Annotated in this window: 105 protein-coding genes and 20 pseudogenes (1 of these 125 running past the window's edge); 48 read left to right on the top strand and 77 right to left on the bottom strand. The window is 44.6% G+C overall.

Annotated features, from left to right (window positions below; all coding sequences use genetic code 11):
- The 21 genes and pseudogenes from JCM19037_RS03785 to hpf form a co-directional block, all read right to left on the bottom strand.
- Positions 1 to 463, bottom strand: partial view of a nucleoside recognition domain-containing protein gene (locus JCM19037_RS03785; protein ID WP_042398028.1) — the 5' portion only. It extends 506 nt beyond the left edge of the window; only the first 463 of its 969 coding nucleotides appear in the window; the start codon lies at positions 461 to 463; its stop codon lies off the left edge, out of view.
- A 17-nt stretch (positions 464 to 480) separates the two neighbouring features.
- Positions 481 to 1,335: a prolipoprotein diacylglyceryl transferase gene (lgt, locus tag JCM19037_RS03780; RefSeq protein WP_042398024.1), complete on the bottom strand. Its 855-nt coding sequence runs from the start codon at positions 1,333 to 1,335 to the stop codon at positions 481 to 483.
- A 21-nt stretch (positions 1,336 to 1,356) separates the two neighbouring features.
- Positions 1,357 to 2,288, bottom strand: a pseudogene (hprK, locus tag JCM19037_RS03775) (HPr(Ser) kinase/phosphatase).
- A gap of 118 nt (positions 2,289 to 2,406) precedes the next feature.
- On the bottom strand, positions 2,407 to 2,760 hold the full coding sequence (locus JCM19037_RS03770) for a phage holin family protein (protein ID WP_238544523.1): 354 nt from the start codon (positions 2,758 to 2,760) through the stop codon (positions 2,407 to 2,409).
- Positions 2,693 to 2,953, bottom strand: coding sequence for a PspC domain-containing protein (locus JCM19037_RS29860; protein WP_081829034.1), 261 nt, complete (start codon positions 2,951 to 2,953; stop codon positions 2,693 to 2,695). Before JCM19037_RS29860 ends, JCM19037_RS03770 begins: the two co-directional genes overlap by 68 nt.
- A 12-nt stretch (positions 2,954 to 2,965) precedes the next feature.
- A complete protein-coding gene (locus JCM19037_RS03765) occupies positions 2,966 to 4,114 on the bottom strand; it encodes a DUF4097 domain-containing protein (RefSeq protein WP_042398021.1) in 1,149 nt (382 codons plus the stop codon).
- A 78-nt stretch (positions 4,115 to 4,192) separates the two neighbouring features.
- Positions 4,193 to 7,049, bottom strand: a pseudogene (gene uvrA / locus JCM19037_RS03760) (excinuclease ABC subunit UvrA).
- A gap of 31 nt (positions 7,050 to 7,080) precedes the next feature.
- Positions 7,081 to 9,054 (bottom strand): excinuclease ABC subunit UvrB, encoded by a 1,974-nt coding sequence (uvrB, locus tag JCM19037_RS03755; protein ID WP_042398018.1) that lies wholly within the window; start codon positions 9,052 to 9,054, stop codon positions 7,081 to 7,083.
- A gap of 182 nt (positions 9,055 to 9,236) precedes the next feature.
- Positions 9,237 to 10,223 carry a PDZ domain-containing protein gene (locus tag JCM19037_RS03750; RefSeq protein WP_042398015.1) on the bottom strand — a complete coding sequence of 329 codons (987 nt, stop codon included), beginning with the start codon at positions 10,221 to 10,223 and terminating at the stop codon, positions 9,237 to 9,239.
- A 314-nt stretch (positions 10,224 to 10,537) separates the two neighbouring features.
- Positions 10,538 to 11,053, bottom strand: coding sequence for a S41 family peptidase (locus JCM19037_RS29120; protein WP_307189719.1), 516 nt, complete (start codon positions 11,051 to 11,053; stop codon positions 10,538 to 10,540).
- Positions 11,054 to 11,115: 62 nt separating this feature from the next.
- Positions 11,116 to 11,463: a S41 family peptidase gene (locus JCM19037_RS29115; protein ID WP_307189716.1), complete on the bottom strand. Its 348-nt coding sequence runs from the start codon at positions 11,461 to 11,463 to the stop codon at positions 11,116 to 11,118.
- Positions 11,418 to 11,990, bottom strand: coding sequence for a S41 family peptidase (locus tag JCM19037_RS29110; RefSeq protein WP_307189715.1), 573 nt, complete (start codon positions 11,988 to 11,990; stop codon positions 11,418 to 11,420). The genes JCM19037_RS29115 and JCM19037_RS29110 overlap by 46 nt, the downstream gene beginning before the upstream one ends.
- Positions 11,991 to 12,734: 744 nt before the next feature.
- Complete coding sequence (locus JCM19037_RS28965) at positions 12,735 to 14,096, bottom strand: murein hydrolase activator EnvC (RefSeq protein WP_042398013.1); 1,362 nt, start codon at positions 14,094 to 14,096, stop codon at positions 12,735 to 12,737.
- Positions 14,097 to 14,126: 30 nt separating this feature from the next.
- Complete coding sequence (gene ftsX / locus JCM19037_RS03735) at positions 14,127 to 15,014, bottom strand: permease-like cell division protein FtsX (protein ID WP_042398011.1); 888 nt, start codon at positions 15,012 to 15,014, stop codon at positions 14,127 to 14,129.
- Positions 15,004 to 15,690 carry a cell division ATP-binding protein FtsE gene (gene ftsE, locus JCM19037_RS03730; RefSeq protein WP_042398008.1) on the bottom strand — a complete coding sequence of 229 codons (687 nt, stop codon included), beginning with the start codon at positions 15,688 to 15,690 and terminating at the stop codon, positions 15,004 to 15,006. Before ftsE ends, ftsX begins: the two co-directional genes overlap by 11 nt.
- 1,418 nt (positions 15,691 to 17,108) lie before the next feature.
- Entirely contained in the window at positions 17,109 to 17,489 is a 381-nt protein-coding gene (locus tag JCM19037_RS03725; RefSeq protein ID WP_052363512.1) for a cytochrome c, read from the bottom strand.
- 59 nt (positions 17,490 to 17,548) lie between these two features.
- On the bottom strand, positions 17,549 to 17,872 hold the full coding sequence (locus tag JCM19037_RS03720; protein WP_052363511.1) for a c-type cytochrome: 324 nt from the start codon (positions 17,870 to 17,872) through the stop codon (positions 17,549 to 17,551).
- An 89-nt stretch (positions 17,873 to 17,961) separates the two neighbouring features.
- Positions 17,962 to 18,840 carry a YitT family protein gene (locus JCM19037_RS03715; protein ID WP_081829032.1) on the bottom strand — a complete coding sequence of 293 codons (879 nt, stop codon included), beginning with the start codon at positions 18,838 to 18,840 and terminating at the stop codon, positions 17,962 to 17,964.
- A 75-nt stretch (positions 18,841 to 18,915) separates the two neighbouring features.
- Positions 18,916 to 20,022, bottom strand: a pseudogene (gene prfB, locus JCM19037_RS03710) (peptide chain release factor 2).
- A gap of 18 nt (positions 20,023 to 20,040) precedes the next feature.
- Positions 20,041 to 22,552, bottom strand: a pseudogene (gene secA, locus JCM19037_RS03705) (preprotein translocase subunit SecA).
- Positions 22,553 to 22,817: 265 nt separating this feature from the next.
- Positions 22,818 to 23,384, bottom strand: a complete 567-nt coding sequence (gene hpf, locus JCM19037_RS03700) for a ribosome hibernation-promoting factor, HPF/YfiA family (protein WP_042398118.1) — start codon at positions 23,382 to 23,384, stop codon at positions 22,818 to 22,820.
- A 333-nt stretch (positions 23,385 to 23,717) separates the two neighbouring features.
- Between hpf and JCM19037_RS03695 the strand changes: the two genes are divergently transcribed.
- On the top strand, positions 23,718 to 24,614 hold the full coding sequence (locus tag JCM19037_RS03695) for a DUF6612 family protein (protein WP_152548930.1): 897 nt from the start codon (positions 23,718 to 23,720) through the stop codon (positions 24,612 to 24,614).
- Positions 24,615 to 24,623: 9 nt separating this feature from the next.
- Here the strand turns inward: JCM19037_RS03695 and JCM19037_RS03690 are convergent, their stop codons facing one another.
- From JCM19037_RS03690 to JCM19037_RS03600, 20 genes are all read right to left on the bottom strand, one after another.
- Positions 24,624 to 25,007, bottom strand: coding sequence for a hypothetical protein (locus JCM19037_RS03690; protein WP_042398002.1), 384 nt, complete (start codon positions 25,005 to 25,007; stop codon positions 24,624 to 24,626).
- Between the two features lie 216 nt (positions 25,008 to 25,223).
- The gene (locus JCM19037_RS03685; protein ID WP_042397999.1) at positions 25,224 to 25,583 is read right to left on the bottom strand and encodes a hypothetical protein; all 360 of its coding nucleotides are present in this window, start codon (positions 25,581 to 25,583) and stop codon (positions 25,224 to 25,226) included.
- Positions 25,580 to 25,990 (bottom strand): flagellar export chaperone FliS, encoded by a 411-nt coding sequence (gene fliS / locus JCM19037_RS03680; RefSeq protein ID WP_042397996.1) that lies wholly within the window; start codon positions 25,988 to 25,990, stop codon positions 25,580 to 25,582. Before fliS ends, JCM19037_RS03685 begins: the two co-directional genes overlap by 4 nt.
- 12 nt (positions 25,991 to 26,002) lie before the next feature.
- Entirely contained in the window at positions 26,003 to 26,146 is a 144-nt protein-coding gene (fliD, locus tag JCM19037_RS29855; protein ID WP_373900331.1) for a flagellar filament capping protein FliD, read from the bottom strand.
- A 29-nt stretch (positions 26,147 to 26,175) separates the two neighbouring features.
- Entirely contained in the window at positions 26,176 to 27,780 is a 1,605-nt protein-coding gene (gene fliD / locus JCM19037_RS03675; RefSeq protein ID WP_042397993.1) for a flagellar filament capping protein FliD, read from the bottom strand.
- Between the two features lie 128 nt (positions 27,781 to 27,908).
- On the bottom strand, positions 27,909 to 28,241 hold the full coding sequence (locus JCM19037_RS03670) for a flagellar protein FlaG (protein ID WP_042397990.1): 333 nt from the start codon (positions 28,239 to 28,241) through the stop codon (positions 27,909 to 27,911).
- A gap of 353 nt (positions 28,242 to 28,594) precedes the next feature.
- The gene (locus JCM19037_RS03665; RefSeq protein ID WP_042397987.1) at positions 28,595 to 28,966 is read right to left on the bottom strand and encodes a hypothetical protein; all 372 of its coding nucleotides are present in this window, start codon (positions 28,964 to 28,966) and stop codon (positions 28,595 to 28,597) included.
- Positions 28,967 to 29,076: 110 nt separating this feature from the next.
- Positions 29,077 to 29,814, bottom strand: a complete 738-nt coding sequence (locus tag JCM19037_RS21995; protein WP_052363510.1) for a LuxR C-terminal-related transcriptional regulator — start codon at positions 29,812 to 29,814, stop codon at positions 29,077 to 29,079.
- 333 nt (positions 29,815 to 30,147) lie between these two features.
- Entirely contained in the window at positions 30,148 to 30,372 is a 225-nt protein-coding gene (csrA, locus tag JCM19037_RS03655) for a carbon storage regulator CsrA (RefSeq protein WP_042397984.1), read from the bottom strand.
- A 4-nt stretch (positions 30,373 to 30,376) separates the two neighbouring features.
- A complete protein-coding gene (gene fliW, locus JCM19037_RS03650; RefSeq protein WP_042397981.1) occupies positions 30,377 to 30,820 on the bottom strand; it encodes a flagellar assembly protein FliW in 444 nt (147 codons plus the stop codon).
- A 183-nt stretch (positions 30,821 to 31,003) separates the two neighbouring features.
- A complete protein-coding gene (flgL, locus tag JCM19037_RS03645) occupies positions 31,004 to 32,074 on the bottom strand; it encodes a flagellar hook-associated protein FlgL (RefSeq protein ID WP_042397978.1) in 1,071 nt (356 codons plus the stop codon).
- A gap of 19 nt (positions 32,075 to 32,093) precedes the next feature.
- Positions 32,094 to 33,482, bottom strand: coding sequence for a flagellar hook-associated protein FlgK (gene flgK, locus JCM19037_RS03640; protein ID WP_042397975.1), 1,389 nt, complete (start codon positions 33,480 to 33,482; stop codon positions 32,094 to 32,096).
- A gap of 15 nt (positions 33,483 to 33,497) precedes the next feature.
- Positions 33,498 to 34,028: a flagellar protein FlgN gene (locus tag JCM19037_RS03635; RefSeq protein ID WP_042397972.1), complete on the bottom strand. Its 531-nt coding sequence runs from the start codon at positions 34,026 to 34,028 to the stop codon at positions 33,498 to 33,500.
- On the bottom strand, positions 34,025 to 34,285 hold the full coding sequence (gene flgM / locus JCM19037_RS03630) for a flagellar biosynthesis anti-sigma factor FlgM (protein WP_052363509.1): 261 nt from the start codon (positions 34,283 to 34,285) through the stop codon (positions 34,025 to 34,027). Before flgM ends, JCM19037_RS03635 begins: the two co-directional genes overlap by 4 nt.
- Positions 34,282 to 34,692, bottom strand: coding sequence for a TIGR03826 family flagellar region protein (locus JCM19037_RS03625; protein ID WP_042398111.1), 411 nt, complete (start codon positions 34,690 to 34,692; stop codon positions 34,282 to 34,284). Before JCM19037_RS03625 ends, flgM begins: the two co-directional genes overlap by 4 nt.
- A gap of 98 nt (positions 34,693 to 34,790) precedes the next feature.
- On the bottom strand, positions 34,791 to 35,480 hold the full coding sequence (locus JCM19037_RS03620; protein ID WP_052363507.1) for a ComF family protein: 690 nt from the start codon (positions 35,478 to 35,480) through the stop codon (positions 34,791 to 34,793).
- Entirely contained in the window at positions 35,477 to 36,928 is a 1,452-nt protein-coding gene (locus JCM19037_RS03615; protein ID WP_052363506.1) for a DEAD/DEAH box helicase, read from the bottom strand. Before JCM19037_RS03615 ends, JCM19037_RS03620 begins: the two co-directional genes overlap by 4 nt.
- A gap of 58 nt (positions 36,929 to 36,986) precedes the next feature.
- Entirely contained in the window at positions 36,987 to 37,832 is an 846-nt protein-coding gene (locus tag JCM19037_RS03610; protein WP_042397967.1) for a DegV family protein, read from the bottom strand.
- Positions 37,833 to 37,948: 116 nt separating this feature from the next.
- The gene (locus JCM19037_RS03605; RefSeq protein ID WP_042397964.1) at positions 37,949 to 38,668 is read right to left on the bottom strand and encodes a response regulator transcription factor; all 720 of its coding nucleotides are present in this window, start codon (positions 38,666 to 38,668) and stop codon (positions 37,949 to 37,951) included.
- Between the two features lie 79 nt (positions 38,669 to 38,747).
- On the bottom strand, positions 38,748 to 39,884 hold the full coding sequence (locus JCM19037_RS03600; RefSeq protein ID WP_042397962.1) for a sensor histidine kinase: 1,137 nt from the start codon (positions 39,882 to 39,884) through the stop codon (positions 38,748 to 38,750).
- Between the two features lie 242 nt (positions 39,885 to 40,126).
- Between JCM19037_RS03600 and JCM19037_RS03595 the strand changes: the two are divergent.
- The 6 genes and pseudogenes from JCM19037_RS03595 (at position 40,127) to JCM19037_RS03570 (ending at position 46,102) form a co-directional block, all read left to right on the top strand.
- Positions 40,127 to 40,758, top strand: a pseudogene (locus tag JCM19037_RS03595) (YigZ family protein).
- A 70-nt stretch (positions 40,759 to 40,828) separates the two neighbouring features.
- On the top strand, positions 40,829 to 41,854 hold the full coding sequence (locus JCM19037_RS03590) for an LCP family protein (protein ID WP_042397958.1): 1,026 nt from the start codon (positions 40,829 to 40,831) through the stop codon (positions 41,852 to 41,854).
- 105 nt (positions 41,855 to 41,959) lie between these two features.
- A complete protein-coding gene (locus tag JCM19037_RS03585; protein WP_042397956.1) occupies positions 41,960 to 42,988 on the top strand; it encodes an LCP family protein in 1,029 nt (342 codons plus the stop codon).
- Between the two features lie 143 nt (positions 42,989 to 43,131).
- Positions 43,132 to 44,079: a leucine-rich repeat domain-containing protein gene (locus JCM19037_RS03580; RefSeq protein WP_042397953.1), complete on the top strand. Its 948-nt coding sequence runs from the start codon at positions 43,132 to 43,134 to the stop codon at positions 44,077 to 44,079.
- A 143-nt stretch (positions 44,080 to 44,222) separates the two neighbouring features.
- A complete protein-coding gene (locus tag JCM19037_RS03575; RefSeq protein ID WP_042397952.1) occupies positions 44,223 to 45,413 on the top strand; it encodes a CotH kinase family protein in 1,191 nt (396 codons plus the stop codon).
- Entirely contained in the window at positions 45,392 to 46,102 is a 711-nt protein-coding gene (locus JCM19037_RS03570; RefSeq protein WP_152548929.1) for a hypothetical protein, read from the top strand. The genes JCM19037_RS03575 and JCM19037_RS03570 overlap by 22 nt, the downstream gene beginning before the upstream one ends.
- A gap of 42 nt (positions 46,103 to 46,144) precedes the next feature.
- Here JCM19037_RS03570 and JCM19037_RS03565 read toward each other — a convergent pair whose 3' ends face one another.
- The 3 genes from JCM19037_RS03565 to JCM19037_RS21985 form a co-directional block, all read right to left on the bottom strand.
- Positions 46,145 to 46,501 (bottom strand): CAP domain-containing protein, encoded by a 357-nt coding sequence (locus JCM19037_RS03565; RefSeq protein ID WP_042397947.1) that lies wholly within the window; start codon positions 46,499 to 46,501, stop codon positions 46,145 to 46,147.
- Complete coding sequence (locus tag JCM19037_RS21990) at positions 46,498 to 47,625, bottom strand: S-layer homology domain-containing protein (RefSeq protein WP_052363504.1); 1,128 nt, start codon at positions 47,623 to 47,625, stop codon at positions 46,498 to 46,500. Before JCM19037_RS21990 ends, JCM19037_RS03565 begins: the two co-directional genes overlap by 4 nt.
- 144 nt (positions 47,626 to 47,769) lie before the next feature.
- Positions 47,770 to 49,824, bottom strand: coding sequence for an SH3 domain-containing protein (locus JCM19037_RS21985; protein WP_052363503.1), 2,055 nt, complete (start codon positions 49,822 to 49,824; stop codon positions 47,770 to 47,772).
- 300 nt (positions 49,825 to 50,124) lie between these two features.
- Here JCM19037_RS21985 and JCM19037_RS03550 point away from each other — a divergent pair, with 300 nt between their 5' ends.
- The 7 genes and pseudogenes from JCM19037_RS03550 to JCM19037_RS03515 all read left to right on the top strand — a co-directional run bounded on the left by JCM19037_RS03550 (position 50,125) and on the right by JCM19037_RS03515 (position 57,291).
- Entirely contained in the window at positions 50,125 to 50,937 is an 813-nt protein-coding gene (locus tag JCM19037_RS03550; RefSeq protein WP_042397944.1) for a hypothetical protein, read from the top strand.
- A gap of 13 nt (positions 50,938 to 50,950) precedes the next feature.
- Positions 50,951 to 53,325: pseudogene (gene secA2 / locus JCM19037_RS28165) on the top strand (accessory Sec system translocase SecA2).
- Positions 53,318 to 54,235, top strand: coding sequence for an accessory Sec system S-layer assembly protein (locus JCM19037_RS03540; protein ID WP_042397943.1), 918 nt, complete (start codon positions 53,318 to 53,320; stop codon positions 54,233 to 54,235). Before secA2 ends, JCM19037_RS03540 begins: the two are co-directional and overlap by 8 nt.
- Positions 54,236 to 54,307: 72 nt before the next feature.
- Positions 54,308 to 54,505: a hypothetical protein gene (locus JCM19037_RS03535; RefSeq protein ID WP_042397941.1), complete on the top strand. Its 198-nt coding sequence runs from the start codon at positions 54,308 to 54,310 to the stop codon at positions 54,503 to 54,505.
- Between the two features lie 11 nt (positions 54,506 to 54,516).
- Positions 54,517 to 55,473 (top strand): leucine-rich repeat domain-containing protein, encoded by a 957-nt coding sequence (locus tag JCM19037_RS03530; RefSeq protein WP_042397940.1) that lies wholly within the window; start codon positions 54,517 to 54,519, stop codon positions 55,471 to 55,473.
- Positions 55,356 to 56,824 (top strand): annotated as a pseudogene (locus tag JCM19037_RS29850) (CotH kinase family protein). Before JCM19037_RS03530 ends, JCM19037_RS29850 begins: the two are co-directional and overlap by 118 nt.
- 119 nt (positions 56,825 to 56,943) lie before the next feature.
- Positions 56,944 to 57,291 carry a hypothetical protein gene (locus JCM19037_RS03515; RefSeq protein ID WP_042397935.1) on the top strand — a complete coding sequence of 116 codons (348 nt, stop codon included), beginning with the start codon at positions 56,944 to 56,946 and terminating at the stop codon, positions 57,289 to 57,291.
- A 57-nt stretch (positions 57,292 to 57,348) separates the two neighbouring features.
- On the opposite strand, the gene JCM19037_RS29845 is transcribed toward JCM19037_RS03515, so the two are convergent.
- From JCM19037_RS29845 to JCM19037_RS03505, 3 genes are all read right to left on the bottom strand, one after another.
- Entirely contained in the window at positions 57,349 to 57,468 is a 120-nt protein-coding gene (locus JCM19037_RS29845; RefSeq protein ID WP_081829023.1) for an S-layer homology domain-containing protein, read from the bottom strand.
- Entirely contained in the window at positions 57,437 to 57,697 is a 261-nt protein-coding gene (locus tag JCM19037_RS03510; protein WP_042397932.1) for an S-layer homology domain-containing protein, read from the bottom strand. The genes JCM19037_RS29845 and JCM19037_RS03510 overlap by 32 nt, the downstream gene beginning before the upstream one ends.
- A gap of 74 nt (positions 57,698 to 57,771) precedes the next feature.
- The gene (locus JCM19037_RS03505; protein WP_193744649.1) at positions 57,772 to 58,845 is read right to left on the bottom strand and encodes a phosphodiester glycosidase family protein; all 1,074 of its coding nucleotides are present in this window, start codon (positions 58,843 to 58,845) and stop codon (positions 57,772 to 57,774) included.
- Between the two features lie 2,269 nt (positions 58,846 to 61,114).
- Here JCM19037_RS03505 and JCM19037_RS03495 point away from each other — a divergent pair.
- The 12 genes and pseudogenes from JCM19037_RS03495 to JCM19037_RS23945 all read left to right on the top strand — a co-directional run bounded on the left by JCM19037_RS03495 (position 61,115) and on the right by JCM19037_RS23945 (position 69,322).
- Positions 61,115 to 62,296 carry a polysaccharide pyruvyl transferase family protein gene (locus tag JCM19037_RS03495; RefSeq protein WP_042397924.1) on the top strand — a complete coding sequence of 394 codons (1,182 nt, stop codon included), beginning with the start codon at positions 61,115 to 61,117 and terminating at the stop codon, positions 62,294 to 62,296.
- The gene (locus JCM19037_RS03490) at positions 62,293 to 63,237 is read left to right on the top strand and encodes a hypothetical protein (RefSeq protein ID WP_042397921.1); all 945 of its coding nucleotides are present in this window, start codon (positions 62,293 to 62,295) and stop codon (positions 63,235 to 63,237) included. Before JCM19037_RS03495 ends, JCM19037_RS03490 begins: the two co-directional genes overlap by 4 nt.
- Before the next feature lie 17 nt (positions 63,238 to 63,254).
- Complete coding sequence (locus JCM19037_RS03485) at positions 63,255 to 63,632, top strand: hypothetical protein (protein WP_042397918.1); 378 nt, start codon at positions 63,255 to 63,257, stop codon at positions 63,630 to 63,632.
- A gap of 5 nt (positions 63,633 to 63,637) precedes the next feature.
- Complete coding sequence (locus tag JCM19037_RS21980) at positions 63,638 to 64,195, top strand: glycosyltransferase (RefSeq protein WP_052363502.1); 558 nt, start codon at positions 63,638 to 63,640, stop codon at positions 64,193 to 64,195.
- Positions 64,195 to 64,724 (top strand): annotated as a pseudogene (locus JCM19037_RS29840) (glycosyltransferase family 4 protein). The gene JCM19037_RS21980 and the pseudogene JCM19037_RS29840 overlap by 1 nt, the downstream one beginning before the upstream one ends.
- On the top strand, positions 64,721 to 65,188 hold the full coding sequence (gene pssD, locus JCM19037_RS03475; protein WP_042397915.1) for a PssD/Cps14F family polysaccharide biosynthesis glycosyltransferase: 468 nt from the start codon (positions 64,721 to 64,723) through the stop codon (positions 65,186 to 65,188). Before JCM19037_RS29840 ends, pssD begins: the two are co-directional and overlap by 4 nt.
- A complete protein-coding gene (locus tag JCM19037_RS03470) occupies positions 65,185 to 65,664 on the top strand; it encodes a glycosyltransferase (RefSeq protein ID WP_042397913.1) in 480 nt (159 codons plus the stop codon). The genes pssD and JCM19037_RS03470 overlap by 4 nt, the downstream gene beginning before the upstream one ends.
- A 24-nt stretch (positions 65,665 to 65,688) precedes the next feature.
- Positions 65,689 to 67,229: pseudogene (gene murJ, locus JCM19037_RS03465) on the top strand (murein biosynthesis integral membrane protein MurJ).
- A pseudogene (locus JCM19037_RS26635) lies at positions 67,226 to 68,040 on the top strand (UDP-glucose/GDP-mannose dehydrogenase family protein); the annotation flags it as partial. The pseudogenes murJ and JCM19037_RS26635, both read left to right, overlap by 4 nt.
- Positions 68,038 to 68,532 (top strand): UDP binding domain-containing protein, encoded by a 495-nt coding sequence (locus JCM19037_RS26630; protein WP_373900329.1) that lies wholly within the window; start codon positions 68,038 to 68,040, stop codon positions 68,530 to 68,532. The pseudogene JCM19037_RS26635 and the gene JCM19037_RS26630, both read left to right, overlap by 3 nt.
- A 38-nt stretch (positions 68,533 to 68,570) precedes the next feature.
- Positions 68,571 to 69,167 carry an S-layer homology domain-containing protein gene (locus JCM19037_RS03455; protein ID WP_042397910.1) on the top strand — a complete coding sequence of 199 codons (597 nt, stop codon included), beginning with the start codon at positions 68,571 to 68,573 and terminating at the stop codon, positions 69,165 to 69,167.
- Complete coding sequence (locus JCM19037_RS23945; protein ID WP_193744158.1) at positions 69,164 to 69,322, top strand: S-layer homology domain-containing protein; 159 nt, start codon at positions 69,164 to 69,166, stop codon at positions 69,320 to 69,322. The genes JCM19037_RS03455 and JCM19037_RS23945 overlap by 4 nt, the downstream gene beginning before the upstream one ends.
- A gap of 64 nt (positions 69,323 to 69,386) precedes the next feature.
- On the opposite strand, the pseudogene JCM19037_RS03450 reads toward JCM19037_RS23945, so the two are convergent.
- The 3 genes and pseudogenes from JCM19037_RS03450 to JCM19037_RS03445 form a co-directional block, all read right to left on the bottom strand.
- Positions 69,387 to 70,360: pseudogene (locus JCM19037_RS03450) on the bottom strand (SpoIID/LytB domain-containing protein).
- Between the two features lie 256 nt (positions 70,361 to 70,616).
- The gene (locus tag JCM19037_RS25495; protein WP_193744646.1) at positions 70,617 to 70,757 is read right to left on the bottom strand and encodes a hypothetical protein; all 141 of its coding nucleotides are present in this window, start codon (positions 70,755 to 70,757) and stop codon (positions 70,617 to 70,619) included.
- Between the two features lie 25 nt (positions 70,758 to 70,782).
- Positions 70,783 to 71,001 (bottom strand): hypothetical protein, encoded by a 219-nt coding sequence (locus JCM19037_RS03445; RefSeq protein ID WP_042397905.1) that lies wholly within the window; start codon positions 70,999 to 71,001, stop codon positions 70,783 to 70,785.
- A gap of 253 nt (positions 71,002 to 71,254) precedes the next feature.
- On the opposite strand from JCM19037_RS03445, the pseudogene JCM19037_RS03440 reads away from it, so the two are divergent.
- From JCM19037_RS03440 to JCM19037_RS03430, 3 genes and pseudogenes are all read left to right on the top strand, one after another.
- Positions 71,255 to 72,315, top strand: a pseudogene (locus tag JCM19037_RS03440) (glycosyltransferase family 4 protein).
- A 173-nt stretch (positions 72,316 to 72,488) separates the two neighbouring features.
- Complete coding sequence (locus JCM19037_RS03435) at positions 72,489 to 73,262, top strand: polyphosphate polymerase domain-containing protein (protein WP_042397901.1); 774 nt, start codon at positions 72,489 to 72,491, stop codon at positions 73,260 to 73,262.
- Between the two features lie 52 nt (positions 73,263 to 73,314).
- Entirely contained in the window at positions 73,315 to 73,890 is a 576-nt protein-coding gene (locus JCM19037_RS03430; RefSeq protein ID WP_238544519.1) for a DUF4956 domain-containing protein, read from the top strand.
- 458 nt (positions 73,891 to 74,348) lie between these two features.
- Here JCM19037_RS03430 and galU read toward each other — a convergent pair whose 3' ends face one another.
- Positions 74,349 to 75,218 (bottom strand): UTP--glucose-1-phosphate uridylyltransferase GalU, encoded by an 870-nt coding sequence (gene galU, locus JCM19037_RS03425; RefSeq protein WP_042397897.1) that lies wholly within the window; start codon positions 75,216 to 75,218, stop codon positions 74,349 to 74,351.
- 292 nt (positions 75,219 to 75,510) lie between these two features.
- On the opposite strand from galU, the gene ssb reads away from it, so the two are divergent.
- Positions 75,511 to 75,897 carry a single-stranded DNA-binding protein gene (gene ssb / locus JCM19037_RS03420; RefSeq protein ID WP_042397893.1) on the top strand — a complete coding sequence of 129 codons (387 nt, stop codon included), beginning with the start codon at positions 75,511 to 75,513 and terminating at the stop codon, positions 75,895 to 75,897.
- A gap of 207 nt (positions 75,898 to 76,104) precedes the next feature.
- On the opposite strand, the gene JCM19037_RS03415 is transcribed toward ssb, so the two are convergent.
- A complete protein-coding gene (locus tag JCM19037_RS03415; protein ID WP_042397890.1) occupies positions 76,105 to 77,598 on the bottom strand; it encodes a helix-turn-helix domain-containing protein in 1,494 nt (497 codons plus the stop codon).
- Between the two features lie 387 nt (positions 77,599 to 77,985).
- Here JCM19037_RS03415 and JCM19037_RS03410 point away from each other — a divergent pair, with 387 nt between their 5' ends.
- The 3 genes from JCM19037_RS03410 to JCM19037_RS03400 are packed head-to-tail and all read left to right on the top strand — an operon-like array spanning position 77,986 to position 80,193.
- Positions 77,986 to 78,444 (top strand): LytTR family DNA-binding domain-containing protein, encoded by a 459-nt coding sequence (locus JCM19037_RS03410; RefSeq protein ID WP_042397888.1) that lies wholly within the window; start codon positions 77,986 to 77,988, stop codon positions 78,442 to 78,444.
- Positions 78,445 to 78,449: 5 nt separating this feature from the next.
- A complete protein-coding gene (locus tag JCM19037_RS03405; RefSeq protein WP_042397885.1) occupies positions 78,450 to 78,863 on the top strand; it encodes a DUF3021 domain-containing protein in 414 nt (137 codons plus the stop codon).
- A 58-nt stretch (positions 78,864 to 78,921) separates the two neighbouring features.
- A complete protein-coding gene (locus tag JCM19037_RS03400) occupies positions 78,922 to 80,193 on the top strand; it encodes a globin-coupled sensor protein (protein ID WP_042397882.1) in 1,272 nt (423 codons plus the stop codon).
- 31 nt (positions 80,194 to 80,224) lie between these two features.
- On the opposite strand, the gene JCM19037_RS03395 is transcribed toward JCM19037_RS03400, so the two are convergent.
- The 4 genes and pseudogenes from JCM19037_RS03395 to JCM19037_RS03375 all read right to left on the bottom strand — a co-directional run bounded on the left by JCM19037_RS03395 (position 80,225) and on the right by JCM19037_RS03375 (position 82,696).
- A complete protein-coding gene (locus tag JCM19037_RS03395) occupies positions 80,225 to 80,536 on the bottom strand; it encodes a hypothetical protein (RefSeq protein ID WP_042397879.1) in 312 nt (103 codons plus the stop codon).
- Positions 80,537 to 80,808: 272 nt separating this feature from the next.
- Positions 80,809 to 81,048, bottom strand: coding sequence for a DUF4190 domain-containing protein (locus JCM19037_RS03385; protein ID WP_052363498.1), 240 nt, complete (start codon positions 81,046 to 81,048; stop codon positions 80,809 to 80,811).
- 11 nt (positions 81,049 to 81,059) lie between these two features.
- A pseudogene (locus JCM19037_RS03380) lies at positions 81,060 to 81,609 on the bottom strand (DJ-1/PfpI family protein).
- 22 nt (positions 81,610 to 81,631) lie between these two features.
- Positions 81,632 to 82,696 (bottom strand): M20/M25/M40 family metallo-hydrolase, encoded by a 1,065-nt coding sequence (locus tag JCM19037_RS03375; RefSeq protein WP_238544518.1) that lies wholly within the window; start codon positions 82,694 to 82,696, stop codon positions 81,632 to 81,634.
- Positions 82,697 to 82,815: 119 nt separating this feature from the next.
- Between JCM19037_RS03375 and JCM19037_RS03370 the strand changes: the two genes are divergently transcribed.
- On the top strand, positions 82,816 to 84,141 hold the full coding sequence (locus JCM19037_RS03370; RefSeq protein ID WP_042397873.1) for a short-chain fatty acid transporter: 1,326 nt from the start codon (positions 82,816 to 82,818) through the stop codon (positions 84,139 to 84,141).
- 33 nt (positions 84,142 to 84,174) lie between these two features.
- On the opposite strand, the gene JCM19037_RS03365 is transcribed toward JCM19037_RS03370, so the two are convergent.
- The gene (locus tag JCM19037_RS03365) at positions 84,175 to 84,954 is read right to left on the bottom strand and encodes a class I SAM-dependent methyltransferase (RefSeq protein WP_304412685.1); all 780 of its coding nucleotides are present in this window, start codon (positions 84,952 to 84,954) and stop codon (positions 84,175 to 84,177) included.
- Positions 84,955 to 85,050: 96 nt separating this feature from the next.
- Between JCM19037_RS03365 and JCM19037_RS03360 the strand changes: the two genes are divergently transcribed.
- The 3 genes from JCM19037_RS03360 to JCM19037_RS26620 are packed head-to-tail and all read left to right on the top strand — an operon-like array spanning position 85,051 to position 86,337.
- A complete protein-coding gene (locus JCM19037_RS03360; RefSeq protein ID WP_042397867.1) occupies positions 85,051 to 85,551 on the top strand; it encodes a GNAT family N-acetyltransferase in 501 nt (166 codons plus the stop codon).
- Between the two features lie 22 nt (positions 85,552 to 85,573).
- A complete protein-coding gene (locus JCM19037_RS26625) occupies positions 85,574 to 85,996 on the top strand; it encodes a hypothetical protein (RefSeq protein WP_238544517.1) in 423 nt (140 codons plus the stop codon).
- Positions 85,996 to 86,337, top strand: coding sequence for a hypothetical protein (locus JCM19037_RS26620; protein ID WP_238544516.1), 342 nt, complete (start codon positions 85,996 to 85,998; stop codon positions 86,335 to 86,337). The genes JCM19037_RS26625 and JCM19037_RS26620 overlap by 1 nt, the downstream gene beginning before the upstream one ends.
- Here JCM19037_RS26620 and JCM19037_RS03350 read toward each other — a convergent pair.
- Positions 86,323 to 87,111: an alpha/beta hydrolase gene (locus JCM19037_RS03350; RefSeq protein WP_052363497.1), complete on the bottom strand. Its 789-nt coding sequence runs from the start codon at positions 87,109 to 87,111 to the stop codon at positions 86,323 to 86,325. The genes JCM19037_RS26620 and JCM19037_RS03350 overlap by 15 nt on opposite strands.
- A gap of 77 nt (positions 87,112 to 87,188) precedes the next feature.
- Between JCM19037_RS03350 and JCM19037_RS29835 the strand changes: the two are divergent.
- Positions 87,189 to 87,529: pseudogene (locus JCM19037_RS29835) on the top strand (DUF4870 domain-containing protein).
- 60 nt (positions 87,530 to 87,589) lie between these two features.
- Here JCM19037_RS29835 and JCM19037_RS03340 read toward each other — a convergent pair.
- From JCM19037_RS03340 to JCM19037_RS03310, 8 genes are all read right to left on the bottom strand, one after another.
- Positions 87,590 to 88,306: a lactate utilization protein C gene (locus JCM19037_RS03340; protein WP_042397864.1), complete on the bottom strand. Its 717-nt coding sequence runs from the start codon at positions 88,304 to 88,306 to the stop codon at positions 87,590 to 87,592.
- Positions 88,299 to 89,732, bottom strand: a complete 1,434-nt coding sequence (locus JCM19037_RS03335) for a LutB/LldF family L-lactate oxidation iron-sulfur protein (RefSeq protein ID WP_042397861.1) — start codon at positions 89,730 to 89,732, stop codon at positions 88,299 to 88,301. Before JCM19037_RS03335 ends, JCM19037_RS03340 begins: the two co-directional genes overlap by 8 nt.
- 21 nt (positions 89,733 to 89,753) lie before the next feature.
- Complete coding sequence (locus tag JCM19037_RS03330; protein ID WP_042397858.1) at positions 89,754 to 90,470, bottom strand: (Fe-S)-binding protein; 717 nt, start codon at positions 90,468 to 90,470, stop codon at positions 89,754 to 89,756.
- Positions 90,471 to 90,490: 20 nt separating this feature from the next.
- Entirely contained in the window at positions 90,491 to 90,754 is a 264-nt protein-coding gene (locus JCM19037_RS28160; RefSeq protein WP_255357837.1) for an L-lactate permease, read from the bottom strand.
- A gap of 50 nt (positions 90,755 to 90,804) precedes the next feature.
- Positions 90,805 to 91,332: an L-lactate permease gene (locus JCM19037_RS28155; RefSeq protein WP_255357836.1), complete on the bottom strand. Its 528-nt coding sequence runs from the start codon at positions 91,330 to 91,332 to the stop codon at positions 90,805 to 90,807.
- A 151-nt stretch (positions 91,333 to 91,483) separates the two neighbouring features.
- Positions 91,484 to 92,284 (bottom strand): L-lactate permease, encoded by an 801-nt coding sequence (locus JCM19037_RS26600; protein WP_238544515.1) that lies wholly within the window; start codon positions 92,282 to 92,284, stop codon positions 91,484 to 91,486.
- Positions 92,285 to 93,751: 1,467 nt separating this feature from the next.
- On the bottom strand, positions 93,752 to 94,462 hold the full coding sequence (locus JCM19037_RS03320) for a FadR/GntR family transcriptional regulator (RefSeq protein ID WP_042397855.1): 711 nt from the start codon (positions 94,460 to 94,462) through the stop codon (positions 93,752 to 93,754).
- A 633-nt stretch (positions 94,463 to 95,095) separates the two neighbouring features.
- Positions 95,096 to 95,416, bottom strand: a complete 321-nt coding sequence (locus JCM19037_RS03310; RefSeq protein ID WP_042397850.1) for a hypothetical protein — start codon at positions 95,414 to 95,416, stop codon at positions 95,096 to 95,098.
- A gap of 159 nt (positions 95,417 to 95,575) precedes the next feature.
- Here JCM19037_RS03310 and JCM19037_RS03305 point away from each other — a divergent pair, with 159 nt between their 5' ends.
- From JCM19037_RS03305 to JCM19037_RS03295, 3 genes and pseudogenes are all read left to right on the top strand, one after another.
- On the top strand, positions 95,576 to 96,478 hold the full coding sequence (locus JCM19037_RS03305; RefSeq protein ID WP_042397847.1) for a hydroxymethylglutaryl-CoA lyase: 903 nt from the start codon (positions 95,576 to 95,578) through the stop codon (positions 96,476 to 96,478).
- 260 nt (positions 96,479 to 96,738) lie between these two features.
- Positions 96,739 to 98,365, top strand: a pseudogene (argS, locus tag JCM19037_RS03300) (arginine--tRNA ligase).
- A gap of 12 nt (positions 98,366 to 98,377) precedes the next feature.
- Complete coding sequence (locus JCM19037_RS03295) at positions 98,378 to 98,872, top strand: N-acetyltransferase (protein WP_042397845.1); 495 nt, start codon at positions 98,378 to 98,380, stop codon at positions 98,870 to 98,872.
- On the opposite strand, the pseudogene JCM19037_RS03290 reads toward JCM19037_RS03295, so the two are convergent.
- From JCM19037_RS03290 to JCM19037_RS03265, 5 genes and pseudogenes are all read right to left on the bottom strand, one after another.
- Positions 98,834 to 99,590: pseudogene (locus JCM19037_RS03290) on the bottom strand (LamB/YcsF family protein). The gene JCM19037_RS03295 and the pseudogene JCM19037_RS03290 sit on opposite strands and share 39 nt — an antisense overlap.
- Positions 99,577 to 100,505: pseudogene (locus JCM19037_RS03285) on the bottom strand (biotin-dependent carboxyltransferase family protein). Before JCM19037_RS03285 ends, JCM19037_RS03290 begins: the two co-directional pseudogenes overlap by 14 nt.
- A gap of 92 nt (positions 100,506 to 100,597) precedes the next feature.
- A complete protein-coding gene (gene pxpB / locus JCM19037_RS03280) occupies positions 100,598 to 101,347 on the bottom strand; it encodes a 5-oxoprolinase subunit PxpB (RefSeq protein ID WP_152548926.1) in 750 nt (249 codons plus the stop codon).
- 1,050 nt (positions 101,348 to 102,397) lie between these two features.
- Positions 102,398 to 102,871, bottom strand: a complete 474-nt coding sequence (locus JCM19037_RS03270) for a DinB family protein (RefSeq protein ID WP_042397839.1) — start codon at positions 102,869 to 102,871, stop codon at positions 102,398 to 102,400.
- A gap of 44 nt (positions 102,872 to 102,915) precedes the next feature.
- A complete protein-coding gene (locus JCM19037_RS03265; RefSeq protein ID WP_042397837.1) occupies positions 102,916 to 103,314 on the bottom strand; it encodes a hypothetical protein in 399 nt (132 codons plus the stop codon).
- A 150-nt stretch (positions 103,315 to 103,464) separates the two neighbouring features.
- Here JCM19037_RS03265 and JCM19037_RS03260 point away from each other — a divergent pair, with 150 nt between their 5' ends.
- The 5 genes from JCM19037_RS03260 (at position 103,465) to JCM19037_RS03240 (ending at position 106,508) form a co-directional block, all read left to right on the top strand.
- Positions 103,465 to 103,839 carry an SRPBCC family protein gene (locus tag JCM19037_RS03260; RefSeq protein WP_202963215.1) on the top strand — a complete coding sequence of 125 codons (375 nt, stop codon included), beginning with the start codon at positions 103,465 to 103,467 and terminating at the stop codon, positions 103,837 to 103,839.
- Positions 103,840 to 103,941: 102 nt separating this feature from the next.
- Positions 103,942 to 104,463, top strand: a complete 522-nt coding sequence (locus tag JCM19037_RS03255) for a CDP-alcohol phosphatidyltransferase family protein (RefSeq protein ID WP_052363494.1) — start codon at positions 103,942 to 103,944, stop codon at positions 104,461 to 104,463.
- A gap of 84 nt (positions 104,464 to 104,547) precedes the next feature.
- Positions 104,548 to 105,495: a phosphatidate cytidylyltransferase gene (locus JCM19037_RS03250; protein WP_081829014.1), complete on the top strand. Its 948-nt coding sequence runs from the start codon at positions 104,548 to 104,550 to the stop codon at positions 105,493 to 105,495.
- Positions 105,496 to 105,515: 20 nt separating this feature from the next.
- Positions 105,516 to 106,103, top strand: a complete 588-nt coding sequence (locus tag JCM19037_RS03245) for a 1-acyl-sn-glycerol-3-phosphate acyltransferase (RefSeq protein ID WP_052363493.1) — start codon at positions 105,516 to 105,518, stop codon at positions 106,101 to 106,103.
- A gap of 30 nt (positions 106,104 to 106,133) precedes the next feature.
- Positions 106,134 to 106,508 carry a hypothetical protein gene (locus tag JCM19037_RS03240; RefSeq protein ID WP_042397835.1) on the top strand — a complete coding sequence of 125 codons (375 nt, stop codon included), beginning with the start codon at positions 106,134 to 106,136 and terminating at the stop codon, positions 106,506 to 106,508.
- Positions 106,509 to 106,621: 113 nt separating this feature from the next.
- Here JCM19037_RS03240 and JCM19037_RS03235 read toward each other — a convergent pair whose 3' ends face one another.
- Complete coding sequence (locus JCM19037_RS03235; RefSeq protein WP_042397832.1) at positions 106,622 to 107,320, bottom strand: glycosyltransferase family protein; 699 nt, start codon at positions 107,318 to 107,320, stop codon at positions 106,622 to 106,624.
- Between the two features lie 102 nt (positions 107,321 to 107,422).
- Here JCM19037_RS03235 and JCM19037_RS03230 point away from each other — a divergent pair, with 102 nt between their 5' ends.
- Entirely contained in the window at positions 107,423 to 108,172 is a 750-nt protein-coding gene (locus JCM19037_RS03230; protein ID WP_042397830.1) for a TylF/MycF family methyltransferase, read from the top strand.
- A 99-nt stretch (positions 108,173 to 108,271) separates the two neighbouring features.
- Here JCM19037_RS03230 and JCM19037_RS03225 read toward each other — a convergent pair whose 3' ends face one another.
- The 5 genes and pseudogenes from JCM19037_RS03225 to JCM19037_RS26165 all read right to left on the bottom strand — a co-directional run.
- On the bottom strand, positions 108,272 to 109,012 hold the full coding sequence (locus tag JCM19037_RS03225; RefSeq protein WP_152548925.1) for a hypothetical protein: 741 nt from the start codon (positions 109,010 to 109,012) through the stop codon (positions 108,272 to 108,274).
- Positions 109,013 to 109,260: 248 nt separating this feature from the next.
- Positions 109,261 to 110,045: pseudogene (locus tag JCM19037_RS03220) on the bottom strand (SDR family NAD(P)-dependent oxidoreductase).
- 152 nt (positions 110,046 to 110,197) lie between these two features.
- Positions 110,198 to 111,815, bottom strand: a pseudogene (locus JCM19037_RS03215) (hydantoinase B/oxoprolinase family protein).
- Positions 111,787 to 112,332, bottom strand: coding sequence for a hypothetical protein (locus JCM19037_RS29830; RefSeq protein ID WP_373900327.1), 546 nt, complete (start codon positions 112,330 to 112,332; stop codon positions 111,787 to 111,789). The pseudogene JCM19037_RS03215 and the gene JCM19037_RS29830 overlap by 29 nt, the downstream one beginning before the upstream one ends.
- Before the next feature lie 138 nt (positions 112,333 to 112,470).
- A pseudogene (locus JCM19037_RS26165) lies at positions 112,471 to 113,898 on the bottom strand (hydantoinase/oxoprolinase family protein); the annotation flags it as partial.
- Positions 113,899 to 114,208: 310 nt separating this feature from the next.
- Between JCM19037_RS26165 and JCM19037_RS03205 the strand changes: the two are divergent.
- Positions 114,209 to 114,997 carry a TerC family protein gene (locus JCM19037_RS03205; RefSeq protein WP_042397823.1) on the top strand — a complete coding sequence of 263 codons (789 nt, stop codon included), beginning with the start codon at positions 114,209 to 114,211 and terminating at the stop codon, positions 114,995 to 114,997.
- Positions 114,998 to 115,343: the final 346 nt, after the last annotated feature.

The raw sequence follows: 115,343 nt of genomic DNA, 5'->3' as shown, positions 1-115,343 counted from the left end.
CAACTGTTTCAGTTGCTTGCAACATGCCGTATTGTGCGATTTCTTGCCCACCTTGCCAAAGCCAGTTAATCATCACTGCAGCAAACAGCGCCAATCCAATACGAACGAGCAAAATGACAGAAATTCTCACTCCGAGTTTCGTTGCTACTGCCGATTCAACGATGAGGTTATGACTAAATGACAACATAACCGCTAGAATAAAGACTTCTTTTACGGTGAGTTCCAGTGAAAGGATCGCACCGATCCCTGCGTACAAATTAAGAAAGTTCCCAAGTACGAGAGGGATGGCGGCTTCTCCAGGCAATCCAAGCCACCCCATCACTGGAGCGATTTGCCGGGCAATCCAGTCCAAAACCGGTGTATGAGATAGAACCGTGATGAGAAACGTGATCGGAAAGATGATTTTTGCGAGCATCCAAGTTGTCTTCAGTCCAGACATCAGACCGTGTTTTAACGTTTTCATCCGCTTCCTCAATTCATTTATTTCTTTTTATGGTTATTCTTCTTGTTCGTTTTCTCGTCATCATCTTTGTAGCGAACATCCGAAAGGCCTGCTTTTCTTCGATAGATTAAGACGGCAACAGCACCAATAATGAGCACAATCGATAACACTTGGGCTGTGCGCAACAAATCAAAGATCATCAGACTGTCGGTCCGCAAACCTTCTATAAATAGTCGCCCAAAGGAATACCAGATCACATAAGTGAGGAACAGCTCACCACGACGTAAGTTCACACGGCGTAAGTACAAGAGTATGGCAACACCGATCAAACTCCAAAGTGATTCGTATAAGAACGTCGGGTGGTAATACGTGCCATCGATGTACATCTGGTTAATGATGAACTCAGGCAACATGAGGTTCTCAAGAAACTGGCGTGACACTTCCCCACCATGTGCTTCTTGATTCATAAAGTTACCCCAACGTCCAATTGCTTGGCCTAAAAGGATACTTGGTGCGGTAATATCAGCAAGTTTCCAAAACGATACTCCTCGTTTCTTCGCAAAGACAATAGCTGTAATAACGGCACCGATGAGAGCACCGTGAATGGCGAGGCCGCCTTCCCAAATGGCAATAATTTGCCCAGGGTTTTCCAAGTAATAATCCAGTCGAAAAAGTACGTAGTACAAGCGGGCACTCACAATGGAAATAGGGACTGCCCAAATTAACAAGTCTAAAAGTAGCTCTGAATGTAGTCCTCTTCGTTTCGCTTCATGATTCGCGAGTAAAAATGCGAGAAGTCCACCGAGCATAATGATCAACCCATACCAATAAATGGGCCATCCAAATATTTCAATGGCTACCGGATTTAGTGGCTGAACCGAATAAAACAGCATACGCTCACCTCTTAATTATTTTTATTCATCTTTATCGTAGTCTTCAATAACATCCATCAACTTGTTCGAGAATTCCTGTGCTGCATTAATGCCCATCCGTTTCAGCCGGAAGTTCATGGCAGCTACTTCAACGATAACCGCTAAGTTTCGCCCAGGGCGAACAGGAATTGTATATTTAGGTATTTCACTTTCTAGAATTTGTAACTTATCTTCATCGATGCCAAGACGATCATAAGCTTTTGTCTCATCCCAAATTTCTAAGTGTACATTTAACGTAATTCGTTTAAACGGTCGGACGCGCCGGCGCCAAATAGTGTCATGACGTCAATGATGCCAAGTCCACGGATTTCCAACAGATGGCGAATAAGGTCAGGCGCTCTCCCCATGAGTGTATCCGCATGCTGTTGACTAATTTCTACCGAATCATCGGCAACGAGTCGATGCCCTCTACGCACGAGATCAAGAGCCGTCTCACTTTTACCAACACCACTTGCACCAGTAATAAGAACGCCGATTCCGTATATGTCGACTAACACACCATGAACAGCCGTTGTGTCCGCTAGTTGTGCTTCGAGGAAGTTCGTCACCATACTGATGAGTCGAGTCGTTGTCATATCTGCTCGCATAATCGGTACACCTGAGCGTTCAGATGCTTTTTTTAATTCTTCCGGTGCTTCGAGACCTCTGGAAATAATGACCCCAGGTGTGTTGGCTGTGCACAGCTTGTCCATTCTTTCAGCTTTCTGGTCGGCAGTGAGTCGTTCTAAAAACGTTAGCTCCGTTCTACCTAACAATTGCAATCGCCGACGAGGATAATATGTAAAGAAACCAGCCATTTCCATACCCGGCCTAGAAATATCACTCGTTGTAATCGGACGGTAAATTCCATCCTCTCCACCGAGAAGTTCTAACGAGAAGCGATCGATCAAGTCTTTCGCCGTTACTTTTGACATCGTTACACCTCCATGCATTCCACGATCAAGCCGTTCGCAGATCTTTACTATTGTAGCATGTTTGAAAGCGCAAATGAACGACAAAGAGCGCCCGTGATGGATTCCGGGCGCTCTTAAATTATGATGTGAACGGTTTTGACAGCAAGTTAAGCAATGCGTTAATCACTGCCATAACAACAGCAGCTAGAATCGCGGTACCGAAATTCTCAATCATGAATAGATCGCCCATTACCCAAGAAATCACGTACAAGAGCAGAGCATTTATGACGAAAATAAAGATACCAAGCGTTACGATGGTGACAGGTAAGGTCAAGACGACAATGATTGGCTTTACGAGTGTGTTCGCCAAGCCGAGCAAAACGGCAGCAAGGATCGCTGCTCCCCAACCGCTTAGTTCAAACCCATCAAATAGTAAACCTGTAATTAAAAGCACTGCTGCATTCACCGCAATATAGAAAAAACAACCGATCACGTTTGTCTGTCTCCTTCTGAAGCACGAGTATCGTCATTGCCAAATATACGAGAGAAGTGAAAGGAAAAGCGAATATGAGACTAATGACAGCAATGATCCGAATCAGTTTCACGTCAATCGATAAAACGTTCGCCAAACCACCACAAACACCTGTGAACCAACGGTCCGTATCTGAACGGCGCAAAGATCCCATATTCGCTACCTCCTATTCTCTTCCTTCTGATTTCAATGATACTGAGCCTGTTTTCGTACTCGCTTCAATGCGAAGCTGCTGTTCGTAGCTTGGGTTAGAGACTAACGAAAGCGTCTTTTGAATAAAGTCTCGTTTCTCCTCAAGTACATCGACATTCGGCAACTTCCAATGATAATTGCCAACGTTTGTTTTGAGTTTCGCCTTCGTGCCAATCTCCTCAGGTACAACGACATAAATTGAACCTGTTGTTGCATTCAATGACGCTCTGCCTTCCTTTACATCACGCAGACGACAATTAATCGTGCCATTCAGTGATTCAGCGTCAATGTCGTCGAAACTTCCTTCTATATCGATCGTACCGTTCGCTGTGCGCAAGTCAATTCTTTCGCTTTGACCGCCTTTAATATGAATCGTTCCATTCATCGCTTCGGCTTCCAAAACATCGGCTTTAAGATCTTCAAGTTCCAAGCTCCCATTCACCGATTTGACCGTCACGTACGTGCTGTCCACATCTCGCAACGAAATCTTGCCGTTAAACGTGTACAACTTCAACTTATCTAGCTTCTTCTTCGGGACGTAGATTGTCGTATTAACTTTCAAACGTTTGGATTTCGTGTACAAGTGTAGTTCTCCACCGACGGATTCTAACACGGTGTTTTCTAGAAATGCATCGCGCGCTTCCTCTTCACCATCCGCCTTATACACCTTCGCTTTGCAGTCGACTTTCACGTCTTCTTCATCCCAAACAACGACATCAATCGTGCCGTTCTCTAAAGACACTTCAAACAGCTCTTCGGTCATATTCGTATGTTGAAAGATATGGTTTACTTCAACTGCATTGCCGAAGTTGAAATCAAGATCAAGTTCTTTGATTTTCGTCACTGCTGACTCAACAAAATCTGAGAACCAACGGGCACCTTCGCTCCAGCGACTGCTTTCATCCGATCCGTTTTGACGCTCGTTCTCTCGTTCATCAAATCGCTTATTTCCTTCGTCCCAATTCACTTGTGTACTTAACTCTGACGTTTCACGTGTCGTCGAACTGCTCACCGTCGATTGCTTTTTCTCTTGGTTGCCAATCGCCTTCATGAGCTTCTCGCCATCTTCTGCACTAATCTTGCCTTCATCAATCATCTTTAGAATCATTTTGCGTTCTTCCACAATATATCCCCCACTTTCAGATTAATGATTTGCGATTGATACATATACGTTTAATAGGAAAAACCGGTTTCAGATGAACTACGAATTTACTGATGCTTCTTCGTCCATGCGTTTGTTCTCTCGTTCAAGAATCGGCTTTAAGAACGCACCTGTGTGTGACTGATTGTTAGCAGCGATTTGCTCTGGTGTACCAGTAGCGACAATTTCACCACCGCCATCTCCACCTTCTGGTCCGAGATCAATCATATAGTCGACGGTTTTGATAACATCTAGATTGTGTTCAATAACAAGTACGGTGTCACCATGGTCAACGAGGCGCTGCAACACTTGCAACAGCCGCTTGATGTCATCGACGTGTAATCCCGTTGTTGGCTCATCCAAGATATATAAAGAACGACCACTGCTCCGCCTGTGAAGTTGCGATGCAAGCTTCACACGCTGAGCCTCCCCACCTGACAGCGTGGTGCAGATTGCCCTAATTTTATATACCCTAATCCGACATCTTGTAACGTTTTAATTTTGCGGTAGATTCTTGGGATGTTCTCATAAAAGACAATCGCTTCATCAACCGTCATCTCAAGCACATCTGCAATGTTCTTATTTTTGTATTTAATGTCGAGCGTCTCGCGATTATATCGTTTCCCGTCACATTCTTCACAAGGCACGTAGACATCAGGAAGAAAATGCATCTCAATCTTAATGATACCGTCTCCTCGGCATGTCTCGCAACGACCGCCTTTCACATTAAAACTGAACCGGCCCTTCTGATACCCTCGTACTTTCGCTTCGTTCGTCATCGCAAACACTTCGCGAATATAATCAAATACACCTGTGTACGTTGCTGGATTCGATCTTGCGTTCGCCCGATCGGAGACTGGTCAATGTTCACGACGTAATCCAGCTCTTCAATCCCTTTAATCTCTCGGTGTTTTGCTGGCTTTTCACGAGCACGGTGCAGCTTTTGGGAAAGTGCTTTTCGGAGAATGTCATTGATGAGTGTACTCTTCCCAGATCCTGATACTCCAGTAACCGCATTGAACACCCCGAGGGGAATATCAACGGACACGTTTTTTAAGTTATTAGCGCTTGCCCCTTTTATTGAGATCTTTCGATCTGTACGATTTCTTCTTTCTTTTGGCAATGGGATATACCGCTTCCCTGACAAGTATTGACCAGTTAATGACTCTGGATCTTCCATTACTTGATCTGGTGTTCCTTCGGACGTAATATACCCACCGTTTAACCCGGCACCGGGACCAATATCAACGATATAGTCGGCAGCAAGCATCGTGTCTTCATCATGTTCAACGACAATTAGCGTATTGCCAAGGTCACGCATCCTTTCCAACGTTCGGATGAGGCGCATGTTATCTCGTTGGTGCAAGCCGATGCTCGGCTCATCCAAAATGTATAGAACACCCATCAATGCCGAGCCAATTTGGGTGGCAAGACGAATACGTTGGGCTTCCCCACCAGACAACGTGCCAGCTGTACGGCTAAGTGTTAAGTATCCGAGACCGACATTCCCTAAAAACCCTAGACGCTCAGAGATTTCATTCAAAATGAGCCGGGCAATTTGGCGATCTTTCTCAGACAAGTCGAGCTGCTCAATCCACGACTTCGTTTGTAAAATAGGCAAGTCCGTCACTTGACCGATATGCTTTCCATCAATCCAGACAGCGAGACTTTCGTCTTTTAAGCGATGCCCATTACACGTTTTACATGCCTTGCTAATCATGTATTGCTCCATCTGCTCACGCACATAGTCTGACGACGTCTCGTGGTAACGACGGGAGATATTGTTTAGCACCCCTTCAAATTGAATGAGTCGTTCCCGGACGCCACCAAACTCATTCTCATGGCGAAACAGCACTTTCTCTTTGCCACCGCCATAAAACAAGATATTCACGTGTTCTTTCGGAAGATGCTTGAATGGGACATCCATATCAATACCAAAGTGAGAACACACAGCTTGCAAGAGATGCGGATAATAGTTAGAACTCGTTGGTTTCCACGGCAAAATCGCATGTTCATTCAACGAAAGATCAGCGTCAGGAACAACCAATTCTTCATCGGTTTCCAGTTTCGCACCGATACCATCACACGTAGGCATGCCCCAAAAGGATTGTTAAAAGAGAAAAGACGCGGTTCTAACTCACCGATGGAGAATCCACAATGAGGGCAAGAATGATGTTGATTAAACAATACTTCTTCCTCGCCGACAACATCAATAAGAATGCGTCCACCTGATAGTTCAAGACCGGTTTCTAAAGAACCTGAAAGTCGGGCCTCAATACCCTCTTTAATCACGATGCGGTCTACCACCACTTCAATATTATGCTTTTTATTCTTCTCCAGCGTAATCTCTTCAGACAAGTCAACAATCGTATCGTCAACACGAACACGGACAAACCCTTGTTTCTTTAAGTCCTCAAATACTTTAACGTGCGTACCTTTTCTCCCAGAAACGACAGGCGCAAGAATTTGCATTTTCGTTCGTTCTGGATATGTGAGCAGCTGGTCAATCATTTGCTGAACACTTTGGGACGTAATGGGAATGTGGTGTCGCGGGCAATAAGGCATACCAATACGGGCAAATAACAATCGTAAATAATCATATATTTCAGTAACGGTGCCAACGGTTGATCGCGGGTTTTGGCTCGTCGTCTTCTGGTCGATGGAAATCGCAGGCGATAAGCTTCAATACTGTCTACATCTGGCTTATCCATCTGTCCCAAAAACTGCCTTGCATACGAAGATAATGATTCCACATACCGGCGCTGCCCTCAGCATAAATCGTGTCAAACGCAAGGGATGACTTACCTGAGCCCGACAACCCTGTAAATACAATAAGTTGATCGCGAGGAATGGTCAGATCTACATTCTTTAGATTGTGTGATCTTGCACCTTTAACTTGAATATTCTCTAATGCCATAAGTCGGGTCTTCCCTTCCATCCATAGTCGATTAGCTACCCTTTAGTTCGATGAGCACATCTCGTAACTCAGCTGCCCGTTCGAAATCCAATAAGCGCGCAGCTTCTTTCATATCTGTTTCGATCTTCTCGATCGTTTTCTCTCGTTCTTCTTTGGACATCTGTTTTGGTTTCTTTACGACCGCGCTGTCTGTTTCGTCAGAAGAGACCGTCGCTTGCACCGTCTGTGGTACAGCTTTTTGAATCGTCTTCGGTTCGATGCCGTGCTCTTCATTATGCTTCTTCTGGATGGCGCGCCGGCGCTCAGTTTCATCAATAGCGACCCGCATCGAGCCTGTAATCTTGTCCGCATACATGATGACTTGACCTGCTGCGTTTCGTGCCGCACGACCCATTGTCTGAATGAGCGATCGCTCCGCTCGTAGAAACCCTTCCTTGTCAGCGTCTAAAATTGCAACAAGGGAAACCTCAGGGATATCCAACCCTTCACGCAACAAGTTAATGCCGACGAGACAATCAAACTCACCGAGGCGTAACTGCCGGATAATCTCCAGCCTTTCTAGCGTCTTAATATCAGAATGAAGGTATTTTACTTTAATACCAATTTCCGTCAAATATGTGCTTAAGTCTTCCGACATCTTCTTCGTAAGCGTCGTAATGAGTACTCGTTCACCTTTTTCTGCACGTTCATTAATCTCACCGATGAGGTCATCAATTTGACCTTCAATCGGACGCACATCAACAAGTGGATCAAGCAGCCCCGTCGGCCGGATAATTTGTTCAACCATTTCCGGAGACTGTTCCTCTTCATAAGATCCAGGTGTTGCGGAGACATATACCGCTTGCGATACCCTACCCTCAAATTCATCGAACTTTAATGGGCGGTTATCCATTGCTGATGGCAGACGGAAGCCGTGATCAACAAGCACTTGCTTTCTCGCTTGGTCTCCGTTATACATTCCCCGTACTTGCGGTAACGTAACGTGCGATTCATCTACAATTAAAAGAAAATCTTCTGGAAAGAAATCAATTAACGTGTACGGGGATTCGCCAGGGTTCCGGAACGTAAGGTGTCTTGAATAGTTCTCGATACCTGAACAAAAGCCCATTTCATGCATCATTTCAATATCATAACGCGTCCGCTGTTCTAGTCGCTGCGCTTCAAGCAATTTGTTGCGACCGTGCAACACGTCAAGCTGTTCCTCTAATTCTTTCTCGATATTCACAATCGCTTTCTTCATCTTTTCTTCACGAGTCACAAAGTGCGAGGCTGGGAAAATAGCGACGTGATTACGATCCCCGATGACTTCACCGGTTAACGCATCTACCTCAGTGATCCGGTCAATCTCGTCACCAAAAAACTCTACACGAAAACATTGCTCATCACGAGATGCTGGAAAGATTTCTACAACATCTCCACGTACGCGAAACGTACCACGAATAAAGTTAATATCATTGCGTGTATATTGAATGTCTACCAAGTCATTGAGTAGCTCATCGCGTCCTTTTTCCATATCCGTGCGTAAGGAAACGACAAGATCACGGTATTCTTCCGGTGATCCTAAGCCATAGATGCAACTTACACTTGCGATGATGATGACATCATCACGTTCAAAAAGCGCGCTCGTTGCCGAGTGCCGTAACTTATCAATCTCATCATTAATGCTTGCATCTTTCTCTATAAAGGTGTCCGACTGAGGCACATACGCCTCCGGTTGATAATAATCGTAGTAACTAACAAAGTATTCCACAGCATTGTTAGGGAAAAATGCTTTGAACTCATTATATAGCTGACCAGCAAGTGTCTTATTGTGTGCAATAATTAACGTCGGTTTCTTTACTTCTTGAATGACGTTCGACATCGTAAATGTCTTGCCTGTTCCCGTCGCTCCAAGCAACACTTGGTGACGTTTCCCATCACGAACCCCTTTCACAATCTCTTTGATTGCATTCGGTTGATCCCCTTGCGGTTCGTATTCCGATACTAACTCAAAATCTCGGCTCAAAACAGGTTCCTCCTTCTGTCAACAACGATCATCTTCTTTGTGTAAGTATACCATAGCGAAAGAAAAAGCGAACATATTTTCGCTTTTTCTTTTCCAATGTCCATAAAAAGACATTCCCGTTTTTGGCATGATTATTCATAGAATGCCTCAATCGGGAATGTCTTATAACAACTTTGTTTTAATTATCCATGTGAGTCGTAACTATGCCACTCTTCACGGCTTTCGGGCTTCAAAAAGATAATGCCTAATTCGTGATGCTGATTATCGTAAAGAGCGGCTTGTTCGATCCGCTTTTCACCTTGAGCATCAACAACTTCGACCCGTCCATACGCAGGGTTAATTTGCAGCTTTTGGTAGAAACTCCACTCGCTATTGACCGGTTCTTGGTGTACTTTTGTAATGATTTCCCCTGGTTTTAAGCCCATCTTGTCTGCAGGAGAATCAGTAATTACTGCAAGAATCATCACTCCATCAGACCGTGGCGTGAAGTATGGAATTTGACGACCTTCCCTTGATGCCCGCAATATATGAACGAACACTACGAAGGCGAACAACACTGAGACCGTTACGAGTGATGAGAAAACATCAAAGTACACAATAGTTGCACCGACACTTGCCAGTACAGCCAACCAAAGCGTACGGATCGCCGTACGTTGTATTTGCTTGTACAGTAGTTCAGTTTGTGAACGCGCTCGGTGTCCAATGAGTATGGGTAGTAGTACGAGCGAAACTTCATTTCCGAACGAAAATACTGGCCACCAACCGATGTCAGAAAATCCACTTCCAGGAATGAATATGAAAATGGGAATGAGCCAAGCTCGTTCCACCATTTGTCCACCAATCCACTTTCCTCGCTTACTCTTTGTCCGAAGCGGCGAAAAGTGTGTCGGTTTCTTTAACCGAATTAGAAGGATGGCTTCCACTATGAGGAGCAGCCCAACGAGAACGAGTACAGGAAACGCCTCAGCTTGTCCTACTTGCACAAATGGCAGTTCCACATTGAAAAAGGCGAAACCAACATCCAATAAGTACGCAATTAACAGTGCATATGCAGCTGATAAGAAACGCGCACCGAATACGATGAGAAGCAATGCATACAGCATTGCAGCCATTAAAATGTATGCAGGTGCGAACACCAAACCGAGTAGCAAAACGACAGATGAAAGCACGATCTGCTAACACACCGGGAATAAGCGGGTAAAACAATTCATTCGTCCAAGCCCCGATTCCTGTATGAAACATCTTACGTTCTCTTTTAACGCGGCGGTACCCTAACCAAGCCATAAAAAGTAGTGCGATATATGTAAGTGGGTGCACAAAAAACAAACCAATTCCTGTAAGCAACTCGTTCAGCCACGTTGGCATCGCGCATCCCTCATTTCTAGATCTTTCCTTTATTATAACTGAGTCATCAGAAAATAGCTTCCTAAAAAAGAACCATGCATTCGCGTATCCAAAGAGACGAATGCATGGCCTGCTTCATTTAAGATGCTTGTTCTAAAATCACTTCAATGGCTCGGTTCAATTGCCGATCATTACTTGGCTCTCGGATTTGTTCAACAATGCTTGTATGAAGCGCTTGAGCGGTCTCTTCGTTGATCGTACCGTTCACATCGAGGTCGTCCGCCATCTCTTGAAATGCAATAACTGCGTTCTCTGTTTGTTCGTCGAAATACCCGTCTGTTCTTCCTGGCTCATAACCAAGACCGAGTAAGATCTCTTGAGCACTGCGTACTTGATCGTTGTTATCGTTTGGCTCTAACGGTTCATCAATCGCCAATGCCGTCGCATAGAAATAGTCAGGTTGTGTCTGTTCAATGGTCGGCTCCACACCTTCCTCATGAATGTCATTTCCAGCCGAAGTAAGCCAGCGGAACATCGACAAATTCATCTCACTTCCATCACCAAAATCATACGACTGTTGCACCGTGCCTTTTCCAAACGTCGTCTCACCAACAAGCTCGTATCCTCCAGCCTCATTCAATGCAGCGGCGAGAATTTCCGATGCAGAAGCGCTACCCCCGTTAATAAGTCCAACAATCGGATAAGACTTATTCTCTTCTAACGTGGAAGCGTCTCAGTCACCGTACCGTCTGGTTCCTCTACTTGAACAATCGTTTCACCTTTAGGTAACAGCAAGCTACCAATTTCTTGAACACTGTTCAAATACCCACCAGGGTTCGCTCGCACATCTACAATTAACCCATCAATGCCTTCATTCTCAAGCTCATCGAGGCCTTCTCTAAACTCATCGGCTGTATCAATAGAAAACGATGTGATTTCAAGAACACCAATATCTTGACCATCTCTTTCATAATGGTGCGCATGCACCGTTTCTACCGGAATTGAATCTCGCTCAATCTCTACTTCAAATGGTTCAGAAGCTGATGCTCTACCGATTGTAAGCACACATTCGTGCCTTTTTCACCACGAATTTGCATGAGCGCTTCATTTAAGGTCTGACCTTCCGTCGGATTGCCGTCAACCTCAAGAATTCGATCATCAGGCATTAGACCTGCCTCTTCTGCAGGTGATCCTTGAATAGGAGAAACAATTGTCACGTTGCCATTTACCATATTTACTTCGGCGCCAATACCTTCAAATTCATTGCCGAGTGACTGTGTAAACTGCTCTGCGGTGTCACGATCCATATAGACCGAGTATGGATCTTCCAACTCTTCTAGCATGCCGCGAATGGCCCCTTCATAGAGCTCATCTTCATTTACTTCTTCTACGTATCCTTCTGAAATAACGTCAAAAGCTCTGTGCACCTTATCCCAGCCGCTACCTTCACCATCAGAATTTGAGTCACCTTGACTCAGCGGTGCATCATAACCACCTTGGTCCAAACTTGCACCTGCATACATTCCTCCGGCACCTGCGACAAGAACAGCAGCTACGAGAGCCGCAATCCATTTGCCACTTCCACTCATCATTGCTCCACCTCTATTTATTAAAACGACATGACTTGCCTTTTAAGAGCATATGAAACGCTTGTATTGCTTATGATGTGAACCTCTCTTCCCACCATTTAAACACATTTTCTGTATCAAGACAAAGGAATATAGGCGGAAGTTTTTTGACGATAGAATGAAAATCCACCCCCATAACAGCCTTTTAAATAAGTTGAAACAAAGAAGTTCCGATTGAGAATAGCGTCGGGGTTCAGTGCGTTTCCATTGTTACACTCGGCGTAGAAACTCCGTTGCAATTTCCTGGCAAACAGGTCGTTTTTGCCAGAGATAAAAAGGTGAAACAAATGCCCGTTGGCGAAATTTGTATGGCCATTCAGGTGAGCAACGCTGTCTTTTCTCTGACGATTCGATCCTTTCTATAAACCTAGCCGGCAGACAACAGCGTGTGATGATAAATATCGGCTCCCTTACCTCATTATGCTTTAGCGAGATCTAATGGGTCCGACTGATGTGGAGATTTCAAAAAGGATGACGCATTGCAATTGTTAACAATCCAATCATAGAAACGTCTATGTGGGAATTCCTGCAGAAAATGGTTCCTCATTCAATAAAATCCCATCATAAACGTGATCTACGTGGGGTTTTCTATTTACCTAAAGTGAAACAAGGTTATACGCTTTGCAATTCCCCGCTTTCAATGAGCCGCAGACAAACTCGCAAAAAAGCCACAAGAGGCCAGGCCGCTTGTGGCTTTTCATCTATGATTTAGAAGTAATTCACTGGATTCACTGAATTACTCTTTGCTCCGTTCCATGTGCCTTCATGCACTTCAAAGTGAAGGTGAGGACCTGAAGAACGCCCGGTGTTACCCATAATGCCGATCTGTTGTGTACGGCTTACGGATTGGCCGACCGAAACGTGAATGGAATCAAGATGCGCATATAGCGTCTCGATTGTTCTGCCGCCGATGTTGTGGCGAATAATGACCGTGTTTCCATATCCGTTCATGTATCTGGCTGACTGAACGGTTCCAGATTCAGAAGCAACGATCGGAACGTTAGAACGACCTGCTTGTGGAATGTCAACACCGTGGTGCATTCTACCATTTCTCATCCCGTAATGAGAGTTAATGTTCCCTGTTGCTGGGCGTGCTAGCGTACCACCGGTGTCACTCACAGAGGAAGATCCTCCGCCTACACTGGAGCCTGAGTCGCTAGAGCTGCCGCCGCCTCCTGAGCTGTTTGAAGTCGATGAAGGAGATGACGTTGTCGCCGCCGCTGTCTCTGCTGCAGTCTCTGCTTCAGCCGCCGCTGCTACGCGTGCTTCTTCTTGTGCTTGACGCTCAGCTTCAGCCGCGGCTTCCGCTTTTGCGATTTGATCTCTTTTCGCATCTTCTTGATCTTCAAGTAGCTGCTGCTCATTGGCAAGTGCGTCTATCTCATCTAAAAGTTGCATTTCATCATCTTCAAGCCCTGACATGACGTCGTTTTTCACCGCCATCATATCTTCAAGCTCTGCACGTAACTCTTCTAATTGTTCTAAGTGGTTTTCCAAGGTTGATAGATTATCTTCAACTTGGGCTTTCTTCTCTTCCAACAATTCATGGTCAGCTTGATGCTCTTCTAAAATGTCGCGATCTTGCTCAGCGATTGTGGAAAGAGTATGTACACGCTCAATAAAATCACCGAAGCTTTGCGCGCCAAGCAGAACTTCTAGATATTCAACCGTACCGCCACCGTTTTTATACATCGACGCTGCCCGGTCTTTAATGAGTTCATCACGCTCTGCAATTCTTGCTTCAATTTCTTCAATTTCTGCTTCTAACGCTTCAATTTCCTCTTCAATTTCCGTAATTTCCGTTTCTAAACGGTTCATTTCAGAAGATGTTTCGCTAATTTCTTCGTCGAGTTCACGAATTTCTTCGCTAATGGCGTTCAAATCGTTTTCGACGCCATCAAGCTCGCTCATTTTATCTTCTGTACGATTCTCTACCTCTTGACGATCACTCTGAAGTTCACTTAACTCTTGCTCAAGCTCTGATGCTGAAGCTGAGCTGGTGTAACCCGTCCAGCCCGCTACAGCTACTAAGAGCGATGCCCCGAACATGAATAGCTTTTTCCCCTGCATGCTTAGCGTTCCTCCCAAAGTTCTGTTTTTCTATACTCGTAAAAACTTCCGCACAGACATCTGACTACCAAAGGCCCCAACAATAACACTAATGAAAAGCAGTATGGCTGACACTTGCCAAATCATCGGATTCGGATCAACAAGTGTGAAGAATGGAATTTGATCATACATAAAACTATGCAAGTAGTAATATCCTGCGGTGAGACCCGCAATTGGTATGATTGCTCCAAAGATTCCAATGAGCATACCTTCTATGAAGAACGGATAACGAACGAAACTGTTCGTTGCTCCGACAAGTTTCATAATTTGAATCTCATCTTTACGTGAGATAATTGTAAGTTTAATTGTGTTCGAAATGAGGAATATAGATGTAAAGATTAACCCTATGACGAGCGCCCCGCCAATGACCCGAATGTAGTTCGTAACGGTGAACAGTTCAGAGAGAATTGTTTCTCCGTATTCAACCGTCTCAACTTCAGGTTGCGAGCGAATCTCTTCGGCCAACGGTTCTGTCATTTGCGGATCGGTTGCCTGTATAATTAGCGCATCGTTTAACGGGTTCTCATCCCGCAAGTTTTCAAACACCGCTCCTTCAGAGCCTAAGCTATCAAGAAAATAATCCAAGCCCTCATCCCGGTCTCGATAGATGACGGATTCAACCGAGGCATTTTGCTCAATATCTTCCATCAAATTTTCTTGCTGACTAGATTCAACATCTTGTTCAAAAAATGCACGAATCTCCACATCATTTTCGATCGTATCGACAAGACTGTTCGTATTGATAATGAGGAAACCGAACACACCAACAACAAATAGCATGATTGCAACTGCACTGATAGAAGCGAAGCTCATCCAGCCGTTGCGTCGAATGTTCTTTAAACCTTCTCGTCCGTGGCGTGTGAGTGTTCTACGCTTCATAGCCGTATGCTCCTCCCGCTTCATCCCGAACGACTTTGCCGCTTTCAATGGCGATGACTCGTTTTTTCAACGTGTTAACGATGTGACTGTTGTGTGTGGCCATAACAATGGTTGTCCCTCGGTTATTAATCTCTTCAAGCGTGCCCATAATGCTCCACGCCGTCTCGGGATCAAGGTTTCCTGTCGGCTCATCCGCAATAAGAATTGCAGGCTGGTTAACCATTGCTCGTGCAATCGCAATCCGTTGCTTCTCTCCACCTGATAATTCCGTTGGATTAAACCGGGCCTTCGACTTCAAACCAACAATTTCTAGTACGTCCATCACTTGTGACTTGATCTTCTCTGGTGATTCTTCAATCACTTCAAGAGCGAAAGCAATGTTCTCATATACCGATAGCTTATTAAAAAGCTTGAAGTCTTGAAAAACAACGCCAATCTTTCTTCGTAAGAAAGGAATTTGCTTGTTTGACAAATCTCCAAGGTTCTTCCCGTTAATATGGATGGTTCCTTCAGTCGGTTTTAATTCCCGAATCATTAGCTTAATAAAGGTTGTTTTACCGGCACCACTCGGTCCTACGACATAAACAAATTCACCTTTATCGATGTGTATATCCATCCCATTTAGCGCCTGAACCCCATTAGGATACTGTTTGCGCACTCGTTTCATTGTTATCATCTTACTGATCACACCCAAAATTAAAAACTCTTGACGAAATATGTAGACGTTTGAAACCTCTTGTCATAATCTACGAAAATCATTATATCAATTCCCCCCAACTTTTTGTGTTACAGTTTGATTTCATCTCAATAACAAACATTCCAACAAACAGCAGAAGCGTTCTTCTGTGCCCATTCGACATGTAACAATTTGACTGTGACAATTTTGCATCCAAAAAAAGCCTTCTGTATATAACAGAAGCACAAACGTATATCGCTCAGTATTTTCCTATCTAATAGGAACCCTTGTGATGACCTCGTTGTAGAGCTGCGACTCTCATTACCAATAGAGCGTGTCGTTAACTGCAGACAATCTGCTTTCATAATTATTGATTTGGAATTAGAAGAACACCGCTTAGAAACAAAACTACGCCAAACGATCATTTCCCTTTCGAATCTATTTCCACTAAGATCGGATTGGAATGAGGATGAGCAATCAGGTTAGCAAACCTCGAACAACTCGGCTTCGAGAAACGTCTTGAACGCTCATTTCCATACTTGAGCATCAATATAGTGTGGACTTTAGATTTTCCTGATTTGTGCTGTGGATTATTGCTTTCAACTACAGGCTAATGCTTGCACTCCAAAGCACAAGTGCAACATCGGTGGTCAAAAATCGACCCCCGTGTTTTCTATGCACTACAAAGCACAAGTGCAACATCACCTCTCACTTCGCTCCGCTTGTGCTCGATGTGTCTATTATGCAGTCCAGACTATAAGTACAACATCGGTTGCCAAAAGATGGCAACCGAGTTTTCTTCTATGCAGCGGAGGACCAGCCTAGACTCAGTCTTGCGACGAGGTCACTGAAAAAATAGCGTCTCACTCTCTAATTTACTCGTTAACGCGAACCACCGGGTCCTAACTATGTGGGGATTTCAACTACATAGAGCTTTGCGATCATACATTATCCCATCATAGAACCGTCTATGTGGGGTTATCGCCTTTCTATGTGGGGATTCCTGCTAAAAAGGGTTCCTCATTGAATTAAATTCCATCATAGACAGGGTCTACGTGGGATTTTCTATTTATTGCAAACGAAACATTGTTATACATTTTTGAATTTCTCTTTTTCAATGAAATGAACCTCTTACAACCTGCGGGATCTCGCCTCAGCCATTCTCCCGCAGGCGTCACCGCCTTTCGTTCCAATAAACAGTACTGAATAGGCGATGTTGGTATGCTAGAGGTACTTAATTGTGACACTGAACGGTGGTAACAGAAACGATTCATTGCTACGTCTACTGTGAACGATTAACATCGATCTTCGGTGACGTCAAGCTTTTGGCGTTAACGGTGTGTTTACCGTGGTTTTGGAAGAAATTCTTTAGTTCAACTCATATAGGTAGTCTATACAACAGCCTGCACCGCAGGGGGCTAAAACACCACGATGATTCGAAGTGTTTCATTACCCATGCTCAGCGATATAATTCGCGACCGATTCGGCTTCTTGCCCTCAAGTAAGTTGGCAGGCATACTTCCTGGTCCTTCAAAAATGGCATCTAACACTTGTTCTGCATCATACCCTTGCAAGGCAGGACCGGCGGACCCGCCCCCTCCACCTTCAATGTCACCGTGGCAACTCATGCAATTCTGCTCATACAAATGAAATGCTTCTGCACCGTCGTAACCGTCACCAACTTCCGCTTCTTGGTCGGTCGTTCCTCCGTCATCATCACTGACCGGTTCGCGGTCATCTCCACAGCCAGCACTGACTAGTAAGAGCGAAACGGCAAGTACATGCTTGAATGGTTTCACTATGATTTACCTCATTTCAATTTGAAAAAGCTTCGAGCAGACGCTCGAAGCTTCCTCCACTACCCTTCTTGTGCAACATACTTTGATACGGCTTCTGCATCTTCACCAGAGACAAGTCCTGCTGGCATTGAACCAGGTCCTTGTTCAATCGCATCATATACTTCTTCTTCACTATATCCTTCCAATGCAGGCGCAGATGCACCTTCTAGGTCGCCACCGTGGCAAGACATACAGTTTTCTTCGTAAAGCGCCATACCCTCTTCAGCACTAACACCATCGGCTTGCTCGCCATTCCCATTGTCATCAGCTGGGGCATCGTCACCACCACCACAGCCGCCTAAAATAAGCATTGCAACACTACACGTCATTAGGAACTTTTTCAACCTCATACCCTCCTTCCTCATCAGCGATGTTCATTCTCGTAGTAGAGTCTGAGCATGAGGTCATGCTCGTGAGCATTAGTGTTCCTAATTTAGTCCATTTTAAAACCTTGACCTAAAACTTCTGTTGCATTAGTGACGACAACAAAGGCATGATGGTCAATCTTTTGGACAGTATATTTTAATTTCGAAACTTCATTTCGGTTAACGACAACCATTAAAACGGGACGCTCATCGTCTGTAAAGCCGCCAGATGCTTGTAATTTCGTAACGCCTCGATCTACATCTGTCAAAATCGCTTCTTTTACCCGCTCTTCATTCGCTGTAATGATAAAGGCCATTTTGTCGTACCCTAGACCGGTCTGAACAATATCAATCGTTTTCCCGGTGACAAATAAACCGATGAGGGCGAATAATGCCAGTTCAATACTAAAAGCAAATGCAGAGATGGTCACGATTAATCCATCCATAAAAAATACACATGCACCGAGGGAGAGCCCCGTGTACTTATTAATGATTTGCGCAGCAAGGTCCGTTCCGCCTGTTGACGCTCCGGAACGGAACACCAGACCAAGTCCGGCGCCAACACCAATCCCACCAAACAACGAAGCTAACAGCGGGTCATTCGTAAGCGGCGCCCAATCTTGTGTTAAAAATACGACAAATGGCAAAAATAACGTCCCGACGATCGTTTTTGCGCCGTAATTCCAACCACCTAGAAGTAGCATCCCCAAAATAAATAAGGGTATGTTCAGCGCCCATAAAGTGAGGTGGGGAGCAATGCCAACCGTTTCATAAATAATCGTCGCAAAACCACTTACTCCACCAGATGCAATCTGGTTCGGCAATAAAAATAAGTTGTATGATATCGCAACTAAAGCAGAACCGCCGAGCACGAGAAACAAATTGGTAATAATTCTAAGTTTCCCTTCCACCGGTTGTCTGCCCCGTCTTCTCTGAATAGAAAGCATGAAAAAACCGTCTCCTCATCTGTTGCACGCAAAAAATGAAGCTGCCAAAATCGAGGCAGCTTACATTCCTTTTGCTTATTTATTCTCTAAAGTGGATCGTAAATATTCATCAATAAATGGATCAATGCCACCATCCATCACTCCACCTGTATTACCAACCTCAAAATTCGTCCGGTGGTCTTTCACCATGTTATATGGGTGGAATACGTAAGAACGAATTTGGTTTCCCCAACCGATGTCTCCTTGGTCGCCACGAAGCTCATCAATTTCTTTTTGTTGTTTTTCAATTTCCAACTGATAAAGCCGCGCTTTTAGCATCTTCATGCTTGATCGCGGTTTTTAATCTGAGACCGTTCGTTTTGACATTGCACGACCGTGTTTGTTGGCAAATGAGTAATGCGAACCGCCGAGTCGGTCGTATTGACGTGTTGCCCACCGGCACCACTCGCACGATACGTATCAATCTTCAAGTCTTCCGTATTAATGTCAACGGCGACGTCATCATCCATCTCTGGCATCACATCGCACGAAACAAATGATGTATGTCTTCTCCCCGATGAATCAAATGGCGAAATTCTCACGAGTCGATGAACGCCTTTTTCCGCCTTCAGATAGCCATAAGCGTTAAGTCCTTTAATGAGCAACGTAACGCTCTTAACACCCGCTTCATCACCAGGCAAGTAGTCCATCGTCTCTACAGAAAACTTCCGTTTTTCCGCCCAACGGGTGTACATCCGCAATAGCATCTCCGCCCAGTCTTGTGACTCTGTCCCGCCTGCGCCAGGATGCAGCTCCAATATCGCATTTTTGCGTCATGGGGCTCACTGAGCAACATTTGCAGCTCGAATTGATTGATGCGTTCACCGAGTTGTTTTAAGCTTTTCTCCAAGTCTTGCTGCAGATCGGCGTCCTCTTCTTCTTGCAACAATTCATAGCTCACTTCTTGATTCTCGAGCTCTTCGGCAAGCTCGCTAAACGTCACTGTAATATCTTTTAATCCGTTGGATTCATCAATAACTTTTTTTTGACTCGTTTTGATCATCCCAAAATCCAGGCTCCGTCATCTTCAATTCCAGCTCAGCAATCCGTGCCTCTTTGGTCTCTAAGTCAAAGAGACCCCCTAAAGTCCGCGAGGCGCTTTTGCATCGCTGAGATTTCATTCCGAATTTCTACACTGTCCATCATTCATCATCCTTTATCTTAAGCACCGTGGCAATGCTTATATTTCTTCCCGCTTCCGCATGGGCATGGTTCGTTACGGCCACTTCCGTGCCTTTTTTAATTGGTTGTTTCTTTTTTTCTTCTTGCTTCTTCTCGCCATGAGTCGCTTCTTTTTGTTCCGCTACTTGCTCTCGTTCCATGTTGTTGCGAATTCGCGCTTTCATGACGTAGCGAGTGACTTCCTCTTCAATATCGGAAACCATAATTTCAAACATCGTGTAGCCTTCTTGACGGTATTCACGAAGCGGATCATTTTGAGCATACGCACGTAAGTGAATGCCTTGACGCAGTTGCTCCATCTGGTCAATGTGATTCATCCATTTACGGTCAACCGCGCGAAGCATGATTACTTTCTCAAATTCACGCATTTTCTCTTCGCCAATTTCCGCTTCTTTCGCCTTGTAATTCGCCTTTACTTTACCGTCTAAGAACTCAATAATTTCTTCTGGTTCTTTTCCGTACAAGTCGTTCACTGTCACATCACCGCGATACAATACGGTGTTGTTCAATTCGGCGATCAGCCTTCAATATCCCAGTCTTCAGGCACTTCTGCTTCTGGGGTGTATTGAGCGACGGTACGGTCCAACACACTCTTCATCATGCCCTCAACGACTTCTGAAAGGTTGTCCGACTCGAGCACGTCCATCCGCTGCTTGTAAATGATGTCACGTTGCTCACGCATTACATCATCGTACTGCAATATCTGCTTACGGGCGTCAAAGTTATGACCTTCAACACGCTTTTGCGAGTACTCAACAATACGTGTTACGACTTTACTTTCCAGTGGCTCATCATCTTCCATGCCCATTTTTTGCAATGTATTTTGCATCTGTTCCTTTGCAAATCGGCGCATGAGCGTGTCTTCCATCGATAAGAAGAACTGTGACATGCCCGGATCCCCTTGACGACCTGAACGTCCGCGCAGCTGGTTATCGATCCGACGGCTTTCATTTCTCTCCGTACCTAAAACAAACAATCCACCAAGCTCAGGTACGCCTTCGCCTAACTTAATGTCTGTTCCACGACCCGCCATGTTCGTCGCAATCGTGACCGCATTTTTTTGACCGGCTTTTTCGATGATTTTCGCTTCGTTCGCATGGTTCTTCGCGTTTAGAACGTTGTGTTCAATCCGTTTCTTTTTTAACATCTTGGAAACGAGCTCAGACGTGTCCACATTAGCCGTACCCACAAGAATCGGCTGTCCAGTGCCATGAATCTCTTCAATTCGGTCAGCGACAGCTTGGAATTTGAAGTCCATTTTTCGGTAGATCAAATCCGACTTGTCCGTACGTTGAATCGGCACATTTGTCGGCACAGAAATGACGTTCATATTGTAGATGTTTTGGAATTCTTCTTCTTCGGTTTTCGCCGTACCCGTCATCCCAGATAATTTCTTGTACATTCGGAAATAGTTTTGGAACGTAATGGAAGCAAGCGTCATGCTCTCCTTCTGGATGGCGAGGCTTTCTTTCGCTTCAATTGCCTGATGAAGTCCATCTCCGTAGCGACGCCCTTTCATAAGACGTCCTGTAAAGGAGTCAACGATGACAACTTCTCCGTCTTCAACCACATAGTCATCGTCTCTAAACATCGCTCGGTGCGCTTTCATCGACTGGTTAATATGGTGAGTCAATTGCACGTTGCCCGCATCAAACAAATTGTCCAAACCAAAATAATTCTCAGCTTTGTTGACACCTTCCTCTGTCAGACGCACATTCTTCGACTTTTCCTCGTAATTGTAGTCCTCTTCTTCACGCAGCATCCGAACAAACCCATCTGCTTTTACGTACAGATCAGTGGACTGTTCAACAGAACCAGAAATAATGAGTGGTGTTCTCGCCTCGTCAATCAAAATCGAGTCAACCTCATCGACAACCGCAAAGTTTAGCGAGCGCTGTACCATCTGCTCTTTGTAAAGCACCATATTGTCGCGCAAATAATCAAAGCCAAACTCATTATTCGTCCCGTAAATCACGTCATTTGCATACGCTTCACGCTTCTCGTCTTTCGTCATTCCCTTTTCATTAAGACCAACAGTCAGACCGAGAAAACGGTACAATTCACCCATTTGCTCACTATCTCGTCGAGCGAGGTAATCGTTCACCGTAACAACGTGCACGCCGTCACCGCTGATCGCATTCAAATACACGGGCATCGTCGCCACCAACGTCTTACCTTCACCCGTTTTCATTTCCGCAGTATCGCCGCGGTGCAACACAATACCACCCACGACCTGAACATCATACGGGCGAAGACCTAGCACGCGCTCCGCGCCTTCACGAACAACAGCAAATGCTTCTGGCAAGAGATCATCTAGGGATTCGCCTGCTTGGTAACGTGATTTAAAATTCTCCGTTTTCCCAGCCAAGTCGTGGTCTGACAACCCTGACATTTCATCACTTAAGATGTTCACTTCGTTTACAAGTTTCTCTAGCTTTTTTAACTTCTTCTCATCCGTATCGCCAATTACTTTCTTCAGTAATCCGATCATGTAATCAACTTCCTCTCAAACGTCATGTTGTTGATGTATTCTATACTCATGAGGAACTTCCTTCGTTCCCTATCTTCAAATAGTCTCCATTCACTATTTTAACAATTTGTTTGATCTGTTACAATGCGGGGTTCTCAACCTGTTTTGAAGAACTTATCAGAAACGTTAATAATGACATGCAAAAGAAGAAATATCCCTCGTATGTAACGTGTTCTGACCCAAAATGAAAAGCCGCCCCCTTATCGGAGCGGCCTTATTACGACGATCAAGCCTCAGGCTCAATAAGCCCGTACCTGCCGTCTTTACGTCTGTATACGACATTCGTATCGCCATTCTCTGCATTTGAGAATACAAAGAATGAGTGACCCAGCATATCCATTTGTAACACGGCTTCTTCAGCATCCATCGGTTTCAAATTAAACCTTTTCGTCCGAACGAGGTCAAAACCTTCCTCATCGTCTTCTGGAGTATAGCCGTTCGATAACTCGGTGACACCAATCTCATTTTTAAAAATGTCTTTCGTTCCACTTTGCCTGAATTTGCGATTGACTTTCGTTTTGTATTTGCGTATTTGTCGCTCAAGTTTCTCAACCACAAGGTCGATAGCGGCATACATATCTGGATGTGTTTCTTCAGCTCGCAGAAGAAGTTGAGACATAGGGATGGTCACTTCTATATCGTTTTCATTGGTATTTTGCACCTGCATTTTGACGTGCACATCGGCAACTGGAGGTGAATCAAAATACCTCTCTACTTTCCCTACTTTCTTTTCTACATAGTCTCTTAATGATGGTGTTACTTCCATGTTTTCTCCACGGATATTGTAATTCATCATCAGACTCCTCCTTTCAGGATGTATACAGTTTCTCTATACCCTTATTAAATTCCTGCCGAAACGACAAAATATTTACAGGTGTGTGACAGCTGTAATATTTTATCCTATGTGGGAGCAAGCCAAATAGAAGAACTGCCCTGTGTCGAAAAACGTCTTCTTTTATCAATCTTCTTCCAAATCGTTATTCGTATACATCTTTAGTCAACAATCCAAGATCTGCGGGACTTCAATTCCATACATGCAACGACTAGAGATATGGTAAAATAAGGTGTATGAAGCTTATTTAGGGGGGGGATCCCGATCAAACCGCACTGGTTATCGTTTGCATGTTTGCTGATACTGCTCAGCGCATGCTCAGACAGCACAGAACCCGAACCGCCCGATGAGCGTCCTGCTCCTGAAGATGAAGAAGTGGAAGTGGAAGAAGAAAGTGCCGAGGAGGAAGCTCTGGCCTTACTTGAACAATCCATGATGACGATGGCAGCTCTGGACAGTTACGAAGTCAATATGAGAGCGGAACAATCAAACCGCAGAAACTTAACGACAGCACGTGTCATTACCGAGACGACTCAACAACTCACCCAAGATCCGTTCGCTTACCACGAAACCGCAACACTCGAAGAAGATAATGATTCGTCCCATGAGCAATCGGTCATTGAAACCTATTTTCATGAGGATATTGGATTTTTTGTTCATGAGAGTTCATTAAATACGTGGATTCAGTTACCAGAAGAAACTGCCGATTCATTGTATGCACTCCAACAATTTAATCAAGAAAATCAATTCCACTTATTTGAGCAACAGCTTGACCCAACTTCGATCACGCTCGTAGAAGAAGACGGTCGCTATACAATTACAGCCGATGGCGACTTAGAAGGGTTAGAAGAGGCAGAAGAAGAGTTGTTTCCTGCCTTGCAAGGAGGGTTCCGTTTAATGATGGAAGACCTCGACCGTTTGCTCAACGTCGAATCGTATACGTTTGAGATTATTATTGATAAGGATACAATGCATATGCGCGGTTTTACGACGACCATTGATATGATGATCAGCAGTGGACAGAGCGCACAAATTAGTGCACAACAGTCGTTGCAACTCACTTATAGTGACTACAACGACATAGAATCGATTGACATCCCTGACGATGTCGTTGAAAATGCGGAACAAGTCCAAATTGACATTGAAGCTTTTCAAGAACTGGAAGGGAGCGCTACCGACGAAGTCGAATAAGCGCTCCCTTTACTTGCCTTGCTTTTCTTGAATTAGTTGGTCAACCGTTAACTTCCAACGTTGAAAAACGGGGATCGTCTGTTGAGTAATCACTTCTGACCACTTTTTCTTATTATCCGTAGCTAACATCTGTCGAACATTTTCGCATTCTTCCTGAAATGTGCGCCATTCTCCCGCGAGTCGCTCATCCGCTCCAAACAGCGCATACATTGTCATATTGTCCTCACCAAACCGTTCAAAACCGACCATAAAGTCTTGTAACAGTCGTTCTCCTGACGGATACTGTTCCTCACGAAAAAATTGCACAGCCAACTGCAACCCATCCACGACCGTGTCAACGTACTCTCTATAATTGTTCAAGAATTGAATTTGTTGATTTAAACCTGCATTCATGAAATCACCTCACTCACACTATATCAAAAAACCTTTGCAAACGAGAGGAGTGTAATAGCCCGAGAAAATAGTAAACCCTCATCTATGTATTACAAATGTTAGAGCACTACCTTCTATTAATGCATTTCTAAAGAGTGCCACGTTCATATAAATAGCAAAAACCTTTCCTAAGCGAGCGGAAAGGGCGTTGATCGAAAGGTCTTACACTCACAAGTGTTAATTTTTACGATCAAAGTAATACCCTTCTCCTACCGCTCCTTGGTCAGCACGTTCATAACGGGTTTGAATTGATTTCTTTGTTCGGGTTTGATGGAGGTCTTGACCAATAAGGTTTTTGATTTCGGTCATCCGTTCTTGAATCACTTCGTTCATACGGACAATCTCTAACGCTTTTGGATCGCGCGTCACCGCCTCGCCAGGATGATCAGCAGCGTTCATTCTTTTCTCCCGTTTTTCCAAATATATATCGATCATTGCTAAGTACCGTTCGCGCTCATCATCATCCGGCGGCAAAGGCTTTTGAATATGGTTGTACAGCTTCTCCGTTAACTCATGGAGAATCGTAATAATTGTCATTGTAGTCTCGCTCCACTGGCATGCCGCTCTTTGCGATCGAGCTGCACGACTTGTTTCCACGTATCACGAAATTCGGCTACGAACGTATTGGCTGTTTTTAACGCTTCACGATCACTTTGAACATTTGCTTGTACAAGCTGATCATAAATGAAGTCATACATTTTCATCATCTGTTCGGTCGTTTCGTCACTCACTCTAAGCGTAACCATCAGTTCACGAATAATGTTTTGGGCTTTAGAAATGTTGACATTTTTATTTTCGTGATCCTTTTCATCCATTGCCTTCTCCGCTAGTTTAATAAATTTCAAACAACCATTAAAGAGCATGAGTGTCAGCTCCCCAGGAGATGCTGTTTGAAATTGATTCTGTTGATACGCATGTTGAGCATTTGCACCGGTAAATGTCATTGCCTTGACCTCCTACATCATATTTCCATTCCCGAACATAAAGTTGTACAACATATCCCCTTGAGAGTTTGCACGAGCAATGGCTTGTTCCATCGCTGTAAACTGCCGCCAATACCGTTGTTCTTTCTGTTCAAGGCGACGTTCAAAATTGCTAATTCTCGTATCAAGATTATTTAATTCTCTTCCTAATGAGATTGATGGTTTTGGTGACGCCCGCTCGACCCTCCTGCTTTTCTTGAAACCATATCGCTCGCACCGTTTATATCGCTACGCAATTGCCTAGCCAATCCCGGGTTTTCACCCGTTTGCGCAAAGAAATTGTAAGCCCCTTCAGGATCATCCTGAACCGCTGCTCTCAGTTTTGCTTGATCAATTTCAAGCTTTCCGTTTTCAAGATAGTCATTCGATGTCGTAATACCAAGATCACTCAAATGACGGATGTCCGACTGTCCGTTTTCAATGGTTTGATACATCGTCATTCTCATGTCGCTTAAAAATGCACTCAATTGCCGGTCCCGACTCATTAAGCCACTGCGTGCTTTCTCTTCCCACATTTCCACTTCATATTCGCTCATCTCACGACGTTGTTCATCCGTAAGCGGTGGAAAATCGCGGTTTTGTCGTTCGTTTACGTTTCCATGGATTTCATCGATTAAGGCGTTGTATTCATCAACAAATGCCGTAATGTTATCTACAATTTTATCGGTATCTACAGAAGAAGAGACCGTTACTGGCGAATCAAATATTCCTCCAAGCGTCATCGTCAGATTTCCAACCGAAAACGTGTTCGATCTGCGCTCTGTTGATAAACCGTTAATTTCAAACTTGGCATTTTTTGCTCCTTGATCGTTCGTTTCTTCGAAATTAAGAAATCCTCCAAAGAAAGTGTTAGCCCCCGAATTCTCTGAACCAAGATGTGAATCAAATCGAATTTCAGGACCGTCTTTATTGAACACGCCCGTATCAGTTCGTGAGACGACGACTTGCCCCATATGGTCATCATAGAACATGTTCACACCTACACCGCTATTGTTAAACTTGTTCATCACCGTCTGGAGCGAGTCTTCCGGCTTTATGAAGATGCTATGCATCACTTCTTCTCCGCGCTCATTAAACGTCGAGATGCTCGCCTTCTTGTACTTCTCGTCAGCTTCAGTAATAAACTCGACTTCCACCCGGTCATTCTCGCCTACAGCCCCGTCCTTGAACTGAAGCGTATTTCCTTCAATTCGGACTTGCCCTGCCTTTGGCTCATCATTCACTACTTCATAAGTGCGCCCATTTACACGAACGATCGTTTCGGAGTCGGCTTTGATGTTGTCATGCTCACTGCCGAATGAAAACTGTCCATCTCCTTCGTGCACTGCCGTATCCGTGACGACTTTACCCGTGCTCCAACTAACTCCTTGCTCATTCAGCGGCGAACGCACATCAAAATCCTCTCCCCCGACCCGCTCTGTACTAAACGCAGATGCAGCCGTTGCAAGTTGGGATACAGAATTAATCGTATACTGGGCATTCCCCGTACCTGACGATGAAGTGACGCTCACGAGACTGTCATTCGTTGACGTGCCCGTGCGTCCGAGAAATTTACTCGGTGTTAGCAAACGATCAAACACAGATTGTTCGAAGGAGCGAATCTTCGTGTTCAATTCTCGATATGCTTCAACTTGCCAGTTCTTAAAAGTTTGTTGTTGCATGAACTTGTCCATCGGTGCCCGCTCCGCCCGCATAAGATCCCGCACCATCTGATCGATATCCATTCCTGACGCAAACCCTGAAATTCTCATTCCTTCACCCCGCTCAGTTTCCTTGTTATTCCTTTTATCGACCAATATCATCGATCATTTACCGGTCATCATAAAGATAGGTCGAAGGTCGGTCTGCTTCAACGAAAAAAGCGGCTACAATAGCCGCTCTAACTTCTTTCATCAACAATCAAACCGACTTGCCTAAGTAAAGCTGCACTCATATCTAGCAACTTCTCTGGAGGAACTTCTCTTACGACTTCATCAGAGAAGCGATCAACGACTTGAACATACACCCTTGATAAATCTTCATGAATCTTAAATCGTAAATTTGTATGCACCGACTGCAGCCTTTCATTCGCTTCATCCACATGAATTTTTACTTGCGCCAATTCCATCGTTTTTGCCTTGTTTTGAGGGTCAATCCCTTCGTTCTTCGGCGCTCGCGGCAGCGAAGCTTGTGCGATCGTTGAAGGGCGCACAGTAATGTCATTCGTTTCCATATTCATCCCTGCCCTTATTCAGTTTTTTCTATTATCGGCTGAATCACCGAAAAGTACAGCTCCTCTACTGAAGATAAGGCTAAGGATACGTTCAAATGACAAATTTTAGAAATTAAAAAAGAGTAGCCAACGAGCTACTCCCACATTACGCACGAATATTAATTGTCGTTCCTTTATATGGTTCAGCAATTCTTTCGGCTTGATGAACTCCTTCTAGCATTTGATTCATTCTCTGCCATGCTCATCAGCCGTTTCTTTTACTTTCTTTAGTAGTGCAGTGTTCAACTCTACACCAGCGATATGTTGAGATTGTAGCATTGATAGTCCGGCAATATCCAAACCATTGTCCTCCTTTATGCATTCGGTTCTAAAGAAAATGCCATCGGCAAATGTTCAAGAAACCTTTTGCTGGCAGGGAGCAGATGATTGGCCAGCACGTCTTGCGCACGACTGTAATAACCAAGTTCAACAATACTAATCGCTTCTTCAATTCCACGTCGCGCGCGGGTTAATCTCGCTTTAACGTTCCCAATTTCACTGTTGTCTCCAGTCCTTGGAATGTAAGAATCAAGCTCTTTATAAAAATCTAGAACGTGCTTGAGTTCACTAATAATTGTTGCTTTCCTAGACTGGTTCTCAATTAAGTATAAACTATGTTCCATTGTAAAAACAATTCGACCGCTTACAATTTCTAGCTGTTTCACTAATTCCCGTTCATACACCATTGACCATCTCCGCGTGTTCGAAAGTCTGCAACGAGCGAGCTAGCTCCTGACTCCGCTCGTCGTGTTACTTATAGTATCGGAGCTTTTCTAGATTTGTTTAGCGGACGGAGTCAGCCTGACCGAAGCCAACCGAGCTGGATCACGCGCTTAATGGCATGGGTACGATCGTTTGCATTGATCTTTTTCGTTAATTGACTTACATGATTATTTACTGTTGAAACGCTCAAAAAGTCATCTTCAGCAATCTTTCGGTTACTTTTGCCTTTTAAAATCGAGTCTAATACTCTGCACTCTGAAGCCGTCAGTCTCATTGACGCCTTTGCATGGTCAAGCTTCAGCGCGTCATTGTCTTCGTCGTTTTTCGTAATTTTAAACGGTTTCTCATCTCGCAGTGATCCACGATTTAGACGTAGAACTTCGACGAGTTCCATCTGCAGGAGCGGATCAACGTATGACGAATAATCATTGGCAACGGCAAAATGTTGAGCAATTTGTCTAGAGGTTTGATTAATACAAATGAGTGTTGAAATATCCGAATGAACGGCTTTTCTCAATAGGTCCGGGGTATCGGCGGGAATTGCCGCAAGGATCCGGTAGTCTCTCATTAATTTTCGCAACTCACTACTTTCTAATATGCGAAAACTCTCTTCCTTTGCGAGCAAAGTAACTCGTGTTCGGAGTTCATCGGCTCGAACTGGTGTATGTTCGAAATATTCAGCATCAAATCCAATTGCTTTTAATGCTGTGAGTAAGTATTCATCATTCCTTTTTCCACCTAGTTGTAGCCAAAGAAAAGGACGAGAGGGTTCCGCCTTCTTCCCATGGCGGGGTCGGGCAGAGATTTGCATGAATGATCCCTCCTTCATCATCGATCCTTAATCAAACGTTTGCTTATTTTATAATTAAGACTTAAGAACCATAATTCGTGATAAAACCAAGAGAACAAACAGATAGTTAACACCTTCTCGTTGAAAGATTAACAATGTTCATCAACCTGGGCAAGGTGCAATAATCATGACAAAATTAGGGAACGGGCTGGGACGGAGAATAGAACTAGTGTTTTAGAATTATTTTTAAGACAAAATATCATATTCCACACACAGGTTTCACACAGAAAATTTCACAAATATATGTGTTTGGACTTATATTTCATTATTTAATCTATATATCTATTATTTATGCTAGTTTTTCAGATTACGAATCTGGGAAAAAAGTTCCTCAGAAATCATTGCAGCTTCTTTATTTTCTTCTTGAATTTCTATATAAATTTCTTTTCTGTGAATATCAATATGCTTAGGAGCTTCAATGCCAATTTTTACTTGATCATTCTCGATGCCAATAATCTTAATTTCGATTTGATCTCCGATTTTGATGGCTTCATCGGCTTTACGCGTTAAAACGAGCATATGGTTACCCCTCCTTCACCTGTCGGAAAAGACGTTCCTTGCGTGTATACGTAGTATGATCTTTAAATGACTGCTTTGCTAGCTTTTTTTCCACATTTATGACAACAGGAGCAACCAAATTCATTGTTGAATCAGCAAAAGGCTCTTTAATGGTGATCAATCCCCAAAGCGCTGTCCGGTATTCATTTTCCAATTCTAGTGCGAGCACGTCGCTTTCTGAAATTTCCACTTCGTATTCCGGGAAAAATTGAAACACATCCGCAACGATAAACGCGACTTCCGCTCGGGTGATTGACTGCAACACGTGAAAAGGAGAGTCGGTGTCTGCCCCAAATGGCAGGAGGATAAACTGCTTCTCTCGTTCAAATCCAGGCAATCCATATGGAAATTGTATAACTTCTGTAAGATCGCTTTCCACTTCTCCAAAATATTTTGTACTTACTTTCAACGCAACATCACCTTCACTTTATTGGATAAACTTTCCTCTATTCTAACTGATTTATGATTCGTTCGAAAGGCGAAATAGCACTTCTCGTGCTTAAATAGACTTGATATCGTTTACACAGGTATAATGTTTCGCCACAAATAAAAGAACCGTAACAAGGATCGTTAAAATCCTGTTACGGTTCTTTTAGCGGAGAAAATCCATAAGGCTCGGTTGCATAATTCTGGCACCTGCACCTAAAGAAGCGTTCAAGACACTTTCGTGGATAACGAGATTTATGATTGCAGCTGATATATCTGCATCCTCATTATCAGACATAATTCTTGTCGCCGTAACAAATTGCTGGTCCATACGCGCCTCAGTGAGGTCGATACGGTTTTGTTTCGCCCCAATTTGCGCTTCTACCGTAAGAATATCGTCCATATGCTCGTCCACCGTTTGCAGGTGATGACCGATATCTGCTTCTTCATCGGTCATCGCTCGCTGCAATAGAATGAGATCACCAAACATTTGATGACTGAATACGTCATTCCCGTTAACATTCACTGGAATTTCTACATCTTTCATGAGTTCAAGATTAACGTTTTCACCGTTCATCTGAATTGCATTCGGTCCAAATAGAACCGCCTTGTCAGGATCGACACTTTCACCGAAATCTTCAATGCTTATATCGGGAAGATCTTCATTGTCTGAGGAGAAGGCGCCATCACTCCAAACATAAACGTTGCCTTCGTAATAAAGCACCGCACCATCTATGGATCCTTCTTCCTGGCCTTCCATTTCCGTTAACTGCTCAATGCTCATGTCGAATTCAGCTTGGGCGATAGGCTTCTCCCCTGCATCCGTCCCGTTAAAAATATATTTCTTATTTACTTGTGTATTACCGACATCGGCAATATGATCGATAATTTGTGCAATCTCTTCAGCAACAGCCGCCCGTTGCGTCTCATCGTATGTATCATTAGACGCTTGTACAGTCAGCTCTCGTACCCGCTGCATCGCAAGGTTTACGTCATAAACCGCCTGATCACTCGTCTCTACCCACGTTTGTGCCGAAGAAATGTTTCTCTGAAACTGTTCGATCTCCCGGACTTGCGTGCGATAAAACATCCCACTTGTCGCAGCAACCGGGTCTTGAGACGCGCGGCTAATCTTCTTTCCTGTCGCAAGTTGGTCTTGATATTTTGAGATCTGTGAATAGTTGCTCTGAATGTGGCGAAGCGTCTGATTGGCAATCATCGTTTGCGTTACCCGCATCGTTCTCCCTCACTTTCCATTATCGTCCGACCACACCCATACGGTTAATAATCGTATCGAGCATTTCATCAATGACTGTAATTTGGCGCGCAGCGGCATTGTACGCATGCTGAAAAGTAATCATGTTGACCATCTCTTCGTCCAAACTAACCGCACTCATCGCCATCCGGTTGCCATCAATCGTTGATAACCGTGATTGGCTGTTATAGTCATTTCGAGCAGCATTGCTCGTCTTCACTGCCATCTGTCCGATGATCGTGCGGTATCCTTCAGCTAGTTCATCGATCTCAGCTGCAAGCAACAAAGCGTTCGAGCCGTCACTACTGCCAGACGAACCTGCATTGATATTTTCAATATTATTACGAATCGCTTCGCTGAGCTCAAGGGTGTCACCTGAGAAATTAAAGAAGTCGACTGACTCATCACTTCCATCATTGTGCACACCGTTAAACGCATCAACAAACGAACTCATCATGTCCTGAAGATCACCCATCATATTCGGGTACGTGTCGTGAACGCTTTGATGCAATGCGCTAATCTTGCCTAAGTTGCCTAAGTCTGTGATCTCGTTGATGGAAATTCCACCATCTTCATACACTAACGCAGGGAGATCATCAAAAGGAACAATCAGCCCATCCTCGATACGGTCACCATTCGCATCAGTAAGGTGAATTTGAATCGGTCCCATCGCAATCGGGTGGCTGTTCCCACCAGCTTCCCCTACCCGCTCAACTTCGATCGGCAAATACTCCGAAAGTTCATCAATGAGGCGGTCTCTTTGATCGTACAAGTCATTCGGAACATATCCGTGAGGTTCCATCCGATTAATATCGTTGCTCAAGTCTTGAATTTGTTGCATCAAGTTGTTCACTTTATTAACCGATGCTTCAAGTTCTTTGTCCAGTTCGATTTGAACAGTCTGTAGTGAACTTTGCATATAGTTGTACGTATCTGCGAGCGCTTCCCCTTGTTGGCGAACGACTTCTCTCGCACTGTTATCGTTCGGATTATCAGCGAGCACTTGCAACGCCTGCCAAAACTCGTCCATCACGCTGCTAAGTCCATGATCGGTTGGTTCGTTCATAATGTCTTCCATTCGTATGTACGATTCGTGAACCTTCTCCCAATACCCAGCTTTGCCGTGTTCTCCGCGAAATTGCTGATCAAGAAATTCATTACGAATCCGTTGTACAGAATCCACGTCTACACCCGTGCCAATTTGACCTGGAATCGAGGGTGCATTCATACCCGGTGCCGGGAATGCTTGTGAGGCTGAAAAATTCACACGTTGACGTGAATAGCCTGGGGTATTGGCATTTGCAATATTATGTCCAGTCGTCTTTAACGCTTGTTGTTGTGCCATTAACCCTTTGTATGCGGTGTGCAAACCATGGAATGTAGAACCCATCACAACCTCCCCTTTCTACGCCTTTGAATCAAAGGCTGAATATCGTTGATAATCGTTTTTCCCTTTCGCCGAAGACCCTGCAGGTGCATAAGCAATCGCCTCTTCATCAGGCTGAATCATTTGTAGTGTCGATTGAACGACAGCTAAGCTATCGGACAGCAATTCTTGATTCAACTCATTTCGCTCTTTCAATCGTTCAATGGCTGCAAGAAGCGTGGATGAACGTTGCGTAAGCAGAGATTGTTCCTCGTCAGGCAACTTGTTAACCCACTCACTCATCGGTACATCCGAAGGCTCGTGTGGTACAAATTCTTTCATGACACGCGCTGTCATTTGTTGACGATCACGTTCAAGTCGCCGAACCTCTTTTACTTGCTCTCGTTCAAATTTCACTACCTCTTGTATCGCCTTTACATTGGCTTGCTTTATTTCTTCTGTTTTCCGCTCAGCTAACTCCAAAAGATAAAGATGCCGTTGTTCAAGCTGTTCGAATGCGTTAGCTAATTCGTTTACGACACTCATGCCAGCTTCCTCTCTACCACTCATCGTTCTTCATTCCAATAATCATAAAATTTCTTTGCTACCGCTCGCTCATCTACTCGGTACTCACCCGCATCAATCTTCGCTTGCAACTCTTGTACCCTCTGCTCTCTTGCCGGGTCTACTTTTCCTAATTGCATCTCTTTTGCCGCTTGAGAAATTTCTACACGATCTTGTTTTGCTTCCCCTTTACTTGCGGGTGTTGACTTCACTTGCGATTGTTTATAGTACTGATTAATTGATCCAAAAGAAGGGATTTTCATGATTTTCTCCTTTCGTGATGCTCGTTTTTTACCCAGTATGCTCGCTGCCCTGAACCTTCGACTGGGGACATGCTTTCATGAAGATCTTCAGACAACCGTTTTTCACACGCAGGACACAGTTGGCCGCTTCGAGTTGGTTTTCCACAAAAGTGACATGGCCAATTGAATCCAGGTAAGTCTGTTAGTTGAATTCGTCCGGTGCGCACATAATCCAAGATCTCGCTTTCTGTTACATCCGTATGGTCTGAGGTCTCTTGTATGGTCGCTTTACGGTTTTCTTTCTTCTTTACAAATTGGTAGACACGTTCAAATCGCTTTTCTGCCTCACCCCAGCATGAATCACAAACATCTCGAATCGTCTTTACGTACAGATTGCCACACGATTTGCAATTCATCAACTCTGCCATGCTCGGCACCTCCAAAAGCACTCTTCTACTATTACTATCGGTCAACTTCGGGTTGCGGTTTAGTAACTCATGCAATAATAGGACAAAAGAAACAGAAATCAACTACGCACTAATGTTAATGAAGAAACACTTATCGCTCCTTTTTCAAGCAATGGCTTTGCGGCTTTTCTAACGGTGCTTCCCGTCGTATATACGTCATCGATGAGTAGAACATGTTGATTCAGAATTGGGTTAGCATTTACGACAACGAAAGGTCGGGCACTCCCTGAAAGCCTACCCTTACGGCCTTGTTTACTCATCTTATCTTCATGGACGGTTCGTACTAATACATCCGCTATTTTCTCAGGGGAAAAATTTGCTAGAGCCTCACTCTGATTGAACCCTCTTTCGCTCATTCGTTGTTCACTTAACGGGATCGGGACGAGTAAACATCGGTCGAATTGTTGACAGTAAATACGTTGCAGGTTACGGGCAAACACATTAGCAAGTGCAGCATCTCCCCGATATTTGAGCTGCGCCAAATATCCTTGCATCCACTCATTATACTGAAAAACCGACCGATTCCTTTGGATTAACCCAGCCCACTTCGCACTCGATTCCCAACGGTTGCAATCACTACAAATGCCGTTTTCTTTCATCGGTCTACTACACACTTCACACCACGGTGATCCGAGCTTTTCTAGATGCTCGGCACATCGACCGCAAAGGTTGTGGTCGTTTACGACAAAAAATGTCGCCCAACTTGGATGACGAGTTTCTTCTATACCACAATAGACGCAAGTATTCATGAGCGATTCATCTCCTTAATCATTCTCACAGCACTCGCCATTGCCTTCGTTTTTCCGTAATGAAAAAACACGACATCCCCAGTTGGGTCAGCGGCGCTTCTGCCTGCTCTTCCTGCAATTTGCACAAGTGCTGCTGTTGTAAAGATATCATCTTCTGCACCGAACACAGCGACGTCAATCGACGGAAACGTAACACCTCGCTCTAAAATCGTCGTCGTAAATAAATGTTGATACTCACCTCGGCGAAACTGTTCAACAATCTCTTTACGGCTGGGATCTTCACTATGCACGGATGTAATGTCCGAACGACCGATGAACTCAGCTAGTTTCTCTGCCATCGACCGATTAGGGACAAAAATTAATGTTCTCCTCCGTGCCTCGTCTTTTTTTGAAATCCAATTTAATAAATACCGACTTGTCTTCGTCTTTTCATATTCTCGTTTCCAATTTCCGATCCAGGAAAATCTCGGAGTCGGTAATGGATAGCCGTGAAACCTACGTTTCACTTTCACAATTTGCCCTGTCGATCCGAGGCGCTTCGTTAACTTTTTGTCTGGTGTTGCACTTAAATAAAATGTATGTGCTGTGCGCGTGGAGGATTTTTGGACAGCGAAGGCAAGTGTAGAGTCATAACTATAAGGAAAGGCATCGACTTCATCGACAATAACAACGTCAAAATAATTATGAAATCGTCGTGCTTGATGGGTAGTGGAAATAAAGAGCTGTGCACTATGGAAACGTTGATCACTGCCGCCATAAAGACCAGCAATCTGGAGAGTGGGGAAAGCTTTCTTCAAACGAGGGATTAGCTCTAAAACGACGTCCGTTCTCGGTGTTGCAATTAGAATGATCTTTTGTTGGCGAACCGCTTCGATTAAGGCAGGGAATAACATTTCTGTTTTCCCAGCACCACAAACTGCCCAGATGAGCTGTTCTTGATGTGCTTCGCCTTTTAAAGACTGGACCATCCGTTCTGACGCTTTTATTTGCATGGCGGTTAATGCGCCAGACCAATGAAGTTGTTGTTCAGGGAACGCCGGTCGGGCGGTTTCTGCCACGAGCGGGGTGCAACGAGTCACTTTGCCCATTCCAATACACTCACGACAATACAGACAATCATTTGATTTACACCAACTACATCGATTCGTAGCAAAACGTCTTCGGTTATGGTTGCCACACCGACGACATTCCGGGCGTTTTCCTTTTTGGACGGAGATTCCTTGGACAAGCATATATTCTCTAGATCGGACACGTCCTCTAATTTCAGTTTGCGTCTGTTCTAATTCATTCATGAGCAGAACGCGTCCCGTATATGTATACTTGTCTGGTTCTTCAAGTTCAGCAATCCACCCTTCTGCTGATTGTCGTTCATCATCCGCTTCTATCCAATCTACAGGCACAATAAGCGGTTGATCATGTAAGCTAGAGCGAACCCAAGCACAAATCATTCGACACCTCCGATTAAAGAATATTCTGATTTATACACAGAGACAGCTTACACTGTCTTTATTCATAATCATACCACGTAAGACCAATGGACTTCTCGCCAAGATGCGTGCCTATGACCGGGCCGAAGTAAGAAATAGACACTTCAATTTCATCGTACTTCGACGCTAACGTCGCTTTTATTCTTTCTGCTTCTTCAGGAGCATTTGCATGAATGACACATGCTTTCATTTTCCGCCCTTTTTTCGCAGTTTCATCTAACATCTCAAGCACACGATTTAACGCTTTCTTGTATGTCCTTACCTTCTCGTATGGAACGATAACTTTATTCTCAAAAGCTAAGATTGGTTTGATCTTCAGTGCACTACCAATCAAGCGCTGGGCACTGCTTAGCCGGCCTCCGCGATGAAGATGATTAAGGTCGTCAACGATAAAGTACGCACGTATTGCTTGTTTTAACTCTGTCAGACTCGCAAAAATCCGGTCAATATCGTCACCACGCTCAGCCATTTCCGCGGCTCGTTTCACGTAAAAAGCTTGCGGCTCACAACTGATTTCACTATCAAATGGATACACTTTCGCAGACTCAATGGAACGCGCAGCGCTTACTGCCGTCTGGTACGTGCCACTAATCCCACTTGATAGATGAAAAGAAAGAATCGCATCATGATCTTTTGACAATTGCTCAAACTTCTCAATGAAATGACCCAATGCAGGTTGGGACGTTGTTGGTAGATCCGGAGCGTTGCGCATTTTGTCATAAAATGCTTCCGGTGTTAACTCCGTCTCTTCAATTGTTTCCTCACCAAAATTCACACTTAGAGGCAAAACCGTAATATTGTAACGTTCAATGGTATCTTCGTCTAGGTACGCTGTGCTGTCGGTAACAATCGCTATTTTAGACATGCTGGACCTCACTTCTCAGTTTTGTTCCTATATTAACTATAAGGCCTTTTGAAATGAATTGAAAGTTATTACATAAAAAAATGTCGAAGCAGATCGTTATGCTTCGACATTTTTATTTACCTAACCTTTACCCAACCTTTTTTAATCGATTCAACAACTGCTTGAGTACGGTCGTTCACGTTCATCTTCTGTAAAATATTACTTACGTGGTTCTTTACGGTCTTCTCACTAATATACAGATCCTCACCGATCATCCGGTTGCTAAAGCCATCTGTCATTAATTGCAACACTTCACATTCACGCCTCGTTAAGATATGAAGAGGTTTCCTGTATTCGACCTCTCGAAACCCTACTTCATGGCTGTCATGGTCCGCATTTGCACCGTTTCCAGACGCTAACCTTCTGTACTCTTTAATTAAGTTATGCGTCACTTTAGGGTGAATGTACGCCCCACCAGAGCCGACAACTTTGACGGCTTCAATTAAAGCATCTGCATCCATTTCTTTTAACAAGTAGCCAGCAGCTCCTGTCTTAAGAACATGCGTCACGTACGTTTCATCATCGTGAATGGACAAAATAAGCACTTTGATTTCTGGAAAACGTTCAATTAGTTGCTTTGTCGCTTCAACCCCATTAACTCCTGGCATATTAATGTCCATGAGCACAACGTCAGGACGGTGTCTCGCAACAAGGTCAGCAGCTTCACCACCGTCGTCCCCTTCGGCTACAACATCAAAGTCGTGCTCCATGGTTAATATCCGCTTAACCCCTTCACGGAATAACTTATGATCATCAATTAATAGTAGTTTAATTTGATCTTGTTGTTGTTCTATCATTACTCAACTCACCTCTCCGCATTTCAGGTAAATTCACTTCACCCGTTTATCGCGTTAAACTATAACCCAAACTTCTCTCCTAATCATCGCTCGTTGGCACTGTGATGACGAGTTTGGTTCCTCGACCCATCGCTGATTCGATCGCAAATTCACCTTTAAGCATGTTTACACGTTCTTTCATGCCCATAATTCCAAAACTGTCATCTTTCTTTTCTGTATGATCAAATCCTTTGCCGTCATCCGAAATGATTAGCATGATTCGGTCTGTTGTTACTTGAACCTTTACTAAGATTTGATCGGCTTCTGCATGTTTCAAACCATTCTGGACCGCTTCTTGTACGAGGCGAAAAAGAGCAACTTCTAAATTCGGTTCCATACGTGTTTCATTACCGATCACAATAAAGCGCACTTCTGTCTTATCCTCGACACGCTCAGATACAGAACTTAAATATTTCTTTAATGTGGGAATGAGCCCAAGGTCATCAAGCGCCATCGGTCTTAAATCATATATGATTCTTCGGACATCAGCGAGACTTGCCTTAATCGCATGTCGAACATCTTTCACTTCTTTCAGTGCGCTTTCAATTCCTTTATCATTATATGCCCGTTCGATGAGCTCGGCGCGAAGTAAAACATTCGCAAGTAATTGGGCAGGGCCGTCATGAATATCTCTAGCGACCCGTTTTCGTTCCGCTTCTTGAGCTTCAATAATCTTCAATCCAAACTCTTGCTTTTCTTTCGCATCCTCAACGATTTCTCCTACTTCTCGCAAATCACCGATGAGAAAGTTATGAACGACTGAAACTTGTCCAACAAGCAGCTCAGCTCGTGAAATTGTATCTTCTAATTCAAGCAACCTTCGCTCAATATGGTCCCTTCGTTCTCGATGTTGCTTTTCTTCTTGGTTCAGTACTGCGAGTTGTATTTGATGTTCGTTAGCATGCTCGTAAGCTTTGCGAACTTCCTCATTACTATACTTACCGAATTCCTTACTTACTTCTGCAAGACGATTGCGGGCTAATCGTGCATGCATTTCCTTATAGTCTGTTTGTCGAATAATCTCGGCTACTTTGAGTCGGAGATCCTTTAATTCGACTTCCAGCCCCGCATATTCCCTACGTGTTTTCTCGCAAATCTCAAAGATTTGCTCTTTACTATCTCTAACAGTTTCCATCATTTGCTCGATGATTTGGTCGAGCGATTTCTTTGAACTCAATCCAAACCCACCAGTCTTTCGAATCGATAAAATTGACAGCTTGCTGCGATTCGATATGATTATTTTAGCACATTCTTCAGGGTCTAAACGGCTAATAAGAAGAAAAGTTCAAGAAATACCATATTCTGCGACAGTTCTAATACAAACTGCTGACATGTCTGACAGTATCATTTTTATCGCTTTTCGTGTGTTACAAAAAGATTATAATGCAGTTACAGTCTCGAAAGGGGAATTTCCACTTTATGCTCAATTCGTACTATACGATCAAAAAAACAGGCTCAGCCGAACAGACTATCCAAAAATCACGTTTCATTACACATATGAAGCGTGTGTCAACAGAAGATGCAGCGAAAGAATTTATCGATACGATCAAAAAAGACCATTGGAACGCAGCTCATAATTGCTCTGCGTATGTAATTGGTGAGAACGACGACATTCAAAAAGCAAATGATGATGGTGAGCCATCTGGCACCGCCGGTGTCCCTATGCTTAACGTCCTCCTAAAGCAGAATTTAAAAGATACTGTCGTCGTTGTTACCCGCTACTTTGGCGGCATCAAACTTGGTGCCGGAGGCTCATTCGCGCTTATGGAAGTTCAGTGTCACTCGGAACAGAAGAAATTGGTGTCGTTAATCGTCGATTGATGCAAAAATATGATGTACACTGTACGTATGAATTGCTCGGTAAATTAGAAAATGAAATTCGACAATCGAGCTATTTACTGACAGACATTGAATATAATGAACAAGTCACGTTTCACATCGCTGTTCCTTTCGAGGAAAGGTCCACCTTTGAAAGCTGGATGGTAGAAGTTTCAAATGATCGCGTAACGTTTCAGGCAGAAGGAACGTCTTATTTAGAAGAAGATCGATAACTGCTCGACGCAATCTGACAAATTTCCCGGGAAATAAATGATGTAATATCGGTCTTGAAGGAGGAGAAGCATGGAAGAGCGTTCCCATAAATCTAGAATAAGGATGCGTAAGAAGCGGAGGAGGAAGCGACTCGCCATCTTCCTCCTCCTGAGCGCATTTATGATCTTTGCGACCGCAGGTCTCGGGTTGTTATGGATGTGGCAGCAAGCAACCGGCCTCATGGGTGATACATTTGAAGAAATTGACCGATTCAATAACCCGAATGGTCAAGAAGTAGGAAACATCGCCGACGACAACGTTTCGGTTTTATTTCTCGGTGTAGATAATCGAGACGGAGAAGTTTCTGGAATTAGTGATGCGATGATTTTGACGACATTTAATCAAGAAGAACAGTCAGTGAAAATGTTAAGCATCCCACGCGACTCCTATGTTGACATCCCAGGACGACCTGGCCATGAAAAGATCAACCATGCCCATGCGTACGGCGGTCACAATCTTGCCATTGAAACGGTTGAGAACTTTCTGGATGTTCCCATTGATTATTATGTAACGGTAAACTTTCAAGCATTTATAGATATTGTTGATACTTTCGGAGGCATCAATATTGATTCTGATATTTCCTTTAGTGAACAAGACGCCGACGGTAACCACGATCAAATATACATCGAGCAAGGAGAACAAACCCTTTCCGGAGAAGAGGCGCTCGCATATGCGAGACATCGTCAAACCGACGGAGTCCTTGCACGAGGAGAGCGCCATACGGAAGTGATGGTCGCTTTAATTCAAGAAGCCGCATCCATCTCAAACATCGGAAGTTACAATCAAGTGTTTGATAACCTCCAAAACAATATGCGCCATAATTTCGAGTCGTTTCAACAACTCACAGCGTTCCATTCGTACGCGTCATCACTTGATGAGTTGGAACGTTTTCAATTAGAAGGAGAACCAACAAGAATCGAAGGTTCCGAATACATCGTTGTTGATGATCAGTCACTCACACACGCTTCAAACTTGCTAAGGCGTCATTTAGACCTGGATTATGATCCATCCGCCATTCAAAATAATGCAGAACCATCGGAAGACGAACAAACATAATCTGACATTTCCTGCAAATGGATATTTACTTTTATTCTTTGAATCATGTAAAATAGACATTATGTGTATTTACGGAATGAAGTAAGCTCGGAAGGGGCCCACTGTATGGCAAGAGCAACGACGCGATCATTACGTTTACAAAAAAAGAGACGCCGAAGAAAAAGAGTGATCGCTACACTAATCACCCTTGCTTCTGTGGCACTTATAGCAATCGGCGCCGGGCTGGGCTATGCGACTTGGAAAACAGATCAGTTTGTGAGTGATACCGATATACAGCTGGAGCGCGGAAGCGTGTCGAAACAGCGTGAAGCTGCGGTTGATCCTGCCGAAGATAACATCTCTGTCCTGTTTTTAGGTGTGGATGACCGTAGTGGTGAAGTCGCAGGCATCTCTGACGCAATGATACTCGCTACATTTAATCACAGCGAGGAGTCTGTGAAGATGCTTAGCATTCCACGTGACTCTTACGTTAGTATCCCTGGCAGAGCCTCCAACGATAAGATTAACCACGCCCATTCATTTGGCGGAACCGATTTGGCTGTTGAAACTGTGGAGAACTTTTTGGACATACCTGTTGACTACTATGTGACATTAAATTTCCAAGCGTTCATCGACATTGTGAATACGTTTGATGGTGTTGATGTGGAAGCTAGCCACGCCTTCACTGAGCAAGATGCCGATGGCAACCACGATGTTCACCAGATTCAAGCCGGTGAGCAAACGTTGTCTGGTGAAGAAGCTCTTGCATACGTACGCCACCGCAAAAGCGACGGTGACTTAGCAAGAGGCGAACGCCAAACGGAAGTGATTGAGGCGTTAATCGAGGAAGCGACGTCCATTTCAAACATCTCAAACTACAACCAAGTATTTCTAGACTTACAAAACAACATGAACCACAACTTCGAATCCTTTGAGAATATCATGTCATTTCATAATTATGCGTCTGCGGTCAGTGATATTGAGCGGCACCAACTTGAAGGCGAAGGTACGTATGTAAACGGCGTATTTTATTTTGATGTGGACGACACATCCCTTGCTAATTCAAGGAACATGTTAAGAGATCACCTCGAACTCGACGATGAAAATCCGATGAACCGAACAGAAACCGCAGGTGAAAATCAAGGAAACGACTAGTGCTCTATAGGAGCACATGAACAAAACGACGATGGCAAAATCCTTCGTCGTTTTGTTGCGAAAAAAGGAATGTTCATAACAGCTGGTCAACACATGTATATATGTAATAAACTTAAAAGAACATTGTAAGCATGGAGGACAAGATGAAAATCAAACAATCGTTGATTCTTGTTATTCTTCTTCTTATAGCTGGCACCGCTTGGGGCGGGGCATACATCATTGCCCAAACTCAAAACATAACATTTGATGACCCTAATTTAGAGCATGCTGTACGAGAAGAACTACAACTGCCAGATGGCGAACCGATTACACACGATCATGTACAAGCAACAACAACATTGGACCTTTCCAATCAACAAATTAGTAATGTTACGGGTTTAGGAGTATTTAACCGCCTAACTGCACTCGATTTGTCAGAGAACAACATTGAAAACCTTTCTCCGCTAGGTGATTTAGAGCGATTGGACACCCTCACCCTCACAGGGAATCGCATAACAGACCTTGAGCCTATTGCTGGACTTTCAACATTGACTTCTCTAAACGTGCGAGAAAATCATATTGAAACTTTGGAACCTATTTCAGAGCTAATTCATCTGACCGAATTGAACATCAGAGAGAATCGTATCGAGTCACTTCACCCACTTTTGGCGATGGAACAACTGGAAGATTTGAATGCAAGGTACAATAACATCATTGATATTGAGCCAGTCTTGAATTTACCTATGTTAAGGGAACGACTCTACATTGAGGGGAATCCAATAGAAAACATTACGGTGTTGACAGATTTATACGATGAGGTTCAAGACATTGATATCAGCAGACCGGAATATCACATCGATTTTTCTGCCGATGGGGCAGTTTATCAACAAGCACAAACTATAGAACTTGACACATTGGGTGACGCTGAAGGAGTCATCCATTACACTGTGGACGGCACTACTGTTGATGAGGATTCCCCTGTCTATGAAGGCCCATTGAAGTTACAGAAAGCCAAACCATTCGCGCGCAGTTTTTCTCAGAAAACGGGGACACTAGCCCCGAAGTTGGAAATGCGTATATTATTGACGAGGACACCGATTTACCTGTTCTAGCACTTGCTACAGAGGAAGGTAACTTATTTAACGATGAATATGGTATTTATACACCAGGCGTTTATTACAACCCTGATGCTGATGACCCAGATCGCACAGGCAACTATTTTCAGAGCGGGCAACACTGGGAGCGTCCAGTCTTCATGCAAATGTTTGAAACGGATAACGAAATTGCCTTATCACAGCATGCAGGTATACGCATTCACGGCGGTGCTTCTCGTGCATTAGATCGTAAATCTTTACGCTTTTATGCCCGTTCAGACTATGATGAGAATCGATTTAGGCATGAGCTTTTCGGAGAAGAAGAACGAGATATTTTTAATAGATTTATTCTGAGGAATTCTGGTCAAGATTGGAATCGTACACTTTTTCGAGATGCCATGATGCAATCTCTTGTTGAAGATCTCAATATGGAAACACAGTTATCTAGACCTGCAAAGCTTTATATGAATGGTGAAAACTGGGGCGTATTTAACATTCGGGAGCGATATGACCATCATTACTTCCGGTTTGCTCACGATGTAAATCAAGAAGACCTTGATTTACTAGAGAACAACGCAGAAGTTGTAGAGGGTACAGACCGTGAATATAGACAGCTCGTTCATACGATGGCATCTCTTGACCTTAATGATTCTGAGGCCATTAATCACCTGGATGGCGAAATAGATCTCGATAATTTCCTAGACTACCACATCTCTCAAATATACTTTGATAACATTGATTGGCCAAACAACAATGTTAACATCTGGAGAGAAAGACCAAACGGTCAATGGCGCTGGGCGATGTTTGACACCGATTTCGGCTTCGCTCTCCCAACTACAGAATCTTCTTCAATGCATAACGCAATGGATCACGCTACCAATCAATCCGTCGGTTGGTCAACATTTATGCTAAGAAAAGTGTTAGAAAGCGAAGACATGCAAAACGAATTTATTAACCGCTTTGCCCACTACCTAAATACACGTTTTGAAGAGGAACATGTTGTTCAGCGAATTGATGATATGCAAGCGGAAATTGCTTCTGAGATACCAGGGCATATCGAAAAATGGAATGAGCCTGAATCCATGGAAGAATGGGAATACCAGGTTGAGATTTTAAGAGAGTTTGCGATGGAGCGCCCCGCATATAACCGAGCGCATATCGCAAATCACTTTGAACTTGACGGTACGAGTGAATTAACGATTGATAATATAGAAACAAGCAACTGGTCAATTGCCAATCAGGATGCTTCCTCACTCCAAGAAGGTGGTCCGGAGAATATTTCACGAATACACCCATCGCTTTTGACTTCGATGACGATCAGATTGAAGCTGTGTCTACAAACGACGATGTAGCATCTATTAATGAAGATCTGTCAGTGGAATTGCATAATCCTGGCGAAGCAAGCGTAACATTTCGAAGCGGTGATCAAGAGGTATTGACTGTTACGTTCAACACAAGACACTTCAATCAAGAGGAACACTTCATTGAGGCGGATAGCAATGGGCAACTTCCTCAATCTGAAGGTGTCGAGCAATGGGTTAGCAGTAATGAACGTCACATTACCGTCCATGAAGACGAGACGTACACATCGAACCAACTCGGAACAGCTACCCTGTTTGGTTTAAATGAAATGAGTGATATTGTAGAAATTCATCACACTCATGTCGTTGATATTGCTGAACCTGGATCAACAATACTTGCTGATCAGGAGGAAGTTATTAATTATATTGGTGGCTGGTCAACGGGGGAATCAAGTGGTGGACATTTAAGCAGGCATGCTAGAGAAGTCAATGCATCTGCTGAGTTCACATTCACTGGAACTGGCTTTCGATGGTTCGGAATTCCTGATGAGGCACATGGGTCAGCAAACCTATATCTAAACGGTGAACTGTTTGACACGATCGAACAAGGAGATGCTACCGACGACCTTATCTATGAAATTTCTAACCTTGAAGAAGGACAGCACACAGTTACAATTGAAGTTGGCCAATTAGATGAGAATGAGCGCATTCACATTGATCAGGTTGACATCTTAGATTAAAAGAAAAGAGTGCCCCTCAAAAAATGCGAGGGACACTCTTTTTTAATTCGGTTTAGTAAAATATAGCTGTGTAAAGTACGGACGGTTTGCATTCTCTTCATCAAATGCGACGCCGATACCTGTGTGAGTGTAATGCCCTAACATTGCTTCTCGATGTCCATGTTCTGAATTCATCCAGCCTTCCACAACATCAATTGGCACTACTTGACCTCTAGCCAAGTTCTCCGCTGCAGATCTAAATTCAATACTATTGTTTTCCATACGATCAAAAGGCCCGACACCGTTAGGGTCATAATGACTAAAGTATTGATTACTTGCCATATCTCTACTATGTGCTAAAGCCGTTTCAGTTGCTCCTGCATGATGTTCAAGTGCACCTAATTCATGCCCTGCTCTCATCGCGTCACAAGTGTGAACAATTCCTCTTCAAAGAGGTCCCGCACATGCCCTGATGACTCTGGATAATACTGGTCATACGCATCTTCTACCTCTTGGTCAATGGCAAATACGCTAGAAATGGTGTTTTCTGTATGACTGTCATAATAAAATGTCACATAGTTTCCATTGATGTTATACAGACCTTTATTTTCGTTTGTGATTCGATAACGCGTATTCCCTTTTACGATAGATGCTTCGGGTTGACCGTATTCGCTTTCTACAACGGAACGATCTGTCCCTTTCGTAATATCGTTGTCTGCTCGCCAATTTCCTTGTGGTGTCAGCGCAGCAACCACTTCTCCATTACTCACGCCGTATTGCATGTAATTGGAATAATCATCATGGTAAATATGCCACTCAAAATCATAAACACTTTGTAATGTTTTCTCGGGATTACCGTGTAAATTTACGAGCCTTTGTTCTGAATCCCCTAACTGGACTCCCCCAAACGATCCTTGTTCTCCATAAAACGTTTCATTCGTATGTTCCGGGCGATATTCCTCATTTATTGCCCTCGCCATAAACACACTGAATTGAGCACGGCTGACGTGTTCCTGAGGTGCATAACTTCCATCACCTTTACCCGTTGAGATGAAATTCGTGACGACAGGGGCAATTTCATCGTATGCATAGTGCAAGGGGCTCAAATCTCTAAACTGTACGGAACGGTCTGCTTCAAGTTCAAAAGCTCTCGTTAGCACAGCACTCATTTGCGCACGATTTAGTGGCTCCCCAGGATTAAAATCACCGTTACTTCTTCCTGTCATAATTCCCGCTTCATTTACTTGCTGGATGGCTTCATAGTTGCCATGAGATTCATCCACATCATTAAAATTAGCTGATCCAGAACCTTCAAGATCAAGCGCTCTAGACAACATGACAGCAGTCTGTGATCGTGTAATTTCTTGGCCTGGACGGAAATTCCCATCACTGAATCCGCGGATAATCCCTTCATCACTTATGTAATGAATTTCTTCTTCTGCCCAATAACCTTCTGAAACGTCATGGAACGTTTGTGCATCAGCTACTGAAATTGACACAAACAAAAGCGAAGTAGATAATAGAGCAACAAATGTCTTCTTCACAAATAGTCCTCCTATGCAATTGTTAGTTTAATAATAACAAAGATTTCTAGAAATTAGGTAAGAATCCCTTATATAAATGTACGTATTCATTTATTAAACGTTTCATATCACGTAAAAACCACACCGAGATGGTGTGGTTTTTTATTAGCGATAAAAGTCTAACGTGCCTTGATAGAGTGCTTCACCTGCTCTAGCCGGGTAGCCTGGTTGACGCATGATCGCTGCATCTCCACTATTCGTAAGGAACCCAAGCTCTACCAATGTTGCCGTCATATTCGTATTACGTAAAACCGAGAAGTTTGCACTATCAACACGACGATGGTGCATACCAGTGTCACGAACGAGACGGTTTTGCATGACTGTTGCTAATCTACGGCTATCAGCACCATCATTAGGGTGATAGAACGTTTCCGCTCCTCTAGCACTTGAGTTAAATGCGTTTGCATGCACACTAACGAAAAGGTCCGCATTCGCACGGTTTGCAATTCTCGCACGATCGATCAGTTCAATAAATGTATCATTGGTTCTCGTCATAATGACGTTTGCGCCGCCGTTTTCTAAACGTTGTGCGTATTCACGGGATACTTGAAGGTTAATCGTCTTCTCAACAAGTCCGTTGCCTACAGCACCTGAGTCTCTTCCACCGTGACCTGCGTCAACGACGATCGTCCGGCCTGCTAAAGGACCTGTACCACTAGATGCTAGGTTCAAATGATCCATGTGAGTATAACCAGTGCCACCATTGTAGCGAATTTCAACCCACGGACCACCATTTACAAAGTTGTAAATATCAACTTGTGTTCCTCTAGCAAGGCGGCCAATATTTGTTGACGACCCGCTTGGACGATCTCTTACGACAAGTCCATCGAAGGTTACAGTGCCTGTATCAATAACTTCACCCGCGTTGATGACATTTAAATAATCAGAATGCGTGTAGGCGACTTCACCATCATACGTAATTTTTACCCATGGACCACCATTTACATACTCGTAAATGTCGACCATCGTGCCGTTGCTAAGCTTTACGATAATATTACTTGAACCATTTGGCTGTTCCCGGACAGCAAGCCTTGTAGAAGCATCTACAACACCTGTTGCTATCTTCTCACCAAGCTCTTCCTCTTCTTCAGGAGGCGTTGGGTTTGGATCATTTGTAACGGTGCGCAAATAATCTGCACTCGTGTAGGCTACAACTCCGTTAAAATTAAACTTCACCCAAGGGCCGCCATTCACATATTCATAAATGTCGACACGGTCACCTTCAGTTAAGGATCCAACACGATTAGCTGAACCACTTGCTGCATCACGAACCGCTAACGTGTGGTGGTTAACGACCGCTTGTTCAATAACTTCATAGTCTCCGTCACTTAAAGGAGGCAGAATATTGAGGTAATCTGCACTTGTGTACGCAACCGTTCCATTGAAATCGAACTTAACCCAAGGACCACCGTTCACATATTCATAAATCTCAATCTGGTCGCCTTCTTGAAGACTACCTACACGCTCAGACGAGCCACTCGCTGATGCTCGAACTGCTAACGTATGGTGATTCACCACCGCACGTTCAATCACTTCAAGAGTGTCTTCTGCTGGTTGTTCTGGTTCTGTGTCCTCATCTTCATCAATGATTCGAAGGTGATCTAAATGGGTATAAGCAAACTGCCCATCAAATTGGATAAGCACCCATGAGCTACCTTCCTCATAATCATAGATGTTTATCTCGTTGCCTTCGTACAACGTTCCAACACGTTCAGACGTTCCACTCGCCGACGCTCTTACTGCAAGGGCATGATGGTCCACGATGGCACGGTCAATAACTTCTCGTTCCTCAATTTCCTCATCTTGTTCTTCATCTATATCTTCATCTTCTGGTTCATTGTTTGCTTGAACAATATAAGAACTATGTACATAACCCGTACTAGATTGATATTCAATTTCATACCATGTACCCTCTTCATGAATATCAATGACAGTTACAACTTGACCGTTTCTTAACTGGCCAATAGCCGCATTCGATGTACCAGGACCTGATCTAACATTTAGAGTTGAAGAAACGACAACCGTTCCCTCAAAAGGCACTTCTTCAACAGCTGCTTCTGCGATTGATGCCTCCCCAAAAACTCCTCCATGGATGTCAGTGAACCATGATGCACATACAAATACTGCTAACAGAGCCAGTATGGAAGCTTTATGACGCATTTGTGCCAAAACTCCTTTATTCAATTTAGTTGTTTTCCAATTACACTCCTTCCTTATTACTATATTTTTTGACCCTGAAATATAGCATATCATGGTAAAACATGTCATAACATAACAATTAGATTACAATTATGTCGAAAGATTGTAGAATTTCTAGTGATAAAATCACTATGTTTGCGAAATACGTCGACCATTCATGAACAACTCTTGGTACACTCTTTTCTTTTTCCTTCTATTCTTTTAAAATGGATGAGATGCACCTGATGCAAAACTTCTACTTGAACATAAAAGGAGTCCGCCATGAAGAAACTTACCCCGCTATTTTTTACGGCGATATTATTGACTGGTTGTTCAACCATGGGCATGGAACGTCACGTAGCCAATGAACAAGAAATTGATATCGAAAAATACGGTTATGAAGAGGATGAGGACTTTTTACTCAATGAATCTGTCATGTATCACATTGCCGACATGAGTCGTACGGAGCATTTATCTACAAGTAATTTGCAAAGCATCTTTACCGACGAAATTGAGGCAGGTAATTATAATGAATTTATTGTGTTTTTTCGCGATTGGCGAGAAGAAGAACCTGAAGAAGCTGCACCTTTTACCAACCACTATTATGACTCACTTTTAGCACACATTGAAAGCCCGTTCCCTTCTTCTGAACAATTAATTCCTGATGCCATTGCAACGTTTGAATCTCAATACAACGCTGACCAAGAAGACGCTACTCGCCTTCTTCGTTACGCACGTTCATTAATGGAATCAGGATATAATGTTGAACAAGGAGCCGAGTTGATCTTTAAGTGGCAGGAGACTGTCCCTCAAGAGGAACTGGGTAGCGAAGGGATGTTCTCAATTGCACGTGCCCATCACCTTATTGGTGAATATGAAGAAAGTGTAGCCATTTATGATCAGATCGCTGCGCTTTCCCCAGATGATGCATTAGTCTACTACTTACAAAGCCAAGCATACCGAGAAATGGGAGACGAAGAAAGTGCACAAGATGCGATGGACATGGCCTTCTCCCCAACACGCAACTTGATTGCTAACTATGGTGACGATACGTACGATTTTTATCTACAATTCTTAGCTGAAAGCACGGAATGAAGGGAGACCTCATATGTTTAAGACCGTCAAGAAATTCATGCCAGACCATCAACAAAAACAATTAAAGAAATACGAACGGATTACTGAAGATGTTAATGCACGGGAAGAGGGTCTTCAAACGTTAACCGACGATGAACTCAAGGAAAAGAGTCATGACCTTAGATATCGAGTTCAAGAAGGGGCATCGATTGAAGATGTGACAGCTGAAGCATTTGCACTCGTAAGGGAAGCTGCCCACCGCGTTCTCGCATGCGCCCTTTTGACGTACAACTTTTCGGAGCATTGCCATTAGTCAAGGCGATATCGCGGAGATGGGCACAGGTGAAGGGAAGACGCTCGTCGCGGCACTTCCTAGCTACTTACGTGCACTTGAAGGCAAAGGCGTACACGTCATTACCGTAAATGACTATTTAGCCAAACGTGACTTTGAAACGATCGGGCAAGTTCATGAATTTCTCGGACTGACCGTCGGTCTAAATTATGCTCAACTTGCACCAGAAGGGAAACAAGAGGCGTACAATGCCGACATTACGTATGGTGTAGGAAGCGAATTCGGCTTTGATTACTTAAGAGATAATATGGCGACTTCAGCGAGTGAGCGCGTGCAGCGTCCCTTCCACTACGCAATTATTGACGAGATTGACTCGGTGTTGATTGATGAAGCGAAAACACCCCTTGTCATAGCCGGAAAAACGATCGTCCATCCGAACCTTTACTATGTGTGCGCCAGGATGGCACGCTCTTTCAAAGAAGATAAAGACTATTCCTATGATCGGATCGCTCGCTCAGTAAACCTTACGGATCAAGGCATTACGAAAGTCGAACGCGCTTTTGGTATTGATAATCTGTATGACCTTGATCACCATGTGCTCTACCATTTCGTCCTTCAAGCACTACGTGCAAAAGTCATGTTCCATAAAGATGTTGACTACATTATTGACGAGGGCGCAATCAAGCTCGTTGATATGTTTACAGGAAGAATCATGGAAGGTAGAAGCCTCGGTGAAGGACTTCACCAAGCCATTGAAGCTAAAGAAGATTTGGAAATTACGCAAGAGAATAAAACTCAAGCGACGATTACCGTTCAAAACTACTTCCGGATGTACTACCTTGTCAGGAATGACCGGGACCGCGAAAACGGAAGAGGAAGAAATGCAACAATTGTACGGTATGGATGTGATCCAAATACCACCAAATCGTCTGCGTATTCGGGAAGATCACGAAGACGTTGTGTTTTCAACCGTTGATCAAAAATACCGAGCAGTCGCTGAAAAAGTGAAAACCCTTCATAAGAAGGGTCAACCTGTTATTGTAGGCACAGCTTCCATCATTCAATCAGAGACGGTGGCTACTTATCTAGATGGAGCAGAAATACCATATGAACTTCTCAACGCGAAAAGCGTGGAAAATGAAGTACAACTCATTTCTCTTGCTGGCCAAAAAGAACAAGTGACCATCGCAACAAACATGGCAGGAAGGGGCACCGACATTATGCTCGGTGAGGGCGTGGCAGAGCTCGGAGGCCTTTTTATTCTTGGAACGGAGCGTCACGACAGCCGACGTATTGACAATCAACTTAAAGGCCGTTCTGGCAGGCAAGGTGACCCTGGAGAAACGCAACTATACATTTCACTAGAAGATGATATGGTGCAACGCTTTTCTCGCGAAGACATTGAAGACTTATATCCATCGCTCGAGATGGACGACGACGGCGTTGTTAAAAACAAAGAAGCAAAAATCATTATTGATAAAGCACAAGAAATGAGCGAACAAGGAAACTTCTCGATTCGTGAATACAACTTGAAATTGGATAACGTCATTTATGATCAACGAAAAGTTATTTACGAGTGGCGCGATAAAGTGATGGCGTCTGACGACCCTCTTTCTCTATGGATTGAAAGCTTAACATCAGCCACTGATAAACTGATTACTGAACATACCCCAGAGGATGACGTTCCTGAAAACTGGCACCTTGATCAACTAAAAGAAACGCTATCGGTTATGGTACCCGTCATGTCTGAGTACACATTCGCAGGTGTAGAAGAGGCGAAAGACATTCACCGGACGACACATGAAGCGCTCGATCGTTATCTAGAAATCTTAGACCCTTTGAAAGAAAAAAGTGGCGTTCAAGCACAAGCGCGGAAAGTACTGCTAAGTGTCATCGACGCTTATTGGTTAAAACAGCTAGAAGACATGGCCAAGCTAAAAGAAGGCATTAACTTACGCTCTTACGGTCAAGAAGACCCTTTGCGCACGTATAACAAAGAAGGCTTTGAATTGTTTACTCGAATGTATGACCAAATTGAGCGCGATGCTTCGATGTATCTGGCACGCATTTTACGACCGTTAACATCCGTAACTAAAGGAGTGAAGAACCATGCGTAATTTTTTTTCTAAGAAAAATGCAGATGTAAAAATGGAAGGCAGTGAAACACCTGTAGCTTCTGGTGATTATTTTTCTGGAGACGCGGCTGGTGAAGACACAACAACTGCGCACGTTGACACAGAGTTATCCATTCACCCAGATTGGAAACTCCCCCAAGAAGACGTCTATTCATTCCGGTTTTTAAACATAGAATGTGATTCGCTACTTCCAAATCAACTATCTATTGCTGGCATTAAACTGGACGATAAAGATAGTGAAGATTGGGGGCTTGATGCGACTGTTTTCTTTCGTCATAGCATGAATAAAACGATTGAGCTTGGAGAAACTACCCTCGCCCTACTGGATCAGAACGACCAAGTACTGGGTCGAAAAACACTGAGCCTAAAAGAAGTCGGTAAACTCCCACCAAAAAGCAGCCGCCCGTGGGTCATTCCGTTTACAAAAGATGAACTAAACATCGAGGAAAAACCCGAAGAAGGATGGAAAGTCGTCTTTCAGTTAAAGCCATCTGCACGCAAACACTCTTTAGACCTCGACGAAAAGTGGCAAAAAACATTGCCGAGTAAGGATATTCAAGATCTAGAATCACTTGTCGAGCGACTAGACAAACCAAAAGCGACAGAGGTTAACTTACTCGGGTTAAAGGCAGCCAAACGTGACAATGGAGACATTCAACTCATCATTCTCATCCGGAATGGTTCGGAAAAAACCGTCAACTTAGAAAAGGTACCTCTCGTGTTAGAAGATGCTGCGGGTGATGAATTAGCGAAAGCTGTTTTTTCTCCAAAAGACTTGAAAGTAAAGGCGAACACAAGCAAGCCATGGGTCTTTATTTTTCCTGAGAAGATGATAAAGAAAGAAGAATATTCAATTGATCAGTGGAAAGTTTACATGCCTAAATCTTCTTAAACAGCCACCCGATCTATGATCCAACACAAGGCTGATATGAATCATCAGCCTTGTGTTCTATCAGGAGGAAAAATGCGCGTAAAATCTATATTTTTTATTATGTTGTTATTTGTCTTTTCACTTGGGTTATGGATGTTTGCTTACTTTCTAGCAGAAAGCCAAAACACCGCAATTAAAGATCCAAACTTATTGCATGCTGTTCAGCAAGAACTACAGTTAGAGGAACATGAAACCCCGACTGTTGATAGGATTCAGACGTTAACGAGCTAGATGCTTCTGGAATGCAAATTGAGAGCATCGAAGGAATTGAGCAGTTAGACCGTCTCACCACAATTGATTTATCAGATAATAAGATTAGTGATTTAGAATCTATTCGTTCCATAGACACGCTAGAACAAGTGAATATACGGAACAACCAAGTGCATGACCTCTCACCCCTTGAAGAGTTATCACAACTGCACACTATTAACTTGAGAGAAAACAACATACAAACACTTGAACCATTAGCTGAGCTAGAAAATTTAGTAAACATAAACATTCGCGAAAATCAAATTGTAGACTTGAGCCCTCTTTCAGACATGGAGTTATTAGAAGATCTCAATGCTCGCTATAACGAAATAACTTCTATTGAACCCATAATCCATCTTCCGGAGTTGCGACAACGTTTGTATGTGAATGGCAACCCGCTTGAAGATGCGATGCTATTATCAGAGGTGTATGATCTTATTCTAGATATTGACATCCCTCGACCTGAATATGGCATCGTTTTTTCAGAAGCGGGTGGCGTTTATGAGGATCGTCAAGATATTGAGCTGTCCACTCGAGGAGAGGCCGACGGAACAATCCGCTACACAACTGACGGTAGCGAAGTAACGGCAGAAGATCAAGAGTATAGCTCACCAATACCTGTAGCAAATAGTACAACGATTCGTGCCCAGTTGTTCACGAACAATGAGGATGCAACACGTGAGTACGGACAATCGTACATCATTTCTGAGTCACCTTCAATGCCGATCATCTCCATCTCAACTGATCGAGCCAATTTGTTTGATGAAGAATACGGAATCTACACACGAGGGTTTATTACAATCCGGACTCACTTGAGCCGACCGGCAATTATATGCAAAGCGGCCGGGAGTGGGAACGACCGGTATTTATGCAAATGTTTGAAGACGATAAAACCGTTTTGTCTCAACACGCCGGCATCCGGATTCACGGTGGGCATTCACGTTCGGTAGATCGCAAATCGCTACGATTTTATGCTCGGGAAGATTATGGCAATGCACGATTTAACCACGAACTGTTCGGTGAAGGTGAACGTGGCGCTTTTAATCGATTCATTCTACGCAATTCAGGACAAGATTGGAATCGTACACTTTTCCGTGATGCAATGATGCAAGAGCTTGTAAGTGATCTAAACATGGAAACCCAGCTCTCTCAGCCTACCAACCTATACGTGAATGGTGAAAACTGGGGTGTGTTCAACATACGCGAACGTTTTGATAATCACTACTTCCGCTTCGCTCACGATGTCGAAGAAGAAGACCTCGACCTATTGGAAGGAAATGGGGAAGTTGTTGAAGGGGGTAACCGAGATTATCGGGCTCTCATTGATTACGTTGATACGAAGGATATGGAAAAAGATGAACACTTTACCGTCGTCTCTAATCAAATGGACATGGATAACTTTTTGGATTACTATATCGCCCAAATCTATTTTGGAAATATGGATTGGCCACAAAATAATGTGAACATGTGGCGCGAACGCCTGAAGGGAAATGGCGTTGGGCATTGTATGACACAGATTCTGGTTTTGGTTTACCCGCTACCGGACATACATTCGCTCATAATACACTGCACTGGGCAACCGAAGGAGCACCTGAATGGTCGACCTCCTTGTTCAGCTCATTGCTTGACAACCCATCTTTTAGAGATGAATTCATCCAGCGTTTTGCACATTATACGAACACGATTTTCTCTGATAACAGAGTTCTTTCTACCATTGACGAGATGAAAACTGAGCTTGAACCAGAAATGCAAGCACATATTGACCGTTGGGGCGAGCCGGCATCGATGGAAGAATGGGAGCTGCATGTTGAACGTTTGAGAAACTTCCAAGACGTACGCCCTGAGTATGTACGCTCGCATCTCATTAGCTATTTTGAATTGCAAGGCGATGCACAAATGACCGTAGAAAGTAGCAACATTGATCACTGGTCAATTGCCGGACAATACGGTGGAGAACTGCAAGAAGGCTGGACAGGTCAATACTTTACAAACACACAACTTCCTGTTCATTTTCCTGACGCTACCGCATATGCAAGCTCGAGTGATGAAGATATTGCGTCTGTGACAGACGACCATGAGATCATTTTGATAGATGAAGGAGCGGCTGAGGTTTCCTTCTTTGATGAAAACGACAATGAGCTCCTCGTATTATCATTTACCGTGAGTCATTATGAAACCTATGACAACGAAACGATTGATACAGAAACAAGTGGAACGATTGAACAACCGAACGCAAGCACATGGATGAGTTCATCACCTGACATCATTGAAGTCGATGATGAAGTTCATTCAATGCTTTAGAACCAGGAGATACAACACTAACTGCTTACGATGAAAACGAACAACTCTTAGCCATTTATGAGTATTCGGTTACAGGCATTGCCCAACCTGGAGACGAACTACCGGCAACGAGCAGCTACTTGCAGTTTAGTTCTCAATGGGAGAGGGCGGACCGTGACGATATTACCGATCATGTTGCGTTCACCTCCAGACAACCTGGTGAATCTGTTAGTTTCCAATTTCAAGGGACTGGCTTTCAATGGTACGGTGTGCGTGATCAACACGCCGGAACAGCTACCATCTCTGTGAATGGCGAGGAAGTCGATACCGTTAACACGTACGGTTCTACCGATACAAATGTACAACTGTTTGAACTGTCGGATCTCGAATTCGACACCTACACTGTCACCATAGAGATTAATGAAGAGAACAACCCAGCTTCTCACGATCGGAATATCTATTTAAGCCAAATTACAATTGACGAATAGCAAAAAGTGCACATCCAAATGGATTGTGCAGCTTTTTTGCTAGCGTTATATCATTATTTATTCGGCTTGATAATCAAGCAACCTCTTCATAAACTCAGCGAAGTGACCTCGAGAGATTGGCTCTCCTGGACGGAATGTGCCGTCGCTATAGCCCGTAGTAATACCTGCTGATGACAAGCGCGAATGGCTTCCAGTTGCTCAGGATCTCGGCTTGATACGTCTGTAAAATCTTGCGCAGTATCATCTGCTCTAGACCATATGCACGCGTTAAAATCAACGCCATTTGACCACGAGTCAAATTGTTGCCAGGATTAAATTCATTTGTCGAAGACCGGCCTTGTATCCATCCTTGCTCTGTAGCGATAGCAATCACACCAAAAGATGGGTGACTTTCACGTACATCCACGTACCCAGGGTTTGGCGCTGTTTCACCGACTAAGCCAAACTCTCTTACAAGAACAGCAGCTATTTGTTGTCTGGCTACATCATTGCTCGGACGGAATGTGCCATCTGAATGCCTTGGAAGAAGCCTCTATCTACGCCGAAATATATGGCTTCTCTATTCGGGTGACTTGAGCTTACATCTGTGAATTCAAAAGCTTGGGGCTCTTCAACAACGACCGGAATCGTCGTTGAAACTTCTCCAATCGTAATGGTGACCTCTCCTTCTCCAGGTCTCGTTGCAGCAAATCTACCTCGGCTATCAATTCTCCCGACATTCCCTACAACTTCTTTTTCAACGTCCAGACCATCATGACGTATTCTTGTGCCTTCACCATCTTTTGGAGATACATCTAATGCGACACGCTCGTCCACTCCGACAGTGATTTCTGTTGGGACTCCCCAATCATGAATAGTATCCGTTGAACGTACGGTTCTTCCCGATAATTCCTCGCCGCCATGTTCAACAAATATTCGCGCACTGCTAGCTACAGAATTGACATGCACTGTACCACCTTCTACTGTTCCGATTGATGAGCTTACATTCAAGTCTGCTCGGGTGGACACTGCTTCACCAAGCGCATTAAGAAGAGATACGTCTGGTGTAAATGATGAACCGATCAAAAACTGATTCCCACTACCAAAGTCAATTGTTCCTTGAATAGGGGTATTGCGGTCACCGGTAAACCCAACTTGCAATGTTGACGGAACCGAGCGCTGACTACCAGGCAATGAATTAAGCACACGTAAATCCCCTTGCTCAAGACCTACGAGCGTCGTTGAACCTCCACCATCAAAATTAAGGGCTGTGTGAGCACCAAGATCTCTCATATGCCGCGCAAGATCCATAAGATTCATATTGTCAACAGTAACCATAAATACTTCATCACCGTCACGACTCACACCGACAGCTGAGCGTTGCGTCGCAGTTCTTGCCCGCCATGAATTCGTATCCATACTAATGTCAACTTGACTGTTTCGCACGAGTTGCGGACCACTACCAAGTAACAGTTCGGCATTTCTCCATGTAGAGTTAACAGATGCTTCAACAGAGACTGTATCCCCTGGCTCCAAATGGCGAAGCTGATCTGCAGCATTTCCATGGCCAGACAAAATAAAGCCTGAGCTTGGAATCCGTTGATTTCCAGGTTCTCCATACGAGTGAATGCTTTCGACTGTGCCTCAATTCGGTCGCCGAAGCCAAACGTGTTTAACGTGTCTTGATTGGCTCCGCGAATGACGACATCCACCCCATATTCATTTGTGCCACTCCGTTCAGTTACAAACTGCGGAGTGTACATCGTTAGTGTATTTGCAGCACGCTGCGCGTTCATATTATGTATTGTAAGGGACCTTCCTGCACCATCTCCTGATAGGGCACTATCAAATCGATCAATTCTTGCTTTTCCGTCCTCCGTAACGCCAAAAACAATTGGGTGCTGTCGATAATGGCTACTATCTGGTGAATCCGTACCATAATTAATAATTCGGTTATGTTCTGTAATCAGACTGAACGGCAAACGATTCGTATCATTCATCTCAAAAAAAGAGGCATTGACCCCGCCAATGACTGCAAATCCTTCTCTAGATGAATCTTTTGCATGTTGCAACGTCGTTTTCAAGCGGTTTATCGGCTCTGCATACGATACACCCATCTGTGTGTCGGGATCGTTCAAATCTACTTTAAGGTGATGATTATTGCCGCTAGAGTGATGTTCAACTCCAGGTGATAGAGATTGCGCATTCGCTTCTGCCACAAGAAGTGGAGCAGCAAGTGCAAACACTCCTAAAGATCGAAACAATTTAGACTTCACACTTTTCCACCTTCCTTTTTCATAGTTTTATAGATGTAGCGTAAGTGAAATGTCACAAACTGTCAATACTTGGAGAATACTCCGACAATATTCCGAACTAAAGAAGTCTAACTTTAAATCCCCTGGTTTTTGTGTAGTTTTTAACTTCCCTCTATCCCCACGTCGTAGGGAATTTTATAGCATTTTGCCAACTTGTACAGAGACGTGGGCGCGCGTGGTCATCCTCAATGACTCTTTTATGTGACAATTGGTTCAGCTCTTTAAGCGCCCCACACTCTAAGTTACATGTGAACCATCGGGTCCGGTCCGATCTTTGTGAGGATTCCAACAACATAAAGCGTTGCAATTGTTAATGATTCCATCATTGAACGGCCTATGTGGGGATATAGCCTTTCTATGTGAGAATTCCATAAAAAAAGGGTTCCTCATTCATGAAACTCCCATTATAGACATGGGCTATGTGGGATTTTCAATTTGTAGTAAGCGAAACAGAGATATACGGTTTTTAATTTACCTTATTTAGTAATCTTCGACAGATGATATCGCCCTTATGTTTGGAGAGCGAGCAAGAACAGCGCAAATAAGGAAAAAACTAAAGTTCAACACGTGTCGAAAATGCACTCTCCCCTAAGAAGAGCATGTTTAACGTAGCTTCTATATAAGTTGAACTAAAGAATTTCTTCAAAACGAGTGGTAAACCGACCGTTAAAGTCCTAAATTACGCATTATAGAAGACGTATGTTCATGATTCATAGCAGATGTAGCAATGACTGGTTCTATAGCCGTCACTCCCCTTATTGAAAACCACTTGTTCAACAACGTCGTCTATACAATACCGTTGATTGCGCCAAAAGGCGGTGACGCCTGCGGAAGAAGGGCCGCCATGAGACGCCGTGCGCCGGAAGAAGGGCACTGAAATAAAGCAACTGAAAACCCCATATCGGTCAGAACAAATTTGCGTGAACGACTAAACTAGAAAGTAATGCGCTTTTCCTTAGGAATTCCAGTGATCGGCTTCCGGCTATGTTGATTCTTTGGCCTACACCCACCCCGAAGTACCAACATGCTGTCGGCGCGAGCCTCGCCGAACGGAGACCGGTTTGGCTTCGGTCCCGTTGGGCCGACAGGTTGCTCGCTTATGGGCATTGGATCTGCGCTCCAGTTGGAAGAAACTGTGCGCAAGTTTAGCGGAATGAGCGCCGAAATCATTAAACTAGGCAAACTTGCGCGCAGAAAGTGTAAACTAGCGCGCAAAATGGCACCCAGCACCGCGCTCCCCCCTAACCCAACACTCAACAGCGCAAATTAGGAAAATCTAAAGTTCATTCTATATAGACAGTTTACTCGTGAGAAAGTTCGTACTACATTCTTTATATAAATGTAACGGTTCTTTCATAACAGCGTACTACATCATAAGGGGCAAAATGTCGTTGAAAATGCATCTATCGATTTTGTGTGTGTCGGTGTATAATGAAAGCATTGTGCTTGTTTGCTTAAACAAGTATGGAGATTGGTTTATGTGAGGTGAAAGGCGTGCTTCTCTATACATAGAGACGCTGCTTCCATATATGAGAGTCGGGATTATCGGAAATTACGGACATAACAACAACGGTGATGAAGCCATTCTATTAGGGATCTTAGCGCAATTGCAAGTGATAGGCATACCTAAGGAGAATGTTGTCGTTTTCAGTAATTATCCAAACAAAACTGCTAAACAATATAATATTCGCGCCGTTCCTCTAGTCATTAAAAAAGGAAGTGCTCTTCCCTCTGCACGTGCTACTTTAAAGCAGGCAAAAAAAGTGATGAAAGAGCTCGATCTTGTCATCATCGGTGGCGGCGGCCTACTTATGGACATGTATCGTCGTGATGCTCCGCTCTACAGTTCTCTTGGAACGATGGCAAAGCGGTGTGGATGTCGATTAATCATCCATTCAGTCGGTGCTGGACCAATTCGAACACGTGTTGGTACTTTTTTCTTGCGTCGACTCGTAAAAGCGGCAGATGCGGTGAGCGTGCGAGATAATGTGTCCAAACAACTCATTGAAAAAGTCTCAGGAAGACGAGATATCGAAGTGGTTTCTGATCCTGCATTCGCAATTCCGATGCCACCGAAACGTCAACAAACAGAGCAGCTTATTAAAGTGGGAATTACAGCTGCCCCTTATTACAGCAAACAATACTGGCCTGTTCACGATGAACAGAAATACCAACAATACATTCGAGGTATGGCTAATGCAGCAGACCAACTGATTGAACAACATCGAGCAGAAGTGACGTTTTTCTCAACAAAGTATCCACAAGATACTGAAGTGAGTAAGGACATCCAGGCATTAATGGCTCATCGTGAAAAAGCGCAAATTATTGACCGTCAATTGCTCCCCGACGACATCATGCGCGTATCGTCAGAACAAGACATCGTCATTGGCACACGCCTACACTCGTTGATCTTGTCAGTAACGGTCGGTACACCCGTTATTGGTGTTGAATATCATCATAAAGTAAGGCACTTTATGGAGGCCATTAACGAAGAAGCTTTCAGTCTACAGATTGGTAAACATGGAGACGGAATCGTACAGGCCGTTGACACCTTTCAAAAACAATGGCCTGACACGCAAGCAAGAATTGCGAGGAAATCAGCAGAACTTCACCACGAAGCCTTCCGAAGCTTAGAGAATATTGAAGTACTGCAACCATCCGGTCCAGTCCAGAAAAATCGTCAAGAAAGTGATGGTGGACAACCTTCATGAACATCTTTGCATACCCTAAAGAGAAAGCGAATCAGCTAGCGCTCACCGGAGTACTAATCCTTGTACTTTGGACAACCATTAACCTTTTATTCACTAGAGTATGGTCCATCTTTCCAGGCATCGTTGGTTATTTCGGTGAAGGACTACTCGTTCTTATTCTCGGGTACGTGTTATTCCACCCTGACCTTGGTCGCAAAAACATCTGGCATAAATTAAAAAACCCAATAAATTTTAGCTTCCTATTATTTGTCGGGTTTGCATTTTTAAGTATGTTTATGAACAACGTACCGTTTGCTCAAGGTATTTTCGGATTACGTGCTCTTTTTCAATTCGTTTTGCTCGTCATTATCATTCTACTATTGGATGTGCCTTTTCGCTGGGTCAAAACGTTGTTTTACGCCATTATTGGTATGGCACTCATTCAAGCTATCGTTGGGATTATTCAAGTCATTGCAGGGATTCCACTGCCACTACATAATATGGAAGAACGAAGAAGTGTCGCCATAGGCGAGGAAATTCGAGCCTTTGGGTTTATGGATTCCAGTAACACCCTTGCTGGTTTTCTAATTGTTGCGATTCTCTTAATCGCCCTTTACCTATTTATGTATCGATCAGGAATACCGAAAAAACATAAAGCCATCTTCATTGGTATGATTGCCATTATGGCTATCGCGCTTACGTTGACATTCTCAAGACAAGCTTTCCTAGCTCTCATCGGTTGTCTTGGGCTGATTGGACTTTTATTCAGGCACAACAAGACGTTCCGCATTATGCTCATCGTCTCCATCGGTCTCGGCGTATTATTTGTTGTTGGTTATGGTCTCGCTCTCCTATTTTTAGAAGGGTTTGCTCAACGGAACTTCTACACGTTCGACTTTTCGAGAAACTACCGTGTACTTATGATGCTTGCAGGTTTGCAAGTCTTCATGTTCAGCCACTAATTGGGGTCGGACCGGGGATGTTTGGTAGCAACGCAGCATTTGTGTTTGACAGCCCGTTTCACGCATTTATGTATGACATGCTGCCAGTGTTAATGACGACGGTTGATAATAATGCACTTGCGGTCTTCGTGGAGTATGGCGTTATTGGTACCGTACTGTTCCTCTTCCTGTTTTGGAAGATTTTCAGGTTCATGTTCTCGTTGTCAGACAGCACAAGCCCGGCTGTACGTTGGCTCTCCGTATTTGTCATTACGTACGGAATTGCTTTCTTGCTCATGGGGACACTGTCCACAGCTTGGGAAAACCACCCGTTGTCGATTTTCTTCTGGCTATTTTTAGGTATTGTTCTAAACTGGTATCAAAATAACAAACACGAACAACCCGAGGAGGTGTAAGGCGGATGCGCGTGCTTCTCATTAGCAATATGTATCCGAGTCAACACGCACCTACTTTTGGGATCTTTGTACGCAATCAAGTTGAACAGCTGCAAGCAGAAGAGATGGAGTTCACCGTTGCAGCCATTCGGGATCCGCGGACGGGCAAAAAGAACGTATTAAAAAAATACTTGCGTTGGGGTTTAGGCACAGTGAGCCGTTTTACGACCCGCTATGATCTTGTTCACGCCCATTATGCGTTCCCTTCAGGTGGGCTTGCTCGCCTGTATTATCGTCTTCGAAAAGTACCCTACATTGTGACCGTTCACGGTGGGGACTTAAACAAGATGGCTAAAAAAGGCCCCTTCTACAAAAAACAAACGAAAAAGATTTTGCAAGACGCTGCCCATGTGATTGCGGTTGGCCCGGCCTTATATGATGAAATCGTGAACGAGTATGAAGTAAGAGACGCAAATGTCTCTCTTCTGAACATGGGTGTAAACCGCCATACGTTCTATCCTCGAACGAATGAAGCGTCCCCATTTGACTCAAGTCATAAACATATCCTTTTGCAGGGAACTTAATCCGGCAAAAAGGAGTAGAAGAACTGATTGAAAGCTTTGATCTGCTATACAAAAACGACCCATCTGTTCGACTCCACCTCGTCGGTGCGTATGGGACAGAGAGCTATAAGAACCACTTGCATTCACTTGTAGAAAAAACCGATGCACCGACTGAAGCGATAACGTTTCACGGCACAAAAACGCAAGATGAACTAGCCAATTTCATGTCGCACGCTGACGTGTTTGTATTGCTTCTCACATTGAAGGATTTGGACTCGTCGCGTTAGAAGCGATGGCAACAGGTACACCTGTCGTTGCTAGCCGTGTCGGAGGCCTACCTTCTTTATTATCAGAGGGGGCTGGTATTCTAGTCGAAGCGAAGCAACCCGAACAGCTCGCTACAGCGATTACTTCAGCAATGATGGATTCACCTGAACGTAAAACCCTCATTGCTGCTGGATATAAAAAAGCAGAGCAACATGACTCAGAAGCCATCATTCAACAGATCGCGCGCATCTATCACGATACTGCTGAGGGGAAATCAAAATGAAAAAAGTTCTTTTTATATCTTCAGTAGGCGGTCACTTAACGCAGCTCATGCAGTTAAAACCACTCATGAAAGAATACGATTATCATGTGATTACGGAAAAAACTGAAGTTACGAAGCCGTTGCAACAAGAACACGAAAACATGTCCTACCTCGTGTATGGAGCGAGAAATTATCCTGTTCGTTACCTATTTAAGTTTTCGTATAACATCGTCAAGTCGCTCGTGCTCTTTCTAAAAATCCGCCCTGATGCAGTCGTGACGACAGGAACACATACGGCTGTACCGATGTGTTACATTGCAAAGCTTTTTCGAAAGCGAATCATTTATATCGAAAGCTTCGCAAAGACAAGTTCTCCAACGCTTGCCGGCAGGATGATCTATCCGATTTCTGACTTATTTATCGTTCAGTGGGAATCGATGCTCAAACATTATCCGAAAGCGGTCTACGGGGGGTCCATCTATTGATACTCGTTGTTTTAGGTACACAAGAACTCCCATTCACGCGACTTTTGAACGATGTAAATCAAATGGTTGAAGCGGGTGACATCAATGAAAAGGTCATCGTCCAAAATGGCCATACACCTGCACAAGCATTTCAACACTTAGATGCTCAGGCATTCTTTAGTTACGATGAAATGGACAAGCTCTATGATGAAGCAAAGTTGATCATCTCTCATGGTGGAACAGGTTCGATTATTACAGGTGTAAAGAAACAAAAACCGGTCATTGCTGTCCCACGACGACAAGAACATGGTGAACATAATGACAATCATCAACTTGAAATCGTTGAGCAATTCGTTTCTACCGGTCATGTGATTGGAAGTGGTGATTTGCACCAAGACGTACTAACGGCAAATGAAGGATTTACACCGGCACCTTTTACGAGTGGTCGTGATCATATCGCTGATATGATTCGTACCTTCATCCAAAACAAAGCATAAGTTTACCTGGAAAGGCTGAGAATAATGAAAGGAAAGCACTTTTTAGCAATCATTGGTGCAGTAACGATTATCAATCTCATATCACGTATGATTGGTTACTTCCGTGAAATGCTCGTCGGTTTTCAATTCGGCTTTAGCTTTCAAGCGGACAGCATCGTGACTGCCTATACAATCCCTAACTTTCTATACATTGTTCTCGGCGGAGCATTGACGAGTGCGTTCGTCTCTGTTTATAGCAAAATCGAAGACCCCGAAAAAAAGAAAACATACTTACAAAACTTGTTCGGCTGGTTATCAATTGCCATGATCATCTTGACACTCGTCTTTGTATTTTTCTCAAATGATATCATTCCGTTCATATTCCGAGATGCACCTGAGACGATTGATCTTACGGTGTCACTATTTGCGATTATGGCACCTGCCACAATCTTCCTTATTCTTTCCATGTGGCTGCAAGGCTTCTAAATGTAAACGACCGCTTCTCAATTGCAGCAATGTCAACACTAATCATGAACGGATCGTTTGTGTTGATAGCGTTTATTTTCTTTCCGATGGCCGGCTCCTATGCCCATGCTTACGGGGCGCTCATCAGTGCCATTCTTATGTTTATTTTTCTTGTCGTTTACAATTATCGAAAAGGTTTCTTCACCTTTAAACCGACACTCGGCCACTCCCCTGAAGTGTGGCGTACCTTTCGTCTGACTGTGCCGATCATGCTCGGTGGCGCCACGTTACAACTTTATTTCCTGATCTACCGAATTTTCGGTGCCCATTTAGATGAAGGAACCATAACCGCTTTAAATATCACGTCAAAGTTCGTCCAATTACCACAAACGGTGTTGATGATGGCCGTCACAGCTGTTATCTTCCCAATGCTTGCGCGTAAAGTCGCCGCAAATGAGCATGAGAGTGTTTCAAAGATTCATGGACAAGGGTTACGTCTCATGGCGCTTGCCATCATACCTGCCTCCGTCTTTATCGTTTTCTATGCAGAGGAAATTCTCATCACGTTTTTCGAATACCAAGATTTCACTCGGGAAAACACACTCATCGCTGTACCTTTGCTACAAATATTCGTAATTGGTATGTTCTTTCACGCTGCAAATGTGTATATTACAAGGTTTTATTACGCATATGAGCGTTCAATCTATCCGCTTGTCGTCAGCCTTATTTCTGTATTAGGTTTGAACATATCCTTAAGCTTTTTGCTTATTGAGCCATACGGGGCTGAAGGGTTAGCCTGGGCGATGACACTCAGTGCAGCGGTGAATTTCCTTCTGCTTTTAGCCGGTGTTGGCTATGTGCTAAAATGGCAGAAGAAATCCAAAGAGCAATGGAAAGACCAAAGCTTAGGTTTCATGCGGTTGATGCTAATGACAATCTTAATTGCCGGCGCTCTCTACGGATTAAGACAACTATACACATTTGACCTTCCTTTCGTTTCACTCGTCGTTGGTGGGATTGGTTCAGTGCTGCTTTTCATCGCCCTGCTTTTCATCCTTCGATTTAGTGAGCGAAAAGAACTACAACAGTTATTGCAACGGAAAGTAGGAGATGACCGATGAAACTAACGATAATCGGTACCGGATATGTAGGGCTCGTTTCGGGCGTGTGTTTTGCAGAACTTGGGAACACTGTCGTTTGCGTAGACAAACTGGAAACAAAGGTTCAACAATTACAAGCTGGCAAGAGCCCGATTTACGAGCCAGGGCTTGAAGAACTACTACAAAAAAACATACAGAGTGGCAACCTCTCTTTTACGACCGATTTACAAGAAGATATCCACAACAGTGACATCATTATTATCGCTGTCGGTACACCTCAATCCGAAGACGGTTCTGCAGATTTAACTTATGTTCACCAAGTTGCGAAAGAAATTGGAGAAGCACTCCCGACCGATTCTCGGTTCGTCATCGTAAACAAATCAACCGTTCCTGTCGGCACAGCACAATCGGTCAAAACGATCATCTTAGAACAAAATGCCGATGTGGATATAGCGGTTTGTTCTGTTCCTGAATTTCTTCGAGAAGGTTCAGCTGTCTATGATACAATGAACCCAGACCGTATCGTTATTGGATCTTCCTCGCAGTGGGCGACAGATCTACTTGAGACGTTACACTTCCCACTCGCATCTGGAGACAAGATTGTACGAACGGATGAACCGAGTGCAGAGATGATTAAGTATGCCGCAAATTCATTTCTAGCGACGAAGATTTCCTTCATTAATGAAATGGCAAATATTAGTGAGCATCTCGGAGCGAACATTGACGATGTCGTCCGAGGCATCGGTTCAGATCGAAGAATTAGCCTCATTTCCTTAATGCCGGTCTTGGTTACGGAGGTTCATGTTTTCCAAAAGATGTTCGTGCATTGATGAACATGGCCGGAGCAAGAGATTATGTTCCTGTCATGTTGCAAGCTGCAGACGAAGTGAACGTCCGCCAACGCCATCGTCCGATTCAACATTTAGATACGCATTTTAACGAGGAACTTGAAGGAAAAACGGTCGCTGTTTTAGGACTTGCTTTTAAACCTAACACTGATGATATGAGGGACGCGCCAAGCATTGATATTATCCATGACCTAACGAAGCGTGGCGCGCACATTCGTGCTCATGATCCGATCGCCATTGAAGCAGCGGCTCCGCTGTTGCCAAGATCCGTGCACTTGGCTACATCAGCTCAAGATGCCTACACAGGTGCAGATGCCGTTATTATCGTTACAGAATGGGATGAATACAAAGCGCTCACTCCCGCACAACTAACCGCACATATGCAAGGCAATGTACTCATTGATGGAAGAAACGCTTTAGACTTTGCAGCTTATAAGGACGCAGGCTTTGACTACTACGGCATTGGCCGTAGCTAGTCAGCAGTCTTGCTACATATTTGTGGGAGGGGAAATCAATGAAAAGCTATACAAGCTTACTTACAATTTTTACCGGTGGATTGCTACTCGTTAGTGCTTGCTCCGGAGAAAGTGCAACTGCTGATGAGCAACCGCAAGCCGCAGGTGATGACTGGGTTGAATCGGAAATTAACGAACTAGACGAAAAACTCACAGGAGCTGAGGACCGCGCCGAACGACTGGCTTTGGACATCGAATTACTTAGTGAGGGACGTTCGTTTCCAGATGTGCGAACAGACCTATTTGCCTTTGAAGAAATTGAATACTTAACCGGCTTGTCCGTTATCAATGGTTATTCCGATGGCACATTCCGTCCGTATAACCAGATTACACGTGGACAAACTGCCACAATGCTCGTGCGCCAACTCGACCTTACAGCTCCAGATGATTACGAACTCCAAGCGACTGATGTACGTTCCAGTCACCAGAACTTTGAAGCGCTTCGAATCGTAGAATACAACGAAATTATGATGGGTAACGACGGAATCATGAGCCAGGCAACCCACTCACCCGTTCGCAAATGGCACGTGTCCTCGTGCGCGCTTACCCAGATGAGATCCCAAAGACAGATACTCGTCATACATTTACAGACATGAACGAGAACACGTCAGGGTATGAAGAAGTGAACCAGCTTGCTGACAGTGGCATTACGACACAAGTGAACACAGACTTCAGGCCAAACCACCCGACAAACCGGGCCCAATTCTCTGTATTTATTGCACGAACAATCAATGAGGAATTCAGAAATTAACGAACGTAAAAAGCAGAACTTTTAGAGGGATAATCGCACTAAAAGTTCTGCTTTTTTTAATTCTCTATCTTCGTTCGATTCTTATATTTGTGTAGTAATGATGCAAAATATCTTCGTATGAATAGCCTTGTTGTGCCATTGTTAATGCTCCCCACTGACTCATTCCGAGTCCATGGCCCCAACCGCCACCTTCAAATGTAATCGTCTCTCCACTTGGTTGGATCGTTTGGCTGCCATTTGCTGTCCGGACAGACAGGTGGTTCGTATGCAAGTTAATCTGCTCATTGTTAGGCAAAGCCATACTTGCCCCATTTAGATCAATGGACGTCGTACCGCCACCAGGCAATCTCACTTGGGCATCTTGGTCAGGAAAACGAATGTCAAACTTCGTGCTGTTTAATGATTGGCCAAGTGCGCTTCGAATCGAGTCTGGCCCCCCTCGTTCAGGAAACGTTTTTGTGCGGGTTTGACCATTGTTGTTGACTCCAACGACCGTAAGTTTCTGCACTCTGCCTGCTTCACTTCTCTCATTAACTTCTAAGTCACTTACCGTCCAGCCATTGCCGAACACATGGGCACCGATATCTGAACGGGTCATCGTCGTCGTCCACGTATGTCTGCTATTCCCAGGATTATTATCGTATGGGTCTTCAACGGCGCGAATGTACGGAACTGTAGTTAACCATACGTTTTCACTGTCGTCTGTATAACCACCTGAACTTGAATGATAAAATGCGGTGATTAATGAACCGTTATGGGTGGCATAGATCCCTCTCGTTTCGTCCACTGCACGGTTGCTATTCGGGTGTTCACCGGTTTTCCCTACATACACTTGATGAACCGTTGTATCAACGAGGAAATCATTACTGTTCATATTTGACTTCGCATAATTACGAGCAGCGACAGATTGGGCCTTAAGTGCTCAAGAGGCCAGCCACCACTCATTTCACGTGGAACAACTCCCTTTAAATAGTCATCGATCCCTAAGATATTGTGTAACCGCAAACCACGATGACTCCCAGGAGAAGTAACCTCCATTGTTCCTCTGTATGTATTCTGCGTATAAGAGGAGCTACCTGCTGCGCGTACACGATTTACGGTGACATCATTACTGCTAGACCCTGGTGAGCGTTCTTCTAGACGAAACCTCTACTCGAGTATATGTAACTGTCACTTCTTGCATCACGTACCCCAACCTGCCCAGAGGAATTGGCATAGCGAAACTGCAGTGGACCGCTGTAAGAGACCGATTGACCATTTCCCAAATTAACGAGTCGATAAGAGCCTGCCGGTGTCAATGTGAACGTATCATCAGGACGAGTCGGACATTGATCGGATCACGATATTCAGCTGCATCTGCGCCATTCGTCTCAAGTAGAATGAATCCTGAGACAATGAATAAAACCGCGAACAATGATTGATATATGGCTTTCATTTTCATCGATTCCTTTCACTCATTTCTAGCGATTTTTCAATTCATTCACTTCGGCTTCAAGGCGATCAATCTCATCTTCAAGGCTTGAAATGCGATCACTGTAGGGCGCCAATTGCTCGAGTACCCAATCCACACTTGCGACTACAGGTTGTGCTTGTGCAATCGATTCGTTCTTTAATAGTAGTCCTGAAGAAGCGATCACAGCGACAAAGATGCCAGCGATGATAACTAATTTCTTAAACATGTCACAAACCTCCAACTTAAATGATATGAAAATTATACCAAATTTCCTATCTGTTAGATAGTTTCATATTTTCATAGTGTGATTCGGTATTGTGTCTGTATTGTGTAAATTGGTGAAAACAACCGTGTAGATTTAGAATCTATGCTATAATTTCGAAAGGGTCTGTCAGTTGTAACCAAACGAAACAAATACCGTTTTTTACTATATATGTTGCCTTGTGGTTTGGGAAAAGGTAATAAGGGAGGGTCAAACCATGATCACAGCTATTTCTTTGGTCGTCTGTTTTATTATTGCACTTGTCATGACACCCATCATAAAAAAGTTTGCCATTAAAATCGGCGCAACTGATCAGCCAAATGACCGAAAAGTACACCAAAAGGTGATGGCTAGAATCGGTGGTTTGGCAATCTTTATTGCTTTTATTGCCGGAATTTTTATACCTCAAGCACATACACATGAATTTTTCTATCCTATTTTAATTGGTGCGTTTATTATTACGCTTACCGGATTTTTAGATGACCTGTTTGAACTATCTGCTAAATGGAAACTACTCGGACAAATTGCTGCCGCTTCCGCGGTTGTTATCGCGGCATTCATGTTGAATTCATTAACTTGCCTTTTGATATGCAATGGCAGCTCGGTTGGCTCAGCATTCCGCTTACAATGCTTTGGATTATTGGGGTAACAAACGCCATTAATCTTATCGACGGTCTTGATGGATTGGCAGCCGGTGTCTCCTCGATCGTACTCGCGACCATTACGATTGTTGCCATCATTGACTCTAACGTTTTTGTCATGGCACTCGGAGCGGTAATGCTCGGAAGTACGCTCGGGTTTTTAGTGCACAACTTTAACCCAGCCAAGATCTTTATGGGTGACACTGGCGCCTTATTTCTCGGCTTTATGATTTCAGTCATTTCACTGCTCGGCTTTAAAAACATTACGGTGTTCTCTTTGCTCATTCCAGCAATTTTGTTAGCAGTGCCCATTTCGGACACGCTCTTTGCTATCATACGCCGAATTGTTAACAAGAAGCCATTGTCAATTGCCGATAAGTCTCACCTGCATCACTGTTTATTAAACTTAGGCTACAGCCATAAACAGACCGTATTAATAATTTACGCGATGAGTGCATTGTTTGGCATTGCAGCCATCGTGTTAACACTCTCTGAGCTTTGGGTGACGGTACTCGTCGTATTAGCCTTACTCACCTGCATTGAAATATTCGCTGAGAAAGTCGGTCTCGTGAGTAAAGAATATCGGCCATTTATGAAGTTCTTCACGAAGATCGGAGATAATATAACACGAAGGTAAGCGATTCTCATTCGTGTAACAAAGGTATGCCCCTTTGCTATCTGTCGACGAGTGAAGGGGCTATTGAATGCAACTTAATTTCATCATTTTTAAGACACAGTATATAAGAAATGATATAATATTAAAATGCTTATGGTTATACACGTATGCGTAGCAAGGTGGTGTAAAGAACGATGGAAGCTTTAGAAATCTTTCAACGCTATGAGCTTAAATATTTAATTCCTTACGATGTTTACGAGCAGGTTACCGAACAACTTCAGAAGCGAATGAAGTTCGACCCTTATGGAGATGAAAACGGGTGTTACAATATTGTCAGTCTGTATTTTGATTCAAAAGACGATAAGATATACAATGAAACCCGCAACAACTTAAACTTCAGACAGAAACTTCGACTGCGAGTATACGGTGAGTCTGACTTGAACAGTACATCTTTTCTAGAGATTAAGCAGAAATACAACCGAGTTGTGAATAAGCGGCGAACGTTAATTACGTTAAGTGATGCGTACGATTTCTTTTATAACAACGCCAAAAATGAAGCTAATTACAACGTTTCTAACCGCCAAATTCTTGGAGAGGTGAATGCGTTTAGCTCGTTGTATGAATTAGAACCCTCTGTCGTTGTCAGTTACGACCGTCAAGCTCTCGCCGGAATCGATGAGCCGGACTTACGCGTCACATTTGATTTCAATCTCATGACGAGAAATGATAACTTGAGTATTGAAGACGGTCCAGACGGTAATTTGTTTGTTGATCAAAACATGGTTATCATGGAAGTCAAAGTCTCGAACAGCGTTCCATACTGGCTCTCACGAATGCTCAGTGATTATGAATGCGAGCGCAAATCTGTGTCCAAGTTTTGCACATGCATTGATATGGCGAACGGACTCATAAAACCTTATCAACCAATAAACCCACAAGTTGCAAGCGCTGCTGGCTCTGGCTTCTAGTCATCCAGCTATTTGCATGTAATGGTAATCCTACTAATCAAGGAGAATGAAGATGGAAGGCTTTTTAGATGAACTACGTAACTTCACCGATATGACGACACAATCGTCCATTGTTGACGGCTTTTTAGCTATATCATTGACGTTTGTTCTTTCAATGATTATTACATTCCTTTACCAAAAAACACATAAAGGTGCCCGGTACGCACAATCATTTATACATACAATCGTAATTATGTCGATGGTTGTTTCTGTAATTATGATCGTGATTGGCAATAACATAGCTGTCGCATTTGGTCTTGTCGGCGCGTTCTCCATTATTCGCTTCCGATCTGCGATGAATGATCCAAAAGACATTGCCTTCATATTCTTCGGCATGGCAGCTGGTATCGCTTCAGGGCTCGGCTTTTATTTACTAGCCATATTGTTTACGATTACAGTGAGCGTTATTATTTACTTCCTTTACGTCATCGACTACGGTGGTGGCCAATCCGTTCAAAAGCGCATGAGGATTACCATCCCCGAAAACATGCATTACGAAAATGTGTTTGATGAAACCTTTAATGAATACTTGCACGATTATAAGCTGACAAATGTTGAAACGACGAACCTCGGTACGATGTACCAATGACGTACATGATTACGACAAATGACAATGTATCCGATAAAGACTTAATCGACGCAATCCGTCAATTAAACGCCAACTTAAAAGTATCAATCGGCATGGCGAATCCCGATTGATGGCAAAACGCGAAGTCTGTATAGACTTCGCGTTTTTTGTACGTGCAATGCGCAGTTGCTGTTTCTCGATAAAACCGACCCCAAAACTTTTTACGTTAGTCTGCTTCATTTAGAAAAAATTTTTTGCAATATCATTCCAGATAACGGTCTAATAGGGGGTGCTTGGGCAGGCACACATCCTCCCATAACCGTAATGGCATATCGACATTCATCACTCCACTTCTTATCGTGAAAACAAATTAATATCACCCTTAGCCATCCCATAGTAGGAGTTCTCTCGATTCATCACAATACACCGTAAGCAAAAAAAGCAGGCTAAGGATAAAGATTCCCTCACCTGCTTCTTTGTTATAGATTCAATTCACGTATATACGACGTTAAGTCGGACCGATAGTCTTCTCTTTCAAGGGCGAAGTCAATGGTCGCTTGTAAAAATCCGAATTTATCACCCACATCGTAGCGCGTTCCTTCAAAGTGATACGCGAGTACGTCTTGGTCATTGATGAGCTTGCGAATGCCATCGGTTAATTGAATTTCATTACCCGCACCAGGTGGCAATGTCTTAAGAATTGGCATGATCTCTGGCGTAAGGACGTAACGACCCATGATTGCCAAATTAGAAGGTGCTTCTTCTAGTCCCGGCTTTTCAACGAGATCACGAACAGGCACTGTGCCTGATTCATCGATATCGGACTGTGGAGATACAATGCCGTAGCTAGAAACGCGGTGCTCGGGAACTTGTTGAACACCGAGCACAGAACGCTCTTCTTCTTCGTAGATGTTCATTAACTGCTTAAGGCATGGCACATCGGAGCGAACGATATCATCGCCGAGCATGACAGCAAATGGCTCGTTGCCAATAAACGTACTTGCACAGGCAATGGCGTGTCCTAAGCCTCTCGGTTCTTTCTGACGTACGTAATGAATGGATGCCATGTTAGATATTTTCTTGACTTCTTCCAAACGATCCCATTTCTCTGTTCGCTCTAGCGTCTGTTCTAGTTCGTATGAAACATCAAAGTGGTCTTCAATCGCACGTTTGCCACGGCCACTGATGATTAATATGTCTTCAATTCCAGAAGCAATTGCTTCTTCTACAATGTATTGAATGGTCGGTTTATCAACGACGGGTAGCATTTCTTTCGGAAGTGCTTTCGTTGCAGGTAAAAACCTCGTTCCTAGACCTGCTGCAGGAATGACTGCCTTTTTTACTTTCAAGATTATTCTCCTTCCAAAAAACAAACATCGAATATCTTCAGTATATCATATGCCTCACTTGTACAACATCCGCAGATTACCAATTCAGCCTGTGATTGTCGAATTATATTTTATATTATTTTAATATTTAGATAGATAATACTTAGGACTTATGATACAGTACTATTATACAGAAAGGAGGATTCACATGCCGGATATCTAGTGAATTAATCATGATTCGGTGGTACACTTAACAGTCTGATTCCTTGCTTCTCACTTACAACTCACTTCCATGAAAGGAGGTGCAGCCAAGATGCTAAATCAAGTCTCTCTCATTGGGAGGATTACAAAAGATCCTCAACTACGCTTCACAAACTCTGGAGTTGCTTACGTAAAACTTCACCTCGCCATTCAACGCCGCTATCGAAATGCGCAAGGAGAATTTGATGCAGACTTTGTTCCATGTATCATCTGGCGAAAACAAGCTGAGTCAACCGCAAATTACTGTCACAAAGGGGCGTTGGTGTCAATCACCGGAAGAATTCAAACACGCTACTATCTCAATGACCAAAACGAGCGGACGTATGTGACTGAAATTATTGGAGATGATGTTCGATTCCTCAAATTACAGGCCGCTACGACGAGCTCGAGCACTGAACACTCCACGAACGATACAACCAGTACACCAACACCTTCATAAAGACCACACTGCACACTATCGTATTACCACGACCGATACTAGAAACCCACATTGACTCTCTCAAACAGCAAGACCTTCCATCAAGATTTATCCCCCAAATACTCGTACGATATGTGAATAACGATAACAGAAAGCGCTTACAATGAATCTAGGTAGGCATATTTTCACAAATGCTCGTACACCGTCCCTGAACGTAAAACTGCCAATTCAGGGACGGACTTCTTTATATTCATCACGGTATGCACGAGGAGATAAACCAGTCTTATCTTTAAACTGACGACTGAAATAGTTCGGATCACGATAGCCGACATCAAAGGCTAAGTGTTTTACAGATTGGCGAGTCATGGATAGCTTCTTCATAGCAGCGATTAACCGCATATCTCGTAACACTTGCCGAAACGTTCCACCTTCATGCTGAACGAACAACTGGCCCAGATATGAAGGGTTTCGATCGACGACGAGGGCAACATCTCTTAGCGTAAGATAAGGATTGTCATATTGGCTCCTCATATAATTCATTGCTGTCTTCACAATTTCTACCGAGACGGTAGACTTTTCACTTTCTTGAAGTTCCAACATGAGTGAAAATCCCTTTTGCAATATGTCCAGTACTTCCTCAGCATGGTCAGCATAGTGCACACGTCTAAGTAAAGTGCTAAGACGTTGCATTGTTTCCTCTTCTTTATCAATTGAATGATCAAGCTCATGATAGAGACTCTCAATGACGGAAGTTGAACGATTTCTCGTATATACTAACCCACGGTACGATGATTCACACTCATACAACCAACCTTTCACCCATTCTAAGAATCCTCCATCGTCGGTATATTGCAGAAAGTCCAATAGCCGTTTTTTCTCTAAATGCGTTAAATATGGGAAATCAATGGCGTTCGAATTACTTACCCGATTGGCAATGAGTACTTTACCTAGGCCACTGAAGTATGTGTTAGAAAATGCTTGGCGACAAGCGAGGTATGCTTGACGATAGGTACTTTTACCTGTAGATACAAAGTAAGCAACAACGAGTGGGTTCTCTTCTTTATGTTGCCATTGGTTTAAACATTCACTTGGAACGTTGTATGTCTTCGTCGAATGATGATGAATAACAACGACTACACAGTCATCCATCATCGTTAACGTATATTCAAAATTATGTAATGACTCCAGTTCTTGAAGATACTGGAATAACGCAATTGGATCCCGGTTTCTTGGCCGAAACATGAGCATGCTAAATTCTTGCTCATGTTGTGTTTCTAGTGAAAGAAGTTGTTTGGATAACTGTTCGCTTTCAGACATATGAATCGCGTCTTGATAAGACGTGTGCTTACGTCCTTCATTTTGCATAACGTACTCTATGCATTCTTTCAAATCTTCTGTATCGACAGGCTTTCTTATGACGCCATTCGCTTGGAGCTCAACGGTACGTTGCATCGTTTTAAAGGTCTCATCATTAACAAAAACAATCAATTTCCCAGAAAAGTGCTGTAGCGTTCTACTCAAATCAGAAAATTGCTCATCATCAAATAAATCAATCTCTAGGATTAATATGTGAGGAAACGGGTGCCTAAGCGCGTCTTGTAGTTCTCCGCTCGTAGCCACGAAACTTTGAACTTGGTAATGGGTGTCCATAGCTTCAATGGCCCACTTTAATCCGATATGGTTATTTTGGTCCTGGTCTGCGACGATAAATTGGACTGCCACTATTTCCACCTCTTCTAATCACGATCATTATTACTAATTTACCATTAATTTGTTACTACCTCAAGAGTTTTGACATGCGACTATTATACAAAATGAATAAACTATTCAATATAAACCCTTAAAAACTATAGAATTTTGGATCTTATGGTCGATGAATATATCTTCACATTGATAAAAATTAGTATCTTATACCTACTCGAGTGGATGGAGCAACGCTCTTTGCTTCTTTTTTTATTTTGTTTTTATACAACCTTCTCTATAATGAATACGTAGCTGTTTGTTAGGAACTAAAAAGTGCATGATATTCCTTCTGGAATGCATCTTACGCACGATAAACTCTACATAACGACGTGTATCGTATACTTATAAACGAGGAGGCTGCTGGTAATGAGAATTCATATCGACATTAATGAAAACCATCCGGAAACGTCGATCACGATCCACGCAGCAGAATGGAGTCAAGAGTTAGAGCAATTAATGCGGTCATTAAATGAACAGAGCCAACCATCGAGTAGTCCATTTCGTCTACTTGCAGAAGATGGAGATACTTCGTTTGTTGTCACGCCTGGCGAGGTTGATTATTTGTATGCCGAAGACCGGAAAGTGTTTGCGGCCATTGGAGAAAAGCGTTATGAAATGAAACACAAATTGTACGAACTTGAAGAACTTCTCACTGACTTTACGTTTGTGCGGTTTTCTAAGTCTGTAATCGGAAACATCGACCAGATTGATCGATTTGAAGTTTCTTTTAACGGAAACCTTTGTGTGTTTTTCAAATCAGGAAATAAAGAATACGTATCGCGCAAATATGTGAAAACATTGCGCAATATTTTGACAGGAGGGTAATATTCATGGCAAAAGAAATTATTTACCGCTTTTTTGCTGGAATTGGGGCTGGCGGCATTGTCACGTTTGTGTTTTTGACGTATCTCATGATCATTGATCTCAACCCTCCGGTCGCGGAAATATGGAGAAATATGCTCGGAGGCATGCTTGTCGGTGTATACTTCTCTCTATCGTCTTTCGTCTTTGATCTTGAGAATTGGAGTACGTTAAAAGCGACAATTGTTCATTATGCGACTTCGATCATCGTTTATTTTTCTATTGCTCTGATTGTAAGTTGGGTTCCGCTTCGACCATTACCGCTACTGCTAGCTGTTGCGCTCTTCACCCTTTTTTATGCCCTTCATTGGATGGGTTTTTATGTATATTATCGTCGACTAGCGAAGAACTTTAATGAATCTTTAAATCGAGACTCTCTGTAATCTAAATAGAAATAAACAATTTACTCTATGTGCCGAAATAACAGATAGAGGTGGTTTGATGACGACGAGTACACAAACATTCACGTATTCCGATTATTATCAAGAATTGATTCAGGGCAACGAGCGCGACTTGATTGGATTTACAGGGTTTACAGCTGAAGATATAGAACGCTTGCACAGCATTCAATCGTTCGTTAATCAGCATGTAGAGTCACTCGTTGATCGGTTTTATGAACCCATTGTTAAAGACCCCCATCTTCGTTCAATCATTGACAATCACTCATCTGTTGATCGTCTAAAACGCATGTTTTCAAGTTACCTTTTGGATATGTTTTCTGGAAAGATTGGCGCTGAATATTTGAAACACCGTCACGTCGTCGGTGCGATTCATTACCGAATTGGGCTTAGTGAACAATGGTATATCGCTGCCTACACACGGATTCAAAATGAAATGCTATCGCTCGTAATAAATGAGCTTCCAAAAAAGGATGCCTTGTCGATCCTTCAATCTTTCCAGCGGCTCTGTTCTCTAGATATGCAAATCGCAATTGGCACATACATCGGGACGTACGCAGACTCGCTTACACAATACAACGAAGCTCGTCTTTCTCAGAATGAACAACTCACAAAAGCAGCGAAAGATCTTGCTGAACATTCTAGTGACATGAAAGCCCACGTAAGCAATCAAAGGTCCGATACTGAACGCGTGACGACCGGGTTGCAATCGTTGTATCAAGATTCTCAGCACATGCAAAACAACATGCTAGAAGCGCAATCTGATATTAGCGAATCAATGACCAATCTTGAAGCAATGGTATCCGATGTGGAAAGGTCCCGAGATAAGCTCTCTTTGTTGAACGAAAGCTCGATGAATATTGGTAAAGTGACTCAAACCATTTGGGAGATTGCAAAGAAGACGAAAGTGCTCTCATTAAATGCGAGTATTGAGGCTTCTCGAGCTGGAGAATACGGACGTGGCTTCGCGGTCGTCGCTAATGAAGTTGGAACACTTGCTGCCAACACACAACATGCACTAGAATCGATTCGAAGTCAGATCGAAGAGACACAAAACCATGTAAGTGAATTCCACGAAAGCATCGAAGCTTTGAGTAACAAAGCGAATCACATGAACGATGTAACGAATACGATTAAAAAGCGTTTAGCTGACTCTACCGAAGCAGCCGGAGAGAACTTTGCTGCGATTGAAGGATTTACGACGACCGTTGAACAGTTCCAATCCAGTTTTCATGAACTGATGGCTTCTTTTGATAAACTGGGTAGTTTCTCAGAAGAGCTTACCGATTTGCGCTTAGAAGTTCATGAACAATAAAACAAGAAAAAACGGGCGAGCACACGTATTGTTACGTGCGTTCGTCCGTTTTTTCTTGGTCCTCAAACCGTTCTTTTCGCTCCATCTGCTCTTCCTCAATTTCTTGCAAGCGCTCGTCAGCTCCGTAAATGTTCTCTACCGGTTTATCTTCTCTCAGTGGCGGCTTTCTAACGAGCAACATAATGCCCGCTGCTACGTATAAACCACCGTAAAAGAATCCCAATCCCACTGTGATGATAATGCTTAAAGCACCGACAACAATAAATATAATGCCCGCTCGTTTTGCTTTGCTTCGATACCAATAGAGTGCCATTGCTGCGGGAACGATGGCTATAAATTGCAAAATCGTAACGAACCACGTAAAAGGGACAAGTATACCGAGGACGAGTCAAACGCATACAGGTCTTCAGGAGTTACGAATGGATCTGCTTCAGCAAAGTTTCTTCCTACTCCGAAAAGAAAGTGAATTTGTAACGCGAAGACTAAAACGATGAAACTCATAAACCCGTGTAGAGTTAGCCCAATAATGCTTAACACCAATTCCCCAGTTCTTTTCAACATTTCTCACCCCAAAATTAAGCTTGCAACAGATGTACGTTGCAAGCGTCAACAAAGTTACAAAAACATGCCTAAAAAAGCAATACCTAGCACTAATAGCAACACATTTAGCAAAATAGAAATACCGTTAATAATAATTCCTGAAATCGCTACTCCAGCTCCTTCGCCTCCGGAACCAATTTCTCTTCGGGCCATCATGCCGAGAACGATACCGACCACGGCGGTTAAAAAGCCAAACCAAGAAATAAAGAAAGATGCGATACCTAATACGAGTGACGCAATCGCTTTTCCGTTCATAGAAGCCTCCTCTACTGGATGAGTTTCATAAACTCTCTCATGAAGCCAGGTAAGTCATCCCACGCATGACCAGATACGAGGTTGCCGTCGACATACACTTTCTCTGATCGAAACGTCGCACCGACAGCCTCAACTTCAGGTTTACACGCAGCGTACGCGGTCAACTCCCGGCCTTTCAAACGTTCTCCAGCAACCGCTGCAAACACTTGTACCGCGTGACAAATTGCGCCGACCGGTTTGTTCTCATCTAGAAAGTGATTCACAATCGCCGGGGTATGTTCATGCATGCGAATGTACTCAGGGCGCGTCCTCCCGCAAAATCAATCCATCATAATCTTCGGGGCGAACGTCCGCAAATGCAATATGACTTTGGAGTTCATACGAAGGCTTTTCCACAAATGTCTCGTATCCTTCGATGAAATCATGGTTGACGGTGTACAACGATTTCACAGACGGAGACGCAATGTCCGCTTCCATGCCTGCTTCGAGAAAACGATAGTACGGATAAAATACTTCCAACGCTTCTACTGCGTCACCTGTAAGAATAAGTATCTTTGCCATGCTCAATCCTCTCCTTTACCCTTTACTTCGGAACGTGAACAGGTTTTACATCTTCTTTTCCCGTTAAATTTAAAATGAAACGTGTTAACAGTGTGATTTCTTGCTCAATGTCTTGTAGAGAAATCATTTCTCGGGGTGCATGCATATACCGAAGTGGCAATGACAAAACAGCAACCGGCACGCCAGAACCGGTCAAACGCAACTGGTCAGCATCCGTCCCTGTTGTTTTGGGTGTCAATTCATACTGAAGAGAAATCCCTTCATCTTTGGCCGCACGTTCAAGCAATTCATTCACCTTTCGGTTAATCGGCGCTCCTTTTGCTAATACAGGACCCTTTTGTAAGCGGACATCCCCATTTTTCTGGGGATTAGCAGTTGGGAAATCCGTCGCAAACGTCACATCCAGCGCGATCGCGATCGTCGGCTTCGTCATCGCACCTGCAAAAAACGCACCCCCCATATTCGTTTCTTCATTGACCGTACTCACACCATACACGCCTACAGAAAGCGTTTCATCCTTTAATCTGCGGATAACTTCTGCAACGATATACGATCCCGTACGATTATCAAGCCCTCTTCCACTTAAACTTTCGTTCAATAACCGTTGCGGTTCAATCTCATATACAGCAGGATCGCCAATTTGTACGTAACGCTCGATTTCTGCTTTCGTCGTAACGCCACAGTCGATGTACAAATCATCGGTCGTCATTTTCTCTTTTGCCCCGCCATGATGTTCAGCATTTGTGCCAATAATCCCAGTAATTGTCCCGTTAGTTCCGAGTATGGTTACACGCATGCCGAGCGCGGGCAACGGACTAATGCCGCCAAGAGGTTCCACACGCAAAAAGCCAGACTCATCAATATGCTTAATCATAAATCCAATCTCATCACTATGCCCAGCAAGCAATACGCGAAACGGCGCCTCTGGCTGTAAAATCGCATACGCATTTCCTGCCCCGTCAGTTCGTAGCTCATCTGCGGAAGACTTCACGTATTCCAACCATTTCTCTTGCAGTTGCTCTTCTCTTCCTGATGGCGAGGGCGTACGTAACATTTCATACAAAAAATCATGCGGGTTTGTTTCCAAACCGTCCACCTCCTAAGCTTCTCGTATTAGTGTACCTTAGATCGCAAAATTCTTTCCACAACCAAATAAATTAAATGGTATGATTATTCAAATAATATAACAAAAGAGGTGTCTAGCTCATGTTTACGCACGTAACACGTTTTTGCGATCGAATTGTCCAACGCTATTTGCCCGATGCCTTTCTTTTCGCCCTTATTTTAACTTTTATCGTCTTTTTGCTCGGCATTTTCATCACCGACAGCTCACCCATTGCCATGGTGCAGTTTTGGGGAGAAGGGTTTTGGGACTTACTAGAGTTTGCTATGCAAATGTCTTTGATCGTCGTGACCGGCTACATACTCGCAAATAGTTCTGTCGTAAAAAGCATCCTTGCCCGCTTAGCATTGTTCGCCAATACACCTGGACAAGCAATCATGCTCGTCACCCTCGTCGCAACCTTTGCCTGCCTCATTAACTATGGGTTTGGCTTAGTCATCGGGGCACTGTTCGCACGCCACGTCGTCCAACAAGTGCCCAAAGTGAACTTCCGCTTGCTCGTCGCCTCCGCTTACAGTGGGATGCTCGTCTGGCACGGCGGACTATCTGGCTCCATCCCACTCACCATCGCCACACCCGGTCACTTTCTCGAAGATATGATGGGGACAATCCCCATCGGGGAGACATTGTTTTCACCATTTAACTTGTTCATCGTCATTACAATGGTCATCTTACTGCCCATTATGAACCGACTGCTCATGAGAGCTGCAGACTCATCACAAAAAATTGAGCCTGTCTTTACCGAGCAAGCCGCGGCTAAGGAAGAAACGATCGATGACAAGCCAAAAACAGCAGCTGATCGATTAGAAAACAGTCAGATCATCTCGCTCGTTATCGGGGGCCTTGGACTCATATTCGTCGTCATGCATTTCGTACAAAACGGTTTGGATCTTAATTTAAACATCGTTAATTTCACGTTTCTTTTCCTAGGTATATTGTTGCACAAAACGCCACGAAGATTTCTAAAAACAGTGAGTGATGCGGTACGTAACGCCGGTGGCATCATTATTCAGTTCCCGTTTTACGCAGGGATCATGGGCATGATGGTCGAATCAGGTTTATCGGATATGATGTCGGAAATGTTTATCCTCATTTCCAATGAAGCGACGTTCCCACTTTTCACATTTATTAGCGCCGCCATTGTGAACTTCTTCGTCCCTTCTGGTGGTGGTCAGTGGGCTGTTCAAGGACCGATTATGATGAGTGCTGCCTATGAAATCGGTGCAGAGCCGGCAAGAATTGCGATGGCGGTTGCTTGGGGGGACGCGTGGACGAACATGATTCAGCCGTTTTGGACGTTGCCACTTCTCGCGATTGCTGGACTTAAGGTCCGTGACATTATGGGCTTTTGCGTCATTATTCTCATCTGGTCATTCATTCCGATAGCGATCGGTTTACTGTTTATATAGACCAACTGCGGGGACAAATGTCCCCGCAGTTCTCTAGTTCTTCACCGCGTGCAAAAGGATGGACTCCCCAGCAAACGAATGTAGTTCATCTCTTTTTGTGATGATGTTGAATTTCTGTTTATGGTCGTCTGATGATGCTAACAACAAATCGGTCAATTCTTTTCTCGTTTCGTTCGGTACGTCCAAACGATCGCACCAATCTGTAAAGAGAAACGTTTTCGTAAAGCGTTGGACACGCTCTACAGTAAAGCCTGCACGTTCAACCATCTGAACCCACTCGCTTTTCTTCCACGCACGGAAATGACTCGGGTCACGCTTCTTTTCAACCGTATTATAAAACTCGTCCCAATCATCATTTTCAGGTGCGGTGTTGTCCAAGATGTATAAGCTACCTCCAGTTTGGATGACACGGTGCGCCCCTTCAAGGAATTGATCTGGGCGTTCAAAGTGGTGAGCCGCAATGCGGCATACAGCAACATCGTACGATGAATTGGGAAAATCTAGCTTTTCTGCGTCCCCTTCAACGTAGGATACATTCTCAAAACCGTTCTTTGTGATGAACGCCTCGGCCGTCCCAAGCATTTCTTTCGTTAAGTCCATCGCCGTTACTTCATTCACGTGGGGAGCTGCGGCTAAACTCACGTGACCCGCCCCGGTCGCAATGTCTAACAAACGTTCATACTTGTTATGCTCCAACTCGGCCACGAGCAGACGCAAGTCCTCACCTTTGGCATGCAGTTGACTCGTGACATAATTGGCAGAGGCAGAGGAAAACGTTTGTTGAACGGTTTTCTTAAAGTCACTCATTTTCATCACTCCTTCTATAAATAGTTTACGGTAGCTTGAAGGAAAACACGACTAACGATGTCGAATAGGTAGGGATAAGAAAAAATGATAGGAGTTTTTTGTATGTTCGTGAGAGAGGTCACTCGAGAGGACGCAGCACCACTCGCTCGTCTATTAAAGGACGTTGACGCATCGAATGTGATGCTGTATCACCCTGGTGAGCGAAAAGCACGCCCGGATGGATTAGAAAAGCACATTCAAAACATTCAACATACCCCGCATAGCCGCTGGTTTGTTGCTGTAAATCATAACGAAGCACTCTGTGGCTATGTATTTATGATGGGAAATGACTTACGAAGAACCAAGCACCGAGCATTTGTTGTGATCGGTGTTGACGAGCGGGCAAGAGGGCAAGGTGTAGGGTCACAGCTCATGCAACACGCAGAGACGTGGGCAGAAAGCGCCGGCGTGCACCGTTTAGAACTGACCACACTTGTCCACAATCACGCCGCCATATCCCTTTATTCATCACTCGGTTATGAACAGGAAGGCATTCGCTACGCATCCCTTTGCATAGACGATGTCTACCATGATGAACTCTATTTCTATAAGCTGCTTACATAACAATTAATGAGGTGAACAGACCATGAAGATTACACATGCCATCGTGAAAGAAGTTAGTGAAAATTTTAGCTCAGGTCTCACCGACGCCACCCTTGGAAAACCTGATCTTGCCCGCGCCCGTGAGCAACATGCCAACTACGTTCAAGCGCTTAAAGACTGCGGAGTTCAAATAACCGTTCTTCCTGCTGATGATCGTTTTCCTGATTCGACTTTTGTGGAAGACCCTGCTGTCGTGTTGCCGGATTGCGCGATTTTGACTCGACCGGGCACACGTGAGCGAATCGAAGAAACGGCACTTATGAGAGACACGCTCACGCCGTTATTTAACACAACTGAAACGATCGTCTCCCCTGGCACACTTGAAGGCGGCGACGTGCTTCGGTGGATAACCATGTTTACATCGGCATATCAGCTCGTACGAATGAAAAAGGCGCCACGCAGTTAATGGAGATCCTAACACGCTTTAATGTGAGTAGTTCGACCGTTCCGGTGCAGCACATTCTTCACCTTAAAACAGGTTGTACGTATATGGGAGACAATTACATGCTCGTCGCAGGCGAATTCGTACAAGACCCAGCGTTTACAACGTTTGATCGAATCGTTGTGCCGGATGAAGAAGCGTATGCGGCCAACTGCCTACGGATCAACGATCATTTAATCATGCCAAAAGGTTATCCACAAACTCGTGCACAATTGCAAAAACTCGGTCTGCCCATTATTGAGCTAGACATGTCTGAGTTTGAAAAGCAAGACGGTAGCCTCACTTGTTTATCACTTCGTTTCTAAGAAGCGCTCAATCCGATCCCAATACGTTGGGTCTGTATGAATCGTGTTGTGCCCGTGCTCGCCAATGACGATCCATTCAGCTGTGTCTTGTGATTCATACAAGGCACGGCTACGCTCGAAGGGGACTACTTCATCATCACCGGCAACGATCATGAGCATCGGTGCGCTCACGTCTTGCAAATGTTCCTTCGTATCAAACGGATGGCGCAACAACAAATCAACCGGTAAAAACGGGAATTGCGCGGCACCTACGCTTGCTAGCCGATCAAAAGGGGTCACGAAAATCGCACGGTCAACGTCGCGGTTGTCCGCCACATACGCGGCAACAGCCGTTCCTAAGCTCCTGCCCATCACCGTGATTTGTTCAGCGTTCTCGGCCACTTCATCATACACGTACAGCGCATCCGAAAATAATTCTTCTTCACCTGGCGTACCTTCGCTTGCACCGTATCCCCGGTAATTCATGAGTACGACATTTCTTTCTGGCCAGCGCTCGTTCACTTCGGCCGCTTTGTCCGACACATTTTCGGCATTGCCACCGTAATAAAGGATCATGTCCTGTTTTGAATTCCCAACGAACCACCCGTGTAACAGCGTGCCGTCCGGTGTTTGTACAATCATCTCTTCCACACCGTCCGCAGCCTCTAACCGGGCCGTTTGTGCCTCATCCACAGCGGTTGGGTGAAAAATGATTTGCTCTTGAAAAAAATAGATCAGACCGACCATGGCTAGAAAAACACTACCAATCATCGTTAGAATCTTTGCGAATCGCACGTGTCCACACCCCTTAACATAATGCCAACGTACCATGAATACATTGAATAATCACGTTTTATCGGGAGTGGTTTTCAATGGATGCTTCAACAGAACGAACGTATGGGTTGTTTCTGCATTTAAGTGCATTTTCTGGCTTCATCATTCCGTTAGCTACACTTTTTGCTCCTCTCATTCTTTGGCTCATCAAACGTCATGAGTCTGAATATGTGGATGCGCACGGAAAAGCCGCCGTCAATTTTCAGATTTCTTATTTCATTTATGCGATCGTCTCATCTATTCTCATATTCGTATTTATTGGCTTCGTGCTCGTATTTATCGTCGGCATTGCTGGATCGTATTCGTTATCATTGCGACCGTCAAAGCATCGAACGGTGAGTTATACAAATATCCGCTGTCGATTCCATTTATAAGGTAGAACATCGGTTTGAAAAACGTCCCGATCAAAAAGATCGGGACGTTTTTCTATATAAGCGAATTACTCATCGTCAAACACGATGTACGTTGCTTTTACCGGTCCGTGCACGCCGACGACTAGGCTCATTTCAATATCTGCGCTGTTAGAGGGTCCGGATATGAAATTGATGCAAGACGGCAAGCGTTCACCATTTTCTACCCGTTGATGAATTTCGTAAGTCGCTTGTGTCATTCTCGGTACAAGAGAACTTTTCGGGATAATGGCAATATACGTCTCGGGTAAGAGGCTTACCGCTCTGCCTTTTTCACTTGAACTGAACAATACGACTGTCCCAGACTCGGCAAGTGTCATGTCGCTGTACGTAATCCCGACCGTTGCTTGTTCGGCAACCCGAATGTTCTCATCACTTTCCGGGTCCCAAATAAATGTGTCCACGTCCAGTTGCTTCATCTGCTCTTGAAAACGATCATCTAGACCCACATCTTTAAGCCGGGGATCGTCCCACATAAGATACGACTGTGCTTGATAACGACCGAACGTTTCTGCTACCGCTTTGGCGACACCACTTTTTTCAACTTCGATCACATCTGTATGAATGTGCTGGCACTGCTCTTTGAATACGTCGAGCAGTTCATCAGGCGTCGCATTTGCATACACATCCCATTGAGGGCGGTGCTTATAAACTGGGCGTTCCACGTGGTCGACACGCGCTCTACCCATCTTTTCTGCAATGTTGTTCAGAAATGATTTCCGATTTTGGACCGTACCTCTACTCATCTTGACCATCTCCTTTGCCACGACGCATCCACCAATCGCGAAAACGGTCGCGAGAAGGAGCAGGTAGATCACGTGAACGTGTCCATTCTTTAATTAAGCTCGGTCCCGAAGATATGCGATCCCCTTTTGTCCAAGGCTTTAAGGCAAGGTGAGCATTCTTAGAAGCGAGACGATAAAGTTTAGAACTACTCACGCCGGTACCAAATAGCCTCATTGACCAACGCTCAGGCATAGACCCTAACTTTTCTTTTTCGGTAATGATTTGGCGGTGAGCAATCAGATGTTCATGCAACGGAATCTTTACTGGACAAGCTTCTGTACACGCTGCGCATAATGACGAAGCATATGGCAAGTCTTTATTGTTCTCATACCCATCGAGAAGCGGTGTAAGGACCGCGCCAATCGGTCCATTATAAATGGACCCGTACGCATGACCACCGACGTGACGATAGACTGGGCACACGTTCACACAAGCAGCACAACGGATACAGTGCAATGCGGATTGAAATTGTGTGCCTAAGATTTTGGAGCGTCCGTTATCGACGATGACGAGGTGAAATTCTTCTGGACCGTCCACCTCGCCTTCTGTTTTCGGTCCAGTGAGGCCTGTAATGTATGACGTTAGCTTTTGCCCAACCGCACTTCGACAAAGCAGACTGACCAATACGTCGAGCTCTTCCCAAGTTGGAACGATCCGCTCCATCCCCATGACGGTTACTTGCGTTTTTGGCAATGCACTTACAAGTCTCGCGTTTCCTTCATTCGTCACAAGTGAAATTGAACCTGATTCTGCGACCGCAAAGTTGCAACCGGTAATGCCAAGGTCAGCATCTAAAAACTCTTGGCGAAGCTGTTCACGAGCGAAACGTGTGAGTTCATCTGGATCATCTGTTTCGCTGTACCCTTTCCGCTCTTTAAACACATCACGAATTTGGGAGCGGTTTTTATGAAGTGCAGGCGCGACAATGTGAGAAGGTGGGTCGTGATCATCGATTTGGAGAATGTATTCGCCTAGGTCTGTCTCGATCACTTCTCGGCCATCGGCTTCGAGCACTTCATTTAACGAGATTTCTTCGGTGACCATCGACTTTGATTTAACAATCTTTTTCGCTTCTTTTTTCCTGGCAACTTCACGCACGTATGCATTCGCTTCTTCCGCCGTTTCTGCGAAGAATACGTGCCCACCCATTTCAGCAATGTTGTCGCTCAGCTGTTCCAAGTAATAGTCTAAATGATTGAGCGTATGTGTACGGATTTCCTCTCCGTGATCACGCCACGCTTCCCAATCCCCGAGCTGCTCTGAGGATGTATGTTTACGCTCCCGCAAACGCTCTTGCGCTGAGCGTACCGCCCCTCGCATGAACGCATCTTCCAGACCTGTGTCAACTCGCTCGGCAAATGCATCGCTACCTACTCGTAATGGCACGGAATCGTCCTCCTCTACGTATTATTGATGATTCAAGACTTCGGTAATGTGCATTACGCGAACACCGCTTTTTTCCCGTGACAACTTCCCTCCAATGTTCATTAAACAACCGGCATCCGCTCCGATTAAAATGTCTGCATTCGTTTCTCTTACACAATCGGCTTTCTCTTGTACCATCTCTGTAGAAATCTGTGGCATTTTCACGGCAAACGTACCGCCAAACCCACAGCAATCATGCTTGTTTGGTAAGTCAATCATCTCTAACCCTTTTACGTTTTCTAGCAACTTCATCGGTGCATCTTTCACACCGAGAAGCCTCGTCATATGGCAAGACGTGTGGTACGTTGCCGTTCCTTGAAAACGCGCGCCTGTATCTTCGACTCCAAGTACATTTACAAGAAACTCCGTCACTTCAAATGTCTTTTCTGCCAACGCTTCTGCCTTCTGTTCCCACTCCTTGTCGTCACTCAGAAGATGTGAGTATTCATGGAGCATGGCTGCGCATGAGCCAGAAGGCGTGACGACGTATTCCGAATCTTGAAAGGCGGTGATGGTCTGCTTTGCCGCCTTTTTCGCATCCTCATGATAGCCGCTATTAAACGCCGGCTGACCACAACATGTTTGCGAAGCTGGGAAATCTACACGGCAGTCAAATCGTTCCAACAGTTCCACTGTCGCACGACCTGCATTCGGGTAGAAATGGTCCCCAAGACACGTGATAAACAAGGAAACGTTCATGTCCATTCACTCCTTTTACGTTATTGATGAAATATGTTTTCTTTATTGTAATGCAAACCGTCCAGTTCTTGTTTCTTTTTTTGTCCAATGATGATCATGGCAATGATGAAAAGAGCTACCGCACCGAGAATGGCTGTTCCGATTCCAGAGCCGTGAATAGCGATCATACCAAGCCCCCCTGCAAACACGAGGTAATACGTGAGCGGGATCATCATTCTTCGAATGAACGTTCCTTCTTTACCAGAGATACCCGCGGAAGCTGAAGCAGCGACGACGTTATGCACGCAAATCAGGTTCCCAGCAGCTCCACCGACAGCTTGCAATGCGACAATGATTAGCGGCTCATCATTAATTCATCGGCTACACCAAACTGGAATAGCGAGAACATCATGTTGCTCACCGTGTTACTTCCAGCAACGAAGGCGCCTAACGCACCAACAATCGGGGCAAATAACGGATACAAATCACCGGTGAAATTCGCGAGCCAATTCGCCATTGTGAGCGGCATACTTTCGAGCCCTGAGAGATTTACATCGGTATTGATGAAGATTTGGACGAGTGGTACCGAGAACAAAAGTGCAATAATCGCTCCCGAAACCGTTTTAAATGATGTTTTTACAGCGGACCAGTATTGTTTGAATGACAATTGATGTAACCAGATACAAATGATTGAAACCGCAATGAGCGTCATGCCCGGTATGTCTAAAATCACACTGCTAATATCAATGTCTGTGCCAAATAGTGAAGAAACCGCGATCTCTGTACGTGCAATCCAATCTTGGAACGGAAGCCAGTCGATTTTAATGACAATTAAGATGAGAGCAACAAGGACATACGGCATCCAAGCTCTTAGACTTGTCATCCGCCTGAAGGGGCACGATCCAACGATAACTTCATGTTGCTTAGCCATTCTGGCTCCCAATGCTTCTTCTCAGGGAAGTCCCAATGATGCTTTGGCATGAACCACCCTTTTCTTGCCGCAGGGATCACGATTGCAAGTCCAATGAGGCCTCCTAATAGCGCTGGGAATTCAGCCCTAATAAATTGGCTACAAGGACGGATGGGACGGTGAATGCCAACCCTCCGAAAATCGCAAATTTCCAGATGGCCAACCCTTCTTTAAACGAACGGTTTTTGCCGAAGAAGAACGTGAGCATCGCCACCATAAAAAGAGGAATAAATGTACCGATGATTCCATGAAAAATTGCCACTTGCGCACCGACATCGGTAATGAATGCGTTGTAATCCGAATATGTAGAATTTGAAATAAAGTTCGTGACGATCTCATTGCCTTCAAGCCCTGACCCTACACCGACAAGAATCGGTGTTCCAATTGCACCGAAAGAAACAGGGGCAGATTGCAACATGAGCGCAACCATCACCGCGGCCATCGCCGGAAAACCTACAGCAATGAGTAACGGACCGATAATTGTCGCTGGCGCCCCCCAACCGGCAGCACCTTCAAGAAACGTACCGAACAACCAACAAATAATAATGACTTGAATTCTTCTGTCCGGAGAAATTTGCGTAAATCCATTACGGATCGTCTGAACCGCTCCACTCTCTTTGAGTGTATTCAATAAAAGCAACGCGCCGAACACAATAATGGCAACTTCAAGCGCTGTAACTAGACCATTTGTAGCTGCAGCAGCGACTTGTGAACCGGGAACATCCCAAACAAATAAAGAGATGATCACAGTGACAACGAACGCGATTGGCATCGCCACTTTCGCCGGCCAACGTAAAATAACAAGAAAGAAAAATACCGCAACGATCGGTAAAATCGCAATCAAACTTAATAACCCTTCACTCATTATAAACGCTCCCTACCCCTAAGTCATCAGATGACCTTATGTCTATATGCAGACCATTATAAGTGAAACGCTTTCATAGTTCAAGAAAAGGTTTTCAAAGTTACGAAGAATCGGGCTTTGTGGCAGAGGAATGAATGGTGTGGCTCCAGACGATCGGGCAATATCGGTTTGCTCTTATCGTTTGGCGTGCAAAACAGCCAGTGGTTTTTTAGAAGTACTCGAAGTGTCACAAATATGCGTTTGTGTGACCGTTCATTCCGGAAAACCAACATTATTATCGTCGATTGTCACTTAAGCGTCTCATATTGTCACAAATCAAAATATATGAGGCATTCCGTGCCATAAAGTAGCCCATTTGAGGGAGGATTGTCACAAAAAAATGTGTGAGAACCACGCAGTTAGCGTGCACACTTTGGAAAGCGTACCGGTCAGAAATTCTTCGAATGCTACCTGCTTATTCGGGATACTAGCGTAAACGGTTCTTGTCTTCTCTTCACCTTCACAACTAGCGACTCGTTTTGTGGAAATGCCCTGTCGACGACCCTCTAGCGTCAAAGATCGGCATGGACCATGCCGACACAAGTTCGGTTTCATTTCGGCACCTTAGGTGCCGATGGTTGCTCGTCGTTGAGAGGGATCTCGTCACACGCTGAACGTGGATCGACAGACAGGCCCGAGGGCAAGCAATCATTCCCCTTCCATACAACGTGCAAAATCTATCGCATACGTTTGAGAGGTCACCGAAAAAGGAAATTGAAACTCGCAAATAGGTCGGAGGGTTCGCATTCACGAGTTGCACAAAAAGCGAGATGTTTTTACTTACGGGTATTTATGAGTGGCTCGTCTGGCTATGGTAGCATTTGCAACAACGAAACGCGGAAAAGAAAAGAAATCTTACCATAGGGAGCTCTATGGTAAAATTTTCGCCCTGCTCGGTGCTATATAAGTTGAACAAAAGAATTTCTTTAAGAACCAATGGGTAGCTCGGTAAAGTGGAAACTGTGCTCGAGTTGCGACCGAACTGTTCTCAAGTTGGGGAAGATCGCAAGAAAAGCGATATATTCTCATAAACTAGGGAACAGAATGTGCAAACTCGGTAACAGATCATAAGGTCATGTGTACATCCCCACGCCGAACCGAGTCCGGTTTGGCTTCGGCCTGCTGGGGCCGACGAGTCGTTGGCACTCCAGCCTGAAATCTGCGCGCAAGTTGGGACAAACTGTGCAAAAGAGCACCACGCTGCCCCTCCAACCCAAAACTAAACAGTGCAAGTCAAGAACGTATTTAGTTCATTCTATATAGAAGAGGGAAATTTAAAAACGGATACGATTTTTTCTTGATATCAATAGAACATCCCGAATAGACGAGATCTATGATGAGTTCATTACATCCCCAGCGCCCCAAGTCACTAGAACCCCAACATCGATTGGACCCGATCGGGTTTGTTTCCCTGAGAACGGCAATAACCTAATTAATATATTGACTTAGCAAACTTTCCACACTTTGCAAGTGGTCCATCATCAGCTCTCCAGCGCGAGCGACTTGTCGTTTTTCGATCGCGGTATAAATCGCCATATGCTCTTCGTGTAATTGCTCGGCACGTACTTTTTCTGAATATAGCCAGATTCTTCTCGTTTCGAGCATCGTTTCGACGGTGAGGTCAGCGACGCTTTGCAATAGGCGCACGAGCATGTCGTTTTTCGAGGCACGAGCCACTTGCATATGAAACGCCCAATCTGCTTTCTCTCCAAGCTTCTCATCGTCCATATGAATGTTCATTAGATGAAGGGCTTCCTTCATTTGTTGTAAATCCTCTTCCGTCCGATGCTTGGCAGCGGCTTGCACAGAGCCGACTTCTAATATTTTACGTACTTCAAGCAACTCTTTAATTTCTTTCGGATTCACGAGCAACAACGAGGAGTATGGGATTTTTAAATCAATCGACTCATACGAACGAACGAACGTGCCTTCTCCGTGCCGAATATCAACGAGACCCGTCGCCCGTAGCGCACTTAACGCCTCGCGAATGGCCGAGCGCCCAACAGCGAATCGTTCGGCAAGTTTTTCTACCGATTCCAACCGATCACCAGGTTTTAGATCTCCTTTTTCAATGGCGCCTTTTAAGGAGTCTGCCACCTCTTCATAGATCTTTTTGGAACGAACACGTTCGTACTTCATCAAGAGCCTCTCCTTCGGATACATTGTTATTCTCTTCATTGTATCAATCGAACCCCGCACGTCAACTCACACAAAAAACAAGCTAACAGGAGTCAAGTCTTCAATGGAAAACGTTATCGACTTGATAGGTTAAATAAAGACTAGGGTACACGGATGACCGCCTTTACTAGTCTGTTTATCAATCCTTCTTACTGTTATTATTCCGAAACCATAATGCTACGACCATCATGGCAATCATTAACAGGGTAACTCTAATATACGTAGACTCAAAGTTTACAGTTGGTGGCGTTCCAGTAATTACCCAATCAACTGTTACAAATACGATTGCTATCACAATAAGTATGTAGAATTTTATCGTTGTTAGGTTAATCATGGTGCGTCAATCCCCCTGAATTATTGAAGAGAAAAAATCAATTATCATCTAGGAATTCCTACTTCATCTTCAAAGTAACGATTACATTTATAACTACAAGATGTAAAGTGCATAAAGACTCCAGCAACCTTAGGTGATGCTCCTGCTCTGCCAATGTCTTTCGCCACTGCTTACCAATAACCTTCGTGATTTTTCAAGTACTGATTGACCTTATTAATACGAACAAGCCCCCGTTATCCAACGAGAGCCTGTTCATCTTTTTACTTAATTAAATTAATGCCACCGATAATCGGTAGCGACTTCTTCGTTTTCTGCGTTGCATTCACGATGCCAACGACAAATAGCGCGAGCACGAGCAACATTCCGACCGGATAGAGCAACCAACCAATCAGAGGAATATTACCAATGACATTTACAGCGATGACGAGCAGTAGTAACAACAACCCTTGGTTCGCATGGTGCCGCGCAAACGCTGAATCTTTCGCAGCGAGAAGTGGCACGAAGAATAAAATGTATGCAACAATACCTAAACCCATGTTTTCTTCAGCATCACGGTCTGGTCGTTTTTGGATCTCATTCATGCAATCAGCTCCTTACTCGTATTTACGATAGCGATCCGCAAAAAGTTTCAACAATGTTTTTCCCGAACGTAGCTATATATAAACAACTTAATCGAATTATGATAGACTAAACATATAAAAATGACAGACAATTCTTTCTATCCACCTGGAGGTGCCCTTGTGATTCAATTATGTGAAGTCGGACCGAGAGATGGTCTGCAAAATGAAGCAAAACCCGTGTCCGCAGAACAAAAAGTCACCCTCATCCAACAAGCGATTGATGCTGGCGTGAAAAAAATCGAAGCTGTATCTTTTGTTAATCCTCGTGTTGTGCCGCAGATGGCGGATGCAGAAGAGGTAATGGAACGCCTCCCAAAACGTGAGGACGTTACGTATGCTGGGCTTGTGTTAAGCCGTTCCGGCCTTGATCGTGCATTGGCAACGTCGGTCGACCTTTTGCACGTCGTCGTTGCGACGAGTGATACATTTAATACGAAAAACGCCCGGCGATCGGTTCAAGAAGGCGTGGATGAAATTAGCTCAGTTATTGAGGATGCTGCCACAGCGGAACGCCCCTCTACAGCGATTCTTGCGACGAGCTTCGGTTGTCCGTACGAAGGCGTTGTTGATGAAAGTCGCGTGATGCGCGTCGCCGAGCGCTTTCTTGATGCAGGCGCACAAGAGATTGTTCTGGCGGACACGACCGGCATGGCAAATCCGGCGAAAGTGACGCGAATGGTGGAATTGTTTAAAGAAACATTTGGTGGGGACACGCCACTTGGTCTCCATTTTCATAATACGCGGGGGCTTGGGCTCGCCAATGTCGCCGCCGGTTATGCCGCTGGCGTTACCCACTTTGATGCGGCGATTGGTGGACTTGGCGGTTGTCCATTTGCACCGAATGCGGTCGGGAACGTTGCGAGTGAAGATGTAATTCATATGTTTGAAGAGATGGGTGTGCCCACAGGCGTGGACGTTCAGAAGATGATTGACGCAGCAATTTGGTTGGAAAATGTAATGGAGAAAATATTGCCAGGCATGGTTATGAAAGCTGGACCTGCTTTCCAAGTGACAAACGCATAACCGTCGTGTATACTGATGAAAATCATCCATTCAATGAGGAAGAGAGTAGCGCTGTTAGACAATGTCAGCGAGCCGGGACAGGTGAGAGCCGGTAGCGTCTGCAACGTGAACCGGACTTCTTAGAAGCCTGTCTGAACGAGCAGTAGGACAGTGCCGGGTAAGATCGACCCGTTATCTCGAGTCACAACAAGAGTGGTACCGCGGACACCCCCGCCTCTTTCTAGAGAGGACGGGGGTTTTTTGTATTGAAAGGAGACATTATGGACGTCAAACAACAAACCCAAAAGAAAATTGCCAATACGCTCGCCCTTACGGTAACGATTGAACAATTCGAGTACCCAAAACAGCTCGATCACGGAGACCTTGCTCTCCCGTGTTTTCGTTTCGCGAAAGCACTAAAAACGTCACCTCAACAGATCGCCCAGTCTATTAAACAAGCATTGCAAACCGATGAAATGTACACGAAAATTGAGGTCGTTGGCGGATACGTGAACTTCTTTTTTCATCGCGAAAGGATCGCAGCGAACGTTCTTCTTGCCAAGCCCGTAACTCCAACGCACCAAGGGACAGTGACGATTGATATGTCCTCTCCGAACATCGCCAAACCATTTTCAATGGGTCACTTACGCTCTACAATTATTGGCGAGTCGCTCGCGCGCATGCATGAACATGTCGGCTTCCGAACGGTTAAAATCAATCATCTCGGAGATTGGGGCACACAGTTCGGCAAGCTCATAAGTGCATATAAAACGTGGGGTGTGAAAGAAGAGATTGAAAATAATCCGATTCCAGAACTGTTAAAGTTATACGTACGCTTTCATGAGGAAGGTGATGAGGAGGAAGGGAGACGTTGGTTCAAACAGCTTGAAGATGGTGATGACGAGGCCGTTCAATTGTGGACATGGTTCAAAAGTGAATCATTAAAAGAGTTCAAAAAAATCTATCAACGTCTTGGCGTGGGCTTCGATGCCATCACAGGAGAGTCATTTTATAATGATCGCATGGGAGCGGTTGTGGATGTACTCAAAGAGAAACGTCTCCTCATTGAATCCGACGACGCCCAAGTCGTTCCTTTAGAAGAACAGAACCTGCCTCCGTGCCTCATCCAGAAAAACGACGGCGCTACGCTCTATGCGACGAGAGACCTTGCCGCTGCCATCTATCGAAAAGAAACATACGAGTTCACTCAATCCTTGTATGTGGTTGGTCATGAACAATCGCTCCATTTCACACAGTTAAAAGCTGTGCTTAAAAAGGCTGGATTTCATTGGCCAGACGCAATGGAACACGTCCCCTTCGCTCATTCGCTTGGAAGGCAAAAAGATGTCCACACGTAAAGGAACCGTCATTTTACTCGATGACGTGCTCGATGAAGCGGTGGCACTTGCTAAAAAGAACATCCAAGAGAAAAATCCTGAGCTTCCGAATGCAAACGACGTTGCTGAGCAAATCGGCGTCGGTGCGATCATCTTCAATGACCTGAAAAATGATCGTATATTAGATATCGATTTTTCATTGGAGAACAGCTTGCGATTTGAAGGAGAAACTGGACCGTACGTGCAATACACGCACGCAAGAACGTGCTCAATTCTTAAACACGGGACACCAGGCGAGCCTTCGGTGTCAAGCGACTTAGAGTGGGAAATGGTCATGTTCATCTATCGATTCGAAGAAACCGTCCGCATCGCTGTGCGTCAAAAGAATCCGTCGCTCATCGCTCGATACGTTCTCGATCTCGCCCAATCATTTAACCGCTATTACAGCCAAGTGAAGATTGTAAACGATGATGCTGGGCAAGGTTCACGCCTTCTCATCGTCGACGCAGTGCGAGGAAAACTTCAATGTGGCTTGTACCTGCTCGGCGTTACAGCGCCAACAAAAATGTAAAGGAGCCGATTTATGATTATTCCACGATCTGATATTGCTGACGCCGAAATACAGCAGTTTTTTGAAACTTATTGGGGGAGTTCGAAGATGATCGTCTCAAGTGGTGAGTACGACTGCACAATGCTTGACGGGTACGCGTACATCGACGACGATGAGCAAATTCGTGGACTTATCACGTACACGTTACGTGGTCCCGCGTGCGAAATCATATCATTGGATGCCCTCGATGAAGGAATTGGAATTGGCACCCGGCTCGTTGAACGCGTAGAGCGGCGTGCCGTTGACGACCATTGTGAACACGTACGTGTAATCACAACGAACGATAATACACATGCACTCTTGTTTTATCAAAAGAAAGGGTTCCGCTTTCATCGCATTGTAACAGGCGCTGTAGATGACGCGCGCAAGCGAAAACCAACAATTCCACTCATCGCGAGCAACGGCATCCCGATTCAAGATGAAATCATTTTACGAAAAGGCGTGGATACGAACCCCGGCGTCCGTTAACGCATCCCGAACTACACGGGCAAACGATACCGCTCCAGGACCGTCCCCGTGAATGCAAATCGTATCCGCCTTCATCGATACCTTGCTTCCGTCCGTCGCCGTCACCTGTCCATGAACGACCATGTCAATGACTTGCTGTGCGGCGATCGTAGCGTCGGTGATGAGTGCATCGGGTTGTTTCCGAGAGGTAAGCGAGCCTCAGGCTCATACGTACGGTCGGCAAATACTTCGCTTGCCGTTTGAATGCCAACCCGCTCCCCGGCCCTTACCCACTCGCTTCCGGCGAGGCCGTACAGCACAAGACGGTCGTCCGTGTCATAAACCGAACGAGCAATGGCGTGCGCCAGCGCTTCACTTTTCGCCGCCATCGTATACAAAGCGCCGTGGGCTTTCACATGCTTCACTTCTCCCCCTTCAGCACGAGCAATGGCCATCAACGCACCAACTTGATATTGTACGAGGTCGTACGCTTCTTCAGGCTGATGTCCATGTTTCTCCTGCCAAATCCGACGGGATCTAAAAGTCCGGGATGCGCACCAATTTGCACACCGTTTCGTAGTGCAAGCCGAACCGTCTCCCGCATCGTTTTCGGATCTCCTGCATGATAGCCGCAAGCGATGTTGGCACTTGTCACTTCTGTCAAAATCTCGGAATCGTTTCCTAACGTATACACGCCAAAACTTTCCCCACAATCTGCATTAAAGTCAACGTGACGCAAGAGAATCACCCCTTATTGTTTCTTTCCAGTATAGTAATATCGCAGACGCTCGCTGCTTCATTGCTTTTTCTTGCAAGATGTAAAGTGTTTCTGCCTCTTGGAAGGAGATCATCTGAAAATATACATGTTCCTGTGGGCGCAATTGTGCGAGTTTGTAATGGTCAACGACGGCAATTTGGGCAATTTTCGGGTACCCACCTGTCGTTTGCTGGTCGGCCATGAGAATTCTAGGATTCCCATCTGGCGGGACTTGCACGGTCCCAAATGCGACCGCCTCTGATATGATCGATTCGGTTTTCCCCATTTGCAAAGGTTCATCTCCTTCGAGAAGAAATCCCATCCGGTCGGACTGCGAGGACAATATGAACGGCTGCTCGGTAAACCGGTACTGGCTTTCTGGCGTAAACCCGGTGTAATGAGCCCTGGAAACACGCGTAAGACGTCGGTTTCTTCATCATCCAACCAGAGCAGATTTGCTCCCCATTTCGGTGCAAAAGGTGCCTCTCCCTCGACGCTTTCCATGTATTGTTTAGCTTCTTGACTAAGAGGGTTGCTGTCTAACAGATCGCCTTCTTTTAGCGCTCGTCCTTCGTAGCCGCCAAACCCGGCACGTAAATATGTACTTTGGCTATTCAATACTTCGGGGACATTGAAACCGCCTGCAATCGCTACATACGCTCGTATTCCCGTTCGCTCAGCTCGAAATGTCAAAATGCTTTCTTCGGGTAAATAAATCGGAACACCTATAGAAAACGCCTGTCCATCTACGTGTGGCGTCATGCCACCACCGGTCACAGCAATAAGAGCCGGCTGATGAAAACGGAGCACTGGCCCTGTAACCGTAAGCTCCAAAGCGGCATCCTGTTCATCATTACCGACGAGCAAGTTTGCCGTCCTTAAAGCGAGTCGGTCCATCGCTCCACTTTGCACGACACCTTGATCCAAATATCCGTATCGGCCCGCATCTTGCACAGTCGTGAGCATACCTGGTTTCACAACTTCTATATTCATGAGCGCACCTCTTTCAACTTCTGAAACTGCTGTTCATCAATCGGCACGAATTGAATTCGGTCTCCTGACCGTAGCAAGCTTGGTTCTGTTTTCGTCTCATCAAAAAGGACGAGCGGGGTCTGTCCAATCAGTTGCCATCCACCAGGTGTTGCAAACGGGTAAATACCTGTCTGTGCCCCGGCAATGCCAACCGATCCTGCAGGCACTCGTTCCCTTGGTGTGTCCCGCCGAGGTGTCGCAATCTCTTCGGCCATGCCACCAACAAACGGAAACCCCGGCGCAAAGCCGATCATATAAATGAGATATTCCCCTTGTTGATGATGAGCGATGACTTGATCTTCGCTACAACTGTGATAGTCAGCAACATAGGAAAGATCTGGACCAAATTCTCCACCATAGCAGACTGGGATTTCCACGATACGTCCGTCGTGCTGCTGGTCATCTCCATCTTCAATCGATGTGAGCAACTGGTCAACCCATATGCGTACTTGGTCTTGCATCGAGCCTTCAACGTCCATTTGCTGGCGCACGTTCATAGGATCATAGAAAAGCGCCAGTCCTGTATAGCTTGGCACAGCTTCAACAAAGCCCGGAAACGGATCTCGCTCAACTGCTTGTTTCACACGTTGGACATATTGCTGAATACTCGGGTCCATATGATTTCCAAGTATCATCATCACTGCCTGTTCACTGAGCGGGCGCCACGTTACAGCGGATCGAAAACCCATCAATTCCCCTCTTTTCATCTGTCGATACCCCCATTGTTGCAATCGCGCGACAAATTAGCAAGCAGAAACTTTGCTCGTTTTGCAGTATCGTGCAACGGCAGGTTTGGGTGCAGAATGCAAAGTGCAGATAGGTTACTCTGCGGTGCAGGGCATTTCATCTTGCCTCGATTTTGTTCCGAAGGCCCGGCACAGGTTGCAAAGAATCAATCCGTGCAGAGGCCGTTCGGCGCGGCTCGCTGGCACTTCGGTTCAGTGTGTCGGCGCCATTCTGCGCTCTAGTTCACGCTTTCTGCGCTCAAGTTTGTCTTATTTTTGCGATTTTAGCGCTCATTTCGCTTAACTTGACGCAGATGATCTTAACTGGAGCGCACATTGTACCATCTGCAATTCCCACCGATAGTTTATAGTCGTGCAAACTGTTACCAAGTTCGACGATTCTGTTACCGAGCTTATGAGATTGGGCGGCTTTTATTGTGATTTCACTCAACTTGAGAACAGTTGAGCTGCAACTCGAGCACAGTTTCCTCTTCAAACCACTCCCCTAACGACCTTTCGGCCCCCTTCTGGGGGGCCGAAACAAAACCGACCTCCGTTCGGCGCGACTCGCGCCGACAGCTTGCTGGCACTTCAGTTCGGTGAGTCGTCGCCATTCTGCGCTCTAGTTCATGCTTTCTGCGCGCAAGTTTGCTTATTTTTGTGATTTTAGCGCTCATTTCGCCTAACTGGAGCGCAGATGATCCTAACTTGAGCGCACATTGTGTTAAGTACCAACGACTAACGACCTGTCTGCCCCCTTCCTGGGGGCGAAACGAAACCGGTCTCCGTTCGGCGCGGCTCGCGCCGAAAACTTGCTGGCACTTCGGTCCAGTGAGTCGTCGCCATTCTGCGCTCTAGTTTGCTTATTTTTGCGCTCTTAGCACTCAATCCCTCTAACTTGAGTGCCGATGATCCCAAATTGCGCGCGCATTGTACTAAGTCCCAACCCCCTGGGTCTGCTAGGAGCAGACAGCTTGATAGCAGAAGAGCACCAAAAAAAGCTGCACCCGAAAGGGTGCAGCTAACTTCCCATTACGATTGTTCTTTTGTCGGGCCCATTACACCGGGTACAGACAGTCCAGCTTGGCGGAGGAGGACGGTCATTTGCCCACGGTGGTGAGTTTGATGGTTCACAAGTGTGCGTAGCAACGCTCCGCGCGTAACTTGCCCACCCATTGCTTCAACCGTTTCTTCTAATGAAACATCGGTGAGAACACGCTCAGCTTCTTGACGAAAGTCTTCGGCCATCTGCTCGTAAGCTTTGTGGATGTCTTCTGCCTTTTCCGGTACTTTCGCCGAGTCACCTGCAGGTGTAACATTTACACCGACAAGGCTCCCGAAAAACGCAGGTGAAGTCGCGAGGTGCCAGCCGAGCCAGCCGAGTGAATTATGATCCTCAGCAATGGCAACGTCCAATTTCTCATCAGAAATGGCTTCAATGACACTCGCCGTGCCACGGGACTCTTGCGTCCACTCTTGAATAAAATCTGAAACATTACGATACATCGTGTTCACTCCTCAATCAATACGAATACACAGTAGCTTGTCCTCTAGTCTTCAATAAATGCATTGTGCATTTGCACACCATCAACGATGATAATCAGGTCGACCGGACGCTCCTCAACAATAGAAGCGACTTCTTGCTCCATCTCTTCGAACAGTTCGTCCGTCGCATCGTCTTCACTAATCGATAACGTTAGATCAACATTTACACCGTCATCGGTATGGGAAACCATCGCTTCCTCAACATCATCAAGGTTTGCGAGAGCATCTTCTGAATCCTCATCTACAACATTGCCTTCATGAACGGCCGCCTCATCAGACGTTTCCTCTTCTGAATCTTCAACCGGCTCTTCGTTCAAATCTACTTCTTCCGAGTCATCTCCACAGGCAACGAGTACTACCGACAGCAGTCCAACCGTCGCTGCAAGTCGAAAAGGTTTCCACATCTATACTCACTCTCCATTTCAAAATCTACCCAAAGTATATCGGACAAAAGAGAGATTGACAAAACAAACGCCATTCATTTCATAATATTACATAGAAGTCGGTGTTCGTTTTCAAACGTCTTCGGGTATAGAATGCCAAGGAGGGATTCGATGCGCTTATACACATTAAAAGAAACTCAAGTTTTACCGATATCAAAAGAAGATGCTTGGGACTTCTTCTCTAACCCCGGTCAACTTTCTTCCATCACACCCGGCGATATGAAGTTTGATGTAAAAAATGATATAAAGGATCGTATGCACCCGGGCATGATTGTTCATTATGATTTGAAACCTCTGCCCGCGTTCCCGGTTCAATGGGTAACAGAGATTACCCACGTCGTTGAGGGCGAGCTATTTGTGGACGAACAGCGCTTTGGGCCGTTTCGTTTTTGGCATCACCAGCATCATTTTCATGATCATCCAGACGGTGTAGAAATCGAAGATATCGTCCATTACGTGTTACCTTTCGGCCCGATCGGCGACTAGCCCATCAGGCTATCGTCGAGAAACGGTTGAAAGATATCTTCTCTTACCGCAAAGAACAGCTCGCAAAACGCTTTTAAATCCAATTGTTCGGCGGTGATTACAGTGGCAACGATCTATGATATCAAACCGAAATTCCAGGCAATGCTGCGCCCGTTGGTCGTGAAGCTCCATCAGTGGAACGTCACACCAAACGGGGTGACGGTCAGCGCAGCACTGCTCTCTATTCTCTTTGGACTGCTTCTATACATACAGCTCCATCCCGTATTGTTGCTCCTGCTGCCTGCATTTTTACTCTTGCGCATGATGATGAATGCGATTGACGGCATGCTCGCAAAGGAGTACAACCAACAAACCCGCCTTGGGATGTTTCTAAACGAGATCGGAGATATGGTTTCCGATGCTGCCCTTTATTTGCCCTTGGCGATATGGATTGATGTGCCCGTTGAATTGATCATTGGCATCGTCGTCATCGCACTCGTCGGAGAAGCCGCAGGTATTCTCGGTATAGCTGTAGGTTCTACGCGGCGTTATGACGGACCTTCGGTAAAAGTGACCGTGCCTTTTTCTTTAGTGTCCTTGCGTTTGCACTGTATTTCTTTTCGTTTCATTCAAACGTTTATTTAATCGCACTCGGTATCGTGTTCATCCTGAGTGTGATGACTGTGATTAACCGCATACGAGCTGCACTCAAAGAGGGGGAGGGTTAACATGTTTCCAGACTGGATTGAGACACAGCCATTTTATCAAATTATTCAAAACTCATTAGTCGTTGTGCTGCTCGGCATTTTTGTACTTCTAATCGTAGCGACTGTCATTACAAAACTACTTACAGTGCGCGGCCACGAACTAGGCGAAGTAAAAGACCGCATTCGTTCATGGTGGTTTATGGCGATTATATTTACGTTTGCCACACTTATCCATGAAACCATTTCGCTTTTATTCTTTGCCTTTCTAACGTACTTAGCATTAAAGGAATACTTTTCAATGATTCCAACTCGGCGGGCTGATCGTCGTGTGTTGTTCTTTGCCTACCTCGCTATACCGATTCAGTTTCTATGGATCTATATGGAATGGTACGGGATGTTTATTATATTCATTCCAATTTATATGTTCTTATTCTTGCCAATCATCATGGTGCTCATCGGAAAAACTTCAGGTTTCTTAAAGTCGATCGGCTCGATTCATTGGGGCATGATGCTCATGGTATTTGGTTTAAGCCATTTGGCTTACTTTCTCGCTGTACCTGGAGCAGGGGGAGCCGCAATGATTGTGTTTGTCGTCGTACTTACCCAACTTAATGACGTGAGTCAATTTTTGTTCGGGAAAGCATTTGGCAAGCGTAAAATTGTACCGGCTGTGAGCCCGAATAAGACGTGGGCGGGTTTTCTCGGCGGTGTGTTCGTGACAACCGGTTTGGCCTTGTTACTCTTTCCATTGCTCACCCCCTACACATGGCCGTTTGCTCTCTTTGCTGGACTCATCATTAGCATCTTTGGATTTATCGGCGATGTGAACGTGTCGGCATTAAAACGAGATCTCGGCGTCAAAGATAGCGGTCAAGCGTTACCTGGTCACGGTGGCATTCTTGATCGAATTGACAGTTTAACGTATACAGCTCCCCTCGTATTCCACTTTACGAGTTACTTTTATTTCTAACGGGAAGGAAGGTTACCGGTATGCAAAAGTTATTTTTCTTGCTCGTTGTGAAACCCGTTCTCCTCATCGTTCTCGGCATGAATATTCACGACATTGATCGCCTGCCCAAAAACGGACCCGCTGTCATGATCGCAAACCATAACAGCCATCTGGACACTCCGTTAATGATGAACCTCTTCCCGCTAAAAAAGCTACACTTGCTTCGGCCGGTTGCCGCATTTGATTACTTTTTCACGAACAAAACCCGCGCTTGGTTTGCGACCCGAATTATGAACACGATTCCGATCAAACGCAGTGGCAAATCCAAAGGAGAAGACGTTCTCCAACCTCTTTCTGATGCACTTGAACGAGGGGAAATTCTTATTTTTTTTCCAGAAGGTTCACGAGGAGAGCCTGAACAGATGACCCAATTAAAAAGTGGGTTAGCACATCTTATAAGTCGCCATCGATGTGCCGGTCGTCCCAGTCTTTACGCATGGACTCGGCAAAGCATTGCCAAAAGGAGATCCGTTACTCGTTCCTTTCGTTGCTACCATTCGCATTGGTACCCCATTGTATTGGAACGGAGAACGGAAGCTTTTTATGGAGCAAGTAGAAGAACAGTTTAATCAAATGAGACAAGTAGGAGCCAACGCAGAATGGGAATAAAACGATGGGGCGCGATATGGGGATTTGCTGAAGCGACCGTCTTTTTCATCGTCCCTGATGTGCTCATTACGTATGCCGCACTTACGAAAACACGCACGTTCATCGTCTGGTTGTGCTTATATACACTGATTGGGGCGCTTGTCGGAGGGACATTAATGTATGCTTTGGGCATCGGTTTCGTCAAAGAAGGCAATGAGCTGCTCACTCATATTCCAGCTATTGATGCCCAGCTTGTGGCAGATGTCCAGCAATCTCTCATTGAGAGTGGCTCATTGCCATGCTCCTCGGACCGACACAAGGCATACCGTACAAAATTTTTGCCCTTAACGCTTATCATGCTGATGTGTCCTTTTGGTTATTTATAATCATCTCTGTCCCTGCTCGTGTCATTCGCTTTCTACTTGCCGGTCTGCTTGTTTCTTTTATCAGCCAGACGCTCTTAAAGCGCCAGTCCAAAACAGTCAAAGTCGTTTTATGGCTAAGTTTCTGGGTTATTTTCTACACGTTTTATTTCATCGGGATGACGTGAATACCATTCTAAAAACATGTGCAAGTAATGATTGTATGCCGGAGCATCAAAACCAGTGCCACAGTTATGAAACGTCCACGGTGTCGTTTGGTGCGGCACGACAACCTGATACCCTGCTCGTGCAAATTGAACGGATTGACTCACATCATAAAAATGCCAGCCGTCAAACTGCTCTACCCACGGGAGATCGTGTTGTGTCACCATAATGAGTCCATCAATTGCAGCAACCGGCACGTACGTGTCTGTTGGATTCGTAAATGTAAGCACGCTCATCGTATCGCGGTACTGTAGCGTCATACCATAAAGAGCGGCAGCAGGCGCTTCCCACCAGATGCCACTTTCCGGTATGTGCTCCGATCCTGCAACACCAATCATGCCAATTGACGGATGATTAAAAACATACAGCACATGAAACAAAAAGAGCTGATCAATTACCATCGTGTCTTGATGATGATAAATTTTATACTTTGCATCCGTTTCGTGCATGGCTCGGTTATACCCCGTCGTCATGCTCGGTTGACCTTCCATTGGTATTCTCTCTACCGTATAACCGTCTGGAATGGCTAACGCTCCAATGTGCCGACAGCTTTCCTCATACTCCTCCCAATCATTCACACAACAAATAAACGCGAATTTTTTCGGGTCCATAAAACACCTCCACACCACAATTTATGGAGAGATCTGTGGGCATATGTATCAAAATCCGTTCCTTTACATAGTGTGTAGAAGGATTATACGGGGAGGCATACAATGGACGTTGAACATGCACAAGCAAAGTATTTGGAACTGCTTAAAAGAGCAATTCTTTTTGAGATTTGGCAAGAATATGAAACCGACCTTGCTTGGTGGAATCATGGGTTTGATCGGGAACGTCACCAAAAAGGGGAAATATGGCCACAAATTGCGCATAGCATGATTGGTCGTTATCGGATGAACAATCTGCAAGGCTGTATGACGTCTGTCGTTAAAGACAACATTCCAGGCGATTTTATTGAGACGGGCGTCTGGCGAGGTGGGGCTTGCATCTTCATGAGTGGTTTTCTTGATGTGATGGGAATAACAGACCGTAACGTTTGGGTCGCTGACTCCTTTGAAGGCTTGCCAAAACCAAACGAAGAAAAATACCCAAAAGACAAAGGGGATACGCACCATACCGTTGACTATTTACGAGTATCTCTTGAGGATGTGAAACACAACTTCAACAAATATGACCTACTCAACGATAATGTTCATTTTCTTAAAGGCTGGTTTAAGGATACATTGCCCAGCGCACCGATCGAGCAATTAGCCATTTTACGTCTAGATGGTGATTTATACGAGTCAACGATGGACAGTTTAAATAATTTGTACGATAAAGTGAGCCCTGGCGGCTATATTATCATTGATGATTTCATACTTCCTGGGTGCAATGCTGCTATTATGGACTACCGAGCTGAACACCACATTACCGAACCGCTCATTCCGATCGACAGCATGAGCGTGTATTGGCGAAAGAAATAGAGGCCCTACTGGGCCTCTATTACATCATCGCTGTAAGCATATACAAAATCGGTAATGTGACGACCAATCCTATGGTACTCACAATCCAGTTTGCGTTTGCTAAGTCTTCATCCAACCCAAACAGCTGGGGTGGGACAAGCGCTGAGACAGCTGGCGGCATGCAGATAAGATGAGGATCACTTTGAGTAACATCCCTTCGGCATAAGCACCTAAACCAAGCAAATAAGCAACACCTGTAACCGTCACAGGAACAATTAGGTGTTTAATGGTGAATATCATTGTAGCCGGTTTAATATTTTCTCCAACAGATCCGATTCGCATTGAAAATCCGACCGGAATGAGCAAGAAAATCACCGTCAGCGGCACGAACCATTCGTTTACTTGATCATAAACGGTGGCATAAGGAATGCTCGAGACGTTCAGGAGCGCCCCTACACAAATCGCAGAAAAGATGACCATAATGAACGGATCTTTCAAGATCCGTTTCCATCTCGGCTGGGAATCCTCTGTACGTTGAGCGCCGAATTTCCTAGCAATTGGATAGCAGATCGTATAATAGACGAGCTCCTCAAACAAGCGAAACAACGCTACGAACGGAAGTGCTTCAAGTCCAATAAAAAACACAACAAACAATCCGCCAAAACTGCCAAGATTCAAAAAAGCACCGGTCACGAACATAGAACCGGTTTGCTTTCTACTCATCTTCATCCATTTAGCAAAAAGTACGGCGAGCACGCCACCAAGAAATATTGTAAACACACCGAGCACCGGTAAGATGAGAAACGTTTGATTCGTAAGGTCGGCGTTCCAAAATGCGCCAACGAGGATAGTTGGCATCATTCCGAGCAGCACAAACAACGTAAGAAACCGGAGGAACTTGGCAAGCGGAAACCATCTAGCAGTCGCTGTCGATCGGCATAGACGCGGAGCACCCTGCCGATCGTAAGTCCAAGAAGAATGATACTAAACACGAGGAGCAACTGCATAATTTACCTTCTTTCTTACGTAAACACCAAGGCTAACTCCATGAAACAGCCCCAAAAGCAGATCTCTCACGCTACCTTTTGGGGCTGTTTCACGGGATTTAATTAATCAAATTCAATCGGGCGCGCGATTTTGTTTATCGCGCCGCCATCAACCATAATTGTCTGACCGCTTACGTATGTTGACTCATCAGATGCAAGGAAAAGACAAGCATTGGCAATGTCTTCCACTGTGCCAATTCTGCCCATCGGTTGAAATTTCAGTGTGTCACGAAACGCCCCTTCAGGGTCTTCCAAAGATGCAAATGTATTCTGTAATAGCGGCGTATCTACAGTGCTCGGTCCAACCGCATTTACACGAATTTCATCTTTCCCGTAATCAAGCGCCATCTGACGAGTGAGGCTGTGAGTCCGCCTTTCGCACTCGCATACGCAGCAAGACGGGTAATCGTCTTCTCTGCATGCCATGATGCGATGTTAATGATGGAACCCCCGCCTGAGCGTTGCATTTCAGGGATGGCGTACTTTGAGCAGAGGAACGGACCGTTTAAATTGACATTCATCACATTTTGCCATTCTTCCAAACTTGTATCGGTAACACTTTTTCGAATATTAATCGCAGCATTATTTACGAGAATATCAATCTTTCCGTATTCACTTACGGCACGTTTCATGAGTGCTTGAACGCTCTCTTCGTCACCCACATCAGTTTGCAGTACGATGGCATCAACCCCGTCATTTTGCAGTTCTTGAACGGTGTCACGGCCCGCTTCTTCATTCACTTCCGCAATGACAATGCGCGCCCCTTCTTTGCCAAACGTTCGAGCAATTCCCGCGCCAATGCCTTGGCCGGCACCTGTAATTACAGCTACTTTCCCTTCTAACCTCATCGGAATCCTCCTTCATTATCGCTTCTGCCAAGGAAATCGTTCATATTTAAGCCAGTAGGCCCCGAGTAAAATGGACAGAAAAATCGGCGCCACACAAAAGATTACAATCAAATGGAATCCTTCCATTCTCGCAATCTCCTTTTCTATTGATCTTATCTTAACACATACCCATTTCGCTCGTCATAAGCTTTTGATTCTGCTGAGCGCTGTTTCAGATCACCAAACCCTCCCCCACCAGGCAGGTGAAGTGTCATCACGTCATCGGCTGCTAACGTGTAGAGCTTTTTCGTTTCTTGTACTTCTTGCTCATTAATGAACACTCTAGCTTTCGCCCCATCTGCACCTCCAGAAAACTTTCGGGGCAAATTGCGTGCGCTCAAACATGAGCGGTACGTGATAAGCTTGGTCGCTTCTAACCCCAAATGTGATTTTTTGGCCTAATCCGCCTCGAAACTCACCGTCGCCACCAGAACCTTCGCGTAATTCTTTTTCATGAATAAACACTGAAGAAGTGCTCTCAATAATCTCTACCGGCGTCCCTTTCACACCGGACGGAAACGTTGTCGCATTCAAGCCATCTTTCCCCGGTCTGGCACCCGCTCCACCGGCGTTGAACACCACATTGGAGAAAGGTTCTCCCTCGAAGTCAACACCGTGCACTTGTAGGGCAAAAATTGCCGCTGCTCCTTCAGCAGGCACTCGGTCTGGGAGAATTTCATGAAGCGCGCCGAGCACACAAACTGGCGCGAGATGACCGATAATGTGCCGCGATGCTGTCGGCATCGGGTGCACGGCATTGAGGACACAACCTTCAGGTGCAGAAATGGACACCGGGCGAAAACTGCCTTCATTGCTCGGGATATCAGGAGCCACGGTAGCTTTTAACACATAATTTACGTACGCCAATGTGTAGTTCAAGCAGACGTTAATCGCTTTTTTACTTCCTTCTGACGTGCCGGCAAAATCGACGTGCACTCGGTCGCCTTTTACGGTAAGTGCACACTTTAATCGTATTGGCTTTTCGCTGCCGTCACTCCATAGCTCATTCTCATACGTGCCATCAGGTAGCTCGCGAATGGCGTTTCTCATCGCTTCTTCTGATAAGCGAATAATTTCTGCGCCGACCTCTTCAACATCTGGCAAATCAAACTCCTCGAGTGTTTCAATTAAGCGAGCAATCGCGACTTCTTGGGCGACAACTTGCGCGCGCAAGTCACCAACGACTTGGTACGGTGCTCGCACATTCGTGCGTATCAGGGCGAGTAACGTTTCATTCACTGTTCCTTCGGAGTAGAACTTCATGTAAGGGATATGCAGCCCTTCTTCATAAATGCTCTCTCCTTCTGGACTAAACCCGCGACCTCCCACATCGGAGACGTGACACGTCGATGCAAAATAACCGATGAGATCATTGTTAAAAAATACAGGAGTAACGATCGTCACATCTAACAGATGACCTGAAATTTCATACGGATTATTGCCAATGAGCACATCTCCTTGTTTCAACGTTTCGGTGTCCACGTTCTTTAAAAAGTGACGCACGCCTGTTGCCATTGAATTGATATGCCCAGGGGTTCCAGTGTTCGCTTGAGCGATCATGTCACCTTGTTTGTTGAACAAACCAGCAGACAGATCATTGGCGTCCGAAAGGATGCTTGTAAACGACGTGCGGATGAGCGTTTTCGCCTGTTCTTCAAGAAGTGTAACGAGACGATTCCAAATGACTTCCAGCTGGATGGGATCAAATGCGTGTTGTGGATTGTTGTGCATCTGTTGAGACCTCCTGATCTGTAACTTTGCGCTCAAGGATAATGTTATGAGAACGATCGAGTGTGACAAGAAACGCTGGCGGCACAACGACGGTCGACTCTCTTTCCTCGATAATGGCAGGCCCTTTGAGCTGAACGCCAGCAAATAGTTGCTCACGCTCATACACTGGGGTGTCGATCCACTCGCCGAAATAGACGTTACGCGTCGCTTTCTCGGTCGGGTTAAAGCCGCTTTCTTCTGTGCTTTTCAGTTGTAACACTGGCTCTGGCCCTTGAACGATTACCCTCCAGTTAAGTGTTTCAATTTCCATCTCTTCATTTGCTTCTGCATATAATTCTCGGTACGCGTCTTTAAAACGGTTCACAATCTCCTCTTCTTGATCACCTAAGTTTCCTAGCGGCAACGATACGGTAATTTCATGGGTCTGACCCCGGTATTTCATGTCCGCTTTCCGAATGACGGTAATGCCTTCGCCCACACCGGCTCGCGCAAGCAGCTGCTTGCCTTCCTCTTCCATTTCGGTAACGAGCGTCATCACATGTGCCCAATTCAGTTCATGCAATCGCCCGTAAAAGCTTCGCACAAAGTCAAACGCTAACGGCGAAGTGAGGAACCCAAACGCAGAATTCACGCCTGCCCCGACTGGCAACACAATCGTATTCACCCCGAGAATATTCGCAACATTGCCGACATGAACTGGGCCTGCACCACCCGAAGCATATAAGGAGTAATTGCGCACATCTTTTCCTTTTTCAACCGCATGAATGCGGGCAGCACTTGCCATATTTTCGTTCACGACTTGATGAATACCCCACGCCGCTTCAACTGGGTCTAACCCTAATGGCTTCGCGACTTTTTTTATGAATGGCTTCCTTCGCTTTTTCTACGTCTAACCGCATATCTCCACCAAGAAAATAATCCGGGTTCAAATACCCGAGTACCAGATCAGCATCCGTTACCGTCGGCTCCGTTCCCCCTTGCCCGTAACTTGCCGGACCGGGCACACTGCTCGCACTCTTTGGACCGACTTTCAATAAGCCGAGTCGGTTAACACCGGCAATACTGCCTCCACCTGCACCGATTTCAATCATCTCAACGACAGGCACTTTGACGGGCATGCCGCTCCCCTTCAAAAATCGGTCAGCACGACCGACTTCGAATTCTGTCGTCGTAAGGGGTACGCCTTGATCAACAAGACTTGCCTTTGCCGTCGTCCCGCCCATATCAAAGACGAGTACGTGGTCTTCATCGGCTTGTTTGCTGTAATGCGCACCGGCAATCGTCCCACCGACAGGCCAGATTCTAATATACGAATCGGAAACTGGATAGCTGTCTCGACGGTGCATGTGCCCCCTCCAGAAAGCATCATGAGAAACGTACCGCGAAAACCTCTCTCCGTTAATGTCTGCTCCAACTGGGTTAAGTATCGCTCGACGAGTGGTTTGACGAACACGTTGGCGACGGTCGTTGACGATCGTTGATACTCGCGTATTTCTGGTGACACCTCTGATGAAATCGATAGATGCAACTCTGGAGCGACGCGCTTAGCAACCTCTCTCACTTGTTGCTCATGGGCAGCATTTCGATAGCTATGTAGCAAACAAACGGCAACGGCCTCAACGCCAGATGCAACGATTTCCTGAAACACTTCTTCTACTTTTGCTTCATCAACAGGTTTGTAAACACTACCATCACTCGTCAAACGCTCTGGCACGGTAAACCGTAAGTGCCGGGGAACGAGTGGCGCCGGGTTATCGACCATCAAGTCATACAAGTCATACCTGCTTTCTGACGCAATTTCCAATTGATCTCGAAACCCTTCCGTCGTAATGAGCGCTGTCTTTGCGCCGTTTCGCTCAATTAACGCGTTCACGACGAGTGTCGTCCCGTGAATGATACTCTCCAGCTGATCATACGACCAACCGTGTTTTTTCATATTTTCATCGAGCCCTTTAATAAATCCTTCCGAAGGATCTGGATACGTCGTTAACGTCTTGCCGAAAAACCGCTCACCGTCACTTGTTATAAACACCAAGTCCGTGAACGTACCACCAATATCAACACCCGCTCTGATCGTCGTCATCGGATCATCCCTTTATATCGTTAGTCTATTTACTATATTTCTGCACAGTTGTCGAAATTCCTTTAGAGAACTTTCTCTATTGACTTTTCTTTCTGAAAAGCGTACATTTATATTAACAAAGGGGAGTAGCTCCTCATTAAAGTCGTCATGACGGGCCTATTTTTGCCCCGGCTTTAGTGCAATCAGACCGATTGTAGCAAGACCTTTGCCATCATAGGTGAGGTCTATTTATATGTTCAAAAAGACCTTCGCCAATTCCGTGGTGAAGGTCTTTTTTTCGTTGAATGGACAAAAAAAGGAGCGACTTTAAATGGAATGGACACTTCTCTTAGAGTACGGTTGGGTTCTCATCATTCTCATTATTTTGGAAGGAATACTCGCAGCTGATAATGCAGTTGTGTTAGCGATGATGGTAAAACACCTTCCAGAAAAACAACGAAAAAGAGCGTTATTTTACGGGCTAGCTGGTGCCTTTATTTTCCGATTAGCTGCTCTTGCGTTCGTCGCCATTCTCATTGAAGTGTGGCAAGTGCAAGCCATCGGTGCGCTATACTTGTTGTTCATCGCCATCAATCATTTTGTGAAAAAGTACGTGCGCAATAAAACGAACGTGAAAAAGGTCAAAAAACAACCCAAACAGTCAGGGTTCTGGATGACCGTATTAAAAGTAGAACTTGCCGATATTGCCTTTGCCGTCGACTCCATTCTTGCGGCTGTCGCCTTGGCGATGACGCTCACCCCAACGGGGTGGTTTACGGTAGGTCCACTTGACGGAGCACAGTTTGTTGTCGTATTTATCGGTGGTCTTACAGGTGTCATCATTATGCGCTTTGCCGCGGGTATTTTCATTCGGGTATTGGAAAACCGCCCTGGACTCGAGAACGGCGCGTATTTAATCGTCGGCTGGGTCGGTGTCAAACTCGCCGTATTTACTCTCGCTCACCCAAGCCTTGCGATCTTACCTGAACACTTTCCTGAAAGCACCGTATGGAAACTATTTTTCTGGGGAATCATGGCACTCATCATCGTACTCAGTTGGCTACTTTCCGCCCCTAAACAGCAGAAGAAATCAGATACTCAGGAAATCTCGAACCTGTAAAACGAGACACGTAAAATCAATCGCCCCAGCCTCGCGTAGGTTGGGGCAATTCTTATTGGTGTAAAGACGGTTTGGATCGTTTAAGGTCAACATCGGCGGCCCAAATACGTCCGCCGTGTTTTCTTTACAGTCCAGACTACAAGTACAACATCGGTGACGAAACATCTGCCACCGTGTATTCTACGTACTCCAGAGCATAAGTACGACATCGGTTCGGTGCTGCCTCTTGGTTACGGTGTGGAAAAAAGTCCAAATGCCCCATATATTCATATTTGTGACACTTGAGAAAGAAAAATCATGATTTAAACGTGAATGCGCACATAAACGGTGTCAACTGTCACAAATA

This window comes from Geomicrobium sp. JCM 19037 (genome assembly GCF_000698105.1).
Classification (GTDB): domain Bacteria; phylum Bacillota; class Bacilli; order Bacillales; family Marinococcaceae; genus Geomicrobium_A.
The sequence above is the reverse complement of the archived record's forward strand: the minus strand, read 5'-3'. Positions and strand labels throughout refer to the sequence as shown.

Coding starts and splice junctions, on each gene's coding strand:
- lgt (WP_042398024.1), bottom strand. CDS start 1,335: ATGCTGTTTTATTCGGTTCAGCCACTAAATCCGGTAGCCATTGAAATA.
- JCM19037_RS29860 (WP_081829034.1), bottom strand. CDS start 2,953: ATGGGATCTTTGCGCCGTTCAGATACGGACCGTTGGTTCACAGGTGTT.
- JCM19037_RS29110 (WP_307189715.1), bottom strand. CDS start 11,990: ATGATGAGTGGAAGTGGCAAATGGATTGCGGCTCTCGTAGCTGCTGTT.
- JCM19037_RS28965 (WP_042398013.1), bottom strand. CDS start 14,096: ATGCAGGGGAAAAAGCTATTCATGTTCGGGGCATCGCTCTTAGTAGCT.
- ftsX (WP_042398011.1), bottom strand. CDS start 15,014: ATGAAGCGTAGAACACTCACACGCCACGGACGAGAAGGTTTAAAGAAC.
- ftsE (WP_042398008.1), bottom strand. CDS start 15,690: ATGATAACAATGAAACGAGTGCGCAAACAGTATCCTAATGGGGTTCAG.
- JCM19037_RS03715 (WP_081829032.1), bottom strand. CDS start 18,840: ATGCTTTCTATTCAGAGAAGACGGGGCAGACAACCGGTGGAAGGGAAA.
- hpf (WP_042398118.1), bottom strand. CDS start 23,384: ATGAATTACAATATCCGTGGAGAAAACATGGAAGTAACACCATCATTA.
- JCM19037_RS03690 (WP_042398002.1), bottom strand. CDS start 25,007: ATGAATGCAGGTTTAAATCAACAAATTCAATTCTTGAACAATTATAGA.
- JCM19037_RS03685 (WP_042397999.1), bottom strand. CDS start 25,583: ATGACAATTATTACGATTCTCCATGAGTTAACGGAGAAGCTGTACAAC.
- fliS (WP_042397996.1), bottom strand. CDS start 25,990: ATGACATTTACCGGTGCAAATGCTCAACATGCGTATCAACAGAATCAA.
- fliD (WP_042397993.1), bottom strand. CDS start 27,780: ATGAGAATTTCAGGGTTTGCGTCAGGAATGGATATCGATCAGATGGTG.
- JCM19037_RS03670 (WP_042397990.1), bottom strand. CDS start 28,241: ATGGAAACGAATGACATTACTGTGCGCCCTTCAACGATCGCACAAGCT.
- JCM19037_RS03665 (WP_042397987.1), bottom strand. CDS start 28,966: ATGGTGTATGAACGGGAATTAGTGAAACAGCTAGAAATTGTAAGCGGT.
- JCM19037_RS21995 (WP_052363510.1), bottom strand. CDS start 29,814: ATGCAAATCTCTGCCCGACCCCGCCATGGGAAGAAGGCGGAACCCTCT.
- csrA (WP_042397984.1), bottom strand. CDS start 30,372: ATGCTCGTTTTAACGCGTAAAGCCGATGAAGCCATCAAAATCGGAGAT.
- flgL (WP_042397978.1), bottom strand. CDS start 32,074: ATGCGGGTAACGCAAACGATGATTGCCAATCAGACGCTTCGCCACATT.
- flgK (WP_042397975.1), bottom strand. CDS start 33,482: ATGGGTTCTACATTCCATGGTTTGCACACCGCATACAAAGGGTTAATG.
- JCM19037_RS03635 (WP_042397972.1), bottom strand. CDS start 34,028: ATGAGTGGTAGAGAGGAAGCTGGCATGAGTGTCGTAAACGAATTAGCT.
- flgM (WP_052363509.1), bottom strand. CDS start 34,285: ATGAAAATCCCTTCTTTTGGATCAATTAATCAGTACTATAAACAATCG.
- JCM19037_RS03625 (WP_042398111.1), bottom strand. CDS start 34,692: ATGGCAGAGTTGATGAATTGCAAATCGTGTGGCAATCTGTACGTAAAG.
- JCM19037_RS03620 (WP_052363507.1), bottom strand. CDS start 35,480: ATGAATACTTGCGTCTATTGTGGTATAGAAGAAACTCGTCATCCAAGT.
- JCM19037_RS03615 (WP_052363506.1), bottom strand. CDS start 36,928: ATGATTTGTGCTTGGGTTCGCTCTAGCTTACATGATCAACCGCTTATT.
- JCM19037_RS03610 (WP_042397967.1), bottom strand. CDS start 37,832: ATGTCTAAAATAGCGATTGTTACCGACAGCACAGCGTACCTAGACGAA.
- JCM19037_RS03605 (WP_042397964.1), bottom strand. CDS start 38,668: ATGATAGAACAACAACAAGATCAAATTAAACTACTATTAATTGATGAT.
- JCM19037_RS03590 (WP_042397958.1), top strand. CDS start 40,829: ATGGAAGAGCGTTCCCATAAATCTAGAATAAGGATGCGTAAGAAGCGG.
- JCM19037_RS03585 (WP_042397956.1), top strand. CDS start 41,960: ATGGCAAGAGCAACGACGCGATCATTACGTTTACAAAAAAAGAGACGC.
- JCM19037_RS03580 (WP_042397953.1), top strand. CDS start 43,132: ATGAAAATCAAACAATCGTTGATTCTTGTTATTCTTCTTCTTATAGCT.
- JCM19037_RS03575 (WP_042397952.1), top strand. CDS start 44,223: ATGCAAATGTTTGAAACGGATAACGAAATTGCCTTATCACAGCATGCA.
- JCM19037_RS03565 (WP_042397947.1), bottom strand. CDS start 46,501: ATGAGAGCAGGGCATGAATTAGGTGCACTTGAACATCATGCAGGAGCA.
- JCM19037_RS21985 (WP_052363503.1), bottom strand. CDS start 49,824: ATGCGTCATAAAGCTTCCATACTGGCTCTGTTAGCAGTATTTGTATGT.
- JCM19037_RS03550 (WP_042397944.1), top strand. CDS start 50,125: ATGAAGAAACTTACCCCGCTATTTTTTACGGCGATATTATTGACTGGT.
- JCM19037_RS03540 (WP_042397943.1), top strand. CDS start 53,318: ATGCGTAATTTTTTTTCTAAGAAAAATGCAGATGTAAAAATGGAAGGC.
- JCM19037_RS03535 (WP_042397941.1), top strand. CDS start 54,308: ATGCGCGTAAAATCTATATTTTTTATTATGTTGTTATTTGTCTTTTCA.
- JCM19037_RS03530 (WP_042397940.1), top strand. CDS start 54,517: ATGCAAATTGAGAGCATCGAAGGAATTGAGCAGTTAGACCGTCTCACC.
- JCM19037_RS03495 (WP_042397924.1), top strand. CDS start 61,115: ATGAGAGTCGGGATTATCGGAAATTACGGACATAACAACAACGGTGAT.
- JCM19037_RS03490 (WP_042397921.1), top strand. CDS start 62,293: ATGAACATCTTTGCATACCCTAAAGAGAAAGCGAATCAGCTAGCGCTC.
- JCM19037_RS03485 (WP_042397918.1), top strand. CDS start 63,255: ATGTTTGGTAGCAACGCAGCATTTGTGTTTGACAGCCCGTTTCACGCA.
- JCM19037_RS21980 (WP_052363502.1), top strand. CDS start 63,638: ATGCGCGTGCTTCTCATTAGCAATATGTATCCGAGTCAACACGCACCT.
- pssD (WP_042397915.1), top strand. CDS start 64,721: ATGAAAAAAGTTCTTTTTATATCTTCAGTAGGCGGTCACTTAACGCAG.
- JCM19037_RS26630 (WP_373900329.1), top strand. CDS start 68,038: ATGAACATGGCCGGAGCAAGAGATTATGTTCCTGTCATGTTGCAAGCT.
- JCM19037_RS03455 (WP_042397910.1), top strand. CDS start 68,571: ATGAAAAGCTATACAAGCTTACTTACAATTTTTACCGGTGGATTGCTA.
- JCM19037_RS23945 (WP_193744158.1), top strand. CDS start 69,164: ATGAACGAGAACACGTCAGGGTATGAAGAAGTGAACCAGCTTGCTGAC.
- JCM19037_RS25495 (WP_193744646.1), bottom strand. CDS start 70,757: ATGAAAGCCATATATCAATCATTGTTCGCGGTTTTATTCATTGTCTCA.
- JCM19037_RS03445 (WP_042397905.1), bottom strand. CDS start 71,001: ATGTTTAAGAAATTAGTTATCATCGCTGGCATCTTTGTCGCTGTGATC.
- JCM19037_RS03435 (WP_042397901.1), top strand. CDS start 72,489: ATGGAAGCTTTAGAAATCTTTCAACGCTATGAGCTTAAATATTTAATT.
- JCM19037_RS03430 (WP_238544519.1), top strand. CDS start 73,315: ATGGAAGGCTTTTTAGATGAACTACGTAACTTCACCGATATGACGACA.
- ssb (WP_042397893.1), top strand. CDS start 75,511: ATGCTAAATCAAGTCTCTCTCATTGGGAGGATTACAAAAGATCCTCAA.
- JCM19037_RS03410 (WP_042397888.1), top strand. CDS start 77,986: ATGAGAATTCATATCGACATTAATGAAAACCATCCGGAAACGTCGATC.
- JCM19037_RS03405 (WP_042397885.1), top strand. CDS start 78,450: ATGGCAAAAGAAATTATTTACCGCTTTTTTGCTGGAATTGGGGCTGGC.
- JCM19037_RS03400 (WP_042397882.1), top strand. CDS start 78,922: ATGACGACGAGTACACAAACATTCACGTATTCCGATTATTATCAAGAA.
- JCM19037_RS03385 (WP_052363498.1), bottom strand. CDS start 81,048: ATGAACGGAAAAGCGATTGCGTCACTCGTATTAGGTATCGCATCTTTC.
- JCM19037_RS03370 (WP_042397873.1), top strand. CDS start 82,816: ATGTTTACGCACGTAACACGTTTTTGCGATCGAATTGTCCAACGCTAT.
- JCM19037_RS03365 (WP_304412685.1), bottom strand. CDS start 84,954: ATGAAAATGAGTGACTTTAAGAAAACCGTTCAACAAACGTTTTCCTCT.
- JCM19037_RS03360 (WP_042397867.1), top strand. CDS start 85,051: ATGTTCGTGAGAGAGGTCACTCGAGAGGACGCAGCACCACTCGCTCGT.
- JCM19037_RS26625 (WP_238544517.1), top strand. CDS start 85,574: ATGAAGATTACACATGCCATCGTGAAAGAAGTTAGTGAAAATTTTAGC.
- JCM19037_RS26620 (WP_238544516.1), top strand. CDS start 85,996: ATGGAGATCCTAACACGCTTTAATGTGAGTAGTTCGACCGTTCCGGTG.
- JCM19037_RS03340 (WP_042397864.1), bottom strand. CDS start 88,306: ATGAGTAGAGGTACGGTCCAAAATCGGAAATCATTTCTGAACAACATT.
- JCM19037_RS03330 (WP_042397858.1), bottom strand. CDS start 90,470: ATGAACGTTTCCTTGTTTATCACGTGTCTTGGGGACCATTTCTACCCG.
- JCM19037_RS28155 (WP_255357836.1), bottom strand. CDS start 91,332: ATGACAAGTCTAAGAGCTTGGATGCCGTATGTCCTTGTTGCTCTCATC.
- JCM19037_RS26600 (WP_238544515.1), bottom strand. CDS start 92,284: ATGAGTGAAGGGTTATTAAGTTTGATTGCGATTTTACCGATCGTTGCG.
- JCM19037_RS03320 (WP_042397855.1), bottom strand. CDS start 94,462: ATGAAGTACGAACGTGTTCGTTCCAAAAAGATCTATGAAGAGGTGGCA.
- JCM19037_RS03310 (WP_042397850.1), bottom strand. CDS start 95,416: ATGAATGAGATCCAAAAACGACCAGACCGTGATGCTGAAGAAAACATG.
- JCM19037_RS03295 (WP_042397845.1), top strand. CDS start 98,378: ATGATTATTCCACGATCTGATATTGCTGACGCCGAAATACAGCAGTTT.
- pxpB (WP_152548926.1), bottom strand. CDS start 101,347: ATGAAAAGAGGGGAATTGATGGGTTTTCGATCCGCTGTAACGTGGCGC.
- JCM19037_RS03270 (WP_042397839.1), bottom strand. CDS start 102,871: ATGTATCGTAATGTTTCAGATTTTATTCAAGAGTGGACGCAAGAGTCC.
- JCM19037_RS03265 (WP_042397837.1), bottom strand. CDS start 103,314: ATGTGGAAACCTTTTCGACTTGCAGCGACGGTTGGACTGCTGTCGGTA.
- JCM19037_RS03260 (WP_202963215.1), top strand. CDS start 103,465: ATGCGCTTATACACATTAAAAGAAACTCAAGTTTTACCGATATCAAAA.
- JCM19037_RS03250 (WP_081829014.1), top strand. CDS start 104,548: ATGTTTCCAGACTGGATTGAGACACAGCCATTTTATCAAATTATTCAA.
- JCM19037_RS03245 (WP_052363493.1), top strand. CDS start 105,516: ATGCAAAAGTTATTTTTCTTGCTCGTTGTGAAACCCGTTCTCCTCATC.
- JCM19037_RS03240 (WP_042397835.1), top strand. CDS start 106,134: ATGGGAATAAAACGATGGGGCGCGATATGGGGATTTGCTGAAGCGACC.
- JCM19037_RS03235 (WP_042397832.1), bottom strand. CDS start 107,320: ATGGACCCGAAAAAATTCGCGTTTATTTGTTGTGTGAATGATTGGGAG.
- JCM19037_RS03230 (WP_042397830.1), top strand. CDS start 107,423: ATGGACGTTGAACATGCACAAGCAAAGTATTTGGAACTGCTTAAAAGA.
- JCM19037_RS03225 (WP_152548925.1), bottom strand. CDS start 109,012: ATGATGCCAACTATCCTCGTTGGCGCATTTTGGAACGCCGACCTTACG.
- JCM19037_RS29830 (WP_373900327.1), bottom strand. CDS start 112,332: ATGGAAGAGGAAGGCAAGCAGCTGCTTGCGCGAGCCGGTGTGGGCGAA.
- JCM19037_RS03205 (WP_042397823.1), top strand. CDS start 114,209: ATGGAATGGACACTTCTCTTAGAGTACGGTTGGGTTCTCATCATTCTC.